The following is a 110,849-nucleotide window of genomic DNA, read 5'->3' as shown; positions in this document are numbered from 1 at the left end:
CTTCCTCGCGCGGCAGGGCTTCGCGGTGCTTCACTCCGACTACCGGGGCCACGCGAGCTCCGACCCCGCGAGCGAGCTCGACCGGGAGACCCGCCTGGGCTACACGCGCGACGCGATCAACGCCGTCCACGCCCTGGCGGCGGAGCCGAAGGTCGACGGGGAGCGGATGGCGATGCTCGGCCGGTCGATGGGCGGCGGGGTCACCCTCAACGCGCTGGTCGCCCAGCCCGACCTGGTGGACGCCGCGGTGCTCTACTCGTCGGTGAGCTCGGACTACCTGGACAACCTGCGCCGCTGGACGCTCCCCGAGCGCCCCGAGGTGGCGGAGCGGCTCTTCGACCGGTTCGGCACCCCCCGGCAGCGGCCGGGCTTCTACGAGCGGCTCTCGGCGCGGACGTACTTCGACCGGATCGCGGTGCCCGTCCTCGCCCATCACGGGACGCTGGACGACTCCTGCCCGCTGGCCTGGGCGCGGAGCACGCACCGGCTGCTGGAGGACGCCGGGGTCGACAGCGCCCTGCAGGTCCACCAGGGCGAGCAGCACGCCTTCGGGCCCCGCTGGGTGGTCTCCATGGAGCAGACCGTGCGCTTCCTGGACCGGCACCTGCGTCGCTGACTTCGCGCTCCGGCCCTTCACCCGGCTCGTGCATTCTTGACCATCGGCAGCTCGCCTCGTTGCCGCTAGTCTTCGTCAAACGAAGACGGTCTCGACCAAGCCAGGAGCTCCAGTGAGGCTCGCACGACTTGTCCCGTTGCCCGCGGTCGCGCTCACGGCCGTCGTACCCGCCCTCGCACTGGGCGGGGCCCTGGCCCCAGCCGGCGCGACCGCGGCGACAACCTGCCTGGGCAAGCCGGTGACGATCGTGGCCACCGCCCGGGTCGAGACCGGCACCGAGGGCGACGACGTGGTCGCGATGACGCCCGGGGGATGGAACAGCTTCGACGCCTTGGGCGGAGACGACACGATCTGCCTGGTTCACGGGGCCCCATCCGGAGGTCGGGACCCGCGAGGGCCGTGGGGTGTGGTGTACGCCGGACCCGGCAACGACGTGGTGGTCAACGAGTCGAGCCAGGGGTCGGGCATGACGGTCTACCTCGGTGGCGGGGACGACCGGTTCACCGGCGGCAGCTTCGCTGAGACCGTCTTCGCCGATGCGGAGAGCTCGGACGACTTCACTGCCCTGCCAGGAAGCCAGCGGGATGTGATCGAGATGGGTGGCGGCCCCGCCGATTCGACCCTCGCCGATGCGGTGTGGTCGCTCCCGTCCGCCGATGGGGGCAACGCCGATGTCATCTCCTTCGGGCCAGGTGCGGCCGAGCTCCACTACCGGGGGGCGATGGCCTCCGGGGGTCGGCTGGACTTCTCCAGCGCCGCCCCGACCGCGGTCAACCTCTCCGCGGTCCTGCCACCCTCTCCCTCGGGGGAGGATCCCGAACTGCTGATCGACGCACCTTCCGCGCGTGCCACCGTGGACGGTGTGCAGGTGCTGGCCTGGGAGGGCCTTGTCGGCTCGTGGGAGATCGGAGAGTACCTAGCCCCGAACTGGGAGTCCCCCGTCTCCTTCCTCGGCACCGATGCCGACGAGACCCTCTACGTCCGGCACGGCATGTTGAGGGAGGTGCGGATGGGCGGCGGAGACGACGCCGTCGGGGGCGGATACAGCTCGTGGTTGCAGGTGCGCCAGATCGACGGTGGACCGGGACGGGACCGCGTCGAATACAACCGGGGGTGCGCCGACCTGACGGTCCGGCTCGCGACCGACGTGACGTGCGACGGTGACACCGCTCCGCTCACCGGTGTCGAGCACGGGCGGTTCGCGAGCAGTGCGAAGGGTGGCCTGACGAGGATCGTCGGGACCGACGGACGTGACAACGTGGACGCGTTCGCAGATCGGGTGACGTTCCATGGACGGAGCGGTGACGACCACGCCGTCCTGGGCGGCAAGGTCGTGAGGGCCAACGGGGGGCCGGGTGCCGACCATCTCACCGCCTTCGGCCGCGACGTGCTGGTGCGTGGGCAGGGTGGAGGGGACCTCATCAGCCTGACCTACAACGATCTGCGCTACAAGCGCGCCCCCGCCCAGCGGCAGGTCGCCCTCGGAGGTCCGGGCCGCGACGTGCTGGCGGGCTCGTCCACGAAGGTCGGCGACCGGTTGATCGGTGGCCGCGGACGTGACCGCGCCAACGGTCGCGGCGGACCCGACCACTGCGACGCCGAGGTCACCCGGCACTGCGGGCGAGCTCACCGCTGATCTCGGTGCCTGTGGCATCGGCCGAGACCTGGTGGAAGAGGCCGGCCGGTGGCTCAGAGCACGCCGCGCGGGCGGAACTGCACCGAGATCCGCGGCCCGGCGTGCGCCTGCTTGGGCACGGCGTGGTCCCAGGTGCGCTGGCAGGAGCCGCCCATCACGACCAGGTCACCGTGACCGAGGGTGACCGAGATCGAGGCCCCGCCGCCCCGGGGGCGCAGCAGCAGCCGGCGCCGGTCGCCGAGGGAGACGATGGCCACCATGGTGTCCTGCGTCCGGCTGCGCCCGATGCGGTCGCCGTGCCAGGCCACCGAGTCGCGGCCGTCGCGGTAGAAGCAGCACCCCGCCGTCACGAACTGCTCCCCGAGCTCGGGGCGGTAGTGCTCCGAGAGTGCCTCCCGGGCGGCGACCAGGCCCGGGTGGGGGAGGGATGCCCCGACGCCGTAGTGGTGGAGGAGGCGAGGCACGGCGACGACCTGGTCGTACATCTCGCGCTGCTCGGCCCGCCAGGGGACCTCGGAGACCAGGGTCGAGAAGATCTCGTCGGCGCCGCCCAGCCAGGCCGGCTGGACGTCGACCCAGGCCCCGCGCGAGAGCACCCGGCGCTCGGGGGCCAGCTCGGTGGGGCCTGGCTCGAGGACGGCGAAGAGGCTGGACTGGAGCTCCATGAGACGAGGCTATCGAACAGACGTTCGACCCACAAGCACCCCGGTGCCACGCCCGTGCCGTCCCATCCCTCGTCCAATAACCCGATATCGGTGGCGTGCGACTTGACCGACACGGGAGGCTAGGGGCATGACCGCACTGGCCGAGGGCTCCGTCACCCGTCTGTACGACGGTGCCGTCCCCGCCGCGCGGGTGCGCGACCTGACCAAGTCCTACGGCTCCGGGCAGGCCGAGGTGCGCGCCCTCGACAGGGTCTCCCTGGACCTGCACGCCGGTCAGTTCACCGCCGTGATGGGTCCCAGCGGCTCGGGCAAGTCGACGCTGATGCACTGCTGCGCGGCCCTGGACACCGGGACGTCGGGGGAGGTGTGGATCGGCGAGCGCGAGCTCAGCAAGCTCGGCGACGCCGCGCTGACCGCGCTGCGGCGCGACGAGATCGGCTTCGTCTTCCAGTCCTTCAACCTGGTGCCGACCCTGACCGCGGAGGAGAACATCCTCCTGCCGCTGTCCATCGCGGGCCGCAAGCCCGACCGTCGCTGGTACGACGTGGTGATCGACACCGTCGGCCTGCGCAAGCGCCTCGGCCACAAGCCCAACGAGCTCTCCGGCGGCCAGCAGCAGCGGGTCGCCGTGGCCCGGGCGCTGGTCAGCCGCCCCCGGATCGTCTTCGCCGACGAGCCCACCGGCAACCTCGACTCCCACTCCGGCGCCGAGGTGCTCGAGCTGCTGCGGCGCAGCGTCGACGACTACGGCCAGACCATCGTGATGGTGACCCACGACGCCGTCGCCGCGGCCTACACCGACCGCGTGCTCTTCCTCGCCGACGGCCGGCTGGTCAGCGAGCTGCACGAGCCCGACCGCGAGCAGGTGCTCACGGTGATGACCCGGATGACGGCGCCCGGCGCCGGTCCGCTCTGACCCGGCCGGACGACTCACGTGTTCCGCGCGGCGATCAAGAGCCTGCTGGGGCGCAAGGTGCGCCTCCTGATGAGCACCTTCGCGATCGTGCTCGGCGTGGCCTTCGTGGCCGGCACCCTGATCTTCACCGACACCCTCAACCGCAGCTTCACCGCCCTCTTCGCCTCCACCGTGGGCGACGTGGTGGTCAGCCCGGCCGGCGAGCAGTCCGGCAGCGGCTCCACCCGCACCATCCCCGCCAGCCTGGTGCGCAAGCTGGAGAAGGTCGAGGGGGTCGCCCGGGTCGACGGCAACGTCACCGACGCCTCGGTGATGATCATCGGCAAGGACGGCAAGGCCCTGGGCGGCATGGGGGCGCCGGGGCTGGCGGGGAACTGGACGGGCGCCCCGGCCGGCCACGGCCTGACCGGCCTCCAGGTGGTGCGCGGGCGCGCTCCGGAGCGGCCCGGCGAGATCGTGATGGACGCCGGCTCGGCCAAGCGGGCCGGCTACTACGTGGCCGACCAGGTGCAGCTGATCACCACCCTGGACCGTCCCGTGCTCACCCCGCAGCTGGTCGGCATCGTCGACTTCGTCGACGGGGGCTCCCTCAACGGCGCCTCCTGGGTGGGGTTCGACACCAAGGTGGCCCAACGGCTCTTCCTGGACGGTCGGCGCAAGTTCCACGACGTGTGGGTGACCGCGGCGCCGGGGGTCTCCCAGGCGGCGCTGGCCGAGCGCGTCGCGGAGGTGCTGCCCGACCGGCTCGAGGCACAGACCGGTGACGACGCCGCCGAGGCGAGCGCCACCCAGCTGCTCAAGGCGGTCAGCTTCCTGACCACCTTCCTGCTGATATTCGCCGGCATCTCGCTGGTGGTCGGCGCCTTCCTCATCGTCAACACCTTCTCCATCCTGGTCGCCCAGCGCAGCCGCGAGCTCGCCCTCTTCCGCGCCCTCGGCGCCTCCAAGAGACAGGTCACCGGCTCGGTGCTCGCCGAGGCGGCCGTGCTCGGCGCCCTCGGCGCCACCGTCGGGATCGGCCTGGGGGTGCTGATGGCCCTGGCGATCCGGAGCCTGTTCTCGACGGTCGGGCTCGACCTCTCCGGGCAGGCCCTGGTCTTCCGGCCGCGCACCTTCGTGGCCGCCTACCTGGTCGGCGTCGCGGTCACCATGGCCGCCGCCTGGCTGCCGGCCCGGCGTACCGGGCGGATCGCTCCGGTCCAGGCGCTGCGCGACGACGTGGCGATGCCCGAGGGGTCGCTGCGCAAGCGGTTCGGCGCCGGCATGGCGATGATCGTCCTCGGGGGCACCTCGCTGGCCATCGGGCTCTTCGCGGTCGACGTCGAGCACGACGGCTGGTGGGTGGGTGCCGGGGTCCTCGGCATCCTCTTCGGGGTCGTCGCCGCCAGCCCGGTGATCAGCTACCCGTTCCTGGTGGCCGCCCGCTCGGTGCTGGCCTCCCTCTTCGGCACCGTGGGCAACCTGGCCGGCCAGAACTCGCTGCGCAACCCGCGCCGCACCACGGCCACCGCGTCGGCGCTGATGATCGGCCTGGCCCTGGCCGGGACGATGGCGATCCTGGGCGACTCGGCCAAGGCCAGCGTCGACCGGAGCATCGAGCAGAACTTCCGCGGCGACCTCCTGGTCAGCAACAGCTTCGGCCAGCCCTTCTCCCCGTCCATCGCGCGCAGCATGAAACGCGTCGACGGGGTGGAGCGGGTGGTGGCCCAGCGGTTCGTCTGGGCCGAGGTGGAGGGCGAGCAGCAGGGCCTGGCGGCGGCCAGCGCCGAGGCGCTGCGCGGTCCCCTCGGGATGGAGGTGGAGGACGGGTCGGTCGACGACCTGGGCCGCGCCAAGGTGATGGTCGACCGCAGCCTCGCCGACGACTCGGGCATCGCGGTGGGCGACGAGGTCCGGGTCACCTTCAACGGCTCCCGTCAGGCGCTCGAGGTGGTGGGGATCTTCACCGACAACCCGGTCCTCGGCGCCTCGCTGGTCACCAGCAAGCAGACGCTGGTCCGTGCCGGCTACCCCGACCAGGACAACTTCCTGGTCCTCGAGGTCCGCGACGGCGACCTGACGGTCCAGTCCAGGGTCGAGGACGTGGTCGCCGACCTGGTCACCGTCACCGTCAAGGACCAGGACGCGTTCGCGCAGGAGCAGCGCGCGCCGATCGACCAGCTGGTGCTGATGATCTTCGCCCTCCTCGGCCTGGCGCTGCTGATCGCGGTGCTCGGCATCGTCAACACCCTGGCGCTCTCGGTGATCGAGCGGACCCGTGAGGTGGGGCTGCTGCGCGCCATCGGCCTGGGGCGCCCCCAGCTGCGCCGGATGATCACCCTGGAGTCGGTGGTCATCGCCGGCCTGGGCGCCCTGCTGGGCCTGGCGCTCGGGGTGGGGTTCGGCACCGCCCTGATGCGCTCCCTGCGCGACCAGGGCCTGGAGGTGCTCTCCATCCCGTGGGACCAGATGGTCGCCTTCCTGGTGGTCGCCGTCGTCGTCGGCGTGCTGGCCGCGGTCCTCCCCGCCCGGCGGGCCGCCGGTCTGGACGTGCTCAGGGCGATCGCCACCGACTGAGCGACGCCTTCGTGCATTCGCCGGACGCGGCGGGTTGCGTCCACCTATCGTTCCGCTCGTGGAACAGGCGGTCGAGATGGTGCAGCGCGAGCTCAAGCACGTGGTCGTGCGCGAGCACGTCCGCGGCCTTCTCGACGGCGCCGAGCCCGGCAGCCCGGCCCCCTCCGAGCGCGAGCTGGTCTCGCAGTTCAAGGTGGCCCGGATGACGGTGCGCCAGGCCCTGGACGCGCTGGTCGCGGAGGGCCTGCTGGAGCGGATGCCCGGCCGCGGCACCTTCGTGGCCCGTCCGCGGCGACGAGCCGCCCAGCTCACCAGCTTCACCGAGGACATGCGCCGCCGCGGCCTCAGCGCGGAGTCGCGGACCCTGCTGGCCCGGGTCGAGAAGGCGGGGCCCGGGGTGGCCCGCGCCCTCGAGATCGAGCCCAACTCCCCGGTGGTGCACTGGAAGCGCCTGCGCAAGGCCGGGGGCGCCACCATGTGCCTGGAGGACGCCTACCTCAACGAGGCGCTGATCCCCGGGTTCCTGACCGCCGGGCTGCCCTCCAGCCTCTACGACGCGCTCCAGGGCCGGCAGCTGCGCCCCACCTGGGCCGAGGACGCCGTGCAGGCGGACCGGGCCAGCGCCGAGGAGGCCGACCTGCTCGGCCTCGACGCCGGCCAGCCCGTGCTCCGGCTGGCCCGGCGCGCGCTCTGCCAGGAGCAGGTCGTCCAGGTCTCCCGGTCGACCTACCGCGCCGACCGGTTCACCCTGCACGTCCAGCTGGGCGAGTCCGCGGTCTGACCCGCAGCAGCCCGGGGCTCAGGTCCCGACGTCGTGCGAGTCGACGATCCGGTAGGCGTAGCCCTGCTCGGCCAGGAACCGCTGCCGGTTCTGGGCGAAGTCGGCGTCCACGGTGTCGCGCGAGACCAGGGTGTAGAAGTGCGCCGAGCGGCCCTCGTCCTTGGGACGCAGCAGGCGACCCAGCCGCTGTGCCTCCTCCTGCCGGGAGCCGAAGGAGCCCGACACCTGGATCGCCACCTCGGCCGAGGGCAGGTCGATGGAGAAGTTCGCCACCTTGCTGACCACCAGCAGCCCCAGCTCCCCGGAGCGGAAGGCCTCGAAGAGGCGCTGCCGCTCCTTGACCGGGGTCTCGCCCTTGATCACCGGGGCCCCCAAGGTCTCGGCGAGCTCGTCGAGCTGGTCGATGTACTGGCCGATCACCAGGGTGGGCTGGCCGGCGTGCTGCTCGACGAGCCGGCGTACGACGTCGGTCTTGCGCGGCGTGCAGGCCGCCAGCCGGTAGCGCTCCTCCGGCTCGGCGGTGGCGTAGGCGAGGCGCTCGGCGTCGGTCAGCGTCACCCTGACCTCGACGCAGTCGGCCGGCGCGATCCACCCCTGGGCCTCGATGTCCTTCCACGGGGCGTCGTAGCGCTTGGGCCCGATGAGGGAGAAGACGTCGCCCTCGCGCCCGTCCTCGCGCACCAGGGTGGCGGTCAGCCCGATGCGGCGGCGTGCCTGGAGGTCGGCGGTCATCCGGAAGATGGGCGCGGGGAGCAGGTGGACCTCGTCGTAGACGATCAACCCCCAGTCGCGGGCGTCGAGCAGCTCCAGGTGGGAGTAGACGCCCTTCCGGCGCGTGGTCATCACCTGGTAGGTGGCGATCGTGACCGGGCGGACCTGCTTGACCGACCCGCTGTACTCGCCGATCTCGTCCTCGGTCAGGCTCGTGCGGCGCAGCAGCTCGTCCTTCCACTGGCGCGCCGAGACGGTGTTGGTGACCAGGATCAGGGTGGTCGCGCCGGCGTGCGCCATCGCGCTGGCCCCCACGATCGTCTTGCCCGCCCCGCACGGCAGGACCACCACCCCCGAGCCGCCGTGCCAGAAGGAGTCGGCCGCGTCGCGCTGGTAGTCGCGCAGCGCCCAGCCGTCCTCGACCAGCTCGATCGGGTGCGCCTCCCCGTCGACGTAGCCGGCGTGGTCCTCGGCCGGCCAGCCGAGCTTGAGCAGGGCCTGCTTGAGGTTGCCCCGCTCGCTGGGGTGCACCGCCACGGTGTCGCCCCCGGGGCCGCCGATGCGCTCGCCCAGCATCCCCTTGACCCGCTTGGCGCGCAGCACCTCCTCCAGCACCGGGCGGTCGGTGCTGACCAGGACCAGACCGTGGGTGGGGTGCTTCTCCAGCCGCAGCCGGCCGTAGCGGGCCATGGTCTCCGCGACGTCGACCAGCAGGGCGTGCGGGACGGCGTAGCGGCTGTAGCGCAGCAGCGTGTCGACGACCTGCTCGGCGTCGTGGCCGGCGGCGCGGGCGTTCCACAGGCCCAGGGGGGTCAGCCGGTAGGTGTGCACGTGCTCGGGGGAGCGCTCCAGCTCGGCGAAGGGCGCGATCTCGCGCCGGCACTCCTGGGCCCGCTCGTGGTCGATCTCGAGCAGCAGGGTCTTGTCGGACTGGACGATCAGCGGTCCGTCGTTCATGCCGGTCCCCCCACGGCCGCCCGCTGCCGGGCGCGGAAGGCGGCCACGTTGGCCCGCGAGGAGCACCGGTCCGAGCAGTAGCGCCGGGACCGGTTGGGCGAGGTGTCGACGTAGACCTGGCGGCAGGGGTAGGCGCTGCACACGCCCAGCCGGGTCGGGCCGAGGTCGCACACCAGGGTCGCCAGGCCCATCAGCACCTCGCCGACCAGCAGGTCGGAGACCGAGGCGGAGCGGTCGGCCACGTGCAGGTGCAGGTCGTCGGGGTCGTGGTCGCTGATCATCGGGGTGACCGGGTGCTCGGCCAGCAGGGCGTTGATCTGGGCCACGACGTCGCGGACCCGCCCCTCCTCGGAGGCCTCGAAGACCGGGCGCAGCCGGGCGCAGAAGGCGCTCAGCGCCCGTACGTCGCGCTCGGTGACCTGGTCCTGCAGCCAGGCGCGGCCGGCCAGGTGGGCCACCAGCGCCGCCTCGTCGGCCGGCTGGGCGTTGAGCAGCGCCGCACCGGACTCGGCATACCGGAGGAAGTCCACGGCGCGAGTCTACGGTCCGGGGGTTGCCGCCCCGACCGTCGTGATCCGGTGCACCGAGAAGGTGCGCACGTCGTCGCTGCGGTGGTCGTGCGCCGTCAGCTGGCCACCCTCCAGCCGCACCGGGTCGACGAGCCGCTCGGTGGTCGCGCCGTGGTTGTCCACGTAGCCGATCAGCACCGTGGTGGAGGACTCGATCGCCTCGCGGAGCGCGGCCAGCGCCGTGGTGGGCGAGGTCGCGACGCGCGGGCGGGCGGGGGCGGACGCCGCGGCCCGGTCGCCCGCGCGCACCGCGGTGACGGCCGCCTGCAGGCGCGCCGCCTCCCGGGCGGCGGCCACCGCCGCCACCGGGGCCGGGCGCGGCGAACGGGCCCGCAGCAGGTCGGGGCGGGCGACCCGCACGGTCCCGTCGGCCGCCTCCAGCACCGGAGCGGCCCCGAGCTCGCGCAGGCGGGGGAGGAGCAGGTCGACCGGCAGCGTGGAGACCAGCACCGTGGGTGCCAGCCGCCGCAGCTCGAGCGCGGCCGCCCGGGGGTCGGCGAGCAGCGCGCCCAGCGCCGCCTCGTCGTCGGAGCGCAGGAACGCCTCCACCGCGCCGACGCGCAGCGTGCCGAAGGTGCGCACCACGTCGTCGACCAGGTAGGTCAGCGGCTGCGGGACCGGCGTCCGGGAGGTGCGCGCCAGGAAGTCGTGCACCTCCGCCCCGGACCAGCCCGCGTCGAGGGCGCGGCGCAGCGAGCCGGGGGTGAACCGGTAGACGGTGGCGCCCCCGCGTGACTCCACGTCGGCCAGCAGGTGGAGGTCGCGGGCCAGGGCGGGCTCCAACGGGCCGGGGGCGACGGCGGTCAGGTCGGCCTGCACCAGCACGTGGTCGACCGGGGAGGGCAGCAGCGGCGCCAGCAGCGCCGCGGCCCGCTCCCCGGCCTCGGCGCCCCCGGCGAGCAGGGCCCGGCCGTGGCCGGCCAGGCCGCCGAGGCCGGTGACGCCCAGGACGGCGGCCTCGCTCACCGCCCAGGCGACCATCTCGGCGCGGGTGGGCGGTCGCCGCGGCCGCAGCCACTCCACCCGGGCGACCAGGGACGGCACCCCGGTCCCGGCGGCCAGCACCTCGCCGTCGGCCAGCTCGAGCAGCTGGGCCAGCGCCATCCGGCGGGCCTCGACGGCGAAGGCGCTGGAGAGGTCCGGGGCCAGGGCGTTGCGCGTCCGGCCACCGGGCTCGCGGCTGCCGACCAGGGCGCTGAGCCGGGGGGACTCGAGCCAGGCCCGGACCAGGGTCAGCCACCGGGCCGCCGGCGGCGAGGCCGCCCAGGCGTCGAAGGCGTGGGTGGGCAGCCAGGAGGCCACCGCGTCGGGCCCGGGCCCCTCCGCGAGCAGGCCGGCGGCCGCCGCCACCTCCACCAGCAGGGCGGCCACGTCCTCCTCGACGTGGAGCTCGGTGGCGGCCGCCTTCAGGTCCCGCACCGCCAGTCCGCCGCTGCGCAGCACCGCCGGGGGACGCACCCCCCAGTTGTCCAGCAGCAGCTCCACCCGGCGTACCGCCTCGAAGGCCGCGCCCGCGGCGGTGCGCTCCACCAGCTCCTGGTCGCGGGTGCTGGTGGCCAGCTCGGGCAGGTCGTCCGCGGCCTCCCGGGTGGTCTTCCCGCCCCGGACCGCGAGGCCCACCTGACCCGGGAGGTGGAGCACGCTCGTCCCGCGGCCCTCGGGGGTCTGCGGCACCAGCAGCCCGTGGGCCAGCGCCTCCTCGACGGGGGTGGTGGCCTCCTCGGGGGTGGCCGGCACGCGCACCCGCTCGCTGGTGCCCTCGCCGCCGTGGTCGGCGACGTGCTCGAGCAGGGCCCGGGCCGCGGGGGAGAGGCGGGCCACCCGTTCCGCGGCCTGCTCCGCGGAGATGCCGTGCGGGGTCACCGGGCGCAGGCCGCTCAGCCCGGAGACCACGTCGCCGCGCAGGGCGTCGGCCACCCCGGTGAGCGGGCGCAGCCCCTGCGGGGACTCCAAGACCAGGGCGAGGTCGGTCAGCACCTGCAGGGCGTCCGCGACGGCCCCGGGATCCGCGCGCACCAGCGCGGCGACCTGCTGGGGCGAGGCGTGGCCGGCCACCACCAGGGCGTCCAGGACGACCAGCTGCAACCGGGTGAGGCCGTCCAGCGCCCGGATCACCGACGAGCGGGTCGCCGCGCGCGAGGCGACCTGGGCCGAGTCGTGGGGCGCCGGGGACGCCAGGTCGGGCCGCCCCGCCAGCAGCCGGGCGAGCCGCTCGTCCGGCCAGCCGCGGAGCTGGTCGGCGAGCGTCCTGGGGGCCTCCCCCTGCGGCGGCAGCGACATCCCTCCTACGCTACTCGCCAACAGGGGACCTCCGGCGGCGGACCGGCCGCGGACCGACGGCCCCCACGACGGGGAGGACGCGCATGGCGGGGGTCGACCTGCACCACGGCACGGCCACGGACGTGGGCCACGTGCGCGAGGGCAACGAGGACGCGTTCTTCGTGGCCACCGACGTCTTCGTGGTGGCCGACGGGATGGGCGGTCATGCCGGGGGCGAGATCGCGAGCGCCTTCGCGGTCGAGGAGCTGGGCCGCCTGGCCGGGCAGCACCTGGACTCGCGCGGCGGGGTGGAGGCCGTCCTGGAGGCGCTCGTCCGCTGCCAGGCCCGGCTCCAGGAGTACGCCCGGGCCCAGGGCGGGGCGGACGGCGTCCGCCCGCACAGCGGCACCACCGCGGCGCTGGCGGTGCTGGTCCACGACGAGGGGCCGCGCTGGCTGCTGGCCAACCTGGGCGACTCGCGGATCTACCGCCTCACCGACGACGGGCTCGACCAGATCAGCGTCGACCACTCGGTGGTCCAGGAGCTGCTCGACGCGGGGAGCATCACGGCCGAGGAGGCCGCCGAGCACCCGGAGCGCCACGTGATCACCCGCGCGCTGAGCGCCGCGGACGCCCCGGAGCCAGACTTCTTCTCGCTCCCGCTCACCGCGGCCGGGCGGCTGCTGCTGTGCACCGACGGCATCAGCTCGATGATCGGCGACGAGGAGATCGAGGAGCTGCTCCTGCGCCACTCCGACCCCCGTGACGCCGCCGAGCGGCTCGTCGCGGCCGCCCTGGCTGCCGGGGGACGTGACAACGCCACCGCCGTGGTCGTGGATGTGGTGGGATTGGAGAAGGAGAACGCCTACGACGCCCAGCGACAGAAGCTGAGCCTCGAGACGAAACTGGGGGCCTTGCCGTGAACGACGTGAAGAACCGCTCAAGCTCGACCGGGACGTGGCTGGCCGTGCTGGGCCCCGAGGTCACCGTGCTGCTGCCGGGCCGGGAGAAGGCGCGGGTCGCGGCGCTGTGGGCCGCCGTCGACGACGGGGCCAGCTTCGAGGTGGTCCTCGACCACCTCCTCGCGGAGGGCCTCACCTCGCTGCCCGACTTCGTCCTGGTGGCGGGCACGGGCCGCTCCGCCCGGGTGCTGGTGCGCGGCGGGGCGTCTGTCTCGGTGCGCAGCGAGCAGGGCGACACCGAGGTGTCCGCCGCCGACCAGATCTGGGCCGAGCGGACCTTCGACGACGTGACCTCGATGGTCGCGACCCTGCCCGACTCCGACTCCGACTCCGGCTACGGCGACCGGGGCGGCCGGGCGGCACTGCCGCTGGGCCTGGCCCGGGTCGGCTCGCTGCGGTGGGGGCCGTCGGTCGACGAGGCCCACGCCGTCGACGCCGTCGCTCTCGACGAGGAGCCGCTGGCCCCGGAGGCGGACGTCGAGCCGGCGCCGGAGCCCGACCCCCAGCCCGACCCCCAGCCCGAGCCCCAGCCCGAGCCCCAGGCGCACGTCGAGCTGGTGCCGGAGCTCGAGCCCGACGCCGAGCCGGCGCCCGAGGTCGAGGCGCACGTCGAGCTGGCGCCGGAGCCCGAGCCCGAGCCCGTGCCCCAGCCCGAGCCCGAGCGGGCGGCCGTGGCCGCGCCGGTGCCGGGGATGCCCACGGTGCCGCCGCTGCCGCCGGTGCCCGCCGTCTCGGTGCCCCGGGTGGGCGGCTCCCCGGCCTCCGCTCCGACCCAGGTCCCGGAGTCGAACGGGTCCGACCACGACGGGCTGACCGAGATCGGCGAGGCCGCCCCGACGCCCCCCTCGGGGATCCCCGGGCAGCCGCAGGCCCCCAAGGTGACCGCCCGCCCGGTGGCGCGCCTGGTCTTCTCCCACGGGACCACCGCCGACGTCGACCGTGCCGTGCTGGTCGGCCGCGCCCCCGAGGCCCGGCGCTTCGCCCCGGGCGACCAGCCCCAGCTGGTGAGCGTGCCGAGCCCCAACCAGGAGGTCTCCTCCACCCACCTGGAGATCCGCCCGGGCTCCGGGGTCGACCACGGCTCGGCGGTGGCCACCGACCTCGGCTCCACCAACGGCACCCTGCTGGTCCAGCCGGGCCTGCCGCCGGAGGACCTGCAGCCGGGCATCGCCGTCCAGCTGATCCCCGGCGCCATCATCGACCTCGGGGACGGTGTCACCATCCAGGTCACCCAGCCGTGACCCAGCCCGCCCGGCCGGCCACGTACGGCGCCGCCGCCCCGCCCACCTTCCCGGTGGCGGACCTCGAGCGACGCTTCATGGCCTTCGCGCTGGACCGGGCGATCAGCTGGAGCCTCTATGCCGCGACCGCGGTGGTGGGCTGGGTCGTCTGGGGCCGCGACGGCCTCTGGACGACGGTCGGGATCGTGGTGGGGCTCGCCGTCGTCGTGGTGCTGGTCGGTGGCGCGGTCACCGGGGCCACCGGGGCCACCCCCGGCAAGCGGGCGGCCGGTCTCCGGGTGGTGCACCACGGCTCCGGCCTGCCGGTCGGTGCGGGGGCCGGCATCCTGCGCTCGCTGGTGCTGGGCCTCTCGGCGCTGCCCACCTTCGGCTTCGGGCTCGCCGCCCTCGCGTGGACCGCGCTGGCCGATCCCCGCGGCCAGCGCCGCGGGTGGCACGAGCAGCTCACGAGCTCGGTGGTGGTCGACCTGCGTCCCGAGGGGCCCGTGGTGGAGGAGCAGGAGGAGGCGCCGCGGCACGTGGTCAACCTGACCGCGCTGCGGCTGGTGCCCGCCCCGGCCCAGCCGCCGGCCCCGGTCCAGCGACCCTCCCGTCCGCCCGTGGCGGCACCGGCAACGTATCCGTCTCCTGCTCCTGTTCCGGTTCCGTCCGCGGCGGCTTCGGTGCCTGCCCCCGTGTCCGCGGCCGCCGCTCCGGCTCCCGTGGCACCACAGTCCCGGCCGGCGCCGCCGCCGCACCTGCCCCCGGCCGACCCGGGGCGCACCGTGGCCAGGCGCGCGCCCGCGGCGGCCGGCCGGCCGCCCGTCGCCGGTCCGCGCTGGCGGGTCACCTTCGACACCGGGGACGGCTTCGTCGTCGAGGGGCTGGCCCTGGTCGGCCGGCGCCCCGAGCCGCGCACCGGCGAGCACGTCCGCCACGTCGTGCCGCTGCCGTCCTCGGACATGTCGCTGTCGAAGACGCACGCGCAGTTCGGCCCCGCTCCGGACGGCTCCCTGGTGGTGATGGACCGAGGCTCCACCAACGGCTCCCTGGTGCTGCGTCAGGGGGTGGCCCGCGAGCTGCACGCCGGCAAGCCCACCACCCTGCTGCCCGGCGACCGCGTGCGCTTCGGCGACCGCGAGATGATGGTCGAGCGCGAGGCGTGAGGGTGACCGGGCCCGTCCTGCCACGCAGCGCCTAGGCTGGCCGCATGCCGAGGACCCCGGTCGACCTCCTCGACCCCCTGGTGGTCGGCTTCGACCTGGACATGACCCTGATCGACACGGTGCCGGGGGTCACCGCCACCCTGCGCGTGCTGAGTGCCGAGCACGGCGTCGAGCTGGACGTCGAGGCGATCGGCTCGCGGCTCGGTCCGCCGTTGGCCCAGCTGCTCTCCGGGCACCTGGAGGCCGGCTCGATCGACGCGGCCGTCGACCGGTTCCGGCTGCTCTACCCGGACCTGGCCATCACGCCGGTGCCCACCCTGGCCGGCGCACCGGAGGCCCTGGCCGCCGTCCGCTCCCACGGGGGGCGGGTCGTGGTCGTCACCGGGAAGTTCACCCCCAACGCCCGCCTCCACCTCGATCACCTCGGGCTCGAGGTGGACCACCTCGCCGGGGACGTGTGGGGCGTCGGCAAGGGAGCGGTGCTGCGCGAGCAGGGCGTCGGGATCTACGTGGGCGACCACGTGCACGACGTGGAGGGGGCCCGTGCCGGGGGTGCCCTCAGCGTCTCGGTGCTGACCGGCGGGTGCACCCGCGAGGAGCTCCTCGGAGCCGGCACCGACGTGGTGCTCGAGAGCCTGTCCGACTTCCCGGCCTGGCTCGAGCAGCACCTGCTGCGCACCCGGCTGGCCGCGCTGGAGGCCGACCTCGCCGGGCGCGGGTCTGTCCTGGTGGCCTACAGCGGGGGAGTGGACAGCGCGATGCTGCTGGCCGCCGCCGTGCGGGCGCTGGGGCCCGACCGGGTGGTGGCGGCCACCGGCTACTCCGACGCGCTCCCGCAGGCCGAGCGGGACCCGGCCCGTGAGCACGCCGAGGCACTGGGGGTCAGGGTGCTCACCCCGGCCACCCACGAGCTGGAGCGGGAGGGCTACCGCGCCAACGGGCCGCAGCGGTGCTACTTCTGCAAGGCCGAGCTCATCGAGGTGCTCCAGGACCTGGCGGCCGAGCACGGGCTGGCGCACGTGGCCACCGGCACCAACGCCGACGACGCGGTCGCGGGCCACCGTCCCGGCATCCGGGCCGCCGCCGAGCGGGGCGCCATCACCCCGCTCCGCGACGCCGGGCTCACCAAGGCCCAGGTCCGGGCCGCCGCCAGGCTCTGGGGGCTGCCCACCTGGGACAAGCCGGCCGCCGCGTGCCTGTCGAGCCGCGTGGCCTACGGCATCGAGATCTCCCCGAGCCGCCTGGGCCGGGTCGAGCGGGCCGAGTCCGCGGTGCGCGAGGTGCTGGCGGGCGCCGGCGTGCCACTGCGCGACCTGCGCGTGCGCGACCTGGGGGAGCAGGCCCGGGTGGAGGTCGACGCCGCCCTGCTCGCCGGGCCCCTGGCCGAGGGGACGCCGCTCGCGGCCGCGCTCCTCGCTGCCGTGCGCGGCGCGGGGTTCGCCACCGCGGAGCTCGACCCGCGCGGCTTCCGCTCGGGTTCGATGAACGACGCGGTCGCCGACCGGGTGGCGGCGCCGGGCGCAAGCCGCCTATCCTTCGGATCGCCCGCGGCGAGCGCCGCGGCGCCTGCCGAGGAGACGTGAGAGCTGTGCCCACTGGCAAGGTCAAGTGGTTCGACACCGAGAAGGGCTTCGGGTTCCTGTCGCAGGAGGACGGGCCCGACGTCTACGTGCACGCCGACGCGCTCCCCCCGGGTGTCACCACCCTCAAGAACGGCGCCCGGGTCGAGTTCGGCATCGCCGCCGGCCGCAAGGGCGAGCAGGCGCTCCAGGTCAGGCTGCTCGAGGCGCCGACGTCCGTGCGCCGGAACCAGCGCCAGGCCCAGCGCAAGAAGCCCGAGGAGATGGTCCCGATCGTGGAGGACCTGATCCGGCTGCTCGACGACCTGGGGGAGGGCTACCGGCACGGCCGCGCCCCAGAGCCGCGGACGGCCCGGCCCACCGCCAAGCTGCTGCGGGCCCTGGCCGACGAGCTCGAGCTCTAGGCGGACCGACCCCCCCGGAGCCACTCCTGCTGCCGGGAGAGCAGGACGAAGGCCGCCCAGGCCGCCAGCACCCCGGCGGCCACCCCGAGCCCGAGGCGGGGCATCAGCGGCAGCGCGATCCCCACGAAGCCGCCGACGACCCAGGCCAGCTGCAGCGAGGTGTCGCTGCGGGCGAAGGCGCTGCTCTGCATCCGCTCCGGCACGTCCCGCTGGATGGTGGAGTCCAGGGAGAGCTTGGCCAGGGACTGGGCGAGCCCGGCGGTCAGGCCGAGCAGCGCGAGGGTGATCACCCCGTAGAACGCCGCCGTGAGCGCGGCCAGCACGCAGTCGGCGAGCAGAGCCAGCACCACCGTCGTACGTGGGTCCATCCGCCGGGTCAACGAGGCCACCGCGATGCCGAGCGTGTTGCCGAGCCCGGCCGCGCCGATCACCAGCCCGAGCAGCACCTCCGGGCGCCAGCCGTCGATCGGGTTCTCCCGCAGCAGGAAAGCCATGAACATGGTGAGGAAGCCCGAGAGCCAGCGCGGGCCGCAGTTGGCGCGGAGCGCGAAGGCCACCGCCGGCGGGATCCGCAGCCTGGGCCGGCGGCCCTCGGGGGTGAGCGTGGCGTGCGGGGCCGGGTCGCTCTCGGCCAGCAGCACCAGGGTGCCCTCCCCGAGGCTGGAGTCGACCCGGCCGGGCAGCCGGATCGCCCAGATGGTGGCCACCACGAAGACCAGGAAGCCGTAGCGCAGGGACCACTCCGGGCCGGCCCAGGAGGCCAGGCCCGCCAGCGGGGCCGAGACACCCGCTCCCACCACGCCGGCCAACGAGATCCGGGCGTTGGCCTTGACCAGGGTCAGGTCGCGGGGCAGCAGCCGGGGCACCGAGGCGGCCCGCGTGACGCCGTAGGCCTTGGAGGCCACGAGCACCCCGAGGGCGGCGGGGAACATCCACCGCGACTCGGTCACCACGGCGGTGGCGAGCACCCAGCACAGGAACCCCCGCACGGCCATGGTGGTGCCGATCGCCCACCGGCGGCCGTGGCTGAACCGGTCGAGGAACGGCCCGATCAGCGGGGCCACGATGGCGAAGGGCAGCATCGTCAGGCCCAGGAAGAGTGCGACCTGGCCCCGTGCCTCGCCCGTGGGCACCTGGAAGAAGAGCGTGCCGGCCAGCGAGATGGCCACCGCCGCGTCGCCTGCGGCGTTGAAGGCGTGCAGCTCGATCAGCCGGGAGAGGCCGGAGTCGCCCGCGCCCTCCGCGCGGGCGGCGCGGCGCGCCTGCCCGGCGGTGAAGCGCCCGGCCCGGCCGGTGGCGCGCGCCAGCGCCCCGGCGGCCCGCCCGGCGGCCCGGGCCGCGGCGGCACCCGTGGCGAGAAGCCGGCGTCCGGGGCCCGGCCCGCCGTCCTGTGCCGCCGAGGACGTGGACGCGGAATCGGACGTGGGACCGGACGTGGACGTGGCGTCGGGCCCTGGCAGCTCCGGCGGTGAGGAGGTCACGGCTCCATCCTGCCGTCTGCGCCCCACCCGTCCGGGGGTGGTCTCGCCTTGGGCGTCCCAGCGGCTGCGTGTCATGATCGGCGCGTGAACGCCGTCGTCGCAGCCTCGCCCGACCCCGTCCTGGCCGATGCCGTGGGAGTGGCGCGGGCCGCCCTCCTGGAGGAGGCCCCCGCTCGCCAGGTCGGCGAGCACCTGCGCTTCCAGGTCGAGGACGAGCACACCGGCAGCCACCTCTTCGCCTGCGCCCACCCCGGCTACGTCGGGTGGTTCTGGTCGGTGACCGTCTCGCGGGCCCCGGAGCAGGAGCGGGTGACCATCGACGAGGTGGTGCTGCTCCCCGGCGAGCAGGCGATCGTGGCGCCGGGCTGGGTGCCCTACAAGGAGCGCCTGCAGCCCGGCGACCTCTCACCCGGCGACCTGCTCCCGGTCGAGGACGAGGACCCCAGGCTGGTCCCCACCTACCTGGTCGGCGACGACCCGCTCGAGGCCGACGAGCGCGCCCAGGTCCGCCGGGTGGTCGAGGAGCTCTACGACGGCCGGGTGCGCACCCTCTCGCTGGAGGGGCGTGACATGGCGGCCCAGCGCTGGCACGACGGCGAGGCCGGCCCCGACTCGCCGCTGGCCAAGTCGGCGCCCCAGCCCTGCGCGACCTGCGGCTTCCTGGTGCGCCTGGCCGGCCCGCTCTCGGAGATGTTCGGCGTCTGCGCCAACGGCAACGCCAACGACGACGGCCGGGTGGTGACCTTCGACCACGGCTGCGGCGCGCACTCGGAGGTCAAGCTCGCCCGCAAGCAGCAGCCGGTGCCGGTGCCCGAGCACGCGCACGACACCTTCGACCAGGACCTCGAGACGTTCTGACGGCCTGACCGCTCAGAGGCGTCGGCGCCCACCGGGGGACGGGGCCGCGGCCTCGCGGGTCCGCGCGTCGCGGCGGCGACGGCAGTACTCGAGCCCGAGGAGCCCGAGCCCGAGCCCGGCCGTGCAGGTCCACAGCCACCAGAGGCGCCCGGCCTCGGCGAGCGGGGAGTAGAACGGCAGCAGGGCCAGGAAGCCGACCAGCCAGAGCGCCGTGCCCACCCCGACGGTGCGTACCCCGTCGACGTCGAGCGGCTCCACGTCGGCGACCACGAAGGTGCGCCGTCCGAGGGTGTGGGTCTGGGGCTGGTCGTTGCGGGGCTCCACGGACCTCAACCTACTACCGTCGCGTCCGCCCCCGGGGGCTCGGCCGCCGGTGCTCCCGACGTCTGTCAAGATGCGCGGGTGAGCAATCAGCGTACGGACCACGTGGTGGACGAGCAGCCCTCCGGCAAGCGGAGCGGCCTGGACGATTTCTTCCGGATCGGCGAGCGCGGGTCGACGATCGGTCAAGAGATCCGCGGCGGCGTGGTGACCTTCCTGACGATGGCCTACATCATCGTGCTGAACCCCCTGATCCTGGGCTTCGTGCCGGACTCCGAGGGCATGTACCTCGGCGGCACCGACGTCCCCGGCAGCGGCATCCCCGCGATCGCGGCCGCCACCGCCCTGGTGGCCGGGCTGCTGACCATCGCGATGGGTGCGGCCGCCAACTTCCCGATGGCGCTCGCCGCGGGCCTCGGGCTCAACGCGTTCGTCGCCAACTCGATCGCCCGCCAGTCCACCTGGTCCGACGCCATGGGCCTGGTGGTCCTCGAGGGCATCGTGATCCTGGTCCTGGTCCTCACCGGCTTCCGCAAGGCTGTCTTCCACGCGGTCCCGCAGCAGCTCAAGGTCGCCATCTCGGTCGGGATCGGCCTCTTCATCGCCCTGATCGGCTTCGTCGACGCCCGCGTCGTGACCCGGATCCCCGACGACTTCCAGACCACCGTCCCGGTCCAGCTGGGGGTCGGCGGCCAGCTGACCGGGTGGCCGGTGCTCGTCTTCTGCCTCGGCCTCCTGCTGATGATCGCCCTGTGGGTGCGCCAGGTCCGCGGTGCCATCCTCATCTCCATCGCGATCACCACCGTGGTCGCCGTGGTCGTCGAGGCGGTGGGCGACCTCGGTGCCGCCGGGCCCGACAACGCCGGGGGCTGGGCGCTGAGCATCCCCAAGGCGAGCGGCGACCTGGTCGGCCTGCCCGACTTCGCCACGATGTTCCAGATCGACCTGTTCGGTGCCTTCAGCACCATCGAGGGCGGCGCCCTCGCCGCCGTGCTGCTGGTCTTCTCGCTGATGCTGGCCGACTTCTTCGACACCATGGGCACGATGACCGCGATCGGGGCCGAGGCCGGGCTCAACGACGAGGAGGGCGTGCCGCCGCACAGCCAGCGCATCCTGGTCGTCGACTCGCTGGCGGCCATCGCCGGTGGTGCGGGCGGGGTCTCCTCCAACACCTCCTACATCGAGTCGGCCTCCGGTGTGGGCGAGGGCGCACGCACCGGGTTCGCGTCGATCGTGACCGGCGTGCTCTTCCTGCTCGCCACCTTCTTCACGCCCCTGGTGGCGGCGATCCCCTCGGAGGCGGCGGTCCCCGCGCTGGTCCTGGTGGGCTTCTTGATGATGCAGCAGGTGACCGAGATCGACTGGCGGGACCCGGAGATCGCCATCCCGGCCTTCCTGACGATCGTGCTGATGCCGTTCGCCTACTCGATCTCGGTGGGCATCGGCGCCGGCTTCCTGGCCTTCGTGCTCATCAAGGTGGTCCTGGGCAGGTTCCGCCAGGTGCACCCGCTCATGTGGGTGGTGGCGGCGCTCTTCGTCGTCTACTTCGCGATCAACCCGATCACCGACTGGCTCACCTAGGCCGCCCTCGCGCGTCCACCCGACCGCCCACCCCGCACGGGGTGGGCGGTCGTGTGCTTCCACCAGGTCCGCGCCCGGTCGGGTGGGGTGGGGGAGATCACGCCGTGCGTGGCCACGTGGGGATTTAATTACCGAGGGTAATGACCTAGACTAAAGATCGTGCCCAGCGCCGCCAGGACCTCCCGACGCGACGCGGGGCTCGCCTCGGAGCTCCGGCTCGGGGTGATGAGACTGCGTCGGCGCCTGGCCGTGGAGCAGCACCCGGACAACCCGTTGGGTCTCGGCTCGATGTCGGTGCTGGGGTGCCTGTTCCGTGGTGGCGACCACACCATCGGGGAGCTCGCCTCCTCCGAGAACGTCCGGCCGCCGTCCATGACCCGGACCGTCACCGCCCTCGAGGAGGCCGGCTACGTCGTCCGTCGCTCCCACGAGACCGATGGGCGGGTCGTGGTCGTCCAGCTGACCGAGCAGGGCCGCGAGGCGGTCCGTGCCGACCGGGACCGCCGGGACGCCTGGCTCGCTCGCCGCCTCGCCGGTCTCGACCCCGAGGACCGTGCGGTCCTGAGCCGCGCCGCCACCCTCATGCAAGAACTCGCACAGGAAGAATGAACGCCACACCTTGAGCCCCACGTTCCGCTCCCTGCACAACGCCAACTACCGCCTGTACGCCGCAGGTGGGGTGGTCTCCAACACCGGCACCTGGATGCAGCGGGTGGCGCAGGACTGGCTGGTCCTGCTCCTGAGCGCCAACAGCGGCGTGGCCCTCGGGATCACCACCGGGCTCCAGTTCCTCCCGATGCTCTTGCTCTCGCCCTTCGCCGGGATGGTCGCCGACCGGATGCCCAAGCAGCGCCTCCTCCAGCTGACCAACCTGGGGATGGCCCTGCCCGCCGTGGTCCTCGGCCTGCTCGCGGTCACCGGCACCGCCGAGATCTGGCACGTCTACCTGCTGGCGACCGTGCTGGGCGTCAGCTCGGCGTTCGACGGGCCGGCGCGCCAGTCCTTCGTCTCGGAGATGGTCGAGCCGGCCGACCTGAGCAACGCGGTGGGCCTCAACTCCGCCTCGTTCAACGCCGCCCGCCTGGTCGGGCCCGGCCTGGCCGGCGTGCTGATCGCCGCGCTCGGCGGGGGAGTGGCGGCGACAGGCTGGGTGATCCTGGCCAACGCGATCTCCTACGCCGCGCCGATCGTCGCGCTGCGACGTCTCGACCCCACCCGGCTGGACACCCCGGCCCCGGCTCCGCGGGGAGCCGGCGGCCTCGCCGGCGGCCTGCGCTACGTGCGCCACCGGCCCGACCTGCTGCTCATCTTGGCGATCGTCTTCGTGGCCGGCACGTTCGGGCTCAACTTCCAGCTCACCTCGGCCCTGATGGCCACCGAGGTCTTCGACAAGGGCGCCACCGAGTACGGCGCCCTGGGCACCTTCCTGGCCGTCGGCTCGCTGGCCGGGGCGCTGCGCGCCGCCCGCCGCGAGCGGGTCGGGCACCGGCTGGTGGTCGGCGCGGCGCTCCTCTTCGGAGCGGTCGAGGTGGTCGCCGGACTGGCGCCCTCCTACCTGACCTTCGCCCTGCTGGCTCCCGTGCTCGGGATCACCTCGCTGACCATGATCACCGCAGCCAACACCTACATGCAGATGAACACCACCGCGGGAATGCGCGGACGGGTGATGGCGCTCTACCTGATGGTCTTCATGGGTGGCACGCCGGTCGGGGCCCCGCTGGTGGGCTGGATCGGCGAGGCGCTGGGAGCCAGGTGGACCCTCGTGCTCGGTGGCGCGATCACCATGCTCGGCGTCGCCGCGGCCGCGCTGCTCTTCGCCGCCGCAGCCCGCCGCCGGGTGCCCGACGTCCCCATTTTGACCCTCGCCCACGCGGGGAAGTAGCCTGATCACTCGTGTCTGGAACACCCAGACCCACGCGCGTGCCCGAAAGCCGTCAGGCCGACCACCCGCGCTGATCGACAGGCACAGCTCCAAGCAACACCCCGAGCCCGGCAAGGTGCCGGGCCGTGACCAGTGAACAAGAAGGGGAACCACCCGGTGCCCACCATTCAGCAGTTGGTCCGCAAGGGCCGCCAGGACAAGGTGTCCAAGAACAAGACGCCTGCGCTCAAGGGCTCGCCCCAGCGCCGCGGTGTCTGCACCCGCGTCTACACCACCACCCCGAAGAAGCCGAACTCCGCCCTCCGCAAGGTCGCCCGCGTGCGCCTGTCGAGCGGTGTCGAGGTCACGGCCTACATCCCGGGCGTGGGCCACAACCTCCAGGAGCACTCCATCGTGCTCGTCCGCGGCGGTCGTGTGAAGGACCTGCCCGGTGTCCGGTACAAGATCATCCGCGGCACGCTCGACACCCAGGGCGTGAAGAACCGTAAGCAGGCCCGCAGCCGCTACGGCGCGAAGAAGGAGAAGAGCTGACATGCCGCGCAAGGGTCCCGCAACCAAGCGTCCGCTCGACGTCGACCCCGTCTACGGGTCGCAGATCGTCACCCAGCTCGTCAGCAAGGTCCTCCAGGACGGCAAGAAGCAGGTCGCCCAGAGGATCGTCTACACGGCCCTCGAGGGCTGCCGCGAGAAGACCGGCACCGACCCGGTGCTGACCCTCAAGCGGGCGCTCGACAACGTCAAGCCCGCGATCGAGGTCAAGTCCCGCCGCGTCGGTGGCGCGACCTACCAGGTCCCGATCGAGGTCAAGCCCAACCGCAGCACCACGCTGGCGCTGCGCTGGCTCGTGGGCTACGCCCAGGCCCGTCGTGAGAAGACGATGGCCGAGCGCCTGATGAACGAGATCCTCGACGCGAGCAACGGCCTCGGTGCCGCTGTGAAGAAGCGCGAGGACACGCACAAGATGGCCGAGTCCAACAAGGCCTTCGCCCACTACCGCTGGTGATCGTGGCGGGCGTGCGCCCCAGCGGCGCACGCCCGGCACCCCACCGCACCCGTCAAACCCTAAGGAACTGTGACTTTCAGTGGCCGTTGACATCACCACGGACCTCAACAAGGTTCGCAACATCGGCATCATGGCCCACATCGACGCCGGCAAGACCACCACCACCGAGCGCATCCTCTTCTACACCGGGATCACCTACAAGATCGGTGAGGTCCACGACGGCGGCGCCACGATGGACTGGATGGAGCAGGAGCAGGAGCGGGGCATCACCATCACCTCCGCTGCCACCACCTGCTGGTGGAATGACCACCAGATCAACATCATCGACACTCCCGGTCACGTCGACTTCACCGCCGAGGTCGAGCGCTCCCTGCGCGTCCTCGACGGCGCCGTCGCCGTCTTCGACGGTGTCGCCGGTGTCGAGCCCCAGACCATGACGGTGTGGCGCCAGGCCAACAAGTACTCCGTGCCCCGGATGTGCTTCGTCAACAAGCTCGACCGCACCGGAGCGGACTTCTTCCGCTGCGTCGACATGATGATCGAGCGCCTCAACTCCACCCCGCTGGTCCTGCAGATCCCGATCGGCGCCGAGGGCGACTTCCTCGGTGTCATCGACCTGGTCGCGATGCGTGCCCTCACCTGGCGCGGCGAGACCAAGATGGGCGAGGACTACGAGATCGAGGAGATCCCCGCCGAGCTGGCCGAGAAGGCCGCCGAGTGGCGCGAGAAGTTCATCGAGACCCTCGCCGAGGGCGACGACGAGATCATGGAGAAGTACCTCGAGGAGGGTGACGAGAACTTCACCGTCGAGGAGCTCCGCGCCGCCATCCGTCGGGCCACCCTGGCCGACAAGCTCAACCCGGTGCTCTGCGGCACCGCGTTCAAGAACAAGGGCGTCCAGCCCCTGCTCGACGCGGTCGTCAACTACCTGCCGTCGCCGCTCGACATCGACGCGATCGAGGGTCACGACCCCCGTGACGAGGAGAAGGTGGTCCTGCGCAAGCCGTCGGACGACGAGCCGTTCTCCGGCCTGGCCTACAAGATCGCCTCCGACCCGCACCTGGGCAAGCTGATCTACGTCCGCGTCTACTCGGGCAAGCTCGAGGCCGGCTCGACCGTGGTCAACTCGGTCAACGGCAAGAAGGAGCGGATCGGCAAGGTCTACCAGATGCACGCCAACAAGCGTGAGGAGATCGCGTCGGTCGGCGCCGGCCAGATCGTGGCCGTGATGGGCCTCAAGGACACCAAGACCGGTCACACCCTGTGCGACCCGTCCAACCAGGTCGTCCTGGAGTCGATGACGTTCCCGGCCCCCGTGATCGAGGTCGCCATCGAGCCCAAGACCAAGAGCGACCAGGAGAAGCTGGGCACCGCGATCCAGCGGCTCTCCGACGAGGACCCGACCTTCACGGTCAAGACCGACGAGGAGACCGGCCAGACGATCATCGCCGGCATGGGCGAGCTCCACCTCGAGATCCTGGTCGACCGGATGAAGCGCGAGTTCCGCGTCGAGGCCACCGTCGGCAAGCCGCAGGTCGCCTACCGCGAGACCATCCGCAAGAAGGTCGAGAACCACAGCTACACCCACAAGAAGCAGACGGGTGGTTCCGGCCAGTTCGCGAAGGTCGTCATCTCGCTGGAGCCGAACATCGACCCCGAGACCGGTACCGGTGCGGGCTACGAGTTCGTCAACAACGTCAGCGGTGGCCGGGTGCCGAGGGAGTACATCCCCTCGGTCGACGCCGGCGGCCAGGACGCCATGGAGTTCGGCGTGCTCGCCGGCTACCCCATGGTCGACGTGAAGTTCACGCTCGAGGACGGCGCCTACCACGACGTCGACTCCTCCGAGTTGGCCTTCAAGATCGCCGGCAACCAGGCCTTCAAGGAGGCCGCGCGCATGGCCAAGGCAGTTCTGCTCGAGCCGATGTTCGCCGTGGAGGTGACCACCCCGGAGTCCTTCCTGGGCACGGTCATCGGCGACATCAACTCGCGCCGCGGCCAGATCCGAGCGCAGGAGGAGCGGCACGGCGACCTCGTCGTCAACGCCCTCGTGCCGCTGTCCGAGATGTTCGGGTACGTTGGCGACCTGAGGTCCAAGACCTCCGGGCAGGCGTCGTACTCGATGGAGTTCGACTCGTACGCCGAGGTTCCTTCGAACATCGCCGACGAGATCATCAAGAAGGTCCGCGGCGAGTGACCTCGCCCGGATCCTCGGCTGCACCAACCAACCCACGAGTCAAGAAACAACCAACAGGAGGAGCCCACAGTGGCTAAGGCGAAGTTCGAGCGGACCAAGCCGCACGTCAACATCGGTACGATCGGTCACATCGACCACGGGAAGACCACTCTTACCGCGGCGATCACGAAGGTCCTGCACGACAAGCACCCGGACCTGAACGAGGCTTCGGCCTTCGACCAGATCGACAAGGCTCCCGAGGAGCGCCAGCGCGGTATCACCATCTCGATCGCGCACGTGGAGTACCAGACTGAGGTCCGCCACTACGCGCACGTCGACTGCCCCGGTCACGCGGACTACATCAAGAACATGATCACCGGTGCCGCGCAGATGGACGGCGCGATCCTGGTGGTTGCCGCGACCGACGGCCCGATGCCGCAGACCCGCGAGCACGTGCTGCTCGCCCGCCAGGTCGGCGTGCCGGCCCTGGTCGTGGCGCTGAACAAGTGCGACATGGTCGACGACGAGGAGCTCATCGAGCTCGTCGAGATGGAGGTGCGCGAGCTCCTCTCCGAGTACGAGTACCCGGGCGACGACATCCCCGTGGTCCGCGTGGCGGCCTTCCCGGCGCTGCAGGGCGACGCCAAGTGGGGCGAGTCGATCATGGAGCTCATGAACGCGGTCGACGAGGCCATCCCGACTCCCGAGCGTGAGGTCGACAAGCCGTTCCTCATGCCCGTCGAGGACGTCTTCACGATCACCGGTCGCGGCACGGTCATCACCGGCCGCATCGAGCGGGGCATCGTGAAGGTCAACGAGGAGGTCGAGATCGTCGGCATCCGCGAGGGCGCGATCAAGTCGACCGTCACCGGTGTCGAGATGTTCCGCAAGCTGCTCGACGAGGGCCAGGCCGGTGAGAACGTCGGTCTGCTGCTTCGTGGCACCAAGCGCGAGGACGTCGAGCGCGGCATGGTCGTCATCAAGCCGGGCACCACGACCCCGCACACCAACTTCGAGGCCTCGGTCTACATCCTCTCGAAGGAGGAGGGCGGGCGTCACACCCCGTTCTTCAACAACTACCGTCCCCAGTTCTACTTCCGCACCACGGACGTGACTGGCGTGGTGACCCTCCCCGAGGGCACCGAGATGGTGATGCCGGGTGACAACACCGAGATGTCGGTCGAGCTCATCCAGCCCATCGCCATGGACGAGGGCCTGAAGTTCGCGATCCGCGAGGGTGGCCGCACCGTCGGCGCCGGCCGGGTCACCAAGATCACCAAGTGATCCCCGCTGGTCCCAGGACCAGCTGATCCACCAGAACGGCCCCGGACCACTCGGTCCGGGGCCGTTCTGCATGCCCGGGACGCGCCACGGACGACGCCCCGCGTAGGCTGCCGCCGTGACGCGAGGAGAGCTGGACGCCGCGGGCGTCGAGGCAGCGGCGGAGCTGCTCGGCCCGGTGGTCCGGCGTACCGAGCTCGAGGCGAGCCCGCGGCTGACGCAGGTGGTCGGGGCCCAGGTCCACCTCAAGCGGGAGAACCGGCAGCTCACCCGCTCCTACAAGGTGCGCGGCGCGTTCCACCTGATCAGCGGCCTCAGCGAGGCCGAGCGGCGCAGGGGAGTGGTCTGCGCGAGCGCCGGCAACCACGGGCAGGGCGTGGCCTGGAGCTGTGCGCGCCTGGGGATCGACGGCCGGGTCTACGTGCCCGGCAACACCCCCCGCCAGAAGCGGCAGCGCATCGTGGCCCTGGGGGAGGGCCGGATCGAGCTCGTCGTGGCCGGCAGCACCTACGACGCGGCCGGAGCCGCGGCTCGGGAGGACGCGGACCGCAGCGGTGCCGTCTTCGTCCACCCGTTCGACGACGCCCGGACCATCCTGGGCCAGGGCACCGTCGCGCCCGAGATCATCGCGGCGCTGGACCGGCCGCTGCACACCCTGCTCGCCCCCGTGGGTGGCGGCGGGCTCGTCGCGGGGATGGCCCTGTGGCTGCGCGAGCGTCACCCCGAGGTGCGGATCGTCGGGGTCGAGCCCAGCGGCGCCGCGAGCATGACCGCCGCCCTGGCCGCCGGCGGCCCGGTGGCGCTGGAGCGGGTGGACACCTTCGTCGACGGTGCCGCGGTCGGACGCGTGGGCGAGCTGACGTACCCGCTGGTGCGCGACCTGGTCGACGAGGTCGTCACCGTCGACGCGGGCGCGGTGAGCACCGAGATGCTCGACCTCTACCAGGTGGACGGCATCATCGCCGAGCCCGCCGGTGCGCTGGCGAGCACGGCGGCCCGCCGGCTGGCCGGCCAGGTCCCGGCCGACCAGGCCGTGGTCTGCGTGGTCTCGGGCGGCAACAACGACGTCAGCCGCTACGGCGAGATCCTGGAGCGCTCCCTCATCCACCTGGGGCTGCGCCACTACTTCCTGGTCTCGTTCCCCCAGGAGCCCGGGGCGCTGCGCCACTTCCTCGAGGACGTCCTGGGGCCCGACGACGACATCGTGGTCTTCGAGTACGTGAAGAAGAACAACCGCGAGACCGGGCCGGCGCTGGTCGGCATCGAGCTGGAGCGCCCCGAGGACCTCGCGGGCCTCCTCACCCGGATGGAGGGGAGCCCGCTCACCATCGAGCAGGTCTCCCCGGGCTCGCCGCTCTTCACGTTCCTGATGTGACCGCCGGCCTGATGTGACCGCCGGCGGTCCGGGGCCTGCTCAGGACATGTCGAGGCCGGCGAAGTCCTCGGGGGAGTACTCGCGGGGCTCGACCAGGACCATCCAGTTGCCGGAGTTGTCGCGCATCAGGGCCTCCACGCCGTAGGGGCGCGCCTGGGGCTCCTGCAGGAACTCCACACCCTTGGCGCTCAGCTCCTCGAAGGCCTTCTGGCAGTCCTCGACGTTGAGGCCGATCCCGGGCAGGCCGCCCTCGGCCTGGGCGCGCTGCATGGCCTCGATCAGGTAGTCGGGCAGCGGGCCGCTCGGGGTGGTCAGGTGCACGTGCAGCTCGGGCTGGGTGGGGTGGACGACGGTGCACCAGCGGAAGTCGGGACCCAGGGTGAGGTCGTCGCCGACCTCGAAGCCCAGGACGTCGGTGTAGAAGGCCAGCGACTCGTCGATGTCGCGGACCCAGACGGAGACGAGGGAGATGTTGGTGATCATGGGACGAGGCTAGGGGCCCGCGCCGGGCCCTGGCTTCTCCTCGATTGCGCTCCTGCGCTCGACCAGCCCCGCCATGAAGACGTAGCACCCGGGGATCCGTGGCGCCCCCGCCACGGCGTACCGGCGGGCGAAGGCGCTGGGGGTCTCGCCGGTGATGTCGCGGAACCGGCTGGAGAACGACCCGAGGCTGCTGTAGCCGACCGCGAAGCAGACCTCGGTCACCGTCAGGTTGGCCAGGCGCAGCAGGTCCTGGGCCCGCTCGATGCGCCGCTCGGAGAGGTACGCCGCGGGGGTGCTGCCGTAGGTGAGCGCGAAGGAGCGCAGGAAGTGGAACTTGCTCATCCCCGCGATCGCGGCGACGTCGTCGAGGACGAAGGGCTCGGCGTAGTGCCGGTCCAGGTGGTCCCTGGCCCGGCGCAGGTGCACCAGCACGTCGCCGGGCACGCGGCGTCCGTGGGTCTGCACACCGTGAGTCTAGGCGCCAGGTCCGCCCCACCCGCTGGGCCGCGGGGCCGGCGTCGCGGGACAATGGAGGCGTGAACGAGTCTGTGCGTCCCGCCCGTCCCCACCACAAGCTGACCGCCGACGGTCGGCGGATGCGCGAGGTGCTCTCCTACTCCCGGCGCGGCAGTCGCTTCACCCCCCGCCAGGCCGACGGCTGGGCCGCGCACCAGGCCGACTGGGTGATCCCCGACGAGGCGGTCGACCGCCCGGACTTCGACCTCGAGCGCTGGTTCGGCCGGAGCGCACCGCTGGTGGTGGAGATCGGCTCGGGGGTGGGGGAGGCCACCGCGGTCCTGGCGGCGGCCCGGCCGGAGTGCAACGTCCTCGCCCTGGAGGTGTGGCGCCCCGGCGTCGCCGACGGCCTGTGGCGGGCGGCCGAGGCGGGGGCCGAGAACATCCGCTTCTGCTCGGTCGACGCCGCGTGGTTCCTGGCCCACGTGCTGCCGCCCGGCTCGGTGTCCGAGCTGTGGACCTTCTTCCCCGACCCCTGGCACAAGAAGAAGCACCGCAAGCGACGACTGATCGACGCGGAGTTCACGGCCATGGCCGCCTCCCGCCTGGCCGACGGCGCGCTGTGGCGGCTGGCCACCGACTGGGCCGACTACGCCGAGCAGATGATCGAGGTCCTCGACGCGGAGCCCACCCTCGAGGGCGGCGTCGTGCCGCGCTGGGAGGAGCGCCCGGTCACCCGGTTCGAGCGCAAGGGCCTGGAGAAGGGCCGGGAGATCACCGACCTGGCCTACCGGAAGAAGGCACCCGAGGCCGGTGCGCCGACGCGATGCGCGGCCGATTTGGTCGATGGTCCCCGGGTCTGACAAGATAGTCCGGTTGCTCCGGCGGGTCGCCGGGGTGTGCCTCACCTTGACTACTGAATCGCGTCTCCCGGTGGCTCCGGCCACCGTGTGCCATGAGCTCAGTAGTCCCCGCGTGGGACGCACCATCTGAGAAGTCATCAGGCCGAGACCCGATCGGCCCGGCGAACCGCCGGGCACCACGAGGTAGGAACACTGCAAGGAACCCGGTCTGTGTCGTCGGAATCTGGACGACACGCCCGACCGCGGGGGTGGGCGGTGGCAGGTGAGGAACAGGCGGTGCGGCTCCACCCGGAGCCGTGTCGAGAGAACAGACCGTGACGCGGCACCTCCCGGGGTGCGAGAGAAGGACGAGAGAGACCTATGGCGGGACAGAAGATCCGCATCAGGCTCAAGGCCTATGACCACGAGGTGATCGACACCTCGGCGCGCAAGATCGTGGACACCGTCACCCGTACGGGTGCCAAGGTCGCCGGCCCCGTGCCGCTGCCGACCGAGAAGAACGTGTACTGCGTCATCCGCTCGCCCCACAAGTACAAGGACTCCCGCGAGCACTTCGAGATGCGCACGCACAAGCGCCTCATCGACATCATCGACCCGACTCCGAAGACGGTCGACTCGCTGATGCGCCTCGATCTGCCTGCCGGTGTCGACATCGAGATCAAGCTCTGAGGTCTGACGAGATGACTTTCGAACGAAACGTGAAGGGCCTGCTGGGCACCAAGCTCGGCATGACCCAGCTGTGGGACGAGAACAACCGCGTCGTCCCCGTGACCGTGATCGCGGCCGCGACCAACGTCGTCACCCAGGTCCGCCAGCCCGAGACCGATGGCTACAACGCCATCCAGGTCGGGTACGGCGAGATCGAGGCGCGCAAGGTCACCAAGCCCGAGGCCGGTCACTTCTCCAAGGCGGGGGTCACCCCCCGTCGCCACCTGGTCGAGATCCGGACCGCGGACGCCGCCAGCTACACCGTCGGCCAGGAGCTCAGCCCCGAGCTCTTCGCCGCCGGCGAGCAGGTCGACGTCACCGGCACCAGCAAGGGCAAGGGCTTCGCCGGCACGATGAAGCGTCACGGCTTCTCCGGCGTGAGCGCCTCGCACGGTGCCCACCGCAACCACCGCAAGCCCGGCTCGATCGGCGCCTGCGCCACCCCGGGCCGCGTCTTCAAGGGCACCCGGATGTCGGGACGCATGGGTAACGACACCGTCACCACCCAGAACGTCACCGTGCACGCCGTGGACGTCGAGAAGGGGATCATCCTGCTCAAGGGTGCCGTTCCCGGTCCTCGGGGTGGCCTCGTGGTCGTCCGCTCCGCCGCCAAGAACACCGTCACTTCTGGCAAGGAGGCCTGAGCGCCATGGCTACCAAGACCGTGAAGGTCGATCTCCCCAAGGAGATCTTCGACGTCGAGGTCAACGTCCCGCTGATCCACCAGGTCGTCGTGGCCCAGCAGGCCGCTGCTCGCCAGGGCACGCACGCCACCAAGACCCGCGGTGAAGTCCGCGGTGGTGGCCGCAAGCCCTACAAGCAGAAGGGCACCGGCCGGGCCCGTCAGGGCTCGACCCGCGCGCCGCAGTTCGCCGGCGGTGGCGTGGTGCACGGCCCCCAGCCGCGCTCCTACGACCAGCGGACCCCCAAGAAGATGAAGGCCGCCGCGCTGCGCGGTGCCCTCTCCGACCGGGCCCGCAACGGACGCATCCACGTGGTCGACGGCCTGGTGTCGGGCGACAAGCCCTCCACCAAGCTCGCCCTGGCCGCGCTCTCCGCGCTGACCGACCGGGCCCGCTACCTGCTGGTCCTCGAGCGCAGCGACTCCCTGACCTGGCTCTCGCTGCGCAACGCGCCGCAGGTGCACATCGTGGCGGTCGACCAGCTCAACACCTACGACGTGCTGGCCGCCGACGACGTGGTCTTCACCAAGGGTGCCTACGACGCGTTCGTCGCCGTTGCGCCCAAGGCTTCGTCGAAGAAGGCCGAGGAGGACCAGAAGTGAGCACGCTGCACAAGGACCACCGCGACGTCCTGATCGCCCCGGTCGTGTCCGAGAAGAGCTACAGCCTCCTCGACGCGAACAAGTACACCTTCCTCGTCCACCCGGACGCGAACAAGACCGAGATCAAGATCGCGGTCGAGAAGGTGTTCAACGTCAAGGTGACGTCGGTCAACACGCTCAACCGCTCGGGCAAGACGCGTCGTACGCGCAACGGTCTGGGCAAGCGCAAGGACACCAAGCGCGCCATCGTCAGCCTCGCTGAGGGTCACCGCATCGACATCTTCGGGGGTCCGGTCAGCTGACCGGGCACTGAAGGCGAAGAATTAGGACTGAGAATGGCTATCCGCAAGTACAAGCCGACCACCCCGGGCCGTCGTGGCTCCTCGGTGGCCGACTTCGTCGAGATCACCCGGACCACGCCGGAGAAGTCGCTGACCCGTCCGCTGCCCAAGAAGGGCGGTCGCAACAACCAGGGACGCATCACCACGCGTCACCAGGGTGGCGGCCACAAGCGGGCCTACCGGATCATCGACTTCCGCCGCTACGACAAGGACGGCGTGCCGGCCAAGGTCGCTCACATCGAGTACGACCCCAACCGCACCGCGCGCATCGCCCTGCTGCACTACGCCGACGGCGAGAAGCGCTACATCATCGCGCCCAAGGACCTCACCCAGGGGACCCCGGTGGAGAGCGGTGTCGGCGCCGACATCAAGCCCGGCAACAACCTGCCGCTGCGCAACATCCCCGTCGGTACCACCATCCACTGCGTGGAGCTGCGTCCGGGCGGAGGCGCCAAGATCGCCCGCTCGGCCGGCATCTCGGCCCAGCTCGTCGCCAAGGAGGGCTCGCGCGCCACGCTGCGTCTGCCCTCCGGTGAGATGCGGTTCGTGGACGTCCGCTGCCGCGCCACCGTCGGCGAGGTCGGCAACGCCGAGCAGTCGAACATCAACTGGGGCAAGGCCGGCCGGATGCGCTGGAAGGGCCGTCGCCCCACCGTCCGCGGTGTCGTCATGAACCCGGTCGACCACCCGCACGGTGGTGGAGAGGGCAAGACCTCGGGTGGACGTCACCCGGTGTCCCCCTGGGGCAAGCCCGAGGGTCGCACGCGCAAGCGCAAGGCCTCCGACTCCCAGATCATCCGCCGCCGCAAGTCCGGCAAGAACAAGCGCTGAGGATAGGACGAGAGACAGATGCCTCGCAGCCTGAAGAAGGGCCCCTTCGTCGACGACCACCTGATGAAGAAGGTGGATGCCGAGAACGACAAGGGCAGCCACAACGTCATCAAGACCTGGTCCCGGCGTTCGATGATCGTCCCCGCGATGATCGGCCACACGATCGCCGTGCACGACGGTCGCAAGCATGTTCCCGTCTTCGTGACCGACTCGATGGTCGGCCACAAGCTCGGTGAGTTTGCCCCCACCCGCACCTACCGCGGGCACGTGAAGGAAGACCGGAAGGGTCGCCGCCGCTGACGCGGGGCGAGCCATAGGAGATATACAGCCATGAGCGTTACTGAGCGCAGGCGCACGAGCGCCCGTCGCGAGTCGCTGCTCGGCGACCAGCCGGGAGCCTTCGCGAGCGCGCGTTACGTACGAATCACCCCGATGAAGGCTCGCCGTGTCGTCGACATGGTCCGCGGCCTTCCCGTCGACGAGGCCCTGGCCCTGCTGCAGTTCGCGCCGCAGGCCGCCTCGGAGACCGTCTACAAGGTGCTGGAGAGCGCCATCGCCAACGCGGGCACCGTCGAGGGCCTCGCCACCGGCGACCTGGTCGTCTCGGTGGCCATGGTCGACGAGGGCCCCACCATGAAGCGCTGGCGCCCGCGTGCGCAGGGTCGTGCGACCCGGATCAACAAGCGCACCAGCCACATCACGCTGGCGGTCCAGCCGGCCGATGTCGTCGACGCCTCCAAGGCACGGAAGGGCGGTTCCAAGTAATGGGCCAGAAGATCAACCCGAACGGCTTCCGCCTCGGCATCTCCACGGACCACAAGTCCCGCTGGTACGCCGACAAGCTCTACAAGTCCTACGTCGGCGAGGACGTCGCGATCCGCAAGCTGCTCTCCAAGGGCATGGAGCGGGCCGGCATCTCCAAGGTCGAGATCGAGCGCACCCGTGACCGGGTCCGGGTGGACATCCACACGGCCCGCCCGGGCATCGTGATCGGCCGCCGCGGCGCCGAGGCCGACCGCATCCGCGGAGAGCTCGAGAAGCTGACCGGCAAGCAGGTCCAGCTCAACATCCTCGAGGTCAAGAGCCCGGAGGTCGACGCACAGCTGGTCGCCCAGGGTGTCGCCGAGCAGCTCTCGGGCCGGGTGCAGTTCCGCCGGGCCATGCGCAAGGCGATGCAGACCTCGATGCGCTCCGGTGCCAAGGGCATCCGGATCCAGTGCTCGGGCCGGCTCAACGGCGCCGAGATGTCGCGCACCGAGTTCTACCGCGAGGGCCGGGTGCCGCTGCACACGCTCCGCGCCGACATCGACTACGGCTTCTACGAGGCCCGCACGACCTTCGGCCGCATCGGCGTCAAGGTCTGGATCTACAAGGGTGAGGTCTCCGGCAGCCGTGCCGAGCGCCAGGCCCAGCAGGCCGCCCGCGCCGGTGCCCCCGGTCGCGGTGGCCGTCCCGCCCGTGGCGCCGACCGCCCGAGCCGTGGCTCGCGCGGCGACCGCGCTCCCCGCTCCGACGCCGCCCCCTCGGAGGCCACCGCCAACGCTGTCGCGTCGGCCGAGGCCACCGGTCAGGCTGCGGCCGAGGCGCCCAGCACCGGACAGGAGGGCTGACCCCCATGTTGATGCCCCGTCGTGTCAAGCACCGCAAGCAGCACCACCCCAAGAGGACCGGTGCGGCTAAGGGTGGCACGAAGCTCGCCTTCGGCGACTTCGGCATCCAGGCGATCGAGGGTCACTACGTCACGAACCGACAGATCGAGTCGGCTCGTATCGCCATGACCCGGCACATCAAGCGTGGCGGGAAGGTGTGGATCAACATCTACCCCGACCGCCCGCTGACCAAGAAGCCCGCTGAGACCCGCATGGGGTCCGGCAAGGGTTCTCCCGAGTGGTGGGTGGCGAACGTCAAGCCCGGCCGCGTCATGTTCGAACTTTCCGGTGTCACCGAGGACGTCGCTCGCGAGGCCATGCGCCGCGCGATGCACAAGCTCCCGATGAAGTGCCGGTTCATCTCCCGCGAGGCTGGTGAATTCTGATGAGCGACAAGCTGAGCGCCTCGGCGCTGGACGAGCTGAGCGCGACCGACCTCGAGGGCCGGCTGCGCGAGGCCAAGGAGGAGCTTTTCAACCTCCGTTTCCAGGCTGCCACGGGGCAGCTGGAGAGCCACGGCCGTCTGCGCACGGTCAAGAAGGACATCGCCCGGATCTACACCGTGGTGCGTGAGCGCGAGCTCGGCATCCGGACCGCGCCGGGCGCCGAGAGCAAGGAAGAGGCCACCGCATGAGCCAGAACGACACCGCGGTCGAGGCTGCACGCAACGCCCGCAAGGTCCGTGAGGGCCTGGTCCTGAGCGACAAGATGGACAAGACCGTCGTGGTCTCCGTCGAGGACCGGGTCAAGCACGCCCTCTACGGCAAGGTCATGCGCCGCACCTCCAAGCTCAAGGCGCACGACGAGGCCAACGAGTGCGGCATCGGTGACCGGGTCCTGATCATGGAGACCCGCCCCCTGTCGGCGACCAAGCGCTGGCGCGTCATCCAGGTCCTCGAGAAGGCCAAGTGACCCCGGGGTCGTCGCGGACGGCCCCTGATCTTCCCAACATCAGTTCGGCAAGGCTCGCCGGGACCCGAGAGGGTCGGGCGAGAACCGGCTCGACAACCAGGAGAAACCAATGATCCAGCAGGAGTCGCGGCTCAAGGTCGCCGACAACACCGGTGCGAAGGAGATCCTCTGCATCCGTGTTCTCGGTGGCTCGGGTCGTCGCTACGCCGGCATCGGCGACACCATCGTCGCCACCGTCAAGGACGCGATCCCCGGTGGCAACGTCAAGAAGGGTGACGTCGTGAAGGCCGTCGTCGTGCGCACCGTCAAGGAGCGCCGTCGCGCGGACGGCTCGTACATCCGCTTCGACGAGAACGCCGCCGTCATCCTCAAGAACGACGGTGAGCCGCGCGGTACCCGCATCTTCGGTCCGGTGGGCCGCGAGCTGCGCGAGAAGAAGTTCATGAAGATCATCTCTCTCGCACCGGAGGTGCTGTGATGGCCAAGAAGTCGCCGAGCCTGAACATCAAGAAGGGTGACACCGTCAAGGTGATCGCCGGCAAGGACAAGGGCGCCCAGGGCAAGGTCATCCGCGTGCTCCGCGAGGAGCAGCGGGTGATCGTCGAGGGTGTCAACCGCATGAAGCGCCACACCAAGGTCGTCAACTCCGGCTCCGGGAGCACCGGCGGCATCATCACCGCCGAGGCCCCCATCCACGTCTCCAACGTGATGCTGGTCGAGGACGACGGCGTGACCCGCGTCGGCTTCCGCCGCGACGAGGTCACCAAGCGTCGTGGCGACGGCTCGACCTACACGGCCGAGCGCAGCGTCCGCGTGTCGCGCCGGACCGGGAAGGAAATCTGAGATGACGCAGACTGCCCCTGAGAGCGCGTCGCCGCGCTTCAAGACCCGCTACCGCGAGGAGATCCTCCCCGCGCTGCAGTCCGAGTTCGACATCAAGAACGTCATGCAGGTGCCCGGCCTGACCAAGATCGTGGTCAACATGGGTGTCGGCGAGGCGGCCCGCGACTCCAAGCTGATCGAGGGCGCGATCAAGGACCTGACCGCCATCACCGGCCAGAAGCCGATGGTGACCAAGGCCCGCAAGTCGATCGCCCAGTTCAAGCTGCGCGAGGGCATGCCGATCGGTGCCCACGTCACCCTGCGCGGCGACCGGATGTGGGAGTTCCTCGACCGGCTGCTGTCCCTGGCCCTGCCCCGCATCCGGGACTTCCGCGGCCTCTCGCCCAAGCAGTTCGACGGGCGCGGGAACTACACCTTCGGGCTCACCGAGCAGGTGATGTTCCACGAGATCGACCAGGACAAGATCGACAGGTCGCGCGGGATGGACATCACCGTGGTGACCACGGCGACCAACGACGACGAGGGCCGCGCGCTGCTCAAGCAGCTCGGCTTCCCGTTCAAGGAGAACTGACATGGCGAAGACTGCTCTGAAGGTGAAGGCGGCCCGCAAGCCGAAGTTCGCCGTCCGTGGCTACACCCGCTGCCAGCGCTGCGGCCGGCCCAAGGCCGTCTACCGGAAGTTCGGCCTCTGCCGCATCTGCCTGCGGGAGATGGCGCACCGGGGCGAGCTGCCCGGTGTGACCAAGTCCTCCTGGTGACGTCCTCCACTGCCAACAACCAACCGCTGAAGGTCGGTCCCTCCCTCCGGGAGCAGGGACCGAAACCACAGGAAGAAAGGGCCTGACCGGCCATGACGATGACTGACCCGATCGCAGACATGCTCACGCGTCTGCGCAACGCCAACCAGGCGTACCACGACGCGGTGTCGATGCCTTACAGCAAGCTGAAGGCCGGCGTCGCGGAGATCCTCCAGCAGGAGGGCTACATCACCTCCTACGACGTGAAGGAGCCGGCTGAGGGCGAGGTGGGCAAGACGCTCAACATCACCCTCAAGTACGGCCGCAACCGCGAGCGCTCCATCGCCGGAGTGCGCCGCGTCAGCAAGCCCGGCCTCCGGGTCTACGCCAAGAGCACCGGCCTGCCCAAGGTCCTCGGCGGACTCGGCGTCGCGATCATCTCCACCAGCCAGGGCCTGCTGACCGACCGCCAGGCCAACCAGAAGGGCGTGGGTGGGGAAGTCCTCGCCTACGTCTGGTAACGACGAGACCGAAGGAGGACTCAGACAATGTCACGCATTGGCAAGCTCCCAATCACGGTCCCGTCCGGCGTGGACGTGCAGATCGACGACACGCTCGTGACCGTGAAGGGCCCCAAGGGCACCCTCTCGCACAACATCGCCCGGCCGATCACGGTCGACAAGGGCGAGGACGGCGTGCTCGAGGTCAAGCGGCCCGACGACCACCGCGAGAGCCGCTCGCTGCACGGCCTGACCCGCACCCTGATCAACAACATGGTCGTCGGTGTCACCGAGGGCTACGAGAAGAAGCTCGAGATCGTCGGCGTCGGCTACCGGGTCCTGCCCAAGAGCCCGACGCAGCTGGAGTTCCAGCTCGGCTTCTCCCACCCCGTCATCGTGGACGCCCCCGAGGGGATCACGTTCAACGTCGAGGGACCCACCAAGTTCGGTGTGGCCGGGATCGACAAGCAGCTGGTCGGAGAGACCGCTGCCAACATCCGCAAGCTCCGCAAGCCTGAGCCCTACAAGGGCAAGGGCGTTCGCTACGCCGGCGAGCAGATCCGCCGCAAGGTCGGAAAGGCTGGTAAGTGAGTCATGGCTATCTCGCTGTCGAACAACAAGCACACGTCCGGTCGTGTCCGGGCGCGTCTGCGCCGCCAGATGCGTGGTCGCAAGCGCATCTCGGGCACCGCTGAGCGCCCGCGTCTGGTGGTGACCCGGTCGGCCAAGCACATCAGCGTGCAGGTGGTCGACGACCTGGTCGGCAAGACGCTGGCCTACGCCTCGACCATGGAGGCCGACGTGCGCTCCGTGGACGGGGACAAGACCGCGAAGGCGAAGAAGGTCGGTGAGCTGGTCGCCCAGCGCGCCAAGGCCGCCGGGGTCGACGGCGTGGTCTTCGACCGCGCCGGCAACAAGTACCACGGTCGCGTCGCGGCCCTGGCAGACGCCGCCCGCGAGGGCGGGCTGGCCTTCTGATCGCACGGACAAGCAAGAGAGAGAAGAGGAAAGTCTCATGAGCGGAGCCCAGCGCGGTCAGCGCAGTGGCGAGCGCCAGTCCGGAGGCCGCAATCGTGACGGCCGCCGCGACCAGAGCGCGGACAAGACCGCCTACATCGAGCGCGTCGTTGCGATCAACCGTGTCGCCAAGGTCGTCAAGGGTGGTCGTCGCTTCAGCTTCACCGCCCTGGTGATCGTCGGTGACGGTGAGGGTCTGGTCGGCGTCGGCTACGGCAAGGCGAAGGAAGTTCCCGCGGCGATCGCCAAGGGTGTCGAGGAGGCCAAGAAGCACTTCTTCAAGGTCCCCCGCATCCAGGGCACGATCCCGCACCCGGTCCAGGGCGAGAAGGCGGCCGGTGTCGTGCTGCTGCGTCCGGCGGCCCCCGGTACCGGTGTCATCGCCGGTGGCCCGGTGCGTGCGGTGCTCGAGTGCGCGGGGATCCACGACGTGCTCAGCAAGTCGCTGGGGTCGTCCAACCAGATCAACATCGTGCACGCCACCGTCGAGGCCCTCCGGATGCTCGAGGAGCCCGAGGCCGTGGCTGCCCGTCGTGGTCTGACCGTCGAGCAGGTCACCCCGGCGGCGATCCTGAGGGCTCGTGCGGAGGTGGCCTCCTGATGGCACAGCTGAAGGTCCAGCAGAAGCGCGGACTGGTCGGCATCAAGGCCAACCAGCGCGAGACGCTGCGCACGCTCGGTCTGAAGCGGATCGGCGACGTCGTGGTCAAGGAGGACCGCCCCGAGATCCGGGGCATGGTCAACACTGTCCGTCACCTGGTGACGGTTGAGGAGGTGGAGTGAGATGACGCTCAAGCTGCACCACCTGCGGCCGGCTCCCGGCGCCAAGACCGCCAAGACCCGTGTGGGTCGCGGTGAGGCCTCGAAGGGCAAGACCTCGGGTCGCGGTACCAAGGGAACCAAGGCCCGCTACCAGGTCCCGGTCGCCTTCGAGGGTGGCCAGATGCCGATCCACATGCGGCTCCCCAAGCTGAAGGGGTTCAAGAACCCGTTCAAGGTGGAGTTCCAGGTCGTCAACCTCGACAAGCTCGGCGAGCTCTTCCCCGAGGGTGGCACCGTCACCGTCGAGGACCTGGTCGCCAAGGGTGCCGTCCGCAAGGGCCACCCGGTCAAGGTCCTGGGCCAGGGCGAGATCTCGGTCAAGGTCCAGGTGACCGCGAACGCGTTCTCCGGCTCGGCCAAGCAGAAGATCGAGGCTGCCGGCGGCAGCACCACGCTGGCCTGAGCAGCACGCTGCGCACGGGGCTCGTCCCGGCCGTCCACGGACGGCGGTGACGGGCCCCGTGCTCGTGCATCACGGTGATGATGCTGCTGTTAGGCTCTCCCGGGTCCTCGTGACGCGTGCCTCGAGCCTCGCTCGTACGCCTGTGTCCAGGCCCACGTCCCGGGCGTCGGGCTCGTCCCGACCCCAGACCCAGCTGAGAAAGAGGAACCAGTGCTAGGCGCGTTCGCCAATGCTTTCCGGACGCCGGACCTACGGCGCAAGCTGCTGTTCGTCCTGCTGATCCTGACGCTCTTCCGACTCGGCTCCCAGGTCCCCGCCCCGGGCGTCCACGTCGCCAACGTCCAGTCGTGCCTCGCGGCCGTCGAGGACCAGGGCATCTACAACCTGATCAACATGTTCTCCGGGGGCGCGCTCCTGCAGCTGACGATCTTCGCGCTCGGGATCATGCCGTACATCACCGCCAGCATCATCCTGCAGCTGCTCGTCGTGGTGATCCCACGGCTTGAGGCGCTGAAGAAGGAGGGCCAGGCGGGCCAGACGAAGATCACGCAGTACACCCGCTACCTCACCCTCGGGCTGGCGCTGCTGCAGGCGACCGGCATCGTCGCCCTCGCGCGCTCGGGGAACCTGATCCAGGGCTGCGCGGAGCCGCTGCTGCACAGCGACAGCACCGGTACCTTCCTGATCATGGTCATCACCATGACCGCCGGCACCGCCGTCATCATGTGGCTCGGCGAGCTGATCACCGACCGCGGCATCGGCAACGGCATGTCGCTGCTGATCTTCGCCCAGGTCGTCGCCACCTTCCCGGGCTCGATGTGGCAGGTCCAGGTGACGAAGGGCTGGGTCACCTTCGGCATCGTGATGGTCATCGGCCTGGCGATCGTGGCCGGCGTCATCTTCATCGAGCAGGCGCAGCGACGCATCCCGGTGCAGTACGCGCGCCGCATGGTGGGGCGCAAGATGTTCGGCGGCTCCTCGACCTACATCCCCCTGAAGGTCAACCAGGCCGGGATCATCCCGGTCATCTTCGCCTCGTCGCTGCTGTACCTCCCCGCGATGGCGGTGCAGTTCAACGACAACGCCAGCAACCCGGTGCTCCGGTTCATCAACCGGTACTACGTCAACGGTGACCACCCGCTCTACATGGCCACCTACTTCCTGATGATCATCTTCTTCACGTACTTCTACGTGTCGATCACGTTCAACCCCCAGGAAGTGGCCGACAACATGAAGAAGTACGGCGGCTTCATCCCCGGGATCCGGGCCGGGAAGCCGACCGAGTCCTACCTGTCCTACGTGCTGTCCAGGATCACCTTCCCGGGCGCCCTCTACCTCGGCCTCATCTCGCTGATCCCGTTGATCGCGCTGGCACTGATCGGTGCCAACCAGAACTTCCCGTTCGGCGGCACCTCCATCCTGATCATGGTGGGCGTCGCGCTGGACACGGTGAAGCAGATCGAGAGCCAGCTCCAGCAGCGCAACTACGAAGGGTTCCTCAGCTGATGCGCCTGATCATCATGGGACCGCCCGGGGCCGGGAAGGGCACCCAGGCGAAGTTCATCGCGGAGCGGTTCTCCGTGCCGGCGATCTCCACGGGAGACATCTTCCGGGCCAATGTCTCGGCCGGCACCCCGCTGGGCCTCGAGGCCCAGCGCTACATGGACGCCGGGGAGTACGTGCCCGACGAGGTCACCAACGAGATGGTGCGCAACAGGATCGCCGAGGACGACGCGGTCGACGGGTTCCTCCTCGACGGCTACCCGCGGACGCTGGCCCAGGTCGAGGAGCTCGAGGGGATGCTCTCGGCGCAGCAGCACTCGCTCGACGCCGTGGTCGTCCTGACGGTCGACGCCGAGGAGATCGTCCAGCGACTGCTGCAGCGGGCCCAGATCGAGGGCCGCCCCGACGACACCGAAGAGGTCATCCGGCGTCGGCAGGAGGTCTACGTCGAGCAGACCGCGCCCCTCATCGACGTCTACCGCAGCCGCGGCCTCCTGGTGGAGGTCGACGGCATGGGCGAGGTCTCCGAGGTCACCGCGCGGGTGCTGGACGCCCTCGACCCGCCCCAGGACTGAGTCGCGCGCTCATGGGCTTCCGTGACCGGGGCATCGAGCTCAAGACACCGGAGCAGATCGAGGCGATGAGGGTCGCCGGGCTGCTGGTCGGCCGGACCCTGGAGCTGCTCCGCTCCTCGGTGCGCGCCGGGATCAGCACGCTCGAGCTCGACGCGATCGCCGAGGACCACATCCGGTCAGCGGGCGGGGTGCCCTCCTTCAAGGGCTACAGCCAGCCGCCGTTCCCGGGCACCATCTGCGCCTCGGTCAACGACGAGGTCGTGCACGGCATCCCGGGTGGGCGCACCCTCGTCGAGGGGGACGTCGTCTCCATCGACTGCGGCGCGATCGTCGACGGCTGGCACGGCGACGCCGCCATCACCGTGGCGGTGGGGGAGGTGCCCGCCGACGTGGCCCGGCTGCTCGAGGTCACCCAGGAGAGCCTGTGGCGGGGCATCGCCGCCGCGCGCCTGGGCGGCCGGGTCAGCGACATCTCGCACGCGATCGAGTCCTTCGTCCGCTCGCGCGGCGACTACGGCATCCTCGAGGACTACACCGGTCACGGCATCGGCACCCAGATGCACCAGCCGCCCGACGTGCCCAACTACGGTCGACCCGGCCGGGGGCCGAAGCTGGTGCGCGGCCTGGCCCTGGCCGTCGAGCCGATGCTCACCCTCGGCACCAAGGAGACCGAGCTCGAGGAGGACGAGTGGACGGTCGTCACCGCCGACGGCTCCCTGGCCGCGCACTTCGAGCACACCTTCACCCTCACCCCCGAGGGCGCCTGGGTGCTGACCGCCCTGGACGGCGGGGAGCAGCAGCTGGCCGAGCTGGGCGTCCCCTTCGGCGGGCGCCCGGACTGACCTGATCCGCCTGGCCTGACCCGGCCCGGCGCGGTCTGTGGCTTCGGTCCGGCCCGGGGCTCAGCCGCAGTCGCGGCCCGCGGGCGAGGACGCGCCGTCGCGCTCCAGCGAGACCTGGAGGCAGGCCCGCTGGGGAGTGCGCAGCACGAGGCTGTCCTTGCGGGTGCTGCGGTACTCGTCGCGCTCGACGAGGTAGAGCCGCCACTTGTCGCCCTTCTCGAGCTCCCCGGCGACGCTCCAGCTGAACCGGACCCCCTCGGGGACGCGCTCCGCCCGCACGGTGGGCGGCTGGTCCAGCACTCCCGGCAGCAGCACCGGGGTGGTGGCCGGCGGGGCCGTGGGGACGGCACCCGCCTCGGGCTCGCGGTCGCCGCGCAGCGTCAGCCCGGCCACCACGGCGACCAGGGCGACGACCGCGGCGACGGTCCACACGGCGTTCGTGACGGCGCTGCGCCCGGTGGGGCGCTCACCGGTGAGCGAGGTGGCACGCTCCTGGGAGGGGCGGGACTGCCGTGCCTCGGACGCTGGCGTGCCGGCGGTGACCACGGTGACCGGCTTCATCACCGTGTGGTCCTCGGTGGCGGGGGACACGGCTCCGGGCGCGACAGCGGTCGGAGTCCTGGGCAGCGCCGTGGCCTCGTCGGAGCGGTCGCCCTCCACGGCGACCGCGGTGCGCGGGAAGCCGGCGTCGCTCTCGATCCGCTGCAGGGCCCGGGCCAGGTCCAGGGCGGTCCGCGGCCGGTGGTCGGGGTTCTTGGCCAGGCACTGCTGGAGCAGGCGGTCCAGGGCCGGGGGGACGTCGGGACGCTGGGTGGCGGGAGCCGCCGCGTGCAGGATGCGGGCGCTCAGCGCGCGGGTGGAGTTGTCCCCGTTCGGGACCGAGAACGGGGAGCGGCCCACCAGGAGGTGCCAGATGGTGGCGCCGAGGGAGTAGACGTCGGAGGCCACCGAGCCGTTGGAGCGCCCGTCGAGCATCTCCGGGGGAGACCACGGGTAGGAGATCCGGACGTCGTTGTCGCCGTCGACGTCCTGGACGTGGCCGGCGATGCCGAAGTCGGTCAGGGCGGGCTCGTGGTAGGTGGTCACCAGCACGTTGCTGGGCTTGATGTCGCGGTGCAGGATGCCGGATCGGTGGGCCGTCTCGATCGCGCTGGCCAGCTTGATCCCGGTCGCCACGGCCTCCATCGGCGGCATCGGGTTGGCGCGCACCCGCACCCCGAGGTCGGGGGGCGGGCAGTAGCGCATCACCAGGAACGGGCGGCCACCGTCCTCGGTGATGCCGGCGGTGAGCACCGAGACGATGTAGGGGTGGTCGGCCAGCCGGGCCATCGCGTTGGCCTCCGCGGCGAACAGCGACTTCTCGCGGTCGGTGAGCGGGACGTCGGGCCGCACCACCTTGACCGCGACCCGCTGGCGCGGCCACTCCTGCTCGTAGAGGAACACGTCGGCGAAGCCGCCGCTGCCCAGGTGCTCCACGAAGGTGAAGCCGGGCAGGTACGGGGCGCTCACCGGGTGCCTGCGCTCTCGCCGGACCCGGCCTCGGGGCCGACCTCGAAGCGGACCTCGTAGGTGTCGGCCAGATCGAGCACGTGACCGGGCTCCAGGACGTAGGGCTGGTCCGGGACCATCCGGACCGGGGCCTGGCCCGGGGCCCGGAGGGTGGTCCCGCCTCGGGAGCCGAGGTCGCGGGCGACCACCTGCCAGCCCTCCACCGCCAGGTGCAGGTGCATCCGGGAGACGAAGCCACGGTCGGTGGGCACGGTCACCAGGTGCGGCCACTCGCCGGGAGCCGGCAGCGGCTGGGGGCGACGCCCCAGCACCACGCCCCGGTCGAGCGGCACCACCTCGCCGGTCGCCAGGCGCAGTCCGCCCAGGACCGGCCGGGGGACCCGCTGCGGGTGCTGGGGAGCCACCTGGCTGCGGCAGACGCGGCACAGCGCCTGGGTCGGGGGAGTGAGGTGGCCGGCGGGGCACCACACGGCGTCGACGGTCTCGACCAGGCCGGTGGCCACGAGGTGGTCGGGGCGGAAGACGGTGGAGCCGTCGTGGTCCATCTGGCCGGCCGGTGCGGGGTCGCGCGGGCCGGTCTCGGGATCGCGCGGGCCGGTCTCGGGGTCGCGCGGGCCGGTCTCGGGTCCGGGCTCCGGGGCGGCGCCGGGCTGCTCCGGGCCTGGCTCGGTCTCGGGCTGGGGGAGCGGTGCGGCCTCGGTGGCAGCGGCGGTGGCGGCGTGCAGCGCCATCACGGCAGGGTCGGGTTCGGTGGTCTCCCGGGCCGTGGAGTCGGCCGGGTGCCGGCGACGGACCGACGGCTGCCGCGGCGGGGGACCGTCGGGCCCCTTGGCCAGCAGGATCTCCGTCGGGATGCCGTCGATGAGCCCGGCAGCCGGCACCGCCTGCGCCGCGCGGGGCGCAGCCGCGCGGCAGACCTCGGCGGAGTCGGCTGCCGCGACGCCGCCGACGAGGCGCCGGGTCGGCCGGTCGGGCGTACCTCCGAGCGTCAGCTCGAAGCCGGAGTCGGTGGCCCGGGCGACGCCGGTGCCGCGGGTGACCTGGGCCTGGGACGAGGAGCCGGGGTCGTGGCGCAGGTCGACCAGGGCGAGTGCGGGCACCCGGCCGGCGAAGGCGCGGTCCACCACCTCGAGCACCCGCGCCGCGGGGTCGGCGGTGCCCAGGGCCTCCCACAGCTCCTCCACGACGCCCTCGTCGCGGGGGTCGGTGAGCAGCAGCCAGTGGTCGCGGGAGCCCATCAACAGGCCGCTGCCGACGGCATACCTGGTCTCCTGGACCACGTGCCCCCTCCTTCCGTGTCCCGACATCATGATGGCGGACCGCCTGGTGGCGGACCGCACTGCGTCCATGATGGCACCGGTGTCGTCCCGATCACGTAGTCTCACCCCTCGAAGTGCGTGGTTGCACAAGATTCAGGGGGAGACCATCACGATGCGCGGGTTCCTGCGTCGGCACCGGGCGGCGATCGCCTCCAACACGGCTCTGGCCGTGGCGGCCGGTGCCGTGCTCGTCTACGCGGTCTCCGCCGACGGCTACCAGTCCCACCGCACCGAGCTCAACGACGGCGGCATCTGGGTCACCAACAGCGACAAGGGCTACTTCGGCCGGGTGAACAAGCCGATCGGCAAGCTCGACGGCGCCGTTCCGCTGGAGCAGGACGCCGACCTCGACATCATCCAGGACGGCGCGGCCGTGGTCGGCGTCAACGGCCGGGCCGGGCGGCTGGTGCCGCTGGACCCCGCGACCCTGGACGCCAACGACGGGGCCAGCTCCTCCCTGGCCCCCGGCGGGACGGTGGCGATGGCCGGCGGCACCCTCGCCGCGATCGATCCCGAGACCGGCAGCACCTGGGCCGTTCGCTACGACGCCAAGGTCGGTGCCCCGCTGGCCTCCGCGCTCGACCAGCAGTCCGAGCCGCTCGCCAAGGTCGGCGCGTCGGCGTCCATGACCGTCACCCGCCGGGGCGCGGTGGTCGTCATCTCCGCCGACAAGGACCGGGTGGCGGTCTGGCAGCCGGAGTCGACGGGAGCCGACCTCAAGGACCCGGTCACCGAGAAGCTGCCCGACGCGGCCGGCGACCCCACCCACGCCACTGCGGTGGGCGAGTTGGTGGTCACGCTCGACCGGGCGAGCGGGACGCTGTGGACCCAGGCGGGCGGCACCGCCTCGCTCCCGGCCGACGGGGTGCTCCAGCAGGCCGGTCCGGCGGCCGACTCCGTCCTGGTCGCGCACGAGGACGGTCTCTCGGAGGTCGACCTCGCCTCCGGCCGCGTCACCACGCTGGTCGAGGGGGTCTCGGGGAACCCGGCCGCGCCGGTGCGGCTGGGGGAGTGCGTCTTCGGGACCTGGTCGGGCGGCGAGGGCCAGCTCGCCGTCGGCTGTGGCGGGTCGCGTCCCACGGCCACCTCCCTGGGCGCCAAGGGGAACGCCAGCGACCTCGTCCTCCGGGTCAACCGGGACGACATCGTGCTCAACGACGTGGCCAGCGGCTCGGTGTGGGAGATCGACTCCGAGAACCCCCAGCGCATCGACAACTGGGAGGCGTTCACCGACAGCAAGAAGGTCGAGGCACAGAAGAAGGACGACGAGCAGCAGACCACGGGCGACCGCCGTCCGCCGCAGGCCAAGCCCGACGACTTCGGCGCCAGGGCCGGCCGCACGAGCGTCCTCTACCCGCTGGACAACGACGCGGCCCCCGAGGGTCGCCTGCTGGCCATCCAGGGCGTCGACCAGCCCAACCTGCCCGGTGCCCGGGTGGCGATCAGCCCCGACCGGCAGACCCTCCAGCTCTCGCTGCCGGAGAACGCCCGGGGCCAGGCCAGCTTCGACTACTACATCGACGACGGCCGCAACCTCAAGGACCAGGCCACCGTCACCGTCGACGTGCGCGGCGGCCAGGAGAACGCGGCCCCCGCCCTGCGCGAGGGTCACGAGCCGCGGCAGTGGCGGATGCCGGCCAGTGGCTCCCTGGAGCTGCCGGTGCTGCCGGACTGGCGCGACCCCGTCGACAGCGACCCCCTGATGCTCGAGTCGGCGCGGGTGGTGGGCGGCCTGGAGGGCGTGGTCGCGCGGGCCACCACCAACGGGCGCCTGCGCATCTCCGCCCCTGGGCGCGGGGGTGAGGTCCAGGTCGAGTACGCCGTCTCCGACGGCCTCTCCGAGCCGGTGCGCGAGGTCCTCAACGTCACGGTCCAGGACAAGTTCGAGCAGACGACCTTCCCGGCCGTCGCGGAGCCCGACGTGGTGAGCGGCGAGGTGGGCAAGCCCATCGTGGTGCGGCCACTGGCCAACGACCTGCCGGGTTCCGACCCGGGGACCCCGGACGCCCAGCTCGAGCTGGGCGGGAGGATCCCCGACCAGGTCGGTGCCAAGGTGCGCACCGACCTCAACACCGGGGTGGTCCGCGTCGACGCCAACAAGGCCGGGACCTACCTGCTGGACTACCAGACCGCCTACGGCAACGCGAAGCTGGCGCGGGGCAAGATCCGGGTCGACGTGCGGCCCCCGCCCAAGAACCCCCAGGATCCCGTCGCCACCCCGGACACCCTGACCCTCTACGGCCAGACGGCCGCGACGGTCGACGTGCTGGCCAACGACGTGGACCCCGCAGGGGGCATCCTCGTGGTCCAGGCCGCTCGCCCCGACCGGCCGGACCAGGTCGACGTGGCGATCGTGGAGGGGCGCTGGCTGCGCATCTCGGCCCGGCAGGGCGCGCTGAGCCCTGCCGCCCAGGTGGTGCGCTACACCATCAGCAACGGCACGGTCTCGGGGGTCGCGGGCGAGGTGCTGGTGACCCAGCGGCCCCGGCCCAAGGACAACACGCCCGTCACCGGGCCCGACCGGGTCGTGGTGCGAGGGGGCCAGGTCGTGGCCCACCCGGTCCTGGACAACGACTACAGCCCGTCGGGCGACCGGCTCGACCTGGCTCAGGACGCGACCGTCGAGAGCTCCGGCGAGCTGGCGGTCGAGGCGCCCCAGGACTACGCCGGAGACGTCGGGTCCGCCTACGCGTCCGGCCGGCTGGTGCGTTACGTGGCTCCCACGGGGTTGGCCGAGCGCGAGTCCTTCTCGGTGCCCTACGTCGCGGAGAACTCCACCGGCGAGACCGCCGCGGGCAAGCTGACCGTCGTGGTGGTCCCCGAGGACGGACCCAACGCGGTGCCGGAGCCGCCCGCCCTGGAGGGCCGGGTCGTCGCCGGCGACTCGCTGCGGATCAAGCTGCCGGGCAGTGACATCGACCCGGACGGCGACCCGGTGGTGGTGACCGGGATCGACGCGCCACCCCGGCTCGGGCGGCTCATCGAGTTCGGCGCCAACTACCTGCAGTACCAGGCCTACCCCAACGCGGCAGGCACCGACGAGTTCGCCTACACCCTCACCGACTCCCGCGGTGCGGAGGCGACCGGCGTCGTCCGCGTCGCGGTGGTGCCCGCCGGGCTGCCGCAGCCGCCGGTGGCCGTCGCGGACGACCTGACGGTCGCCCCCGGGGCGGTGGCCCGGGTCGACGTGCTCGCCAACGACGAGATCGGCTCGACCGACCGGATCACCGTGGAGCTGGTCGACCCGCCCGAGGGCGCCCGCCTGGAGTCCGCGATCGGTCCGCTGCTGGTCGAGACGCCCCGGGAGGCCGACGGCGACACCCTCGAGGTCGTCTACTCCCTGAGCAACGGCCTGGCCACCTCGCTGGCGATGGTCCGGATCGAGACGGTCGAGGGCTTCAACAACCCGCCCGTCGTGCAGGACGCCTTCGGGCGGGCCGACGCCAGCGACGCCGTCAAGGTCGACCTGCTGGCCGCCGCCGACGAACGCCCCGCCGCCTACGACCCCGACGGCAGCGTCGAGGACCTGCGGGTGACCCGCGTCTACGCCGAGGAGGGGACCTACGAGCTTGTCGGCGACACGGTCACCGTGACCCGCGGGAAGGCGCCCAAGGTGGTGCCCTTCCGGGTCGAGGACGCCCGGGGCGGGGTCGCGAGCGCCTCCCTCTACGTGCCGCCCGCGGCCGGTGGCCGGCCGTACCTCAAGGACGGCTCCCTGATCGAGATCGACTCCGGGGCGAAGAAGAAGATCGAGATCGGCAAGTTCATCGTCAACCCCGGCGGCGGCACGCTCGCCCTGTCGGGTCCCCAGCAGGTCTGGGGGTCGCCGCGCAGCGCGGTGAGCGTGCGCGGTCTCTCCGGCACCGAGGTGGAGGTCTCGACCCGCGCCGACTTCCGCGGCCCCGGGGCGGTGATGGTGGAGGTCGTCTCCGCCGCCGACGAGGACGACGCCGAGGAGGCGCCCCGGTCGACGGTGATCTCGATCCCCGTCCAGGTGGGCGACAACCGGCCCGAGCTCGACTGCCCCGACACGCCGATCGAGGTGGCGGCCTCGGACTCGGCCCAGATCGACGTGCCCTCGGTGTGCACGGTCACCACGGTGCCGGACGCGCCGGGCCGCTTCGCCCTCGACTACAGCGCCGTGTGGAGCACGGAGGTCTCCGGCGTGACCCTCTCCTCCGTGCGGGGGACGCTGCTCGACGTGGCCGTCGACGGCGGCGTGCGAGCGGGCTCCACGGCCGTGCTCTCGGTGCGCGCCGGTGACAGCGACCCCGACACCCTCCGGGTCCGGGTGACCCGGGCCCCCTCGCCGTCGTTGATGTCGTTCTCGGTGCCGGACATGAAGCCGGGGTCGAGCAAGGAGATCAACCTCTCCCGCTACCTGCGCGCCGGGGTGAGCGACCCGCAGCCCACGATCCTCGGCGTCCGGCGGGTGTCGGGGAACTCCGTGAACGCCTCCTCCTCGGGTGCGACGCTGCGCCTCAACGCCCCCAAGGGGGCCGGCGGGCGCACCGAGCTGCAGGTGGAGATGAGCGACGTCTCGACCGGCAACCCTGGTCCCGAGCGGCGGGTCAGCGCCCGGGTGAGCATCGAGGTCCTCGACGTGCCCACGGCCCCCGGTGCCCCGTTCGCCAACGAGATCAAGGACCGCTCGGTCGAGCTGAGCTGGCAGCCGTCGGACCCCCGCGGAGCGCGCATCGACTTCTACGAGGTGTCGCTGGTCGACGGGAGCCGCAAGCAGCGCTTCCGGACCAACAAGGGCGTCTTCCGGGTGCCGGACAACGGCAAGAAGTACGCCTTCCAGGTCAGGGCCCACAACAAGGTCGGCTTCTCCGAGTGGAGCGGTCGCTCGCCCTCGGCCGAGATCGACAAGCAGCCCGGCCGGGTGCCGTGGATCCGGGCGGAGGAGATCGGCGACGGGACGCTGACCCTGCGGTGGGGCAAGGCCCCCACGGCCGTCTCGGACGTGCAGACCTACTACCTCTCCTGGCGCGACGGCAGCGCGGAGGTGACGGGGAGCAAGCGGACGCACGTGGTCACCGGCCTGGACAACAACCAGCAGTACGAGTTCTCCATCCGGGCGCGCAACGCCACCGGGACCTCCGACCCCCGGGTCTCCGACCTCTTCCAGTCGATCGGCACCCCGGCGAGCCCGCGGGGACTGAGCGTCTCCGACCAGCAGACCGGCCCCGACCTGACCACCCTGAGGCTCGACTGGGCCGGCACCCTCCCCGAGGGCCCCGCGCCGACGCTCTACTCGGTGCGGGCCACGGTCAACGGCAGGACCGAGGTCCTGCCGGAGTGCCGGCGGATCGAGCTGACGACCTGCCGTCACACCGGGGTCCCCTACGACGGGCGGGTCTGGAACTACACGGTCCAGGCACACAACGAGCGGAACACCTCGGCGGCGAGCCCGCCGGCCACGTTCGCGGCCGTGGGCGTCCCCCAGTCGTGGGACGCCTGGAGCTGGGAGGCCACCGGCCGGGACACCCAGATCACGCTCAACTACCGGGTCCCCGCCTCGCGCGGTACCCAGAGCAACGTCACGGTGCTGGTCAACGGCGTGCCGGCGGGGCAGCCGGCCAACCAGCTGGGGCCGCAGACCCGGACCATCGGCCTGCCCAACAACCTCAACCCGCACTCGGTGCGCCTGCGGGTCTGCAACGAGGCGGACCGGTGCAGCGACAGCAACGTCCAGGACGCCCAGAGCTACGGGCCGTTGACCGACCAGATGGTCCGGGCGAGCCCCGTCGTCAACGGCAGCTCGGTGCAGTGGGTCGTGGAGGGCAACAACAACGGGAACCCGGGCAAGCTGACCGTCCGCGTCTACGACGTGACCGACCCCTCGGACCAACGCCTCCAGGCCGACCTCAACGTGGACCTCTCCGGCTACGGCCCCGGGAACTTCACCTATCCGCTCGCGGCCATCCAGACGGGATGGCGGTCGACCTCGCGCATCGAGGTGACGATCTCCGACGACGCCCCGGCCGGTCGCGGCTCGGGGCAGGCGGTCGCGGCGATCGCCACCGGGGACCCGCCCACGCCGGTGGTGACGGTGACCAGGGTCCCCTGCAAGGACGGCACGGACAACCCGTGCGGACCGCCCGACTCGGGCGACCTGTGCGTCAGCGACACCTGTGGCTTCATCGCCGTGCGGGTGACCGGTTTCCTCTCCGCCTACAACTGCAGCGTGGAGCGCACCCGGTGGCCGCTGAGCCCGGAGGTCCTCCACACCATCCCGAACCAGACGGGCGAGTACAACGCCACGACGCCCGTCTATCTCTCGAACGGGAACGTCGTCGTCTCCTGCACCACGGTCAACCAGGAGGACAAGGAAAGACAGACCGGAAGCGGCTCGAAACAGTGGTGACACCGGGGTACGGACCCCCTCGAACGGAAGAAGACGCATGACGATCTCCCACGAGCAGGCCGAGTGGTTCAAGAAGACCTTCGACCAGCTGACCGACAACATCGAGAAGGCGGTGCTGGGCAAGCGCAAGGTGGTGCGCCTGGCTCTGACCTGCCTGCTCTCGGAGGGGCACATCCTGCTGGAGGACGTCCCGGGGACCGGCAAGACCATGCTGGCGCGGGCGCTCGCCAACACCGTGCAGGGCAGTCACGCCCGCATCCAGTTCACCCCCGACCTGCTGCCCTCCGACGTCACCGGGGTGACGGTCTACGACCAGCACAAGGGCACGTTCGAGTTCCACTCCGGGCCGATCTTCCACACGATCGTGCTGGCCGACGAGATCAACCGCGCCTCGCCCAAGACCCAGTCGGCCCTGCTCGAGGTGATGGAGGAGGGCCAGGTGACCGTCGACGGGGTCGCGCACTCCGTGGGCCGTCCGTTCCTGGTGATCGCCACCCAGAACCCCATCGAGCAGGCCGGCACCTACCGGCTGCCCGAGGCGCAGCTGGACCGCTTCCTGATGAAGACCTCGGTGGGCTACCCCGACCGCCAGGCCACCGTCGAGCTGCTGGTCAACGCCCGGGTGCGCGACCGTGCCGCCCTGGTGTCGCCGGTCATCACCGCCCAGACGATCGCGCAGATGAGCGAGCTCGCCGACGAGGTCTACGTCGACCCCGCCGTGATCGGCTACGTCGCCGAGTTGGCGGAGGAGTCGCGGCGCCTGCCCCACGTCAGGCTCGGGCTCTCGGCCCGCGGCTGCCTCGCCCTGGTGCGGGTGGCCAAGACCTGGGCGGCCGCCGACGGCCGCGACCACGTCGTCCCCGACGACATCCGCGACCTCGCCGAGCCCGTCCTGAGCCACCGCCTGCTCCTGGACGCGGAGGCGCAGTTCAGTGGCGTCTCGGTGGAGACCGTGATCGGACGCCTGCTCGACTCCGTGGCACCCCCGACGGACCGAGTGGCCTGAGTCGTCGATGGAGGTCCTCGAGCGAGCGGTGCGCGCAGTCCTGGCGGTCGTCCGGCCGACCGGCTGGGTGGTGCTGGGGCTGGGCGTGGGCGCCCTCGTCGTGGCCGGCCTGACGGGCTGGCTCGAGGTGGGGGTCCTGGCGGCGGCGTGCCTGCTGCTGCTGCTCCTGGCGACCCCCTTCCTGCTGGGGCGGACCTCTGTCCGCGTCGACCTGCGGCTCGAGCCGGAGCGGGTGGTGGCGGGGGAGTCGGTGGCCGCCGGCGTGGTGGTCACCAACGTCTCCGGGCGCCGGATGATGCCCACCACGCTCGAGGTCCCGGTCGGGACCACCGTGCACCGGTACGCCGTCGGCGCGCTGGGGGCCGAGGAGAGCGACGAGGAGTCGTTCACCATCCGCACCGAGCGCCGGGGGGTGATCCCGGTGGGCCCCGCGACGACGCTGCGCGGCGACCCGCTCGGGCTCTTCTCCCGCGACATGGTCTGGACGCCGCTGCGCGAGGTGCTGGTCCGCCCCGCGGTGCTGCCGCTGGACTCGCTCGGGGCCGGCCTCCTGCGTGACCTGGAGGGCGTCTCGACCGACGCCGTCAGCCAGAGCGACCTGGCCTTCCACGCGCTGCGCGAGTATGCGCCCGGCGACGACCTGCGCCACGTCCACTGGCGCTCCTCGGCCAAGGTGATGGCCTCCACCGGGGAGAACGCGCTGCTGGTCCGCCAGTACCTCGACACCCGGCGCAGCCACGCCACCCTGGTGGTCGACGACCGGCTCCGCTCCTGGCACGACCCGGAGGGTTTCGAGACCGCGATGACGGTGGCCGCCTCGATCGCGGTGCGCGCCGCCACCGACGAGTTCGACGTCTCGTTCGTCTGCGGGAACCAGGCGTCCTCCGGCGGCCAGGGGCACCTGGCGCTCGATGCGGTCTGCCGCGCCGACTTCGGCGACGCCGGGCTGGTCGCCACGGCCCGCCGCGCCGTCGGTGCCGCCCCCGACACCAGCATCGCCTTCTTCATCACCGGCTCGGAGGCCGCCTTCGCCGATGTGCAGCGCGCCTCCGCCGCCTTCGGCTCGGAGGTGAGGCGCTTCGCCATCCTGGTGGAGCCGACCGGCATCAGCCGGGTCTCCGACGCGGCCGGCCTCCGGGTGCTGCACCTGACCGCCAAGCAGGACCTGGGCCGCCTTCTCCACTGGAGCGTCGGATGAGCGCCACGACCACCACCGGCACCCGGACCAGGACCAGGTCCGAGCGCCGCTGGCCCCGCCCGGAGCAGTGGGTCGACCTCGCCGTCCTGGTGGTGCTGGTCGGCGTCGCGCTCTCCGGCCTGGCAGCCTCGTTCACCGGCTGGCAGTTCCTGGTCGTCGGCGTGCTCGGCACGGTCCTGGCGGCCGGCGCCTCGGTGTTGTGCCGGGCCGTGGGGCTGCCCGCCGTCGCGGCGGTGCTGCTCACCGTGCTGGTCTTCATGCTCCTCGGCGGGCCGCTGACCCTGCGCTCCGAGGGCGACACCGCCTTCCTGCCCGGCCCCGGCACGCTCGGGACCCTGGTGGACCAGCTGCTCTACGGCTGGAAGGACCTGCTCACCACCCTGCCGCCCGTGGAGGGCGACGGGCCGCTGCTCGTGCTGCCGTGGGTGATGGGCCTGCTGGCCGGCCTGGTCGGCTCCGGCGCTGTGCTGCTCGAGCTGCGCCGGCCCTGGCTCACCGCCGTGCTGCCGGTGCTGGCGGCCACCGGGGTGCTGGTCGCCGCGATCCTGCTCGGCGTCTCCCACCCCCAGTCGCTGCTGGTCCAGGGTGCGGTCTTCGCCGGGCTGGCGCTGGGCTGGCTGGCGCTGCGCGGGCGGAGCGCCACCGCGCAGGTGCGGGTGGGCCGCCCGGGCCCCGTCCGGGTCGCGGCGGCGGTCGGTCTGCTGGCGGTCGCCGCCGGGCTCGCCCTGCCCGTGGCCGGAGCCTTCATGGACGAGGACCCCGACCGGCTGGTCCTGCGCGAGCACGTGGAGCCGCCGTTCGACATCGGCGCCTACCCGTCGCCGCTGGCCGCCTTCCGCAACTACGTCGACCTGGGCAACCGGAGCGAGAAGACCAACGTCTTCCACGAGGAGATGTTCGTCGTGGAGGGCGTCGAGCCGGGGACCCGCCTGCGGATGGCCACGCTCGACCACTGGGACGGCATGGTCTACGGCGCGACCAACGACCCGCTGGCCGCGGAGTCCGGCGACGCCTTCCAGCGGGTCTCCTCGGTCATCGACAACCCCGTCCGCGGTCGCGAGGTGAGCGTCCGGGTCCGGGTCGCCGCCGGCTACTCGGGCGTCTGGCTGCCGACCGTCGGCGCCCTGCAGTCGATGGAGTTCGAGGCCGGCGACCCCAGGACCAAGGCGGAGAGCTTCCGCTACAACCTGGCGACCTCGACCGCCGTGGTGCCGAGCGGGCTGCACCCCGGCGACGTCTACGCCTTCGACGCGGTCCTGCCCGAGGACGCCGTCACCGCCGAGATCGGCGCCTCGCCCCTGCCGGGCGCCCTCAACGCCGACACCGGCTTCCTCGACCAGGCCCGGGACAAGTGGACCGAGTCGGCCAGCACGCCGATGGAGCGGGTCTTCGCCGCGGCCGACCACCTGCGCGAGAACGGCCGCTACTCCGACGGCGTCCGCCGGGCCGAGCGCGGCTACCACCCCGGCCACGGCCACAAGCGCCTCTCCGACGAGTTCGTCAACGCCGACCCGATGGTCGGCAACGACGAGCAGTACGCCGCGGTGATGGCGCTGATGGCCAACAAGCTGGGCGTCCCGGCCCGGGTGGTGCTGGGGGCGGTGGTCCCCCAGGGAGGCGTGGTCAAGGGCGAGCACGTCGAGGCCTGGGTCGAGCTCCGGGTCGCGGACGGCACCTGGCGCACGCTGCCCACCGAGCGGTTCATGTCGACCAAGCCTCCCGCGGAGCGGCAGCCGGAGACCCAGGAGCCGATGACCGGCACCGTCGTCCCGCCGCCGGCCCCGATCCCGCCCCCCTCCGACCTGGGGGAGTCCTCCGACTCCGAGCTGCGCACCCGGATGCAGCAGGAGGAGGCCGAGGAGGAGGCCGACGACGAGGACGCCGGCGGCCTGCCCGCCTGGGTGGGCACGGTCGCCAGGGTCGTCGGGCTGCCGCTGCTGCTGGTCGCCGCCGTGGTCGGCGCCATCGTGGGGGCCAAGACGCTGCGCCGGCACCGCCGCCGGCGGGCGCCGGTCGTCTCGGCACGCTTCGTGGGCGCCTGGCGCGAGCTGGTCGACCAGGCCCGCGACCTGGGCCAGCCGGTGCCGGCCGGGCCCTGGGCGACGCGCCGCCAGCAGTCGCTCGCGATGACCTCCGGCGGGTCCGTGGCGCTGGCGCGCCGCGCGGACGGCTTCGTCTTCGGGCCCACCCCGCCACAGCCGGAGGAGGCCGACACCTACTGGGAGAGGATCGAGGAGGAGCGCCGGGCGATGGTCGCGGGCCTCGGACGCCGGCAGCGGATCCGCGCGGCCCTCAGCCTCGCCAGCTTCCGGACCGGTCGGCCGAGCCCGGCGGCCGGGCCCGGCTCCTCGGAGGGGCCGCGGTGGCCCGCCCGGTTGATTAGGGTTTCGCGGCGTCGCCCACTAGACTGATGCGTCGGCCCAACGTGGGCATGCTCGTCGGCGTCTCGCGGCTGCCGTGACATCGACCAGGTCTCTCCTCGGGGAACTTGGATGATGCGCGGAAATGAGACACCAGCGGCTGTCGCACGAGGTCCACCCGCCCAGGCGGGAGGTTCCCGGGCCACCCCCGGACGACATCCGTCAGCCGGGGTGCACACGGTAGACAACGTTCCAACAGATTGTGGAGGACATGCCGAAGAAAGAAGGCGTGATCGAGCTCGAGGGCACCATCACGGAGGCCCTGCCCAACGCCATGTTCCGGGTCGAGCTGAGCAACGGACACAAGGTGCTCGCCCACATCAGCGGCAAGATGCGCCAGCACTACATCAGGATCCTCCCGGAGGACCGTGTGGTGGTGGAGCTCTCGCCGTACGACCTCACCCGAGGTCGCATCGTCTACCGCTACAAGTAACCAGCCGATCTGAGAAAGGCCCTCCGAAGTGAAGGTCAACCCGAGCGTCAAGCCGATCTGCGACAAGTGCAAGGTCATTCGTCGCCACGGCCGCGTCATGGTCATCTGCGAGAACCCGCGCCACAAGCAGCGGCAGGGCTGATAAGCCGGCGGTCCGCCGCCGGTCTCGCGACAACAGAAGAATCCATTCAACGTGCTCGCTAGCCGGGACACCCGCGAGGGTGACCGGCGAACCCACCTCCGGAGCAGCGGCCGGAGCCCGGTTGCACAGGTCCAGGACCTGTGCGAGGCGCCGGGGTGCGACACGGACGAAACCGCAGCGAACTACCCGAAGGGAATGCCAGACACATGGCTCGCCTCGTTGGTGTTGACCTCCCGCGCGACAAGCGCATCGAGATCGCACTCACCTACATCTACGGCATCGGCCGTACCCGTGCCCAGCAGCTGCTCGCCGCGACCGGGGTCGACCCGAACGCCCGCGTGCACACCCTGGGCGACGAGGAGCTGGTCAAGCTCCGCGATGAGATCGAAGCCAACTTCAAGATCGAGGGTGACCTCCGTCGCGAGGTCCAGGCCGACATCCGTCGCAAGATCGAGATCGGCAGCTACCAGGGTCGCCGCCACCGCATGGGCCTCCCGGTCCGCGGTCAGCGCACCAAGACCAACGCGCGCACCCGCAAGGGTCCCAAGCGCACCGTCGCCGGCAAGAAGAAGGCGAAGTGATCCTCGGCCTCCGCCGGATCACTTGCTGACTTCCTCGAACTCAACGCTTCCCAGCTACCTCAGGAGATACTGAATGCCTCCCAAGAGCCGCACCACCAAGGTGCGCCGCAAGGAGAAGAAGAACGTCGCTCAGGGCGAAGCCCACATCAAGAGCACGTTCAACAACACCATCGTCACGATCACCGACCCGACCGGTGCGGTGATCTCGTGGGCCTCGGCCGGCACCGTCGGCTTCAAGGGCTCCCGCAAGTCGACTCCGTTCGCCGCCCAGATGGCCGCCGAGGCCGCGGGTCGTCGGGCGCAGGAGCACGGCATGAAGAAGATCGACGTCTTCGTCAAGGGCCCGGGCTCGGGCCGCGAGACGGCGATCCGCTCGCTGGGTGCCATCGGCCTGGAGGTCGGCACCATCCAGGACGTCACGCCTGCCCCGCACAACGGCTGCCGCCCGCCCAAGCGCCGTCGCGTCTGATCACCCGAGACCTAAGGAGACTTTGAAAGATGGCCCGTTACACCGGTCCCATGACCAAGAAGTCGCGCCGTCTCGGTGTCGACCTCGTCGGTGGTGACGCTGCGTTCGAGCGTCGCCCCTACCCGCCCGGCCAGCACGGCAAGGGCAGGATCAAGGAGAGCGAGTACCTCCTCCAGATCCGCGAGAAGCAGAAGGCGCGCTTCACCTACGGCGTCCTGGAGCGGCAGTTCCACAAGTACTACGTGGAGGCTTCGCGCCGTAAGGGCAAGACCGGCGACAACCTGCTGCAGCTCCTCGAGTGCCGCCTGGACAACGTCGTCTACCGTGCCGGCTTCGCCCGGACCCGTCGTCACGCCCGCCAGCTGGTCAACCACGGCCACTTCCGGGTCAACGGCCTCAAGGTGGACATCCCGTCCTACCAGGTCTCGGCGCACGACGTGATCGACGTGCGGGAGAAGTCCCTGGAGATGACCCCCTTCATCGTGGCTCGCGAGACCCACGGCGAGCGCGTCGTCCCGGCGTGGCTCGAGGCGATCCCCTCGCGGATGCGGATCCTCGTGCACCAGCTCCCGACCCGGGCGCAGATCGACCTGCCGGTCCAGGAGCAGCTGATCGTGGAGTTCTACTCCAAGAAGTAGTCCGGTCGGGAGCTCCTCCCGACCACCGCCTTCCGGGGCCCGGCCCAGCCGGGCCCCGGAGGGGCACCCCTCAACTTCATCCTCGTCGCCGAAGTTCGGGCCCGTCATATATCGGGTGGGTCCGGAAAGGAAAGAATTCAGTGCTTATCGCTCAGCGCCCGACCCTGTCGGAAGAGACCGTTGACGAGTTCCGCTCCCGGTTCGTGATCGAACCCCTCGAGCCCGGCTTCGGTTACACGCTCGGCAACTCGCTGCGTCGCACCCTGCTCTCCTCCATCCCGGGAGCGGCCGTGACCAGCATCAAGATCGACTCGGTCCTGCACGAGTTCTCGACGATCGACGGCGTCACCGAGGACGTCACCGAGATCATCCTGAACCTCAAGGGCCTCGTGGTCTCCTCGGAGCACGACGAGCCGGTCACCATGTACCTGCGCAAGTCGGGTGCCGGCGTCGTCACCGCTGCCGACATCACCCCGCCCGCGGGCGTCGAGGTGCACAACCCGGACCTGCGGATCGCGACCCTCTCCGACAACGGCAAGCTCGAGATGGAGCTCGTCGTGGAGCGTGGCCGCGGCTACGTCTCCGCCGTCCAGAACAAGGGTGCCGACAACGAGATCGGCCGGATGCCGGTCGACTCGATCTACAGCCCCGTGCTGAAGGTGACCTACAAGGTCGAGGCCACCCGTGTCGAGCAGCGCACCGACTTCGACAAGCTGGTCATCGACGTCGAGACCAAGCCGTCGATCCGTCCCCGCGACGCGATCGCCTCGGCCGGCAAGACCCTCGTCGAGCTGTTCGGGCTGGCCCGTGAGCTCAACGTCGAGGCCGAGGGCATCGACATCGGCCCGTCGCCGGTCGACGAGCAGCTCGCCGCCGACCTGGCCCTGCCGGTCGAGGACCTGCAGCTGACGGTCCGCTCCTACAACTGCCTCAAGCGCGAGGGCATCCACACCGTGGGCGAGCTCATCTCGCGCTCGGAGCAGGACCTGCTCGACATCCGCAACTTCGGTGCGAAGTCGATCGACGAGGTGAAGGCCAAGCTCGTCGAGATGGGTCTCTCCCTCAAGGACAGCGCCCCCGGCTTCGACCCGCACGCCGCGCTCGCCGCCTACAGCGACGACGACGACGACGCGTTCGTCGAGGACGAGCAGTACTGACACAGCGTCGAGGACGACCAGTCCTGACACACCCCAGATCCCGGCGAACGACGCCGGGACCGACTACCCCGGTACCTGGTACGGCCGGGGAGGAATGAGTAGAAGCGATGCCCACCCCCAAGAAGGGCCGCCGTCTCGGCGGCAGCCCGGCCCACCAGCGCCTGATCCTCTCGAACCTGGCCACCGCCCTGTTCGAGCACGGTCGCATCACCACGACCGAGGCCAAGGCCCGGCTGCTCCGCCCCTACGCGGAGAAGCTGATCACCAAGGCCAAGAAGGGTGACCTGCACAACCGTCGCGAGGTGCTCAAGGTCGTCCGCGACAAGTCGGTCGTGCACACCCTCTTCACCGAGATCGGCCCGACCTTCGCCGAGCGTCCGGGTGGCTACACCCGGATCACCAAGATCGGCCCCCGCAAGGGCGACAACGCCCCCATGGCCGTGATCGAGCTCGTCACCGAGGCGTACTCGCCCAAGGCCGCGTCGTCGAAGAAGACCAAGGCGGCTGCCGCCCCGGTCGAGGAGGCGCCCGCCGAGGAGACCACCGCCGAGGAGACCTCCGCCGACGAGACCTCCGAGGGTGCGCCCGCCGAGGTTATCGCCGAGGGTGTCGACGGTGAGGCCGAGGTGCTGGCCGTCCAGCCGGACGCCGAGAACGCCGAGGAGCAGTCCACGGACGCCGCTGAGGTCAAGGAGTAGGTCTCCCGCCCCAGCAGTCCCCGCGAAGCCCGTCCCCTCTCCAGGGGGCGGGCTTCGTGCGTCTCACCGTGACCATCCGTCCTCGGCCAGGCGGATCGCCTCGGCACGGGTCAGTCCGAGCCGGCGACAGGTCGCCACGTAGGCCTCGGCCGCCCGGCGCGCCTCGTCGCCCTCCGCGCGGGAGCCGCTGCGGACCACGGTCCCACCGCGTCCACGGGTCTCGACCACACCGTCGGCCTCGAGCTCCTTGTAGACCCTGGCCACGGTGTTCGCCGCCAGACCCAGCTGGTCGGCCAGCGCTCGCACCGACGGCAGCCGGGTGCCCGGCGCGAGCTCCCCGCGAGCCGCCGCGGAGGCCAGCTGGGCACGCACCTGCTCGAACGGCGGAACGGGGTCGTCGCGGTCGACCCTGACCAGAGGGGGCTCGCTCATGCTCGACAGGGTATGACGCTGGACTCGTGAGCCCCGACCGGCGAGCATCGCGGGATGGACGAGGTGCTGGTGGTGGGGGAGTCCCTGGTCGACGTCGTGCACGGCGACGGACGGCCCGCGCGTGAGCTGCCGGGCGGAAGCGCGGCGAACACGGCCGTCGCACTGGCACGCCTCGGTGTGCCGGTCGGGCTGCTCACCGCCCTCGGCGCCGACCCGCGCGGGGACCGGCTGGCGCGGCACCTGGCCGCCGAGGGCGTCGGCCTGCCGGTGGACCCGAGGGTGCTCTCCCGGACCGCGACGGCCGAGGCGCGAATCGCGCCCGACGGCTCGGCCCGGTACTCCTTCGACGTGGACTGGAGGCTGCACCCCGCCGTCGACGCGCTCGGCGAGGGTCCCCGGGTGCTCCTGGTCAGCTCGCTGGCCCCGGTGCTGGAGCCGGGCGCGTCGACGGTGCGGACGTTGGTCGGCCGGTGGGGGCGGGAGGCCGCCGTCGTCTACGACGTCAACGCGCGACCTGCGATCACGGGAGACGGACCGCACCTGCTCGCTTCGGTGGCGGTGACCGCGGCTCTCTCGGACCTGGTCAAGGCCTCGGACGAAGACCTCGAGGTGCTGATGCCCGGTCTGACGCCGCAGGATGCGGCTCGCCGGCTGCTCGACGAGGGCGCCGGGGCGGTGGTCGTCACCAGGGGCGCCCACGGGGCGCTCTGGATCGACCACGAGCGGGTGCTCTCCGTGGAGGGCCGGCCCGTCACGGTGGTGGACACGATCGGGGCGGGGGACACCTTCGGCGCCGCGCTGGTGCGCTGGCTCCTCGCGGCCGGGGCCCTCGACCGGCGGCCGGGAGCGCCCGGGGCGGGGTGGGCCCTCACCGGGGGGCAGGTGCGCGAGGCGCTGGAGTGGGCGAGCGCGGCCGCTGCCGTGACGGTGTCGCGACCGGGGGCGAATCCGCCGAGCGTGGGCGACCTGCCTGACCTGCCTGACCTGCCTACCTGAGCGGCGCCCTTCCGGCGGCCCGGCTCACCGGCCCCGCGGCAAGGGGGCCCGTTCGCCCCGGAGCCGGGTGGTGCCCAGATCGGCCTGCTCTCCGGCCAGGTACCCGTCGCGCATCCCCGAGCCCGACAACGACCGGGGCCGTGCCTGACGGGCGCCGGGGTAGGCGTTGCGCAGGGCGTGCTCGACCTCGACGGCGCGGTCGGCCAGCACCAGGCCGGCGGCGCGTCCGCCGCGGCTGGTCCGCTCCGTGGCCGCCCCCTCGGCCCGGGCCTCCGCCTCCGCCAGCCGCCGGGAGATCGACATCCGGAAGCCGGCCTGCCAGGAGCGCCGGAAGGCCGCCTTGTGCTCCCAGGGCGGCACGGGAGTGCGGGCCAGCTGCCGGCCGGCCTGCATCAGCAGGCTGGTGAAGAGCAGCTCGACGCGGGCGAGGTCGGAGGCGTGGCCGAAGAGGTGGACGGAGTGCTCGGTCGGCGCCGACTGCGAGGCTCGGGTGCGCAGCACGGCCCGGCAGCGCAGCCGGTTGGCGACCTCGCAGAGGAGATGGGCCTTGTCCCGCGCGTAGGGGGCGTCCAGGCCGATCACCCGGTCCGCCACCCGGTCGCTGCCGGGGTCGTCGGCGGAGAGGAGTGCCGCGTCGATGCCGTAGTCGGCGATCAGCTGGGTGGCCTTGGCGGTGTAGGTCTCCGCCTCCTCGGGGCTCGCCGCAGGGTCCTCGGCCTTGGCGAGCAGCTTGCGCACCTTCGCGAGCATCAGGGCGGTCTGGTCGGACGACGGTCCGGTGGCGGGCACGGCGACTCCGGTCGAGGGTGGGGCTGGCAGGTGCGCCCCACCTTGCCAGTGCCCGCCGACGCGCCGTGCGGCCACTCCACAGGCGGCGTCCTGCCTCAGTCCGCCCCGGGCCGCCACGCCGGGTCGCGGCCGATGAAGGCGATCAGGCGCTCCTGGGGGCCGGAGCCGTCGAGGACCGGACGCCGGACCCCGAACTGCCCGGAGGCGCGGACGGCGTCCTCCATCGCCTCCATCTCGCGCAGCATCTCCGCGCAGGTCTCCGGGTCGAGGGTGGCGTCCTGGCCGGTGGCACGCGCCAGGTCCCAGGAGTGCATGAAGACGTCGGCGGTGTAGAAGGTGGTGAGGGCCGCCGCCAGGTCCTGGGGCGGCGCGTGCGGGTGGGTGAACGGCGAGGCCGCCGCCTCGCGGTCGTCGAGCAGGCCCTGCACGCCCTCGAGCTGGGCGAGCCAGGCCGCCACCGGGTCCAGCGCGGCCGGCGGACCGGGCTCCCAGCGGTACGCCGTGGCGTCGGCGAGGAACCCCGGCAGCCAGGTGACCAGGTGCTCCACCACGTCGCGCGCCGTCCACCCCGCCACCGGTGCGGGGCTCGACCAGTCGGTCGTGCCCCGCACCAGAGCGGTGAACCGGCCCGCCACCTCGCGGTGGCGGGCGGCGGGCTCGGTGGGCAGGCCCACCTCAGACCCGTCCGTCGGCGAACATGCGGTCGAGCTTGGCGTAACCCTCCTGGACGCCGACCTCCATGCCGGAGGAGAGCATCCCGTCGCGCCCCTCGAAGGAGTCGCAGAGGGAGAACCCGTGCAGGCGGGTCCGGCCGTCCCCGAGGTCGGTGAAGGTCATCGTCTCCAGCGCGATCGCCTCGGGCATCCCCTCCCAGGTGAACGTCTGGACGATCTTGTCCTCGCCCACGTACGGGAAGGTGCCGCGGAAGGCGTACTCCTGCCCCTCGTGCACGTTGAGGTAGCGGTAGGAGCCCAGGGTGTGGCAGTCCCACCGGTCGATCCGGGTGGTGACCGAGTCGGGCCCGATCCACTGGGCGAACAGGTCCGGGTCGGTGTGCGCGCGCAGCACCTGCGCCACGGTCGCCTCGAAGTCGCGCCAGATGTGGATGGCGGGGACCTCCTCGTCCGCCTGGATGGCGGCCTCTGCGTAACGGTCGGTCGGGTCGGTCATGGTCATGATGCTGTCCCTTCTTGCTCCGGTGTGCCAGGGGGGTCCTGCTCCTGCTGCATCCGCGCCAGGACGGCGTCCAGGCGCTGGTAGCGCTCCTCCGCCTGCCGGCGGTAGCGCTCGATCCACTTCGTCATGAGGTCGAACACCTCGGCCTCCAGGTGGACCGGCCGGCGCTGCGCCTCACGACTGCGGCTGACCAGTCCGGCCTCCTCCAGGACCTTGAGGTGCTTGGAGACCGCCTGCATGCTCACGTCGTAGGGCTCGGCGAGCTCCCCGACCGTCGCGTCGCCGACGGCGAGCCGGGCGACCATGTCGCGCCGGGTCGGGTCGGCGAGGGCGGCGAAGACGCGGGAGAGCGGGTCGGCCACGGGGGCCTCCTTGTTCAACTGATCGGTTGAATAAACCTACGGCCGTGGCCCCGGCCACGTCAACCATCTGGTTGAACAACTCTGTGCCCCTTCTGGGAGGATGGGCCGGTGCGCCTCCGGATCGACCTCGCCTACGACGGCACCGACTTCTCCGGGTGGGCGACCCAGCCGGGCCGACGGACCGTGCAGGAGACGCTCGAGGCCGCGCTGGCCACCGCGCTGCGGGTCTCGCCGGTCCGCGCCGTGGTGGCCGGCCGCACCGACGCCGGGGTGCACGCCCGGGGGCAGGTGGTCCACGTCGACCTCGCGCCGGAGCTGCTGGCGCGCTCCGCCGGCCGCTCGACCGACCCCCCGGCCGACGCGCTCGCCCGCAGGCTCAACGGCATCCTTCCCCCCGACGTCCGGGTACGCCGGGTGGGCGAGGCCCCGGCCGGGTTCGACGCCCGGTTCTCCGCCGTGTGGCGTCGCTACGCCTACCGCATCGCCGACCACCCCGACCTGGTCGACCCGCTGCACCGGCACCACGTCCTGGCCTGGCCGCGGGCGCTCGACCTGGACGCGATGAACCAGGCCGCGGCCACCCTGCTCGGCCTGCGCGACTTCGCCGCCTTCTGCCGGCGCCGCGAGGGGGCCACCACGGTGCGCACCCTGCTGGAGCTGGAGTGGCAGCGCGACCCCGCCGGCGTGGCCGTGGCCCGGGTGAGGGCCGACGCCTTCTGCCACAACATGGTCCGCTCGCTGGTGGGGTGCATGGTCGCGGTGGGGGACGGGCGGCGCGCGCCGGGCTGGGCCGTGGAGCTGATGACCGCCCGGGAACGCAACCCGGCACTGACCGTGATGCACGCCCACGGGCTCACCCTGGAGGAGGTCGGCTACCCCGCCGACGACCAGCTGGTGGTCCAGGCGCGACGTGCCCGAGCCAAGAGGGAGCTGGCATGAACGACACCGGTGGCGGCCAGGACCACTACTTCTCCGCCGACCCCGACGTGCCCTTCATCCGGGAGAGCTTCACCTGCGAGGTGTGGGGTCACGAGCTCGAGCTGGTCAGCGGGTCGGGGGTCTTCAGCCGTGGCCACCTCGACCACGCCACCGCCGTCCTCTTCCGCGAGACGGAGCCGCCGGCCCAGGGCCAGTTCCTCGACCTCGGCTGCGGCTACGGGGTGATCGGCCTGGCCATCGCCAAGGCGGTGCCCCTGGCCCGGGTGATCGGGGTGGAGGTCAACGAGCGCGCCATCGCGCTGGCCAACGAGAACGCCCGGAGCCTGGGCGTCTCCGGGACCTTCGTGGCGTGCCGACCCGACCAGGTGCCGGCCGGCTACCTCTTCGACGAGATCTGGTCCAACCCACCGATCCGGATCGGCAAGGAGGCGCTCCACGAGCTGCTGCTGACCTGGCTGCCGCGGCTGGCGCCGGGCGGGCGGATGGTCTCGGTGGTCGGCAAGAACCTGGGGGCCGACTCGCTCCAGCGCTGGCTGACCGAGCAGGGCTGGCCCACCGAGCGTCTCGCCAGCGTCAAGGGGTTCCGGGTGCTGGAGACCCGCAGGGCCTGAGCACCCGGCCACCCGACGTGCGAGGCTGGCCCGCATGAGCGAGCGCATCGTCATCCTCGGCGCCGACGCGGCAGGCATGTCCGCGGCGCACCAGATGCTGCGCACCGCCCGGCGCACCGGGCGTGAGCTCGAGGTGACGGTGCTGGACCAGGGCAGGCACACCTCGTACTCCGCCTGCGGCATCCCCTACTGGATGGCCGGCGACGTGGACTCCGCCGACGCGCTCGTCGCCCGGACCGCAGACGAGCACCGCCGGGCCGGGATCGACGTCCGCCTCGGCGTCCGCGCCGCCGGGGTCGACCTGGACGAGCGCGAGGTGCGGGTCGAGGACGGCGAGCCGGTCGGCTACGACCAGCTCGTGGTGGCTACCGGGGCCACCCCGATCGTGCCCGGCTGGGCGCGCGACGAGACGGGCGCGCTGCCCCGGGGGGTGGGGCAGGTCAAGACCCTCGACGACGGGCAGGAGTGGCTGGACCGGTTCGCCGGGGCCGGCGAGGCGGCCCACGTGGTCGTCGTCGGCGGCGGCTACATCGGCCTCGAGGTCGCCGAGGCGGCCTTGCGCCGCGGCCTCGGCGTCACCCTGGTCACCCGTTCCCGGGTGATGAGCTCCCTGGAGCCGGAGATGTCGGACCGGGTGGCGCTCGCCCTGAACGACGCCGGGGTCGAGGTCGTGCTCGACGCCGACGTGACCGGGCTCGACGTCGTCGACGGCGCGGTGCGTGCCGTCCGCTGGGAGGGCGGGTCCCGCGACTGCGACCTGGTGGTGCTCGCCCTCGGGGTGGTGCCGGCGACCGGGTTCCTGGCCGGCTCGGGGCTGGCGCTGGGGGAGAAGGGGGCGCTGCGCCCCGACCCGCACGGCCGGGTCGCGGACCGGGTCTGGGCGGCGGGCGACTGCTGCGAGACGTGGCGCCGTCTCGCCGCGGACCGGGTCTTCCGCCCGCTGGGCTCGCACGCCAACAAGATGGGCCGGGCCCTGGGCGACAGCCTGGCCGGGGGGACGCTCGCCTTCGACGGCATCCTGGAGACCGCGATCACCCGGTTCGCCGCCGGCGGCCGGTACCTCGAGGTCTCCCGCACCGGCCTCTCGCACGCCGACGCCAAGGCGGCCGGGTTCGACCCGGTGGCCGTGGTGACCGAGGGCTCGACCGCCAGCGGCTACATGGACGAGGCGGACCCGGTCGCCATCCGGGTGATGGCGGACCGGGCCTCGCGTCGGCTGCTGGGTGTCCAGCTGGTGGGCGGCCGCGGTGCCGCCAAACGGGTCGACACCGCGGCCGCGGTCCTGTGGGCGGAGGGGACGGTGGACGACCTGGCCTGGATGGACCTGGCCTACTCGCCCCCGTTCAGCACGGCCTGGGAGGTGCTGGGCGTCGCCGCGCGCCGGACCGCGGAGCGGCTGTGACCCGGTGCCCGGACGACGCCCAGCGGTGGCTCACTCCGCGATCCCGCTCTCCGGCGGCGCGTCGTCGGCCTGGCCCGAGGAGTCCTCGGTGATCTCCGCGTCCCCGATGTCGGTGACCAGCACCGGCGTGAGCGGCTCGGAGGAGTCGCCCTTGATCTCGGCCAGCCGCATGCCCGAGATGCCCATGTGGCTGTCGGCGCTGTAGCGGAACGGAGCCAGCTGCGGACCCTCCAGCGACTCGCCGTTCTCCTCGAGCCACTCCACCAGGCCCTCGCGGGTCAGGTCCTCGCCGACCCCCTGCAGGGCCTGGACGAACGCGTAGGCGTGGGACATGCCGTAGATCCGGTAGTTGGTGAGCTCGCCCTTGGCGCCGTGCTCGTCCCAGACCTTCTGCCACAGCTGGACCCACGGGTCGTCGGTCTGGTCGTTGCCGGGGATGTACTCCGAGGTCATCACGCCCTCGAGCGCGCTGGTGCCGTCCTTGATCGCGCCCTCGGAGAACTCCGAGAGCAGCGAGCCCACCAGGTCGGGGTCGGAGCCGATGCTGGCGACGTACCACTTCGGCTTGTAGCCCAGCTTCATCGAGACCAGCTGCGCCAGCGCGGTGTAGGAGGGGGTGTTGAAGGAGAGGACGAGGTCGGCCCCGGCGCCCTGGAGGCCGGCGATCTGCGGGCCCACGTCGGTGTTGCCCGAGGTGTAGCGCTCGACCGCGACGATCTCCTTGTCGAGGAACTGCCGCACGCCCTTCTCGGCGTCCTCGCCCAGGTCGTCGTCCTGGAGGAAGAGGCCGACCTTGGCGTCGGGCATGTTCTCGGCGACGTACTGACCGATGATCTTGCCCTCGCTCTCGTAGTCGGGCTGCCAGCCGAAGGTCATCGGCCGGGCCTCGACGTCGTCGCCCCACATCAGGGAGCCGGAGGAGACGAAGAGGTCCGGGACGCCCTCGGTGTTGAGCTGGTCGACCACCGCGCTGTGGGTCGGGGTGCCGAGCCCGCCGACCATCGCGAAGATCTCGTCCTGGAGCAGCAGCTCGTTGGTGACCTTGCTGGTGTTGGTCGGGTTGTAGCCGTCGTCCTTGACGATGTACTCGATCTGCCGGCCGTGGACGCCGCCCTGGGCGTTGACGTAGTCGAAGTACGCCTTGGCGCCGGTCGGGATATCGCTGTAGCCCGGGGCCGCGACCCCGGTCAGCGGGAAGTGCCCGCCGATCGTGACCGTGTCGGCGGTGACCCCGGTGTCGGAGGCGCCGCCGCCGGTCTCGCCGTCGCCGTCCCCGTCGTCGTCCCGGCCGCCCGCACCGCAGGCGGTGAGGACAAGGGTGGTCACGACCAGGCCGGTCAGGCCGACCAGTCGCGTCGACCTCGTGTTCCTGCGTCTCATGGTGTTGCTCCCTCTCTGGTGGTGTTGGTGCCGGCCCCGGGGGCCGGGTCCGAGTCGGTGGGGGTGCGGCGGGCTCGCCTGGTCAGCACGGCGCGGTGGACGGTCCCGAAGAGCCCGCTGGGGGCGAGCAGGATGACGAGCACCATGACGACGCCGTAGACGAGGGGCGCGAGCTCGGCGGCCGCGATGTCGTCGAGGCCGGCGTCGATGCCGAGCCCGGTGACGAACTGGGGGAGGAAGGTCAGCAGCGCTGCGCCGAGCAGGGCCCCCGTCAGGCTGCCCAGCCCGCCCAGCACGACCGCGGCCAGCAGGGTGAGGCTCAGCGTGAGCGTGAAGGAGCTCGGGGCGGCCAGGCGGACGGCGATGCCCAGCATCGCCCCCGCCGCTCCCGCGGCCGCGGCGCTGACCATGAAGGCCGAGACCCGGGCGCGGCCCAGGTCGATGCCGGCGAGCTGGGCGGCGACCTCGTCGTCGCGCACCGCCCGCCAGCGGCGCCCGACCCGGCTGCGCGACAGGTTCGCCAGCAGGAGGAAGGTGACGATCAGGGTGAGCCAGGCGACGAACGCCACCCAGCCCCGGCCGGTCAGGTCCTGGCCGGTCAGGAAGTACGTCGCGTCGTCGGCCCAGGTGGGCGGGTCCGGCAGCACGACGGGCAGTCCCTGCTCGCCGCCGAGGGTCTCCTTGAAGTAGAGCGCGATCCCGGGGACGGCGACCGCCAGCGCCAGCGTCGCTCCGGCCAGGTAGGGGCCGTGCAGCCGGGCGGCCGCCACCCCCACGAGGGCGCCGACCGCGACCGTGACGGCGACCGCGGCCAGGACCACCAGCAGCAGCGGGGTGCCGGCCTCGCGGTCGGGCAGCAGGAGCGCGGTGGTGTAGGTGCCGAAGGCCATCAGCGCCCCGTGGCCGAGCGAGAGCTGGCCGTTGAGGCCGGTGAGCACGGTGAGCCCGCCGGCGGCGATGCCGAGGTAGGCCATCTCGGCCAGCTGGAACCGGCGGAAGTCGTCGACGGCGGTGAGCACCAGGACGACCACGACCAGCCCGAGCGCGGCACCGACCAGGTGGCGGAGCAGGGTCACCTCTCGCAGCGACCGGCCCAGCGTCGTACGCATCCCGGACATCAGACCCGCCTCGCCGTCGTGGTGGAGAAGAGGCCGCCGGGCTTCAGGGTCAGCACCAGCATCAGGATCAGCAGGGCGGCGAGCGCGACGAGCTGCGAGCCGACGTACCCGCTGACGAAGCTCAGGGTCAGGCCCAGGACCAGGCCGCCGACGACCGCGCCGACGGGGCTCTCGAGCCCGCCGAGCACGGCGGCGACGAACCCGTAGACCACGATGGAGTCCATGTAGCCGGGGTGGACCAGGCTGCCGCCGGCGATGAGCAGCCCCGCCAGGGAGCCGACCAGCGAGGCGAGTGCCCAGCCGAGGGTCTTCATCCGGCCGACCCGGACGCCGAGCAGACGGGCCACCTCGGCGTTGAAGGCGGCGGCGCGCATCTTGAGGCCGAGGTCGGTGAAGCGGAAGAGGAGCACGAGCAGGCCCATCACCACCAGCACCGCGACGATCGTGAAGACCCCGAACCCGGTCAGGGCGATGGTGCGGTCGCCGACCTCGAAGCCCCGGATGCCGAAGGGGGCGGGGAAGGAGCGGTACTCGTTGCCGAAGACCACCGCGGCCACCGAGTGGAGCACGATGAAGAGGCCGAGGGTCAGGATCACCGCGTTGATCTCGGCCTTGCCGTCGACGTGGCGCACGATCGTCCGCTCCAGGCCGGCGCCCAGCAGCAGGCCCGCGGCCAGCGCCGCGGCGAAGCCGAGCCAGTAGGAGTAGCCCGCGTCGATCACCACCAGGGCGACGAAGGTGGTGACCATGGCCATCGGGGCCTGCGCGAAGTTGACCACGCGGGTCGACCGCCAGATCAGCACCAGGGCCAGGGCGAAGGCCGCGTAGACCATCCCCAGGGTCAGGCCGCCGAGAGCGGTGTTGAGAAGCTGTTGCACGGGTGGGTCGTCTCCTTCCGGGTCCGGGTCAGAACCCGAGGTAGGCGTGGCGGAGCTGGTCGTCCGCGGCCAGCACGGAAGCCTCCGAGTCGGCCACCACCCGGCCGAGGTCGAGGACGACGCCGTGGTCGGCGACCGAGAGGGCGCTGCGGGCGTTCTGCTCGACCAGCAGCACCGAGAGGCCCTGGTCGGCGACCAGGCCGCGGAGCAGGGCGAAGATCTGGGCCACGATCCGGGGAGCCAGGCCCAGCGAGGGCTCGTCGAGCAGCAGCAGCTCGGGGCGGGCCATCAGCGCCCGGCCGATCACCAGCATCTGCCGCTCCCCGCCCGAGAGGGTCCCGGCCTGCTGGGTGCGGCGGTCGGCGAGGACCGGGAAGAGGTCGAGGGCGAGCGAGAGGTCGCGGTCGGTGACCCGGCCCGCACCCCGGCCGAGCCCGCCGAGGCGGAGGTTCTCCTCGACGCTGAGCTCGGTGATCACGCCGCGCCCTTCGGGCACGTGCGCCATCCCGCGGCCCGGCATCTGCTCCGCGGCGACCGCGCCGATCTGCTCGCCCGACAGGGTGATGGAGCCGTGGCTGGCGCGGTGCAGCCCCGAGATGGTGCGCAGCAGGGTGGTCTTCCCGGCCCCGTTGGCCCCGAGCACGGCGGTGATCTCGCCCTTCGCGGCGGTGAAGGAGACGTCGTGGAGCGCGGTGACGGGACCGTAGGAGACGGTGAGGCGGTCGACGGTGAGCATCAGACCTCCTCGCCCAGGTAGGCGGCCAGCACGGCCTCGTCGTGGCGGACCTCGTCCGGGGTCCCGTGGGCGATCACCTTGCCGAAGTCGAGGACGGTGATCTCGTCGCAGACCCGCATCACCAGGTCCATGTGGTGCTCCACGAGCAGCACCGACATCCGGTCGCTGAGGCCGCTGATCAGCTCGCCGAGCTCGTCCATCTCGTCGGCGGAGAGCCCGCTGGCGGGCTCGTCGAGCAGGAGCAGCTCCGGCTCGGCCACCAGGGCGCGGGCCAGCGCCACCCGCTTGCGGACGGGGTAGGGGAGGCTGCCGGGGTAGAGCGCAGCGACGTGCGCGATGCCCAGGGCGTCCAGCGCCGCCATCGCCCGCTCGCGCAGCGCCCGCTCCTCGCGCCACGACCCCGGCAGCGCCAGCATCGCGCCGAGGAAGCCGGTGCGTGCGTGCCGGTCGGCGCCGGTGACGACGTTCTCGAGCACGGTGACCCGGTCGAAGAGGCCCAGCCCCTGCAGGGTGCGGGCGATGCCGTGGCCGGCGAGCTGGTGCGGCCGGAGCCGGCCGAGCTCCTCCCCGTGCCGTCGCAGACCCCCCTCGTCGGGCACCACGAAGCCGCAGGCCACGTTGAACAGGGTCGTCTTGCCGGCCCCGTTGGGGCCGATCACGCCGTGCACGGTGCGGGGGCGCACCCGCAGCGAGGCGTCCGCGAGGGCCGTCAGGCCACCGAACCTGACGGTGACGTGGTTGAGCTCGAGGTCGGCCTGCTGCTGGTGGGCAGTGGCGGCCGGCCGGTCGAGATCGGTGCTCACGAGGCCTCCTGTGAGTGGCGCTGCCGGGGGTTGGGCGATGTGACCTGCACCACCTTGGTGTGCTGGCACATTCGGGTCATTGGGCGGAACGCCCAAACATGCTTGGAGCAGTGGCCTCAATTAGCGGTTGGGGCTGGTCAGGATTGTGCAGACAGTGCGACGGTGCATGCATGCGTGCCACCGCCCTCAACTCGGCCCAGGAGGCGCTCCACGACGCCTGGGCCCTCCTGCTCGACCAGTCGGACGTGATCGCGGACAGCATCACGCTGACCCTCTTCGAGCGCGACCAGGAGCTGTGGGAGCGGATCGGACCCGAGTTCCGCGCCGACGTCAGGTCGAGCACCCGCCAGCACATCCGCCGCGGCCTGCGGATCCTCTCGGCACACCGTGATCCCGACGACCAGCCGGGCGGGTCGGAGAACGCCGTCGAGCTGTGGCGCGACACCGGCCGGCGTCGGGCCCGTCAGGGCGTGCCGCTCGAGCTGGTGCTCAACGCCTACACCCTGGGGGCGAGGATCCTCTGGGAGGCGCTGGTCACCCGGGTCTCGGCCGACTCCTCGATCGAGGTCGACGACCAGGTGCTGCTGATGGCGGCGCGCACGGTCTGGACCAACCTGGACGTGCAGAACGCGGTGGTGATCGACGCCTACCGGCGGGAGAGCTCGCGGATCCAGCGCCAGGACCTGCAACGCGAGCAGAGCGTGCTCGACGGTCTCATCGAAGGCCGCGGGGCCGACCCGCTCTTCGCCGACGAGGCCCGCGCCGCGCTCGAGATCGGACCCGACGACGAGATCGCGTGCGTGGTCGCCATGCACGACGGGGCGGAGGCCAGCGACGCCCTGGTGCCGGTCGAGGACCGGCTCGACCGGCTCGGGGTCGCCGCCCGGTGGCACGTGCGCTCCGGCGTCTACTACGGGCTCCTCTCCGGGCGGCTGCCCGACGAGCCGGGACTGGTGGAGCTCTTCGCGCCCCACGCCCCGGGTCGCATGGGCGTGGCGGTGAGCACCGACGGGGTGGCCGGCTTCGCGACCGCGTTCCAGCTGGCGCACCGGGCCGCGGAGACCGTGCCGCGCGGCGTACGGCGGGTGGTGGCGGTCTCCGAGCGGCTGCCCGAGGTGCTGCTCGCCGGCAGTCCCCAGGTGGCGCCCCGCCTGCTCGCCGAGACGCTCGGCCCGATCCTGGCGCTGCCGCGGGCGCAGTCCCAGACGCTGCTGGAGACCCTCACCGCGCTGCTGCACCACGACGGCTCCCCGACCCATGCGGCGGCCGACCTCTACTGCCACCGCAACACGGTGATCTACCGGATGAAGCAGATCGAGCAGCTCACCGGCCGCTCGTTGACCGACCCCCGCGACAAGATGCTGCTGGGCCTGGCCCTGATGGCCGGCGGTCGCAGCTGAGCCGTCGGCGTGACCTACCCTTGCGCGCATGGAGACGCGCGGCACGCTGGTCGCCAAGGGCCTGTCCGGCGGCCACGGCCACCGGGTGCTCTTCGAGGGCCTGGACCTGACCGTCGCGCCGGGCGACGTGGTGGGCGTGGTGGGTGCGAACGGCGCCGGGAAGTCCACGCTGCTGCGGCTGCTCGCCGGACAGGCGACCCCGGTGGCCGGCACGGTGAGCACCGCGCCCGCCGACGCGTTCGTGGGGTGGCTGCCGCAGGAGCACGAGCGGGTCGAGGGCGAGACCGTGGCGGCCTATCTCGCCCGGCGCACGGGTGCCGCGGCCGCCACCGCCGCGATGGAGGAGACGGCCGCCCAGCTGGGCAGCGGGATGCCCGGCGCCGACGACGCCTATGCCGTGGCGCTGGACCACTGGCTGGCCTGCGGTGCCGCGGATCTGGAGGACCGGATGCCGTCGGTCCTGGCCGAGCTGGGGCTGGAGACCGGCCCGGACGCGCTGATGACCTCGCTGTCCGGGGGACAGGCCGCGCGGGTGGCACTCGCGGCGCTGCTGCTGAGCAGGTTCGACGTGGTGCTCCTCGACGAGCCGACCAACGACCTCGACCTCGACGGCCTGGCCAGGCTGGAGTCCTTCGTCCGTGGCCTGCGGGCCGGGGTGGTGCTGGTCTCCCACGACCGTGAGTTCCTGGCCCGGTGCGTCACCCGGGTGGTCGAGCTGGACCTGGCCCAGCACCGGGTGGCGGTCTACGACGGCGGCTACGACGCCTTCCTGGAGGAGCGGGCCGTGGCCCGGCGGCACGCGCGGGAGGCCTACGAGGAGTTCGCCGACAAGAAGGCCGACCTGCAGTCGCGGGCGCGGACCCAGCGCGAGTGGAGCTCGCAGGGCGTGCGCAACGCGATGCGCAAGTCCCCGGACAACGACAAGATCCGCCGGCGTGCGCAGAGCGAGTCGAGCGAGAAGCAGGCCCAGAAGGTGCGCCAGATGGAGTCGAGGATCGCTCGGCTGGACGAGGTCGAGGAGCCCCGCAAGGAGTGGGTGCTCCAGTTCGACATCGCCGCCGCACCCCGCTCCTCGAGCGTGGTGGCGACCCTGGACGGCGCGGTCGCGCGCCTGGGGGAGTTCGTCCTCGGGCCGGTCTCGCTCCAGGTCGGCGCCGGCGACCGGGTCGGCATCACCGGCCCCAACGGAGCCGGCAAGACCACGCTGCTGCGCCTGCTGCTGGGTCATCTGTCGCCCGACGAGGGCCGCGCCTCACGGGGTGCGAGCGTCGCGGTGGGCGAGATCGACCAGGCCCGCTCCGGGCTGGCCGAGGAGCTGCCCCTGGGCGACGCCTTCGAGGCGGCGGTGCCCGAGCTGGCCTCGGGGGAGGTGCGGACCCTGCTCGCGAAGTTCGGGCTCAAGGCCGACCAGGTCAGCAGCGAGGTCGGTCGGCTCTCCCCGGGCGAGCGGACCCGGGCGGCGATGGCGCTGCTGCAGGCCCGCGGGGTCAACCTGCTGGTGCTCGACGAGCCCACCAACCACCTGGACCTGCCGGCGATCGAGCAGCTGGAGCAGGCGCTGGACTCCTACGACGGGACCCTGCTGCTGGTCTCCCACGACCGGCGGCTGCTGGAGAACGTCAGGCTCGACCAGCGCTGGCAGGTGGAGGCCGGCCGGGTCACGGCGGGCTGAGCCCTCAGCCGCGCCCGACCCGCAGGGCGGCGCCGAGCACCTGCCCGGGCTCGATCCCCTCGGCCCGCCGCACCACGTCCTTGAGCGGCAGCAGGTAGCGGCCGTCCTTGGGGAAGAGACCGGTGGTGAACTCGGTCTCGCCCACCCGGACGACGACCGGCACCTGGCCCCAGTACTCCAGCCCCTTGGCCGCCATCTTGATGTCGTCGCTCTCGTCCTCGGGGACGGCGAGGAAGTAGAAGGGCGCCGGTCCGCGCCACTCCACGACCGGCCCCTCGAACTCGAACTCCATCGCGGCCACCTCGGGAGTATGGCGCTCCCGGGGCGTGGGGGGCCAGACGCTCAGAGCACGGGACGGCTGAAGGCGCGCAGCAGGTGGTGGGGTGCGCTGTCGCCGGGCACCGGCCGGCCCGCCCGGACGTCCTGGACGAAGGTGGAGAAGCCCTCGGTGTCCTCGGGGGTGGCCCCGTCGAGGTCGCGGAAGCTCATCGCCCAGTCGGGGAAGGCCCGCTCGGTGATCTCGTTCTCGAAGCCCACGTAGATGCCGCGGTGCCGCCGGTCGCGGCAGATCCGGTCGAAGGTCGATCGGACCTGCTCGGCCGGCCCTTCGAGCGCCTGGGCGAAGCTGGCGTCGTGGTAGAGCAGCATCCCGGTGATGTCGGTCGCGGCGTTGCTGGCCCGGGCGGCGGCGAGCAGCTCCTTGAGGTCCCCGGGGGAGAAGCGGGCGGTCGCGGAGCTGAAGTAGGTCAGGCTGAGAAGCATGCGGTCCTCGAGTCGGGGAGGGCGGGGGCGCCGGGCCGATCCTCTCCCGGGGGCGAGGCCCCGTGCAGGGCATTGGCCCGATTGCGCGGGTGCAGCGCTGGTCACCGTCCGGTCAGGGCCGACCTCAGGCGAGGGCGAGCTCCCGGGCGATGCTCCACGCCACCGTCGCGGCGTCGCCCAGCGCGCCGGCCACCGTCACGGAGGAGCCGGCCCGGCCATCGCCCGCGGCCCAGGTGCGGGCGAGGCCGGGGACCTTGTTCTGACGGCTGGGCTTGCCGCCGACAGTGGCGTACGCCTGTCGGTCCGCCCGCCCGGGGACTCCCTCAACGGGAGTGCTGGACGGCGTCGGCGAAGGCCTCCACCACTGCGGGACCGTCCGCCGCGGTGACCACGTCGACGACGGACCCGGCCTGCGGGTGCGGCGCAGGAAGCAGGCGTCGTCCCACGACGGCCATGCGGGTCCTGGTGACCTCGAAGAGCTCGGGGTGGGTCAGGAACACCAGTGCGCCGGCGTCACCGAGCAGGTGGCGGCGCCGGACACCGAGCAGCTCACCGGCGAGGCGGGCCGCGGGCGCCGGCGCGTGCTGCAGCCGCGCGAGGAGTCCCGGGGGGACAGTGACCGTCTCGAACAGGTCGACGGGGTACACCGTGGTGGGGGTCCCGGCCTCGAGCACGGCCAGGGTGGCAGCCGGGTCCTGGCCCACGTTGAACTCCGGCTCGTCGTCGGCGACCAGCTCGCCGCCGACCAGCACGACCCGGGCGACGCCGCCGCGGGCTGCGTAGCGCGCGACGTTCGTCAGCGGAGCGCAGGCGGCCACCGTGAGCGGACGAGCCGACGTCAGCGCGTCGAAGAGCGCCAGCGCGTCCGGGTGCGGCTCGCGCACCCGGTTGGCCGGCCTCACGGTGACACCCCCCAGTCCGTCGGGCCCGTGGTTGGTAGGCCCGACGCGGGGGCCGCCTCCCTGCGTCGAGGCGGACGCGCCGACCCCGACCGGGACCGAGGCTTCGCCGACGGCCGCCAGGACCGCCGCGGCGTTGCGAGCAGCCACCTGGACCGGCACGTTCCCGACCACGGCCGACACCCCGGCGACGTCGAGGCGGGCGGACGCCGTCGCGTACAGGATCGCCAGGGCGTCGTCGATCCCGGTGTCGACGTCGAGAAGAACCCTGGTCGGCGAGGCCATCCGGCCAGCCTACGGATTGACGCGTCGCGGACGAGGGGTGTCTAGTGGTGGGATCGGCACGGCGGCCCGATGCCAGGGAGCAGACGATGACGGCAACGATGTACCTCGACGGCAACTTCGCGCCGGTGGCCACGGAGGTGACCGCCACGGATCTCGAGGTCACGGGTGCGGTGCCGCCGGGTCTGGCGGGCAGGTACATCCGCACCGGGCCGAACCCGTTCGCAGCGCAGGCCGACACCTACCACTGGTTCGCGGGCGACGGGATGGTGCACGGCGTCGACCTGCACGACGGACGGCCGCGCTGGTACCGCAACCGCTGGGTGCGCAGTCCGGAGGTCAGCGCGCACCTCGCCGAGTCACCGGTGCCCCACGAGGACGGCGGGTGGTACTCCGGCTCGGGCAACACCAACGTGTTCGCCCACGCGGGCCGGATCCTGGCCGTGACCGAGGGGTCGCTGCCCTACGAGCTGACGGGCGACCTGGAGACGGTCGCCACGCGCAACTTCGGGGGCCCTCTCCCTGCCGGCATCAACGCTCACCCCAAGTTCGACCCGAGCACCGGTGAGATGCACGTGATGAGCTACGGGTTCGACGACCCCGCGTTGCGCTATCACGTCATCGACCCCGGCGGGGCGCTCGTCAGCACCGTCGAGGTCGGTCTTCCGGCTCCGGTCATGCTCCACGACATGGGCCTGACCGCCTCCCGGGTCGTGCTCTTCGACCTGCCCGTGCTCTTCGACCTGGAGCTCGCCCTCCAGAGCGTGGCCCTGCCCTTCCGCTGGCGCCCCGACAACGGGGCCCGGGTCGGGCTCCTGCCCCGCACCGGCACCGGGTCCGACGTCGTGTGGATCGACGTGGAGCCGTGCTTCGTCTACCACCCCCTCAACGCCTTCGACCAGGGTGACCGGGTGATCGTCGACCTGGTGGTGCACGACCACGCCTTCGCCGAGGACGGCGAGGCCGTGACCGATCGCTCCCGTCTGGAGCGCTGGACGATCGACCCGGCCTCACGCAAGGTCCTCACCGAGACGATCGACGAGCGCGGCACCGAGTTCCCACGCGGGGACGAACGGCTCACCGGCCGCCGTCACCGCTACGGCTACACGATCGGCGCATCCGCGGTACGCGACCTGGGCGCCCTGGGCGAGGACCCTCGGACCACGGTGCGCAAGCACGACCTCGTCGGGGGCACCACCGTCGAGATGGACCTGGGCCCCGGCCGCATCGCCAGCGAGATGGTGTTCGTCCCGGCCGACAGCGCCGGTGGCGAGGACGACGGTTGGCTCCTGGGCTACGTGTACGACGCCGCGCGCGACGCCAGCGACCTGGTGATCATCGATGCTCACGACTTCGGACGTCCGGTGGCCACGGTCCACCTGCCGGCCCGGGTGCCGCAGGGATTCCACGGGAGCTGGATCCCCGACTCCGCCCTTGCCTGAGCCCCCGATGGGCCTCAGGCCCCGGGGTGGATGACCTGCCGGAACATGGCACAGGTCTTCTCCACGGCGGCCTGCGCGGCGGAGGAGTGGCGACCCATGTCGACGAAGCCGTGGATCAGCCCGTCGAACTCCTCGACCAGCACCGGGACGCCGGCGGCGGCCAGGGCCTCGGCGTAGGCCGTGCCCTCGTCGCGCAGCGGGTCGAACTGGGCGACCACGACCACGGCCGGCGCCACACCGGCCGTCTCGCCGCGCAGCGGGGAGAGCCGGGGGTCGCTCAGGTCGGCGAAGTCGCCCACGTAGTGCTGGGCGAACCAGAGCATCGTCGGCTCGTCGAGGAAGTAGCCCTCGGCGTTGGCGGTGCGCGAGGGGAGCTCGGAGAGCAGGTCGGTGCCGGGATAGATGAGCAGCTGGCCGGCCAGCCCGATCCCCTCGTCGCGGAAGGTCTGCGCGACCACGGCCGACAGGTTGCCGCCGGCCGAGTCGCCGGCCACCGCCAGCACGTCGCTGCCACCCAGGTCGGCGAGGTGCTCGCCGGCCCAGCGGGCCGAGGCAAGGGCGTCGTCCACCGCGGCGGGGAAGGGGTGCTCCGGGGCCAGCCGGTAGTCGACCGAGACCACCACCGCGTCGCACAGGGTGGCGATGGTCCGGCAGGTCAGGTCGTGGGTGTCCAGGTCGCCGACCACCCACCCGCCGCCGTGGAAGAAGACGACGGTGGGCAGCTCGCCGGCGTGGGGGCGGTAGACCCGGGCGTCGCGCTCGCCGTCGCCGCCCGGCACCCGGATCTCGCGCACCGACTCCACCTGCGGCACCGCCGCGGGATCGCGGAGGTCGACGGTGAGCGTGCGGAACATCCGGCGCGCCTCGTCGGGGGTGACCTCGTGCATCTTCGTGCCGGCGCTGTCCATCAGGGCCAGCAGCCCGGCGAGCTGGGGGTCCAGCCCGGGGTCGCGGTCCGGTGCGGCGGGGATGTCGGTCATGGCGGCTCCTCGGTGGTTCAGGTGAATGCGTTGATACCGGTCTCGGCCCGGCCGATCAAGAGCTTCTGGATCTGGCTGGTGCCCTCGTAGAGGGTCATCACCCGGGCGTCGCGCAGGTACTTCTGCGCCGGGTACTCGTCGACGTACCCCGCGCCACCGTGCACCTGGGTGGCGTTGTTGGCGGCCCGTACGGCCGCCTCCGAGGCGTAGAGCTTGGCCTTGGAGGCCGCCACCCCGAACGGCTCGCCCCGGTCGATCAGGTCGGCGCAGCGCCACACCAGCAGCCGTGCCGCGTCGGCGTCCAGGGAGATGTCGGCGATCAGGTCCTGGACGAGCTGGAACGCCGCCAGCGGCTTGCCGAACTGGGTGCGCTGCTGGGCGTAGGACACCGACGACTCCAGGCACCCCTGGACGATGCCGACGCAGCCGGCCGCGACCGAGACGCGGCCCTTGTCCAGGGTGGCCATCGCGATCCGGAACCCCTGACCCTCCTCGCCGAGCAGCGCGTCGGCCGGCACCCGGACGTCGTCGAGGAAGAGCTCGGCGGTGGCCTGGCCCCGCAGCCCGAGCTTGCCGGTGATCTCGCGGGCCTCGAAGCCGGGGGAGTCGGTCGGCACCAGGAAGGCGCTGATCCCCTTCGGCCCGGGGCCGCCCGTGCGGGCGAAGACCAGCGCGACGTCGGCCCAGGTGCCGTTGGTGATGAAGAGCTTGCGCGCGTCGATCACCCAGTCGTCGCCGTCGCGGCGGGCCCGGGAGGTCAGGTTGCCCGCGTCGGAGCCGGTGTCGGGCTCGGTCAGCGCGAAGCAGCCGAGCAGCTCACCGGTCGCGATGCCCGGCAGCCAGCGCTGCTTCTGCTCCTCGGTGCCGGCGGCCAGGACCGACTTGCCGACCAGGCCGTTGGAGACCGAGACGATGCCGCGCAGCGCGGAGTCGGCCCGGCCCAGCTCCTCCATCGCCAGCACGTAGGTCAGGTAGTCGCCGCCGAGGCCGCCGTACTCCTCGGGGATGGTCAGCCCGAAGAACCCGAGCTCGCCCATCTTGGCGATGATCGCGGTGTCGACCGACTCGTCGCGGTCCCACTGCACCCGGTGCGGCACCGCCTCGCGCTCGAGGAACTCCCGGGCCAGAGCCCGGAACCCCTCCTGCTCCGGGCTCAGCGACAGGTCCACGACGTCAGCCCTGGGTGCGGGCGGCCACGCGCGCCATCTCGGCCTTGGCCAGCGAGTTCTTGTGCACCTCGTCGGGACCGTCGGCGAACCGCAGGGTGCGGATCCCGGCGAAGGAGGCGGCCAGCGGGAAGTCCTGGGAGAGGCCGCCCGCGCCGTGCACCTGGATCGCCCGGTCCAGGATCTCCTGGACCACCTTGGGGGTGGCGATCTTGATCGCCTGGATCTCGGTGTGCGCGCCGCGGTTGCCGACGGTGTCCATCAGCCAGGCGGTCTTGAGCACCAGCAGCCGCAGCTGCTCCACCGCGACCCGCGACTCCGCGATCCACTCCCGCACCACGCCCTGCTGGGCCAGCGGCCGGCCGAAGGCCACCCGCGACCCGGCCCGCTCGCACATCAGCTCGATCGCCCGCTCCGCGATCCCGATGGAGCGCATGCAGTGGTGGATGCGCCCCGGCCCGAGCCGGGCCTGGGCGATCGCGAAGCCCGCCCCTTCCTCGCCGACCAGGTTGGCCACCGGCACCCGGACGTCGGTGAACCGCAGCTCGGCGTGCCCGCCGTGCTCGTGGTCGTCGTAGCCGAGCACGTGCATCGGCCGGACCACCTCCAGGCCCGGGGTGTCGCGGGGGACCAGCACCATCGACTGCTGCCGGTGCCGGGACGCCTCGGGGTCGGTCTTGCCCATCACGATGAAGATCTCGCAGTCGGGGTTCATCGCCCCGGTGATCCACCACTTGCGGCCGTTGATCACGTAGTCGTCGCCGTCGCGCACGATGGAGCACTCGATGTTGGTGGCGTCGGAGGAGGCGACGTCGGGCTCGGTCATCGCGAACGCCGAGCGGATCCGGCCGTCGAGCAGCGGCTCCAGCCACCGCTCCTGCTGCTCCGGGGTGCCGAACATGTGCAGCACCTCCATGTTGCCGGTGTCCGGCGCGGCGCAGTTCATCGCGGCGGGGGCCAGGTTGCCGCTGCGGCCGCTGATCTCGGCGAGGGGGGCGTACTGGAGGTTGGTCAGGCCCGCGCCGTGGCCCTGCTCGTCGGCGGAGACCGGCAGGAAGAGGTTCCACAGGCCACGCCTGCGGGCCTCGCTGCGCAGCTCGTCGAGCACCGGCGCCTGGGTCCAGGCGAACGGGTCGTCCAGGGCGGCCAGCTCGGTCTCGAAGCGCTGCTCCGCGGGGTGGACGTGGGAGTCCATGAAGGAAAGGAGCTCGTCCTGGAGCTCGCGGGTGCGGTCGTCGAAGGTGAAGTCCATGAGGGCTCTCTCGTTAGGAGGTGAGGTCGGCTCGCCCGGTGGCGGCCGCCAGGCCGGCGGCCAGCAGTGGCTCGACGGCGTCGCCGATGGCGTCGAAGCCGCCGCCGACCGTCTGACCCGCCTGGTGGCGGTGGTGGATCCCCTCGAGGATCACCGCGAGCTTGAGGTGGGCCAGGCCCAGGTGGAAGTCCATGTCGCCGCCGGGACCGGCCGTCTCGCGACCGCCCGCCGCGACGTAGGCCGCCAGCTGCTCGTCGGGGCTGGGGTAGCCCGGCGCGGTGCTGGCGTCGGCGAGCGGCAGCTCGCCCACGAGCCGGGGGAGGCTGTCGTAGGTCAGCAGCAGCGCCAGGTCGGTGAGCGGATCCCCGAGGGTGGCCATCTCCCAGTCGACGACCGCCTTGACCGGCTGCTCGTCCTCGGCGACCGAGAGCAGGTTGTCGAGCCGGTAGTCGCCGTGCACGATGCCCGCCGCGCCCTCGGCCGGCACGTGGGCGGCCAGGTGGGCCAGCAGCCGGTCGGCGTCGGGCAGGTCGCGGGTCCTCGACCCCTCCAGCTGCTTGCCCCACCGGCGCACCTGGCGCTCCAGGAAGCCCTGGGGGCGGCCGAACTCGGCCAGCCCCACCTCGGCCGGGTCGACGGCGTGCAGGGCGGCCAGCACCTCGATCATCGCGCCGGCCAGGTGGGCGGTGCGCTCGCTGCCGAGCTCGCGGAGCTGGGCGGCGCTGCGGTACGGCGTCCCGGCGACCCGCTCCATCACGTAGAACGGGGCGCCCAGCACGCTCGCGTCGGCGCACAGGGCGAAGGTGGCCGGCACCGGGACGTCGGTGCCGGCGAGGGCGCTCATCACCGTGTGCTCGCGGCCCATGTCGTGGGCGGTGGCCTGCACGTGGCCCAGCGGCGGCCGGCGGACGATCCACCAGGCGTCCCCGTCGGTGACCTCGTAGGTCAGGTTGGACTTTCCCCCGGCGATCAGCCGGGCGCCGAGCCCGGCGAACCGGTCCGCGGCCAGCTGGTCGGGCCGCTGGGCGGCGTACCAGGCGCCGAACGCGTCGAGGTCGAGGCCGGGCAGGGCCTCGTGCTGCAGCTCGGTCATGAGGAGGCTCCCGTCATCTGGTCCAGGCCGGCCTGCAGCCGCCGCATGCCGCGCAGCCAGCGCTCGTTCTGGGTGGCCCGGGCGGCGTAGTAGTCGGCCACCTCGGGGTGGGGGAGGACCAGGAACCGGTCGTCGGCCAGCGACGACACCCAGGTGTCGGCGACCTGCTCCGGGGTCAGCGCCACGTCGCGGGTGAGCAGGTCCTTGAGCGGACCGGACTGCTCCAGCATCCGGGTCTGGACGCCCTGGGGGCAGATCGCCTGGACCGTGACGCCGCGATGGCCGTAGGTGGCCGAGAGCCACTCCGCGAAGCCGACCGCCGCGTGCTTGGTCACCGAGTAGGGCGCGCTGCCCAGCATCGTCAGCAGTCCCGCCGCCGAGGCGGTCACCACGAACCGGCCGCCGCGGCCGTCGGCCAGCCAGGCGGGCACCAGGGCGCGGGCCGCCCGGACGTGGGCCATGGTGTTGACCTGGAGCATCCGCTCCCAGACGGCCTCGTCGGCCTGGAGGCTGTCGAGTCCGCCCTCGTGCGCGGAGTCGATGCCGGCGTTGGCCATGAACACGTCGATCCGGCCGAGCGCCGAGCGCGCGGTCTCGACCAGGCTCGCGACGCCCTCGACCGAGGCGCAGTCGCCGGGCGCGGCGGTGCCGCCGATCTCCGCCGCGACCGCCCGGGCGGCGTCGGCGTCGAGGTCGTTGACCACCACGCGGGCGCCCTCGGCGGCCAGCCGGCGGGCCAGGGCGGCGCCGATGCCGTGACCGGCGCCGGTGACCACCGCGCCGGCGCCGTGCAGCGGCCCGCCCATCAGACGCCGCCGGTGAGGGTGAGACCGCCGTCGATGACCAGGTTCTGCCCCGTCATCCAGCCGGCCTCGTCGGAGAGCAGGAAGGTCACCACGCTGCCGATGTCGTCGGGCACGCCGAGCCGCTTGAGCGGGTAGGCGGCGGCGACCTCCTCCTCGCGGCCCTCGTAGAGAGCACTCGCGAAGCGGGTCTTGACCACCGCGGGCGCCACCGCGTTGACCCGGATGCGGGGGCCGAGCTCGACCGCGAGCGACTCGGTGAGGCTGATCAGGGTGGCCTTGCTGGCGCCGTACATCGAGATGCCGGGGGCCGGCTTGGTGCCGGCCACCGAGGCGATGTTGACGATCGAGCCGCCGTGCTCGGCCATCCAGGCGCGGTAGACCTCCTGGACCCAGCCGAGCGCGGAGACGACGTTGGTGTCGAGGATCTTGCGGGCGGCGTCGAGGTCGAGCTCGACCAGCGGTCCGTACGCCGGGTTGATGCCGGTGTTGTTGACCAGCAGGTCGACGCTGCCGAAGGTCTCCAGCGTGGTGGCGACCGCCTCCGCGCGGTGGGCCGGGTCGGCCGCGTTGCCGGCCACCGCGATGGCCTTCTCCGGGCCGCCGAGGGCCTCGACGGCCTCGGCCAGCGCCTCGGGCTTGCGGGCGGTGACGCAGACCCGCGCCCCCTCGGCGACGAGCCGCTCGGCGACTCCCAGCCCGATGCCCCGGCTGGCTCCGGTGACGATGGCGACCTTGCCGGTGAGTCCGTTCAACGTGTTCTCCTGCGAGATGGTGGGGGAGCGGCCCCGGTCAGGGTTGCCGCTGACTAAGCGCTTGCTTACTATCTCTGGCATGGCCGACCCCGTCAATCCCCCCGGTACGTCCGCGCGGGGCCGCGACGCCCGGGCCAGGCTGCTCGACGCGGCGGTGCAGTCGTTCGCCGCCCGGGGCTTCCACGGCACCACCACCCGCGACATCGCCTCGGCCGCGGGGATGAGCCCCGCCGCGCTCTACGTGCACTACGCCTCCAAGGAGGAGCTGCTGCACGAGATCTCCCTGGCCGGGCACCGCACCGCGCTGGGCATCTGCGAGCAGGCGGTGGCCTCCTCGCCGGGGCCGGCCGAGCAGCTCCGCGTCCTGGTCCGCGACTTCGTCCGTCACCACGCGGCCAACAGCACCGTGGGCCGGATCGTGAACTACGAGCTCGGGGCGCTGGCGCCGGCGCACCGCGCCGAGATCGACGCCCTGCGCCACGCCATGGACGTGCTGGTCCGCGACCTGGTCCGGCGGGGGGTCCAGGACGGCGACTTCGACACCCCGGAGCCCGCCGTGACCGGGGCGGCCCTGCTCTCCCTGGGCATCGACGTCTCGCGCTGGTACGCCCCCGGCGGCTGGAGCCCCGACCAGGTCGCGGCCCACTACGCCGAGCTGGCGCTGCGCATGGTCGGGGCCAGCGGGTCCAGCCCGGGGTAGCCGTCGACGCCGGCGGCCAGCTCGGTGAGGTGTGCCTGCCCGTCGCCCAGCAGGTGGTCGAGGGCGGTGAGGTGGCTGGTGATGTTGCCGACCAGGTACTCGGCGGTCATCGCGATCCCGCCGTGCAGCTGGATCGCCTCCTGGCCGACGTGGCGTCCGGCCCGGCTGGTCTGCAGCGCCGCCCGGGAGACTGCCTCGTGGGCCAGCGCCGGGTCGCCCTCGGCCACCACCATCGTCGCCCAGGCCACGATGCTGCGGGTCAGCTCCAGGGAGACGTACATGTCGGCGGCCCGGAAGTTGAGCGCCTGGAAGGTGTTGAGCGGCACCCCGAACTGCTTGCGGCTCTTCAGGTAGGCCGTGGTGGCCTGCAGGGCCACCTCCATCCCGCCCAGCGCCTCGTGGCAGGCGGCGATCCGGCCCTGGTCGAGGACGGCCTCGACCTGCGCCGACACGTCGGCGCCCGGCTCGCCCAGCGGGGTGGCGGGGGTGGCGGAGAAGACAGCCCGGGAGGCCCGGGAGCCGTCGAAGGCCGGCCACGTGGTGCGCTCGCACGCCTCGCCGTCGACCAGGAAGAGCCCGGTCCCGCCGTCGGGCAGCGCGGCGGTCACCACCAGCTGCTCGGCGTCGCCGCCCAGCACCGGCTCCTTGGTCCCGGTCAGGGTCCAGCCCCCGTCGCCCTGCCCGTCGGCGGTGACCGGGGTGGTGCCGTCGTGGTGGGCCAGCGCCAGCCGCCGGTCCCCGGCGGCCAGCGCCCCCAGCAGCTCGGCCCGCTGTTCCGGCGTGCCGACCGCGGCCACCGCGCCGCCGCCCAGGACCACCGAGGCCAGGAACGGCTCGGGGGCCAGCACCCGGCCCAGCTCGGAGGCGACCAGGCCGACCTCGACCGGCCCGGCGCCCATCCCGCCGTCCTGCTCGTCGAAGGGGAGCCCGAGGACGCCCATCTCGGCCAGCTGCTTCCAGGTCGTCTCGTCGTGGCCGAGGTCGCTGCGCACCGTGCGGCGGCGCTCCTCGAAGTCGGCGTACTTCCTGCCGAGCAGGGCACGCACCGCGTCGCGCAGCGCGAGCTGCTCCTCGTCGTGGGTGAAGTCCATCGGATGCTCCCTAAAGTCCCAGGATCGTGCGGGCGATGATCTGTCGCTGGATCTCGTTGGACCCGCCGTAGATCGAGGCCTTGCGGTAGTTGAGGTAGACCGGCGCGGCGCGCCCGGCCCAGTGGGGGGCGTCGGTCCCGTCGACCGCGGCGGAGACCAGCGCGGCCGGGCCGGCGAGGTCGACCATCAGCTCGCTCACCGCCTGCTGGAGCTCGGTCCCGCGGAGCTTGAGCACCGAGCTGGCCGGGTGCGGGGCGCCGTCGGCGGAGTGGGCCACCACCCGCAGTGCGGTCAGCTCCAGCGCGAGCAGCTGGTTCTCCAGCTCGGCGAACCGGGCGCGGGTCAGCGGGTCCTCCAGCTGCCGGCCTGCCCGCGCCTTGGCCTGGGCGAGCATCCGCTTGACCGCCGCCACCGGCGCCACGCCGACCCGCTCGTTGCCGAGCAGGAACTTGGCCATCGTCCAGCCCTGGTTGACCTCGCCGACGAGGTTCTCGCCGGGCACCCGGACGTCGGTGAACCAGACCTCGTTGACCTCGTGGCCGCCGTCGATCAGCTCGATCGGGCGGACCTCCACCCCGGGGCTGGTCATGTCGATGAGCAGCATCGAGATGCCCTGCTGCTTCTTCACCTCCGGGTCGGTGCGCACGAGCGTGAAGATCCAGTCGCCGTACTGGCCCAGCGTGGTCCACGTCTTCTGGCCGTTGACCACCCAGTCCTCGCCGTCGCGGACCGCGGTGGTGCGCAGCCCGGCCAGGTCGGAGCCGGCGTCCGGCTCGGAGAAGCCCTGGGACCACCAGATGTCGAGGTTGGCCGTCGCCGGGAGGAAGCGCTCCTTCATCTCGGTGGAGGCGAACTGCGCCAGCACCGGCCCGATCATCGAGGTGTTGAAGGGCAGCGGTAACGGGACGCCCGCCCGGACCATCTCCTCGTGCCACAGGTGGCGCTGCAGCTCGGTCCAGTCCCGGCCGCCCCACTCCTGCGGCCAGTGCGGCACGGCGAGCCCGGCGGCGTTGAGGGCCCGCTGGCTCACCCGGATCATCTCCGCGCTCACCTCGTGCCCCTCCAGGACGGCGGACCGGATCTCGCCGGGCACCTCCCGGACGAACGCGGCGGCCATCTCCTCCCGGAACGCCTGATCCTCCGCGGACAGCTCCAGCCGCATCGCGACCCCTCTCGTGTGTGGAGCCACCATCATCGCTGGGCGCCCCACCCACGGCCATGGGCACAGCGCCCAATCAGGCCAGTCGCACCGGGAGGCTCTCGACGCCGTACACGATGGAGAGCTCGGTGAATCGCAGCTCCTGCGTCGGCGCGGTGACCCGCAGGCCGGGGAAGCGCCGGGTCAGCGCCACCAGGCCGGTGCGCAGCTCCATCCGCGCCAGCTCGGCGCCCACGCAGCGGTGCAGGCCGTGGCCGAAGGCGAGCTGCCCGCCGGGCGGCGCGAGCGGGTCGAAGGAGGCCGCGGTGGGGCGGTGGGCCGGGTCCCGCCCGGCCCCGGAGAGCGAGACCACCACTAGGTCGCCCTCGGCCATCGCGACGCCGCCGACGGTGACGGCCCGACGGACGAACCGGGGGAAGGCCAGCTGGACCGGGCAGATGTAGCGCAGCAGCTCCTCCACGACCGCGTCGACCTGCTCGGCCGTGCCGGTGCGGATGAGCTCGTGGGCGACCGGGTCGCGGGAGAGCACGTAGGCGCTCAGCGAGAGCATGCTGGCGCTCGTCTCGTAGCCCCCGATGAAGACGCCGTCGGCGAGGCCCCCGATCTCGACGTCGTCGAGCTCGTGCCCGTGCTCTGCCACCAGCGAGGCGAGGAGCCCGTCGGGCAGGAAGGGGTCGCGGCGCTGCCGGGCGACGGTGTCGATGAGGAACTGCCGGGTCCCGGCCGCGGCGTCGAAGGAGCCCATCCCGCCCGCCGCGAGGTCGAACCGCGCGCTGCCGCGGCGCTGGAACTCGTCGCGGTCGACCTCGGGCAGCCCCAGCAGCTCGCAGATCACCCGGAACGGGACGGCGAAGCCGAACCTGGAGACGAGGTCGACCTCGGGGCCGTGGGCCGCCATGTCGTCGAGGCACTCCTCGACCACCCGGGTCACGGCCTCGTCGAGCCGGGCCAGGCGGCGGCGGGTGAACTCGGGGGTCAGCACCCTGCGCAACCGCGTGTGCTCGGGGGCGTCGGTCATCCCGAGCCCGCCGATCTGCTCGGCGGGGCTCCTGCCCTGACGGCCGAAGAGGTAGCGGACGTCGTTGCCGAAGGCGTCGGCGTCGCTCAGCACGGTCCGCGCCGCCTCGTGGCCGGTCACCAGCCACACGTCGGTGCCCAGCAGCCGGGTCAGTCGGGTGACCGGGCCCTTGGCCCGGGCCCCGGCCAGCGCCGGGACGGGGTCGAGCCCCTGGCGCTGGAGGGGGTAGCGCCAGGCCTGGGGGACGCGACGCAGGGAGGACATGTCGAGGCCACCGCTGCGCCGTCCGGCGAGGCGCACCGCGGTCCGTCGCACCCGGGTGCGCATCGAGGTCGGCGATACGGTCATGACAGAAGTGCACCTTATCTCGGTCGATTCTGCCTCCGGTGCCCCCCTGATGGACACCTGAGGAAGGTCGGGGGGGGAACCGAGATGACCGGAGCCGCGTGCGCGGGGGATGATCCGGGGCATGGGTCATGTCGACGTCGCAGGCATCAGGTACGAGCTGCCCGACGGGCGGGTGCTGCTCGACGACGTCTCCTTCCGGGTGGCCGACGGCGCCAAGGTCGCCCTCGTGGGTGCCAACGGTGCCGGCAAGACGACGCTGCTGCGGCTGGTCACCGGGGAGCTGGCGCCGCACGCCGGGGTGGTCACCCGGAGCGGGGGCCTGGGGGTGATGCGGCAGTTCGTCGGTCACGGCGGTGCCGACGAGACCGTGGCCGACCTGCTGCTCTCGGTCGCCCCGGAGCCGGTACGCCGGGGGGCGGCGGCCGTGGACGCCTGTGAGCTGCGCCTGATGGACGTCGAGGACGAGGCGACGCAGATGCGCTACGCCACCGCCCTGTCCGACTACGCCGACGCCGGCGGCTACGACCAGGAGGTGATCTGGGACGTCTGCACGGTCAAGGCCCTGGGGGTGCCCTTCGACCGGGCCCGTCACCGCCGGCTCAGCACCCTCTCGGGCGGGGAGCAGAAGCGGCTGGTGCTGGAGTACCTGCTGGCCGGGCCGGACCAGGTGCTCCTCCTCGACGAGCCCGACAACTACCTCGACGTGCCCGGCAAGACGTGGCTGGAGGAGCGGATCCGGAGCTCGCCCAAGACCATCCTCTACGTCAGCCACGACCGCGAGCTGCTGGCCAACACCGCGACCCGAGTCGTCACCGTCGAGCTCGGGCACGCGGGCAACCAGGTGTGGACCCACCCCGGCGGCTTCGGCAGCTACCACCAGGCCCGGGAGGAACGCTTTCTGCGCTTCGAGGAGCTGCGCCGCAGGTGGGACGAGGAGCACGCCAAGCTGCGCACGCAGATGTTGATGTACAAGCAGAAGGCCGCCTACAACTCCGACATGGCGAGCCGCTACCAGGCGGCCCAGACGCGCCTGCGGCGGTTCGAGGAGGCGGGGCCGCCCACCGAGCAGCCGCGCGAGCAGCAGGTGGTGATGCGACTCAAGGGCGGCCGCACCGGGAAGCGGGCCGTGGTCTGCGAGCAGCTCGAGCTCACCGGGCTGATGCGTCCCTTCGACCTCGAGGTCTGGTACGGCGAGCGGGTCGCCGTCCTGGGCAGCAACGGGTCCGGCAAGTCGCACTTCCTCCGCCTGCTGGCCGGGGGCGGCACCGACCCCGACGTCGAGCACCTGCCGGTCGGGGACGTGCGCCCCGACCCGGTCGCCCACGCCGGCCGGGCCAGGCTGGGGGCCCGGGTCCGTCCGGGCTGGTTCGTGCAGACCCACGACCACCCCGAGCTGGTGGGCCGCACGCTGCTGGAGGTGCTGCACCGCGGCGACGCCCGGCCGGACGGCACCGGCCGGCGGGGGATGGGCCGGGAGCAGGCCAGCCGGGTGCTCGACCGCTACGAGCTGACCGGGTCGGCCGAGCAGCGCTTCGAGTCGCTCAGCGGCGGCCAGCAGGCGCGGTTCCAGATCCTGCTGCTGGAGCTGTCGGGGGCGACCCTGCTGCTGCTCGACGAGCCCACCGACAACCTCGACGTGCAGTCGGCGGAGGCGCTGGAGGCCGGGCTGGCGTCGTTCGAGGGCACCGTGCTCGCGGTCACCCACGACCGCTGGTTCGCCCGGGGCTTCGACCGGTTCCTGGTCTACGGGGCGCAGGGCGAGGTCTACGAGTCCGACGGCCCGGTCTGGGACGAGACGCGGGTGGCCCGGACGCGCTGACGATCGCGCCCGGGCCACCCGGCGTGGTGTGCCTCAGTCGGTGCTGTCGTCCAGGGTGAGGGAGACCGTCTTCTCCTCGCCGTCGCGCACCAGGGTCACCTCGACCTCGTCGCCGGGGCGGTAGGTGCGGACCGTGGCCACCAGGTCGTCGGAGCCGTCGATCTTCTCCTCGTCCACCTGGGTGATCACGTCACCCTCCTCGATGCCGGCCTGGTCAGCGCTGGAGCGGGGGGTGACCTCGGCGACCAGGGCGCCCAGGACGCTGTCCGCGTCCTCGTCGGGGGCGTTGCTGACCTGCACGCCCATCCGGGCGTGGGAGGGGGTCTCGCCGGCCGCCATCTGCTCGATGAGCGGCTCGATCTCGTCGATCGGGATGGCGAAGCCGAGCCCGATGGAGCCGCCCTGGCCGCCGAGCCCGGAGGAGGCCGTGCGGATCGAGGAGTTGATGCCGACGACGTTGCCGTTCATGTCGACCAGGGGGCCGCCGCTGTTGCCGGGGTTGATCGCCGCGTCGGTCTGGATGGCCGGGTAGGTGGTGCTGTTGCCCTGCTCGTCGGAGGCGACGTTGACCGGGCGGTCCAGCGCGCTCACGATGCCGCTGGTGACGGTCGCGTCGAGGCCGAAGGGCGCACCGATGGCGACCACCTGCTGGCCCACCCGCAGGTCGGAGGAGTTGCCGATCGAGGCCGGGACGAGGCCGGAGACGTCTTCGGCCTGGATCAGCGCGGTGTCGGTGAGCTTGTCGGCACCGAGCACCTCGGCCTCCGCGCGGGTGCCGTCGTCGAAGGTGACGGTGATGCGTCCCCCGTCGAGGGCGCCGGAGATGACGTGCTCGTTGGTCAGGATCTGGCCGTCCTCGGTCAGCACGATGCCGCTGCCCGAGCCCTGCCCCTCGGAGCCGGCGACGTCGATGCGCACCACCGAGGGCAGCACCTTGCCGGCCACCGCCTCGACGCTGCCGCTGCCGGCCTCGGGGGTGCCCTGGTCGATCACGGCGTCGGAGTCCTGGTCGCTGCTGGGGGTCGCGGCCGGGGTGTCGTCGGAGAGCCACTCCTCGTGGATGGCGGCACCCGCCACTCCGGCGAGGCCACCGACCAGCAGCGAGCCGGCCAGCAGACCCGCGACGAGGCCGCCGTTGCCGCGGCGGGAGTCACGGGGCTGGGCCACGGGCTGCGGGGGGATGGGCCGGGTGTCGTGGGCGCCGTAGGGGGACTGGGTCGGCTGCTGCTCGGTCCGGGGCTCCCGGTCGGGGTCCGGCCCGCTGCCGTAGAAGCTGGGGGGCGGTGTCTCACTCATGAGGTCAACTGTGCCCCGCAACCCCTAAAAGCGGCTGAGACCGGGCTGAGCGGACGATGTGACCCTCTCGGGTCACCGTCGCGCCCAGCCCGGTCTCAGCGGTGCTGGCGGTGTCGCTCTCGGGTCAGGCCCAGCGCTCCGACGGCGGGGCGTAGGTCAGGCCCCGGTCGCCGGTGTAGATCTGCTTGGGCCGGGCGATCTTCTGCTCCTTGTCCTGCACCAGCTCGAGCCACTGCGCGAGCCAGCCGGGGGTGCGACCGATCGCGAAGAGCACGGTGAACATCTCCGGCGGGAACTGGAACGCCTCGTAGATCAGGCCGGAGTAGAAGTCCACGTTGGGGTAGAGCTTGCGCTTGACGAAGTACTCGTCCTCCAGCGCGATCTTCTCCAGCTCCAGCGCGATGTCGAGGAGCGGGTTGGTGCCCGTGACCTCGAAGACGTCCTCGGCGGACTTCTTGATGATCTTGGCGCGCGGGTCGTAGTTCTTGTAGACCCGGTGACCGAAGCCCATCAGCTTCTCGTCGCCGTTCTTCACCCCGGCGATGAAGTCCGCGATGTTCTCCTTCTTGCCGATCCGGCGCAGCATCCGCAGCACCGCCTCGTTGGCGCCGCCGTGCAGCGGCCCGAAGAGGGCGCCCACGCCGGCCGCGACGGCGGAGTAGGGGTCGACCTGCGTGGAGCCGACGGAGCGGACCGCGTTGGTCGAGGCGTTCTGCTCGTGGTCGGCGTGCAGGATGAACAGCGTGTCGAGCGCCTTCACCAGGCGCTCGTCGGCGTGGAAGCTCTTCTCGCTCATCTTGAACAGCATCGAGAGGAAGTTCTCGGTGTAGCTCAGCTCGTTGTCGGGGTAGACGAACGGCTTGCCCTGCGCGTGGCGGAACGACCAGGCGCCCAGCGTCGGCATCTTGGCGATCATCCGGACGATCTGCATGTGCCGGTTGTCGCCGTCGGCGATGTTGCGCGCGTCGGGGTAGAAGGTGGAGAGCGCGCCCACGGAGGCCATCAGCATCCCCATGGGGTGGGCGTCGTAGCGGAAGCCCTCCATGAACGACTTCACGTTCTCGTGCACGAACGTGTGGTAGGTGATCTCGTGGACCCAGTTCTCGTGCTGCTCCTGGGTCGGCAGCTCACCGTGGATGAGGAGGTAGGCCACCTCGAGGAAGCTGGACTTCTCGGCCAGCTGCTCGATGGGGTACCCGCGGTACTCCAGGATCCCCTTGTCGCCGTCGATGAAGGTCACCGCGCTGCGGCACGAGGCGGTGTTGACGAAGCCGGGGTCGTAGGTCGCCAGCCCGGGCTGGTCGTCGCCGAGGCGGATCTGGCCCAGGTCCGCGGCGCGGATGGTGTTGTCGGTGATCGCGAGGTCGTACTCCGCACCGGTGCGGTTGTCGCGCACGGTGAGGGACTCGTTGGATGCGCCGGCGGTGGCCGGGGCATCGGTGGCCGGTGCGTCGGTCACGTCGGCTCCTTAGCACGTATTGTTCACGTCGTAGGTCCTGTCCAACCTAGTCCTCAGGTCCGCACCCCGTTAAGCCGGGGTCCGCTGTTCGGAGGGCCGAGCGGATTTTGCCGCCGGTCCCGACCCTGCGTAGACTCGCTCGTCGCGACTCCTGCCGCGCCCGGACCGTCCCGACTGGTCCTGGTGCAGACCCGGACAGCCCACCGTGCACCACCTGGTGGCAAGCCGGGCAGTGTTCGTCAGAAGCCGCGGCTCCACCACCGCCCAGGACGCCTCCTGGTCGGACCTACGAACGAGAAGGTTCTCGCCGTGCGTACGTACAGCCCGAAGCCCGCTGACATCCAGCGCGAGTGGCTCGTCATCGATGCCACTGACGTGGTCCTGGGACGCCTCGCCGTCCAGACCGCCAACCTCCTGCGGGGCAAGCACAAGCCCACCTTCGCACCGCACATGGACATGGGTGACTTCGTCATCATCGTCAACGCGAGCAAGGTGGCCCTGTCCGGCAACAAGAAGGTCACCAAGATGGCCTACCGCCACTCCGGCTACCCGGGCGGTCTCTCCGCCACGCCGTTCGGCGAGCTGCTGGAGAAGGACGCCCGCAAGGCGATCGAGAACGCGGTCTGGGGCATGCTCCCCAAGAACCGGCTCGGCCGCCAGATCCTGAAGAAGCTGAAGGTCTACGCGGGTCCCGACCACCCGCACGTGGCCCAGCAGGCCAAGCCGTACGAGATCTCCCAGGTCTCCCAGTAATTCTCCAAGGACGAGTGAGGAACTACCGTGGCTGAGACCACCGAGAACAACCCGACCGAGGTCGAGGAGACCTTCGAGACCAACGAGCAGGGCGTCGCCTACAGCTCCGAGTCGGCCCCCTCGGCCGACGCGCCGCTGCGTCCCGCGACCATCGCCCCCGCGCAGGCCACCGGCCGGCGCAAGGAGGCCGTGGCCCGCGTCCGCATCGTGCCCGGCACGGGGGAGTGGACCGTCAACGGCCGCACCCTGGACTCCTACTTCCCCAACAAGCTGCACCAGCAGGTTGTCAACGAGCCCTTCACCAACCTGCAGCTCGAGGGCCGCTTCGACGTCATCGCCCGGATCCACGGCGGCGGCATCACCGGCCAGGCCGGCGCGCTGCGGCTGGGTGTGGCCCGCTGCCTCAACGAGATCGACGTGGAGACCAACCGCCCGTCGCTCAAGAAGGCCGGCCTGCTGACCCGCGACGCCCGCGTCATCGAGCGCAAGAAGGCCGGTCTCAAGAAGGCCCGCAAGGCACCGCAGTTCAGCAAGCGCTGATCCTGCCTGTGGAGTCTGGTTCGAAGCGACTCTTCGGCACCGACGGGGTCCGGGGCCTGGCCAACGGTCAACTGACCGCTGAGCTGGCCCTGGACCTCTCGGTGTCCGCGGCGCACGTCCTCGTCGAGCTCAAGCAGTTCGAGGGCGACGACGCGGCCCGGCCGCTGGCCGTGGTGGGCCGTGACACCCGGATCTCGGGTCAGTTCCTCGAGGCCGCCGTGGTGGCCGGACTGGCCTCGGCGGGCGTCGACGTGCTGCTCCTGGGCGTCCTGCCGACCCCGGGCGTCGCCTACCTCACCTCGGCCCTCGGGGCGGACCTCGGCGTCATGCTGTCGGCCTCCCACAACCCCATGCCCGACAACGGCATCAAGTTCCTGGCCCGTGGCGGCCACAAGCTCGACGACGCCATCGAGATGGCCATCGAGCAGCGGATGGGCGAGTCCTGGACCCGCCCCACCGGCGCCGGCGTCGGCCGGGTGCGGGTCCACGAGACCGCCGTCGAGGAGTACGCCCACCACCTGGTGGGCACCCTGGAGACCCGGCTCGACGGGCTCACCGTCGTCCTGGACTGCGCCGAGGGCGCGGCGTCCGCCGCAGGTCCCCGCGCGCTGGAGGCGGCCGGCGCGACGGTGATCGCGATCCACGCCGACCCCGACGGCACCAACATCAACGACCGGTGCGGCTCGACCCACCTGGAGTCGCTGCAGGCCGCCGTGGTCGAGCACGGGGCCGACGCCGGGTTCGCCCTCGACGGCGACTCCGACCGCTGCCTGGCCGTCGACCACGAGGGCAACGTCGTCGACGGCGACCAGCTGCTGGCGATCCTGGCCCTGTCGATGCGCGAGCGCGGCCTGCTGGCCCGTGACACGGTGGTCGCGACCGTGATGAGCAACCTCGGCTTCGTCCAGGCGATGCGCGAGAACGGGGTCGGGGTGCGCCAGACCAAGGTCGGCGACCGCTACGTGCTGGAGGCGATGAAGGTCTCCGGCTACACCCTCGGCGGCGAGCAGTCCGGCCACGTGATCCTCAGCGACTACGCGACCACCGGCGACGGCATCCTCACCGCGTTGCACGTGATGGAGCGGATGGCCAGCACCGGGCGCTCCCTGGCCAACCTCGCCGCGGTGATGGTGCGGCTGCCGCAGGTGCTGGTCAACGTGCCCGACGTCGACAAGTCCCGCGCCGACGACGACGCGGTCCTGGCGGCCGCCGTCGCGGAGGAGGAGGCGCTCCTCGGGGACCGTGGCCGCGTCCTGCTCCGCCCCTCGGGCACCGAGCCGCTGGTGCGGGTGATGGTCGAGGCGCCCTCGGCCGACGAGGCCGACGCCGTGGCCCACCGCCTGGCCGACGTCGTACGCCGCCAGCTCGCTCTCTGACCCTCGCTCACGCCGACCCTCGCTCACGCGGGGGACCCGCTCACGCCGACCCTCGCTCACGCCGGGGGACGTCATCGCGGTTGGTCGCGGGGGCAGCCACCTCTGATGACGTCCGGTGGATCGCTCCGCGCCCGAACGCTGCGAGGGAGCTGCGGAGGGAGCGGGGTGCGGGGGCTGAGGACGGCGGCGGATGTGCCCGCCGCACGGACGGCGGGAGGGTGGGGCGCATGAGCCGGCCCGAGAGACCGCCCGCACCCGGCAGCACCGCACGGACGGCGGGGTGGCCTTCGCCGTGGCGATGCCTCCGGTGGTCACGGTGCTGCTGTGGCCGGTGGGTCAGAGCTTGCGCAGCCGCACGTAGCGCACCGAGTGGTCGACGTCCTTGCGCAGCACCAGGGTGGCCCGGCTGCGGGTGGGCAGCACGTTCTGCTGGAGGTTGGGGCCGTTGATGGTGTCCCAGATGCGGCGCGCCTCGGCCCCGGCCTCCTCGTGGGTGAGTGCGGCGTACTTGCTGAAGTAGGAGCCCGGGTCGCGGAAGGCGGTCTCGCGCAGCCGCAGGAACCGCTCGACGTACCAGCGACGGATGTCGGAGGTGGCGGCGTCCACGTAGACGCTGAAGTCGAAGAAGTCGCTGACCGCCAGGCCGGTGCGGCCGTCGTCGCGGACCCGGGCCGGCTGCAGCACGTTGAGTCCCTCGACGATCACGATGTCGGGACGCTTGACCACGACCCTCTCCTCAGGCACCACGTCGTAGACGAGGTGGGAGTAGGTCGGCGCCTCGACCTCGTCGCGACCGGACTTGATGTCGACCACGAACTTCAGCAGCGCCCGGCGGTCGTAGGACTCCGGGAACCCCTTGCGCTGGAGCAGGCCGCGCCGCTCCAGCTCGGCGTTGGGCAGCAGGAACCCGTCGGTGGTCACCAGCGCCACGTTGGGGTGCTCTGGCCAGTGGGCCAGCATCTCCTGGAGCACCCGGGCGGTGGTCGACTTGCCCACCGCCACCGAGCCGGCGATCCCGATCACGAACGGCGTGCGCGGGGGGTGGCGGCGGTGCAGGAACGCCTCCTGCTTGCGGTGCAGGCGGCCCGCGCTCTCGACGTACATCGAGAGCAGGCGGGAGAGCGGCAGGTAGACCTGCTCGACCTCCCCGAGATCCAGGGAGTCGCCGAGGCCGCGCAGCCGGTCGATCTCGGCCGGCGAGAGGGGGTTGTCGGTGGGGGGTGCAAGGGAGGCCCAGGCAGCCCGGTCGAGCTCGACGTACGGCGAGGACTCGTCGCCGGCAAGTGACATGCGCGTCATTGTTGCAAAGGGTCGCGGCACTAGACTCACGGCCCATGTGCGGAATCGTGGGTTACGTCGGGACCAAGCAGGCTCAGGACGTCGTCCTCGAGGGCCTCCGACGCCTCGAGTACCGGGGCTACGACTCCGCCGGGGTCGCGGTGGCCCACGACGGCAACGTCGCCTCGGACAAGCGCGCCGGCAAGCTGGCCAACCTCGAGAAGGTTCTCCAGGAGACGCCGCTGCCGGCGTCGACCACCGGCATCGGGCACACCCGCTGGGCCACGCACGGCGCGCCCAACGACGCCAACGCCCACCCCCACCTGGGCCGGCGACGCCGGCTGGCGGTGGTGCACAACGGGATCATCGAGAACTTCGCCCAGCTTCGCCTGGAGCTGGAGGCGGCGGGGCACGAGATGCTCTCGGAGACCGACACCGAGATCGCGGCCCACCTGCTCGAGCTCGAGGTGGAGGCCGGCGCCGACCTGACCGTGGCCATGCAGCGGGTCTGCCGCCGGCTCGAGGGCGCCTTCACCCTGGTCGCCCTGGACGGCCAGGACCCCGAGCGGGTGGTGGCCGCGCGCCGCAACTCGCCGCTGGTGGTGGGCCTGGGCGAGGGGGAGAACTTCCTCGGCTCCGACGTGGCGGCCTTCATCGAGCACACCCGCGAGGCCCTGGAGCTCGGCCAGGACCAGGTGGTCACCATCACCCGCGACGGGGTGGAGGTCTCCGGCTTCGACGGCAGCCCGGCCCAGGGCGTCCAGTACCACGTCGACTGGGACCTGACCGCCGCCGAGAAGGACGGGCACGACTGGTTCATGCGCAAGGAGATCTTCGAGCAGCCCCACGCGGTCGCCGACTCGCTCCTGGGACGCCGCGACGTCGACGGCCTGCTCCAGCTCGACGAGATGCGCCTTTCCGACGGGGAGCTGCGCGAGATCGACAAGATCATCATCATCGCGGCCGGCACGTCCTTCTACGCCGGCATGGTGGCCAAGTACGCGATCGAGCACTGGACCCGGATCCCGGTCGAGGTCGAGCTGGCCAGCGAGTTCCGCTACCGCGACCCGATCCTGACCCACTCCACCCTGGTGGTGGCGATCAGCCAGTCCGGCGAGACCGCCGACACTCTCCAGGCGATCCGGCACGCCCGGGTGCAGCGCTCCAAGGTGCTGGCGATCTGCAACACCAACGGCTCGACCATCCCGCGCGAGTCCGACGGCGTCATCTACACCCACGCCGGGCCGGAGATCGGGGTGGCCTCCACCAAGGGCTACCTGACCCAGCTGGTCGCCTGCTACCTGCTCGCCCTCTACCTCGCCCAGGTCAAGGGCACCCGCTACGGCGACGAGATCGGCGAGGTCCTCGACCAGCTCGACGAGATGCCCGCCCACATCCAGACCGTGCTCGACCTGCACGAGCAGGTCTACGCGCTGGCCGCCGACCACGTGGGCACCCGCTCCGTCCTCTTCCTCGGTCGGCACGCCGGCTACCCGGTGGCGCTGGAGGGGGCGCTGAAGCTCAAGGAGCTGGCCTACATCCACGCCGAGGGGTTCGCGGCCGGCGAGCTCAAGCACGGGCCGATCGCCCTCATCGAGGAAGGCCTCCCGGTGCTGTGCGTCGTGCCGCCCCGGGGCCGTGACCAGCTGCACGACAAGATGCTCAGCGGGATCCAGGAGGTCCGGGCGCGCGGGGCCCGGACGATCTGCCTGGCCGAGGAGGGCGACGAGTCGATCACGCCGTACGCCGACGAGCTGATCAGGCTGCCCCGGGTCCCGGTGCTGCTCCAGCCGCTCGTCGCGGTGGTGCCGCTCCAGCTCTTCGCCTGCCAGCTGGCCACGCTGATGGGCCATGACGTCGACCAGCCCCGCAACCTGGCCAAGTCCGTCACGGTCGAGTAGGGAGGCTGCGGTGGGGGTGATCGGGGTCGGCATCGACGTCGCCGACGTGGCGCGGTTCGAGACCTCGCTGCAGCGCACCCCCGGTCTGCGCGAGCGTCTCTTCACCCCCGCGGAGGCGACCCGGCCGCCGGCCTCGCTGGCGGCCCGCTTCGCCGCGAAGGAGGCGCTGGCCAAGGCGCTGGGCGCGCCGGCGGGGCTTGCCTGGCACGACGCCGAGATCGTCTCGGAGGAGACGGGCCGTCCGCGCCTGGAGATGCGCGGCTCGGTCGCCGCGCGTGCCACCGAGCTGGGGGTGGACCGGGTCCACGTCTCCCTGACCCACGACGCCGGGATCGCCTCCGCCGTCGTCGTGCTGGAGGGCTGAGGTGCGCGCCGCCCACCCGGTCGCCGACGTGCGGGCGGCGGAGGCGACGCGGCTGGCCGCACTCCCCGAAGGCGCCCTGATGGCCCGGGCGGCGGCGGGGCTGGCGGCCGCGCTGACCCGGTTCCTGGGCGGCGCCTACGGTCGCCGGCTGGTGCTGCTGGTGGGGCCGGGCGACAACGGCGGCGACGCCCTGTGGGCCGGCGCCGCTCTGGCGCGGCGCGGTGCGCAGGTGTGGGCGGTCCCGCTGGCCGAGCGGATCCACCCCGCGGGACTCGCCGCCCTGCGGGCGGCCGGGGGACGGCTGCTGGAGCCGGCTGCCCTGGCCGGACCGGTCGCCCGCGGCGAACGGATCGACGTGGTCGTCGACGGGATCGTGGGGATCGGCGGTCGGCCGGGGCTGCGGCCCGACGCCGAGGCCGCTCTGCGCCTGCTGGCCGGCGTCCCGGCGGTGGCCGTCGACGTCCCCTCCGGAGTCGACGTCGACACCGGCGAGACGCCCCTGGCCCACGTGCGGGCGACCCTGACGGTCACCTTCGGGACCTTCAAGCCGGCCCACCTCGTCGACCCCGCGGCGTCGGCCTGCGGCGCGGTCGAGCTGGTCGGGCTCGGGCTCGACCTGCCGGCGCCGGCGCTGGAGGAGCTCGAGACGGCCGACGTGGCGGCGCTGCTGCCGGTGCCCGGTCCGCACGCCCACAAGTACACCCGCGGCGTGGTCGGGGTGCGGGCCGGCTCCGCCGCCTATCCCGGGGCCGCCCTGCTCTGCGTCGCCGGAGCCTCCTGCGGACTCGCCGGCATGGTGCGCCACGTCGGCCCGGGCCCGGTGGCCGACCGGGTCCGGCAGGCGTTCCCCGAGGTGGTCGGGGCCGGGCGGGTCCAGGCCTGGTGCGTCGGCTCCGGGGGAGGCGACGAGGCGGCTGCCACCCTCGCCGCGACCATGGAGGAGGCGGCCGCGGGCTCGGTGCCCGCCGTCGTCGACGCGGACGCGCTGGCTCACCTGCCCGACGCGCTGCCCGGGTCGCTGCGGGGCCGGCTGGTCCTCACCCCGCACGCCGGGGAGCTGGCGCGGATGCTCGGGGTGGGGCGCGAGGAGGTGGAGGCCGCCCCGCTGCGGCACGTCCGGGAGGCGGCCTCCCGCTGGCAGACCCCGGTGCTGCTCAAGGGCCGGCGGACCCTGGTCGCCGAGCCGGGCGGGCGGGTGCGCAGCAACGCGACCGGGACACCGTGGCTGGCCACCGCCGGGGCGGGCGACGTGCTCACCGGGATCATCGGCGCGCTGCTCGCCGCTGGTCTGGACCCCTTCGACGCCGCCTCGGTGGGCGCCTGGCTCCACGGTGCCGCCGCGGAGTCCGCCACGGGCGGGGGACCCCTGCGCGCCAGTGACCTGGCTCACGCGGTGCCGAGCGTGGTGGAGCGGCTCGTGCGCGGGTGGGAGAATAGAGGGCATGACTGAGCCGACGAGCCCGGCGCGCGCCGAGATCGTCGTCGACCTCGAGGCCATCGGCCACAACGTGACCCTGCTGCGGCGTCACGTGGCGCCCGCGGCGTTCATGGCGGTGGTCAAGGCCGACGGCTACGGGCACGGGATGATCGAGGTCGCCCGCACCGCCCGCCGGGCGGGGGCCGACTGGCTGGGGGTGGCCACCCTCGACGAGGCACGCGCGCTGCGGGCCGCGGGCGACGACGGTCCGGTGCTGTGCTGGCTCGCCGTGCCGGGCGAGGAGTACGACGACCTCGTCGCGGCCGCGGTCGACGTCACCGCCTACTCCCAGGCCCAGCTGGAGGAGATCGCCGCGGCCGCGGCGCGCGTGGGAGTCACCGCGCGGGTCCAGCTCAAGATCGACACCGGCCTGCACCGGGGTGGCGCCACCCCCGCCGAGTGGCCCGGGCTGGTGGCGGCCGCGCGCGCGCTCGAGGTCGACGGCCGGGTCCGGGTGACCGGCATCTGGTCGCACCTGGTGGCCAGCGACGAGCCCGACCACCCGGCCAACGCGGCGCAGCAGGCGGTCTTCGCCGAGGCCCTGACCGTGGCGAAGCAGGCGGGCCTGGAGCCGGAGGTGCGCCACCTGGCCAACTCGGCCGCCGCCCTGCTGGACCCCGGCACCCGCCACGACCTGGTGCGGTGCGGCCTGGCCGTCTACGGCCTGGACCCCGCGCCGGGCCACACCGCCCGGCGGCTGCCCGACCTGGGCCTGGTGCCGGCGATGACGGTCCGCGGCCACCTCGCGATGGTCAAGGAGGTGCCGGCGGGCTCCGGGGTCTCCTACGGGCACACCTGGGTCGCCGAGCGCGACACCACGCTGGGGCTGGTCCCGCTCGGCTACGCCGAGGGCGTGCCGCGGGCGGCCAGCCCGGGCGCCGAGGTATGGGTGGCCGGCCGGCGCCGCCCGTTGCGGGGGCGGATCTGCATGGACCAGTTCCTCGTCGACCTCGACGGGGAGACCCCCGCCGCGGGAGAGCCCTTCGTGCTGCTGGGCCCGGGCGCCGGCGGCGAGCCGACCGCCCAGGAGTGGGCGGAGGCGATCGGCACCATCAGCTACGAGGTGGTCACCAGGATGGGCGGGCGCCTGTCGCGCCGGCACGTCGGTGGCCCCGTGGACGAAGGGTGCGAGGAGACGTCGTGAGCATCGGCCGGCGAGCGTGGGGGGTCGCGGCGGGCGCGCTGGGAGTGGCAGCGGCCGGTGGCGCGGCCCGGGTGGTCCGTCAGCAGCGGCTGATGGCCTGCGCGGGTGCGGGTGACGACGTCGCCCTGGGGGAGCTGCGCTCCCCGAGCCTGCGCGTGGTCGCCGACGACGGGGTCGACCTGCACGTGGAGGTCGACGAGCCGGCCAGCCACCTGGAGCCGGACCTGACGGTGGTCTTCGTCCACGGCTTCACCCTCAACCTCGACGCCTGGCACTTCCAGCGCGCCGCCTACCGGGGCCTGGTGCGCACGGTCTTCTACGACCAGCGCTCCCACGGCCGGTCCGGGCGCTCGGCCGGCGAGAACTGCAACCTCGAGCAGCTGGGCCGGGACCTGCGCCGCGTCGTGGAGACCACCGCCCCGGGACCGGTCGTGCTGGTGGGCCACTCGATGGGCGGGATGAGCATCATCTCGATGGCCCAGCAGTTCCCCGAGCTGTTCCGCGGCAAGGTGGTGGGCAGCGCGCTGATCGCCACCACCGCCGGCGGCCTGGACCCGGGGCGGGTGCTCTTCCCGATGGTGCCGCTGGGCCTCGGCGGCCGCGCCGTCAGCCGTGCGGTGCGTGTCCTGGACCGCGGGCACCTGGTGGTCGACCGGCTCCGGGCAGCCGGGCACCGGGTGGCGCAGGTCGTCATCGACAGCTACTCCTTCGGCGACGACGTGCCGCGCAGCTACGTGGACTTCATCTACAAGATGATCGACAGCACGCCGTTCGAGGTGGTCGCCGACTTCTACCCGACGTTCGCCACGCTGGACCACTTCGAGCACCTCGAGACGCTCTCCCAGGCGCCGTGCTCGATCATCTGCGGGACCGAGGACCGGATGACCCGGCTGGGGCACAGCCGCAAGCTGCACTCCCGGATCCATGGCTCCGACCTGTTCGAGGCGGTCGGCGCCGGCCACATGGTGATCCTCGAGCGCCACGACGACGTCAACCGTGAGCTCGACCAGCTCTTCGGTCGGGCCGCCCTCGCGGCCCAGGAGCGGGACGCATGAGCGGCGGGGGCTCCGGGCTGTCGGTCGAGCGGGTCGGGCCGGAGGCCGCGCGCGAGGTGCACGAGGTGGTGCGGGCGGCGTTCTCCGCGCGTCCGGACCTCGACCCGCCGGCCGAGGCGCTCGCGGAGACGGCGGAGAGCATCGCCGAACGGCTCCGGCGACGGCGCGGCGTGCTGGCCCGGCTCGACGGCCGCCCGGTGGGCGCCGTGCTCCTGGACCCGCGGGACGAGACCCTCTTCCTGCGCCGTTTCGGCGTCGTTCCCGGCGAGCAGGGGCGAGGGGTGGCCAGGGCGTTGCTGACCGAGGCACGAGCCGGGGGCGTGGCCCAGCAACGGCTCTGCGTGCTGGCCCGCCCGGAGCTGCCGGAGACCGTGGCCTTCTGGGAGGCGCGAGGCTTCACCCGCTGCGGCGGCCGGGCGCCGTTCGTCGAGCTGGAGGCCGAGCTGCCCGGGACTCACCGGGTCGCCGACGGGGAGCAGATGCAGGAGCTCGGCCGCCGCGTCGGGAGCCTGCTGGAGGCCGGCGACGTGCTCGTCCTCAGCGGCGAGCTGGGGGCCGGCAAGACCACCTTCACCCAAGGGCTGGCCGACGGGCTGGGCGTGCGCGGCGGGGTCACCTCCCCGACCTTCGTGATCGCCCGGGTCCACCCGTCCCTGACCCACGGGCCGGACCTGGTCCACGTCGACGCCTACCGGCTCGGCGGGCTGGAGGAGCTCGACGACCTGGACCTCGACGCGTCGCTGGACGAGGCGGTGACCGTGGTGGAGTGGGGCGAGGGCCTGGCCGAGGTGCTGGCCGAGCGGCGGCTGGAGGTGCGGATCACCCGCGCGCTCGCCGACGACGTCGCGCGCGGCGAGGACGAGGCCGACCCCCGTCAGGTCAGCCTGAGGTGGGTGCGCGGCTGAGCGCGGGAGCGGCCGGCGGGTAGCCTCGGCTCCGTGCTGCTCGCCTTCGACACCGCCACCCCGCTGGTCACCGTCGCCCTCCACGACGGCGCCGAGGTGGTGGCCGAGCGGCTCTCCGAACGGCCGATGAAGCACGGCGAGCAGCTGGCCCCGCTGATCGAGGCGGTGCTGGCCGACGCCGGTGCCGTGCGCCAGGACCTCACCGCGGTCGCGGTCGGCGCCGGCCCGGGTCCCTTCACCGGCCTGCGCGTCGGCCTGGTCACCGCCCGCACCTTGGGATACGTGCTCGAGGTGCCGGTCTACGCCGTGTGCACCCTCGACGTCCTAGCCGTGGAGGCTGTCGAGACGGGGGCCGTGACGGGGCGCTTCCTGGTGGCCACCGACGCCCGCCGCAAGGAGGTCTACCTCGCCTCCTACGAGGACGGCGCCCGGGTCGAGGGGCCGGTGGTGACCAAGCCGGCCGAGGTGGCCACCGCCCTTCCGGTCGTGGGCGAGGGGGCCCACCTCTATCCCGAGGCGTTCGGCCACCGGGTGGGGCCCACGCGCCCCAGCGCGGGATGGCTGGCCCGGGTGGTGACCGAGGAGAGGGCCGAGCTGCTCGACCCCGAGCCGCTCTATCTCCGCCGCCCCGACGCGGTGGCCCAGCACGCCCCCAAGCCCGTCTCGTGACCCGGGGTGGCGAGACCCCCGACAGTGCCGGTGGTGTCCGGACCAGGCCCTACCGGGCCGACGACCTGCCGGCGGTGGCCGAGCTGGAGGGCGAGCTCTTCGGGGCCGACGCCTGGGGCGCGGCGGCCTGGCAGGAGCTCGTCGACACGCCGGGACGTCGGGCCTGGGTGGCGCACGGGCCGGACGGCGAGGTGGTCGGCCACGCGCTGACCGGGCTGGTCGGCGACTTCGCCGAGCTGCTGCGGATCGGCGTCCGGGCGGACCGGCAGCGCGGCGGGGTCGCGACCCGCCTGCTGGAGGTCGCCGTCGAGGCGGCCCGCCGGGACGGGGCGTCGCGGATGCTTCTGGAGGTCAGCGCGGTGAACGACCCGGCGGTGGCCTTCTACCGCCGCCACGGCTTCGCCCGGATCGACGTGCGCCGCCGCTACTACCGCGACGGCGCGGACGCCCTGGTCCTGGAACGGGCGCTGGGGGAGGCGGCCGAGGTGGCGCAGCCGCGGGGATCGGAGAGGATGGAGCCATGAACGACGGGCCACTGGTGCTGGGCATCGAGACCTCCTGCGACGAGACAGGGGTGGGCATCGTGCGGGGCCACACCCTGCTCGCCGACGAGGTGGCGAGCAGCGTGGAGGAGCACGCGCGCTTCGGCGGGGTGGTGCCCGAGGTGGCCAGCCGTGCCCACCTCGAGGCGATGGTCCCGACGCTGGAGCGAGCCTGCGAGCGGGCCGGCATCCGGCTCGACGACGTCGACGCCGTCGCGGTGACGAGCGGGCCCGGGCTGGCGGGGGCGCTCCTGGTCGGGGTCGCCGCCGCCAAGGCGCTGGCGCTGGGGCTGGGCAAGCCGCTGTACGGCGTCAACCACCTGGCCGCGCACGTGGCGGTCGACCAGCTCGAGCACGGCCCGCTGCCGGAGCCCTGCCTGGCGATGCTGGTCTCCGGTGGGCACTCCAGCCTGCTCAAGGTGGAGGACGTCACCACCGGCGTCGACCCGCTCGGCGCCACCATCGACGACGCGGCGGGGGAGGCCTTCGACAAGGTGGCCCGGCTGCTGGGCCTGCCGTTCCCCGGGGGTCCGCACATCGACCGGGCCGCTGCCAGCGGCAACAGCGTGGCCATCGACTTCCCCCGGGGCCTCACGGCGCGGCGGGACCTGGAACGCCACCGGTACGACTTCTCCTTCTCCGGGCTCAAGACCTCCGTTGCCCGCTGGGTCGAGGCCAAGCAGCGGGCGGGGGAGACGGTCGACGTGGCGGACGTCGCCGCGTCGTTCCAGGAGGCCGTCTGCGACGTGCTGACCCGCAAGGCGCTGGATGCGGCCGTGACCCACGGCATCGAGGACATCCTCATCGGCGGCGGGGTCGCGGCGAACTCGCGACTGCGCGCGATGGCCGTGGAGCGGGCGACGGCCAAGGGGATCAGGGTCCGGGTGCCGCGCCCGGGGCTGTGCACCGACAACGGGGCGATGGTGGCGGCGCTCGGCGCCGAGCTGGTGAGCCGGGGGAGGGCACCCTCGTCGCTCGACCTCCCTGCGGACTCCAGCCAGCCCATCACCACCGTCGTGGCCTGAGGACGCCGACACCCCCGGACCCGTGCGGGTCCGGGGGTGTCGGCACCACCGGTGGGGCTCAGCCGGCGTCCGCCTACTCCAGGACGCCGGGAGCGACCCCGTCGTCGTCGAGCCAGTCCTGCTCGGTCATCAGGTGCTCCTGCTCGCGGCCGTCCTTCTTCCGGCCGCCGCGCTGGCTGCCGGCGGCGCCCCCTGCTGCGCCGCGGGCTCCGGCTCCGGCGGCCCCGGCACTGCGGGCTCCGGCTCCGGGGGCCCCGGCGCTGCGGGATCCGGCTCCGGGGGCCCCGGCGCTGCGGGCTCCGGCTCCGGCGGCACCGGCGCTGCGGGATCCGGCTCCGGCGGCCCCGGCACTGCGGGATCCGGCTCCGGCGGCCCCGGCACGGGCGGCGCCTGTCCCACGGGAGGTACCTGTCCCACGGGCGGCTCCTCCGGCGGCACCTGCCCCCCGGGCGGCTCCTCCGGCGGCACCGGCGCGGGAGACCGGTGACCCACCACCGGCCGCGCCACCCCGGGCGGCACCGGGCGCACCGGCCCGCGCGGACGTCGAACCCGCCGCACCGGCGGTCGGGCCGCGCCCGAGCGTGGCACCCCCCGCGGTGCGGGTGGAGGACCCGATGGGCCGCACGTGGCCGGCTGCGGCGCCGCGGGCGCCGGCGCCCGCGGCAGAGCCCGGTGCCCCGCCGAGGGGCGCGGCGATCGGCGACATCGCACCCCCGCCACCTGCGGCGTGAGGCGATCCGGCACCGGGCGCTACGCCGGCCCCGAGGCTCCCTGGGGTCCCGACCGGCCCGCCGCCGGGGCCGGCCTCACGACCGCCGATGCCTGGCTCGAGCGAGGTGCCCCGCGGGGGCACCTCCGGGATCGGGGGCCGTGGTGGTGTCGGCTCGTGGGGCGGGCGGGGCTTCTCCTCGTTGGGGCCCTTCTCCTCCTCGTGCTCGTTCTCCTCCTCGTTCTCGTGCTCGTTCTCGTGCTCGTTCTCGGTCTCCTCGGTCTCCTCCTCCGGAGGGTTCGGCTCGCGCGGGGGCAGCTCGAAGATCTGCCCGCCCGGCCCGCCGTGATCATTGGGGAGAGGCGGGTGCGGACCGCCGCCGGGCAGACTCGGGTCGCCGGGGCCTCCCGAGCCCGACGGGAAGACCGGGTCGGGCTCACCGTGGATCTTCTTCATCACGTCGGTGGCCGCCGCGAAGTCCTCGTTGAGGCGCTGCAGGGCCTTGGCCGCAGCCGCCTCCTGGGCCTGGGAGGCCTTGTCGAACGCGTCGACGTCGTTGCCGTGCGCGATCTCCTTGTTGAGTGCGGTCTCGGCGTCCCAGGTCGGGTCCGGGACGAACGCGTCGGGAGGAGTGGGTGGGTTCTTCTTGAGCTCCTCGTGGACCGAGCGGGCGTGCTCGAGGGCGTCGCGGGCCTTGGCGAGTGCCTTGTGGCCCTCGCGGAGGATGTCGGCCCGCGCCAGCATGTCCTCGGCGGTCTTCTCGAACGCGGCCCGGACCGCCTCGCCGGTCTTCATCATGGGCAGGTCGGCCATCGCGGGCGCCATGGCCGCGAGCTTCTTGGCGACGTCCTCAAGACCCCGGGCCTTCTTCCGCCAGTCCCGGGCGGCGTCCCAGACGACCTCCTCCTTGGCGCCGTCGACGGCCTGTTTCAGGTTTGCGCGCTGCGGGCCGGTCATCAGTCGTCACCCGGGCCGCAGGAAGCGTCGAGGTCCCGGCCGGTGGCGGAGGTGAAGTTGGGCGCGTCACAGCTGTCCACCTTGTTCTTGAGCACCAAGGCGTCGGTGGTGACGTTGTCCTCGGCCTGGCCGAGGAGCTTGCCGCTGTCGATCAGGCCTTCGCGGTACTCCCGGAGGCCCGTCGAGAGCTGGTTGAGCTGCTTGAGCACGTTCTGCTGTGCCTTCTGCCCGTGGGTGCCGAGGTTGGCGCCGGCCCACGAGCCTCCGAAGTGGCTGGGGTCGAAGCGCGACATGTCCGAGCCCTTCAGCTCCGACGCTGCGGTCTCGAGCAGCTCGAGGGCGCTGTCGACCGTCTCGACCGCCTCCTGCATCCGCTGCATGAGTGCGTACGCGGCGCCCACCGGCGCCAGCATCGGGTTGAGACCGAACACCAGCTGTTGTTGAGTCACTCTTCTCGCCCTTCCCCCTCGTGACCTGCTTCGCCGTCTATTCCCTCGCCCCGCAGGCGTAAACCTGGTTTCTTGGCGGGTGCGCCAGATCACAGGTCGGCACCGGACTCTACCGGCCACCGGTGTCGCAGGACGAGCGCCGACGCCGGCCTGGGGTGTGCCCGCGCTAGGGTCTGGCCTCTTGTCGGGCGGTCGTGGAGAGGGTGTGGCGGAAGTGCGCTCAAGGCTCGGGTTGGTGGCGTGTGCCTGCGTCTCGGTGCTGGTGCTGACCGCGTGCGGCGGCGAGGACGGGCAGGCGTCCCCCGGCTCCCCGGGACCCGAGGCCCCGTCGTCGCCGGCGGTCGGGACGGAGGCTCCCGAGGAGACTCCGAGCCAGGAGGAGGAGCCGAGCGTTCCTCTTGCCTCCGGAGACCTGATGGAGTTCGACGTCCTCGAGGTGCGCGCCCCTCGCGGGTGGGTGCTGGACGACGACCAGTTCAGTGAGCAGACCGGCGCGACGCACCCCGAGCTGGACGGATTCATCGGCCTGACGGTCGCCGACGACGTCCTGGTGGAGCTCGGGAGGGAGCCCATGTCGCTGGACGAGCTGGCGGAGCTCGACCTGGGGCTGATCCCCGAGCCCCACCAGGTGCGTCGCAGGGAGAACGTCGAGCTGGACGGGGTGGAGTTCTACCGCCTCTCCGGCCAGCGGCGCGGCGAGTGGACGGACGTCTACGGCACCAACCGGGAGGGCAAGACGGTGATGCTCAGCATCGACTTCCGCCACAAGGTGCCGGAGAAGGAGCGACGTCGGGTGGTGGCCTCGGTGCTGCCCACCCTCAAGTGGCGCTGATTGGCCGCTGATTGGCCACTGATTGGCCGCCGTGCCGCCGCTGGGAGTGTGAGCGGGGTCTCGTCCCCCGTTCGGCGTATCTGGTAACGAGCGTAGTAGATAACTACTACAGTACGTAGTAGTTGACGAGCCGGAGTGGGCCGGACGTCCGAACACCTCATGAATGGAGTGGCGAGATGCGTGCAACGC

General features: G+C 72.4%; 114 protein-coding genes (1 of these 114 running past the window's edge). 77 read left to right on the top strand and 37 right to left on the bottom strand.

Going from position 1 to position 110,849, the window contains the following annotated elements:
- A protein-coding gene (locus tag AC4BGE_RS14970; protein ID WP_490569479.1) for an alpha/beta hydrolase family protein crosses the window boundary here: on the top strand, positions 1-616 show its 3' portion. Its footprint begins 434 nt before the window's first position; only the last 616 of its 1,050 coding nucleotides appear in the window; its start codon lies beyond the left edge, outside the window; the stop codon is at positions 614-616.
- 112 nt (positions 617-728) lie between these two features.
- A complete protein-coding gene (locus AC4BGE_RS14965) occupies positions 729-2,252 on the top strand; it encodes a hypothetical protein (protein ID WP_490575777.1) in 1,524 nt (507 codons plus the stop codon).
- Positions 2,253-2,305: 53 nt separating this feature from the next.
- Here AC4BGE_RS14965 and AC4BGE_RS14960 read toward each other — a convergent pair whose 3' ends face one another.
- Positions 2,306-2,917 carry an alpha-ketoglutarate-dependent dioxygenase AlkB gene (locus AC4BGE_RS14960; RefSeq protein WP_490575776.1) on the bottom strand — a complete coding sequence of 204 codons (612 nt, stop codon included), beginning with the start codon at positions 2,915-2,917 and terminating at the stop codon, positions 2,306-2,308.
- Positions 2,918-3,044: 127 nt separating this feature from the next.
- Between AC4BGE_RS14960 and AC4BGE_RS14955 the strand changes: the two genes are divergently transcribed.
- The 3 genes from AC4BGE_RS14955 to AC4BGE_RS14945 are packed head-to-tail and all read left to right on the top strand — an operon-like array spanning position 3,045 to position 7,170.
- The gene (locus AC4BGE_RS14955; protein WP_490569476.1) at positions 3,045-3,833 is read left to right on the top strand and encodes an ABC transporter ATP-binding protein; all 789 of its coding nucleotides are present in this window, start codon (positions 3,045-3,047) and stop codon (positions 3,831-3,833) included.
- Positions 3,834-3,851: 18 nt separating this feature from the next.
- On the top strand, positions 3,852-6,389 hold the full coding sequence (locus AC4BGE_RS14950) for an ABC transporter permease (protein ID WP_490575775.1): 2,538 nt from the start codon (positions 3,852-3,854) through the stop codon (positions 6,387-6,389).
- 58 nt (positions 6,390-6,447) lie between these two features.
- The gene (locus AC4BGE_RS14945) at positions 6,448-7,170 is read left to right on the top strand and encodes a GntR family transcriptional regulator (protein WP_490575774.1); all 723 of its coding nucleotides are present in this window, start codon (positions 6,448-6,450) and stop codon (positions 7,168-7,170) included.
- Between the two features lie 18 nt (positions 7,171-7,188).
- Here the strand turns inward: AC4BGE_RS14945 and AC4BGE_RS14940 are convergent, their stop codons facing one another.
- The 3 genes from AC4BGE_RS14940 to AC4BGE_RS14930 are packed head-to-tail and all read right to left on the bottom strand — an operon-like array spanning position 7,189 to position 11,687.
- Complete coding sequence (locus AC4BGE_RS14940) at positions 7,189-8,838, bottom strand: DNA repair helicase XPB (RefSeq protein ID WP_490575773.1); 1,650 nt, start codon at positions 8,836-8,838, stop codon at positions 7,189-7,191.
- Positions 8,835-9,368 carry a CGNR zinc finger domain-containing protein gene (locus AC4BGE_RS14935; protein WP_490575772.1) on the bottom strand — a complete coding sequence of 178 codons (534 nt, stop codon included), beginning with the start codon at positions 9,366-9,368 and terminating at the stop codon, positions 8,835-8,837. Before AC4BGE_RS14935 ends, AC4BGE_RS14940 begins: the two co-directional genes overlap by 4 nt.
- A 9-nt stretch (positions 9,369-9,377) precedes the next feature.
- Positions 9,378-11,687 carry a helicase-associated domain-containing protein gene (locus tag AC4BGE_RS14930; protein ID WP_490575771.1) on the bottom strand — a complete coding sequence of 770 codons (2,310 nt, stop codon included), beginning with the start codon at positions 11,685-11,687 and terminating at the stop codon, positions 9,378-9,380.
- An 83-nt stretch (positions 11,688-11,770) separates the two neighbouring features.
- Here AC4BGE_RS14930 and AC4BGE_RS14925 point away from each other — a divergent pair, with 83 nt between their 5' ends.
- Genes AC4BGE_RS14925 through AC4BGE_RS14905 form a run of 5 tightly spaced genes read left to right on the top strand, consistent with a single transcriptional unit; the run spans position 11,771 to position 16,998 of the window.
- The gene (locus tag AC4BGE_RS14925; RefSeq protein WP_490569470.1) at positions 11,771-12,589 is read left to right on the top strand and encodes a PP2C family protein-serine/threonine phosphatase; all 819 of its coding nucleotides are present in this window, start codon (positions 11,771-11,773) and stop codon (positions 12,587-12,589) included.
- Positions 12,586-13,869 (top strand): FHA domain-containing protein, encoded by a 1,284-nt coding sequence (locus tag AC4BGE_RS14920; RefSeq protein WP_490575770.1) that lies wholly within the window; start codon positions 12,586-12,588, stop codon positions 13,867-13,869. The genes AC4BGE_RS14925 and AC4BGE_RS14920 overlap by 4 nt, the downstream gene beginning before the upstream one ends.
- Positions 13,866-15,014 (top strand): RDD family protein, encoded by a 1,149-nt coding sequence (locus AC4BGE_RS14915; protein WP_490575769.1) that lies wholly within the window; start codon positions 13,866-13,868, stop codon positions 15,012-15,014. The genes AC4BGE_RS14920 and AC4BGE_RS14915 overlap by 4 nt, the downstream gene beginning before the upstream one ends.
- A 44-nt stretch (positions 15,015-15,058) precedes the next feature.
- A complete protein-coding gene (larE, locus tag AC4BGE_RS14910) occupies positions 15,059-16,597 on the top strand; it encodes an ATP-dependent sacrificial sulfur transferase LarE (RefSeq protein ID WP_490575768.1) in 1,539 nt (512 codons plus the stop codon).
- Between the two features lie 5 nt (positions 16,598-16,602).
- The gene (locus AC4BGE_RS14905) at positions 16,603-16,998 is read left to right on the top strand and encodes a cold-shock protein (protein ID WP_490569466.1); all 396 of its coding nucleotides are present in this window, start codon (positions 16,603-16,605) and stop codon (positions 16,996-16,998) included.
- Here AC4BGE_RS14905 and AC4BGE_RS14900 read toward each other — a convergent pair.
- On the bottom strand, positions 16,995-18,479 hold the full coding sequence (locus AC4BGE_RS14900; protein WP_490575767.1) for an MFS transporter: 1,485 nt from the start codon (positions 18,477-18,479) through the stop codon (positions 16,995-16,997). The genes AC4BGE_RS14905 and AC4BGE_RS14900 overlap by 4 nt on opposite strands.
- A gap of 84 nt (positions 18,480-18,563) precedes the next feature.
- Here AC4BGE_RS14900 and AC4BGE_RS14895 point away from each other — a divergent pair, with 84 nt between their 5' ends.
- A complete protein-coding gene (locus tag AC4BGE_RS14895; RefSeq protein ID WP_490569464.1) occupies positions 18,564-19,337 on the top strand; it encodes a DUF3027 domain-containing protein in 774 nt (257 codons plus the stop codon).
- 12 nt (positions 19,338-19,349) lie between these two features.
- Here the strand turns inward: AC4BGE_RS14895 and AC4BGE_RS14890 are convergent, their stop codons facing one another.
- Positions 19,350-19,661 (bottom strand): DUF2530 domain-containing protein, encoded by a 312-nt coding sequence (locus tag AC4BGE_RS14890; protein WP_490569463.1) that lies wholly within the window; start codon positions 19,659-19,661, stop codon positions 19,350-19,352.
- Positions 19,662-19,739: 78 nt separating this feature from the next.
- Between AC4BGE_RS14890 and AC4BGE_RS14885 the strand changes: the two genes are divergently transcribed.
- The 8 genes from AC4BGE_RS14885 (at position 19,740) to ilvA (ending at position 28,956) form a co-directional block, all read left to right on the top strand.
- Positions 19,740-21,239 (top strand): NCS2 family permease, encoded by a 1,500-nt coding sequence (locus AC4BGE_RS14885; RefSeq protein ID WP_490575766.1) that lies wholly within the window; start codon positions 19,740-19,742, stop codon positions 21,237-21,239.
- A gap of 159 nt (positions 21,240-21,398) precedes the next feature.
- On the top strand, positions 21,399-21,848 hold the full coding sequence (locus tag AC4BGE_RS14880; RefSeq protein WP_490569461.1) for a MarR family winged helix-turn-helix transcriptional regulator: 450 nt from the start codon (positions 21,399-21,401) through the stop codon (positions 21,846-21,848).
- Between the two features lie 10 nt (positions 21,849-21,858).
- A complete protein-coding gene (locus tag AC4BGE_RS14875; RefSeq protein ID WP_490569460.1) occupies positions 21,859-23,121 on the top strand; it encodes an MFS transporter in 1,263 nt (420 codons plus the stop codon).
- 156 nt (positions 23,122-23,277) lie between these two features.
- Positions 23,278-23,652 carry a 30S ribosomal protein S12 gene (rpsL, locus tag AC4BGE_RS14870; protein WP_011757353.1) on the top strand — a complete coding sequence of 125 codons (375 nt, stop codon included), beginning with the start codon at positions 23,278-23,280 and terminating at the stop codon, positions 23,650-23,652.
- 1 nt (position 23,653) lies between these two features.
- The gene (gene rpsG / locus AC4BGE_RS14865; RefSeq protein WP_490569459.1) at positions 23,654-24,124 is read left to right on the top strand and encodes a 30S ribosomal protein S7; all 471 of its coding nucleotides are present in this window, start codon (positions 23,654-23,656) and stop codon (positions 24,122-24,124) included.
- Positions 24,125-24,203: 79 nt separating this feature from the next.
- Entirely contained in the window at positions 24,204-26,321 is a 2,118-nt protein-coding gene (fusA, locus tag AC4BGE_RS14860; RefSeq protein ID WP_490569458.1) for an elongation factor G, read from the top strand.
- A gap of 69 nt (positions 26,322-26,390) precedes the next feature.
- Complete coding sequence (tuf, locus tag AC4BGE_RS14855) at positions 26,391-27,584, top strand: elongation factor Tu (RefSeq protein WP_490569457.1); 1,194 nt, start codon at positions 26,391-26,393, stop codon at positions 27,582-27,584.
- Between the two features lie 115 nt (positions 27,585-27,699).
- Positions 27,700-28,956: a threonine ammonia-lyase IlvA gene (gene ilvA, locus AC4BGE_RS14850; protein ID WP_490575765.1), complete on the top strand. Its 1,257-nt coding sequence runs from the start codon at positions 27,700-27,702 to the stop codon at positions 28,954-28,956.
- Positions 28,957-28,995: 39 nt separating this feature from the next.
- Here the strand turns inward: ilvA and AC4BGE_RS14845 are convergent, their stop codons facing one another.
- Positions 28,996-29,439 carry a VOC family protein gene (locus AC4BGE_RS14845; protein WP_490569455.1) on the bottom strand — a complete coding sequence of 148 codons (444 nt, stop codon included), beginning with the start codon at positions 29,437-29,439 and terminating at the stop codon, positions 28,996-28,998.
- A 9-nt stretch (positions 29,440-29,448) separates the two neighbouring features.
- Positions 29,449-29,904: a helix-turn-helix domain-containing protein gene (locus AC4BGE_RS14840; protein ID WP_490575764.1), complete on the bottom strand. Its 456-nt coding sequence runs from the start codon at positions 29,902-29,904 to the stop codon at positions 29,449-29,451.
- 71 nt (positions 29,905-29,975) lie between these two features.
- On the opposite strand from AC4BGE_RS14840, the gene trmB reads away from it, so the two are divergent.
- The 25 genes from trmB to map all read left to right on the top strand — a co-directional run bounded on the left by trmB (position 29,976) and on the right by map (position 43,726).
- Entirely contained in the window at positions 29,976-30,758 is a 783-nt protein-coding gene (gene trmB / locus AC4BGE_RS14835) for a tRNA (guanosine(46)-N7)-methyltransferase TrmB (RefSeq protein WP_490575763.1), read from the top strand.
- Between the two features lie 360 nt (positions 30,759-31,118).
- Positions 31,119-31,427 (top strand): 30S ribosomal protein S10, encoded by a 309-nt coding sequence (rpsJ, locus tag AC4BGE_RS14830; RefSeq protein WP_008360994.1) that lies wholly within the window; start codon positions 31,119-31,121, stop codon positions 31,425-31,427.
- 11 nt (positions 31,428-31,438) lie between these two features.
- Positions 31,439-32,110, top strand: a complete 672-nt coding sequence (gene rplC / locus AC4BGE_RS14825) for a 50S ribosomal protein L3 (RefSeq protein ID WP_490569452.1) — start codon at positions 31,439-31,441, stop codon at positions 32,108-32,110.
- A gap of 5 nt (positions 32,111-32,115) precedes the next feature.
- Positions 32,116-32,751, top strand: coding sequence for a 50S ribosomal protein L4 (gene rplD, locus AC4BGE_RS14820; RefSeq protein ID WP_490569451.1), 636 nt, complete (start codon positions 32,116-32,118; stop codon positions 32,749-32,751).
- On the top strand, positions 32,748-33,053 hold the full coding sequence (gene rplW / locus AC4BGE_RS14815; RefSeq protein WP_490569450.1) for a 50S ribosomal protein L23: 306 nt from the start codon (positions 32,748-32,750) through the stop codon (positions 33,051-33,053). Before rplD ends, rplW begins: the two co-directional genes overlap by 4 nt.
- A gap of 33 nt (positions 33,054-33,086) precedes the next feature.
- On the top strand, positions 33,087-33,923 hold the full coding sequence (gene rplB, locus AC4BGE_RS14810) for a 50S ribosomal protein L2 (protein ID WP_490569449.1): 837 nt from the start codon (positions 33,087-33,089) through the stop codon (positions 33,921-33,923).
- An 18-nt stretch (positions 33,924-33,941) separates the two neighbouring features.
- On the top strand, positions 33,942-34,223 hold the full coding sequence (gene rpsS, locus AC4BGE_RS14805) for a 30S ribosomal protein S19 (RefSeq protein ID WP_110182960.1): 282 nt from the start codon (positions 33,942-33,944) through the stop codon (positions 34,221-34,223).
- A gap of 30 nt (positions 34,224-34,253) precedes the next feature.
- Entirely contained in the window at positions 34,254-34,688 is a 435-nt protein-coding gene (rplV, locus tag AC4BGE_RS14800; RefSeq protein WP_489964670.1) for a 50S ribosomal protein L22, read from the top strand.
- Positions 34,688-35,533, top strand: a complete 846-nt coding sequence (gene rpsC / locus AC4BGE_RS14795; RefSeq protein WP_490569448.1) for a 30S ribosomal protein S3 — start codon at positions 34,688-34,690, stop codon at positions 35,531-35,533. The genes rplV and rpsC overlap by 1 nt, the downstream gene beginning before the upstream one ends.
- A gap of 5 nt (positions 35,534-35,538) precedes the next feature.
- Positions 35,539-35,958: a 50S ribosomal protein L16 gene (rplP, locus tag AC4BGE_RS14790; RefSeq protein WP_490569447.1), complete on the top strand. Its 420-nt coding sequence runs from the start codon at positions 35,539-35,541 to the stop codon at positions 35,956-35,958.
- The gene (gene rpmC / locus AC4BGE_RS14785) at positions 35,958-36,206 is read left to right on the top strand and encodes a 50S ribosomal protein L29 (RefSeq protein ID WP_490569446.1); all 249 of its coding nucleotides are present in this window, start codon (positions 35,958-35,960) and stop codon (positions 36,204-36,206) included. Before rplP ends, rpmC begins: the two co-directional genes overlap by 1 nt.
- Positions 36,203-36,484: a 30S ribosomal protein S17 gene (gene rpsQ, locus AC4BGE_RS14780; RefSeq protein WP_489964674.1), complete on the top strand. Its 282-nt coding sequence runs from the start codon at positions 36,203-36,205 to the stop codon at positions 36,482-36,484. The genes rpmC and rpsQ overlap by 4 nt, the downstream gene beginning before the upstream one ends.
- 109 nt (positions 36,485-36,593) lie before the next feature.
- Positions 36,594-36,962, top strand: coding sequence for a 50S ribosomal protein L14 (gene rplN, locus AC4BGE_RS14775; RefSeq protein WP_110182954.1), 369 nt, complete (start codon positions 36,594-36,596; stop codon positions 36,960-36,962).
- On the top strand, positions 36,962-37,327 hold the full coding sequence (rplX, locus tag AC4BGE_RS14770; protein WP_490569445.1) for a 50S ribosomal protein L24: 366 nt from the start codon (positions 36,962-36,964) through the stop codon (positions 37,325-37,327). The genes rplN and rplX overlap by 1 nt, the downstream gene beginning before the upstream one ends.
- Before the next feature lies 1 nt (position 37,328).
- Positions 37,329-37,898 carry a 50S ribosomal protein L5 gene (rplE, locus tag AC4BGE_RS14765; RefSeq protein WP_490569444.1) on the top strand — a complete coding sequence of 190 codons (570 nt, stop codon included), beginning with the start codon at positions 37,329-37,331 and terminating at the stop codon, positions 37,896-37,898.
- 1 nt (position 37,899) lies between these two features.
- Positions 37,900-38,085 carry a type Z 30S ribosomal protein S14 gene (locus tag AC4BGE_RS14760; RefSeq protein WP_011757321.1) on the top strand — a complete coding sequence of 62 codons (186 nt, stop codon included), beginning with the start codon at positions 37,900-37,902 and terminating at the stop codon, positions 38,083-38,085.
- Between the two features lie 92 nt (positions 38,086-38,177).
- Entirely contained in the window at positions 38,178-38,585 is a 408-nt protein-coding gene (rpsH, locus tag AC4BGE_RS14755; RefSeq protein WP_490569443.1) for a 30S ribosomal protein S8, read from the top strand.
- A gap of 27 nt (positions 38,586-38,612) precedes the next feature.
- The gene (rplF, locus tag AC4BGE_RS14750) at positions 38,613-39,155 is read left to right on the top strand and encodes a 50S ribosomal protein L6 (RefSeq protein ID WP_490569442.1); all 543 of its coding nucleotides are present in this window, start codon (positions 38,613-38,615) and stop codon (positions 39,153-39,155) included.
- A gap of 3 nt (positions 39,156-39,158) precedes the next feature.
- Positions 39,159-39,542, top strand: coding sequence for a 50S ribosomal protein L18 (gene rplR, locus AC4BGE_RS14745; protein ID WP_490569441.1), 384 nt, complete (start codon positions 39,159-39,161; stop codon positions 39,540-39,542).
- 37 nt (positions 39,543-39,579) lie between these two features.
- The gene (gene rpsE, locus AC4BGE_RS14740; RefSeq protein ID WP_490569440.1) at positions 39,580-40,182 is read left to right on the top strand and encodes a 30S ribosomal protein S5; all 603 of its coding nucleotides are present in this window, start codon (positions 39,580-39,582) and stop codon (positions 40,180-40,182) included.
- Positions 40,182-40,364: a 50S ribosomal protein L30 gene (gene rpmD / locus AC4BGE_RS14735; protein WP_490569439.1), complete on the top strand. Its 183-nt coding sequence runs from the start codon at positions 40,182-40,184 to the stop codon at positions 40,362-40,364. Before rpsE ends, rpmD begins: the two co-directional genes overlap by 1 nt.
- Position 40,365: 1 nt before the next feature.
- Entirely contained in the window at positions 40,366-40,806 is a 441-nt protein-coding gene (gene rplO, locus AC4BGE_RS14730) for a 50S ribosomal protein L15 (protein ID WP_490569438.1), read from the top strand.
- Between the two features lie 210 nt (positions 40,807-41,016).
- A complete protein-coding gene (gene secY / locus AC4BGE_RS14725; protein ID WP_490575762.1) occupies positions 41,017-42,312 on the top strand; it encodes a preprotein translocase subunit SecY in 1,296 nt (431 codons plus the stop codon).
- Positions 42,312-42,884: an adenylate kinase gene (locus AC4BGE_RS14720; protein ID WP_490569436.1), complete on the top strand. Its 573-nt coding sequence runs from the start codon at positions 42,312-42,314 to the stop codon at positions 42,882-42,884. The genes secY and AC4BGE_RS14720 overlap by 1 nt, the downstream gene beginning before the upstream one ends.
- Before the next feature lie 11 nt (positions 42,885-42,895).
- Positions 42,896-43,726 (top strand): type I methionyl aminopeptidase, encoded by an 831-nt coding sequence (map, locus tag AC4BGE_RS14715; protein ID WP_490575761.1) that lies wholly within the window; start codon positions 42,896-42,898, stop codon positions 43,724-43,726.
- Between the two features lie 60 nt (positions 43,727-43,786).
- On the opposite strand, the gene AC4BGE_RS14710 is transcribed toward map, so the two are convergent.
- Complete coding sequence (locus tag AC4BGE_RS14710; RefSeq protein WP_490575760.1) at positions 43,787-45,235, bottom strand: serine/threonine-protein kinase; 1,449 nt, start codon at positions 45,233-45,235, stop codon at positions 43,787-43,789.
- Complete coding sequence (locus tag AC4BGE_RS14705; protein WP_490575759.1) at positions 45,232-46,515, bottom strand: FHA domain-containing protein; 1,284 nt, start codon at positions 46,513-46,515, stop codon at positions 45,232-45,234. Before AC4BGE_RS14705 ends, AC4BGE_RS14710 begins: the two co-directional genes overlap by 4 nt.
- 121 nt (positions 46,516-46,636) lie before the next feature.
- Here AC4BGE_RS14705 and AC4BGE_RS14700 point away from each other — a divergent pair, with 121 nt between their 5' ends.
- The 11 genes from AC4BGE_RS14700 to rplQ all read left to right on the top strand — a co-directional run bounded on the left by AC4BGE_RS14700 (position 46,637) and on the right by rplQ (position 61,666).
- Entirely contained in the window at positions 46,637-52,924 is a 6,288-nt protein-coding gene (locus AC4BGE_RS14700; RefSeq protein ID WP_490575758.1) for an Ig-like domain-containing protein, read from the top strand.
- Positions 52,925-52,961: 37 nt separating this feature from the next.
- Positions 52,962-53,930, top strand: coding sequence for an AAA family ATPase (locus tag AC4BGE_RS14695; protein ID WP_490569431.1), 969 nt, complete (start codon positions 52,962-52,964; stop codon positions 53,928-53,930).
- Between the two features lie 7 nt (positions 53,931-53,937).
- Positions 53,938-55,128 (top strand): DUF58 domain-containing protein, encoded by a 1,191-nt coding sequence (locus tag AC4BGE_RS14690; RefSeq protein ID WP_490569430.1) that lies wholly within the window; start codon positions 53,938-53,940, stop codon positions 55,126-55,128.
- Entirely contained in the window at positions 55,125-57,539 is a 2,415-nt protein-coding gene (locus tag AC4BGE_RS14685) for a transglutaminase-like domain-containing protein (RefSeq protein ID WP_490575757.1), read from the top strand. The genes AC4BGE_RS14690 and AC4BGE_RS14685 overlap by 4 nt, the downstream gene beginning before the upstream one ends.
- Before the next feature lie 220 nt (positions 57,540-57,759).
- A complete protein-coding gene (infA, locus tag AC4BGE_RS14680) occupies positions 57,760-57,981 on the top strand; it encodes a translation initiation factor IF-1 (protein ID WP_026145687.1) in 222 nt (73 codons plus the stop codon).
- A 28-nt stretch (positions 57,982-58,009) separates the two neighbouring features.
- Positions 58,010-58,123, top strand: a complete 114-nt coding sequence (rpmJ, locus tag AC4BGE_RS14675; RefSeq protein ID WP_004008316.1) for a 50S ribosomal protein L36 — start codon at positions 58,010-58,012, stop codon at positions 58,121-58,123.
- A gap of 206 nt (positions 58,124-58,329) precedes the next feature.
- Positions 58,330-58,704 (top strand): 30S ribosomal protein S13, encoded by a 375-nt coding sequence (rpsM, locus tag AC4BGE_RS14670; protein WP_056599771.1) that lies wholly within the window; start codon positions 58,330-58,332, stop codon positions 58,702-58,704.
- Positions 58,705-58,777: 73 nt separating this feature from the next.
- Positions 58,778-59,173, top strand: a complete 396-nt coding sequence (gene rpsK / locus AC4BGE_RS14665) for a 30S ribosomal protein S11 (protein WP_489964692.1) — start codon at positions 58,778-58,780, stop codon at positions 59,171-59,173.
- Positions 59,174-59,202: 29 nt separating this feature from the next.
- Positions 59,203-59,811, top strand: a complete 609-nt coding sequence (rpsD, locus tag AC4BGE_RS14660) for a 30S ribosomal protein S4 (RefSeq protein WP_489964693.1) — start codon at positions 59,203-59,205, stop codon at positions 59,809-59,811.
- Between the two features lie 140 nt (positions 59,812-59,951).
- Positions 59,952-60,968 (top strand): DNA-directed RNA polymerase subunit alpha, encoded by a 1,017-nt coding sequence (locus AC4BGE_RS14655; protein ID WP_490569428.1) that lies wholly within the window; start codon positions 59,952-59,954, stop codon positions 60,966-60,968.
- A 107-nt stretch (positions 60,969-61,075) separates the two neighbouring features.
- The gene (gene rplQ, locus AC4BGE_RS14650) at positions 61,076-61,666 is read left to right on the top strand and encodes a 50S ribosomal protein L17 (RefSeq protein ID WP_490575756.1); all 591 of its coding nucleotides are present in this window, start codon (positions 61,076-61,078) and stop codon (positions 61,664-61,666) included.
- Positions 61,667-61,729: 63 nt separating this feature from the next.
- Here the strand turns inward: rplQ and AC4BGE_RS14645 are convergent, their stop codons facing one another.
- Positions 61,730-62,098 carry a GntR family transcriptional regulator gene (locus tag AC4BGE_RS14645; RefSeq protein ID WP_490569426.1) on the bottom strand — a complete coding sequence of 123 codons (369 nt, stop codon included), beginning with the start codon at positions 62,096-62,098 and terminating at the stop codon, positions 61,730-61,732.
- Positions 62,099-62,152: 54 nt separating this feature from the next.
- On the opposite strand from AC4BGE_RS14645, the gene AC4BGE_RS14640 reads away from it, so the two are divergent.
- Positions 62,153-63,094 (top strand): PfkB family carbohydrate kinase, encoded by a 942-nt coding sequence (locus AC4BGE_RS14640; protein WP_490575755.1) that lies wholly within the window; start codon positions 62,153-62,155, stop codon positions 63,092-63,094.
- A 24-nt stretch (positions 63,095-63,118) separates the two neighbouring features.
- On the opposite strand, the gene AC4BGE_RS14635 is transcribed toward AC4BGE_RS14640, so the two are convergent.
- The 4 genes from AC4BGE_RS14635 to AC4BGE_RS14620 all read right to left on the bottom strand — a co-directional run bounded on the left by AC4BGE_RS14635 (position 63,119) and on the right by AC4BGE_RS14620 (position 65,421).
- On the bottom strand, positions 63,119-63,883 hold the full coding sequence (locus AC4BGE_RS14635) for a DUF2786 domain-containing protein (protein WP_490575754.1): 765 nt from the start codon (positions 63,881-63,883) through the stop codon (positions 63,119-63,121).
- Between the two features lie 95 nt (positions 63,884-63,978).
- Positions 63,979-64,557 carry a TIGR03086 family metal-binding protein gene (locus tag AC4BGE_RS14630; protein WP_490575753.1) on the bottom strand — a complete coding sequence of 193 codons (579 nt, stop codon included), beginning with the start codon at positions 64,555-64,557 and terminating at the stop codon, positions 63,979-63,981.
- Position 64,558: 1 nt separating this feature from the next.
- Positions 64,559-65,053 (bottom strand): SRPBCC domain-containing protein, encoded by a 495-nt coding sequence (locus tag AC4BGE_RS14625; RefSeq protein WP_490575752.1) that lies wholly within the window; start codon positions 65,051-65,053, stop codon positions 64,559-64,561.
- A 2-nt stretch (positions 65,054-65,055) separates the two neighbouring features.
- Positions 65,056-65,421, bottom strand: coding sequence for an ArsR/SmtB family transcription factor (locus tag AC4BGE_RS14620; RefSeq protein ID WP_490575751.1), 366 nt, complete (start codon positions 65,419-65,421; stop codon positions 65,056-65,058).
- A 108-nt stretch (positions 65,422-65,529) separates the two neighbouring features.
- On the opposite strand from AC4BGE_RS14620, the gene truA reads away from it, so the two are divergent.
- The 3 genes from truA to AC4BGE_RS14605 are packed head-to-tail and all read left to right on the top strand — an operon-like array spanning position 65,530 to position 68,373.
- A complete protein-coding gene (truA, locus tag AC4BGE_RS14615) occupies positions 65,530-66,360 on the top strand; it encodes a tRNA pseudouridine(38-40) synthase TruA (RefSeq protein ID WP_490569420.1) in 831 nt (276 codons plus the stop codon).
- A complete protein-coding gene (locus AC4BGE_RS14610) occupies positions 66,357-66,971 on the top strand; it encodes a class I SAM-dependent methyltransferase (protein ID WP_490575750.1) in 615 nt (204 codons plus the stop codon). The genes truA and AC4BGE_RS14610 overlap by 4 nt, the downstream gene beginning before the upstream one ends.
- Positions 66,972-67,005: 34 nt before the next feature.
- A complete protein-coding gene (locus AC4BGE_RS14605) occupies positions 67,006-68,373 on the top strand; it encodes an FAD-dependent oxidoreductase (RefSeq protein WP_490575749.1) in 1,368 nt (455 codons plus the stop codon).
- Between the two features lie 30 nt (positions 68,374-68,403).
- Here AC4BGE_RS14605 and AC4BGE_RS14600 read toward each other — a convergent pair whose 3' ends face one another.
- The 5 genes from AC4BGE_RS14600 to AC4BGE_RS14580 are packed head-to-tail and all read right to left on the bottom strand — an operon-like array spanning position 68,404 to position 73,288.
- Positions 68,404-69,753 carry an ABC transporter substrate-binding protein gene (locus AC4BGE_RS14600; RefSeq protein ID WP_490569417.1) on the bottom strand — a complete coding sequence of 450 codons (1,350 nt, stop codon included), beginning with the start codon at positions 69,751-69,753 and terminating at the stop codon, positions 68,404-68,406.
- Complete coding sequence (locus AC4BGE_RS14595) at positions 69,750-70,871, bottom strand: branched-chain amino acid ABC transporter permease (protein ID WP_490575748.1); 1,122 nt, start codon at positions 70,869-70,871, stop codon at positions 69,750-69,752. Before AC4BGE_RS14595 ends, AC4BGE_RS14600 begins: the two co-directional genes overlap by 4 nt.
- Positions 70,871-71,749 (bottom strand): branched-chain amino acid ABC transporter permease, encoded by an 879-nt coding sequence (locus tag AC4BGE_RS14590; protein WP_490575747.1) that lies wholly within the window; start codon positions 71,747-71,749, stop codon positions 70,871-70,873. The genes AC4BGE_RS14595 and AC4BGE_RS14590 overlap by 1 nt, the downstream gene beginning before the upstream one ends.
- A gap of 28 nt (positions 71,750-71,777) precedes the next feature.
- Positions 71,778-72,485: an ABC transporter ATP-binding protein gene (locus tag AC4BGE_RS14585; protein WP_490569414.1), complete on the bottom strand. Its 708-nt coding sequence runs from the start codon at positions 72,483-72,485 to the stop codon at positions 71,778-71,780.
- Positions 72,485-73,288, bottom strand: a complete 804-nt coding sequence (locus AC4BGE_RS14580) for an ABC transporter ATP-binding protein (protein WP_490575746.1) — start codon at positions 73,286-73,288, stop codon at positions 72,485-72,487. Before AC4BGE_RS14580 ends, AC4BGE_RS14585 begins: the two co-directional genes overlap by 1 nt.
- A 170-nt stretch (positions 73,289-73,458) precedes the next feature.
- Here AC4BGE_RS14580 and AC4BGE_RS14575 point away from each other — a divergent pair, with 170 nt between their 5' ends.
- Complete coding sequence (locus AC4BGE_RS14575; RefSeq protein ID WP_490569412.1) at positions 73,459-74,688, top strand: PucR family transcriptional regulator; 1,230 nt, start codon at positions 73,459-73,461, stop codon at positions 74,686-74,688.
- Between the two features lie 28 nt (positions 74,689-74,716).
- Positions 74,717-76,360, top strand: a complete 1,644-nt coding sequence (locus AC4BGE_RS14570; RefSeq protein WP_490575745.1) for an ABC-F family ATP-binding cassette domain-containing protein — start codon at positions 74,717-74,719, stop codon at positions 76,358-76,360.
- A 4-nt stretch (positions 76,361-76,364) separates the two neighbouring features.
- On the opposite strand, the gene AC4BGE_RS14565 is transcribed toward AC4BGE_RS14570, so the two are convergent.
- The 3 genes from AC4BGE_RS14565 to AC4BGE_RS14555 all read right to left on the bottom strand — a co-directional run bounded on the left by AC4BGE_RS14565 (position 76,365) and on the right by AC4BGE_RS14555 (position 78,306).
- Complete coding sequence (locus AC4BGE_RS14565; RefSeq protein ID WP_490569622.1) at positions 76,365-76,652, bottom strand: DUF1905 domain-containing protein; 288 nt, start codon at positions 76,650-76,652, stop codon at positions 76,365-76,367.
- 50 nt (positions 76,653-76,702) lie between these two features.
- Positions 76,703-77,122, bottom strand: a complete 420-nt coding sequence (locus tag AC4BGE_RS14560) for a BLUF domain-containing protein (protein ID WP_490569410.1) — start codon at positions 77,120-77,122, stop codon at positions 76,703-76,705.
- Between the two features lie 323 nt (positions 77,123-77,445).
- On the bottom strand, positions 77,446-78,306 hold the full coding sequence (locus tag AC4BGE_RS14555; protein ID WP_490575744.1) for a nucleoside hydrolase: 861 nt from the start codon (positions 78,304-78,306) through the stop codon (positions 77,446-77,448).
- An 86-nt stretch (positions 78,307-78,392) separates the two neighbouring features.
- Between AC4BGE_RS14555 and AC4BGE_RS14550 the strand changes: the two genes are divergently transcribed.
- The gene (locus tag AC4BGE_RS14550; RefSeq protein WP_490575743.1) at positions 78,393-79,745 is read left to right on the top strand and encodes a carotenoid oxygenase family protein; all 1,353 of its coding nucleotides are present in this window, start codon (positions 78,393-78,395) and stop codon (positions 79,743-79,745) included.
- Positions 79,746-79,759: 14 nt separating this feature from the next.
- Here the strand turns inward: AC4BGE_RS14550 and AC4BGE_RS14545 are convergent, their stop codons facing one another.
- The 6 genes from AC4BGE_RS14545 to AC4BGE_RS14520 are packed head-to-tail and all read right to left on the bottom strand — an operon-like array spanning position 79,760 to position 85,794.
- The gene (locus tag AC4BGE_RS14545; RefSeq protein WP_490575742.1) at positions 79,760-80,725 is read right to left on the bottom strand and encodes an alpha/beta hydrolase; all 966 of its coding nucleotides are present in this window, start codon (positions 80,723-80,725) and stop codon (positions 79,760-79,762) included.
- 17 nt (positions 80,726-80,742) lie between these two features.
- Complete coding sequence (locus tag AC4BGE_RS14540; protein ID WP_490575741.1) at positions 80,743-81,894, bottom strand: acyl-CoA dehydrogenase family protein; 1,152 nt, start codon at positions 81,892-81,894, stop codon at positions 80,743-80,745.
- A gap of 4 nt (positions 81,895-81,898) precedes the next feature.
- Positions 81,899-83,143, bottom strand: a complete 1,245-nt coding sequence (locus AC4BGE_RS14535) for an acyl-CoA dehydrogenase family protein (RefSeq protein ID WP_490569405.1) — start codon at positions 83,141-83,143, stop codon at positions 81,899-81,901.
- Positions 83,144-83,156: 13 nt separating this feature from the next.
- Positions 83,157-84,236 carry a phosphotransferase family protein gene (locus AC4BGE_RS14530; protein ID WP_490575740.1) on the bottom strand — a complete coding sequence of 360 codons (1,080 nt, stop codon included), beginning with the start codon at positions 84,234-84,236 and terminating at the stop codon, positions 83,157-83,159.
- On the bottom strand, positions 84,233-85,042 hold the full coding sequence (locus tag AC4BGE_RS14525) for an SDR family oxidoreductase (RefSeq protein WP_490575739.1): 810 nt from the start codon (positions 85,040-85,042) through the stop codon (positions 84,233-84,235). Before AC4BGE_RS14525 ends, AC4BGE_RS14530 begins: the two co-directional genes overlap by 4 nt.
- Positions 85,042-85,794 (bottom strand): SDR family oxidoreductase, encoded by a 753-nt coding sequence (locus AC4BGE_RS14520; protein WP_490569402.1) that lies wholly within the window; start codon positions 85,792-85,794, stop codon positions 85,042-85,044. The genes AC4BGE_RS14525 and AC4BGE_RS14520 overlap by 1 nt, the downstream gene beginning before the upstream one ends.
- A gap of 79 nt (positions 85,795-85,873) precedes the next feature.
- On the opposite strand from AC4BGE_RS14520, the gene AC4BGE_RS14515 reads away from it, so the two are divergent.
- Positions 85,874-86,494: a TetR/AcrR family transcriptional regulator gene (locus AC4BGE_RS14515; RefSeq protein ID WP_490575738.1), complete on the top strand. Its 621-nt coding sequence runs from the start codon at positions 85,874-85,876 to the stop codon at positions 86,492-86,494.
- On the opposite strand, the gene AC4BGE_RS14510 is transcribed toward AC4BGE_RS14515, so the two are convergent.
- The 3 genes from AC4BGE_RS14510 to AC4BGE_RS14500 all read right to left on the bottom strand — a co-directional run bounded on the left by AC4BGE_RS14510 (position 86,440) and on the right by AC4BGE_RS14500 (position 90,110).
- Positions 86,440-87,585: an acyl-CoA dehydrogenase family protein gene (locus tag AC4BGE_RS14510; protein WP_490575737.1), complete on the bottom strand. Its 1,146-nt coding sequence runs from the start codon at positions 87,583-87,585 to the stop codon at positions 86,440-86,442. The genes AC4BGE_RS14515 and AC4BGE_RS14510 overlap by 55 nt on opposite strands.
- A gap of 10 nt (positions 87,586-87,595) precedes the next feature.
- Positions 87,596-88,747: an acyl-CoA dehydrogenase family protein gene (locus tag AC4BGE_RS14505; protein WP_490569399.1), complete on the bottom strand. Its 1,152-nt coding sequence runs from the start codon at positions 88,745-88,747 to the stop codon at positions 87,596-87,598.
- 73 nt (positions 88,748-88,820) lie between these two features.
- Positions 88,821-90,110 (bottom strand): cytochrome P450, encoded by a 1,290-nt coding sequence (locus AC4BGE_RS14500; protein WP_490575736.1) that lies wholly within the window; start codon positions 90,108-90,110, stop codon positions 88,821-88,823.
- Positions 90,111-90,231: 121 nt separating this feature from the next.
- On the opposite strand from AC4BGE_RS14500, the gene AC4BGE_RS14495 reads away from it, so the two are divergent.
- Positions 90,232-91,929 (top strand): ABC-F family ATP-binding cassette domain-containing protein, encoded by a 1,698-nt coding sequence (locus tag AC4BGE_RS14495; protein WP_490575735.1) that lies wholly within the window; start codon positions 90,232-90,234, stop codon positions 91,927-91,929.
- Between the two features lie 33 nt (positions 91,930-91,962).
- Here the strand turns inward: AC4BGE_RS14495 and AC4BGE_RS14490 are convergent, their stop codons facing one another.
- Entirely contained in the window at positions 91,963-93,225 is a 1,263-nt protein-coding gene (locus AC4BGE_RS14490) for a S1C family serine protease (protein WP_490575734.1), read from the bottom strand.
- Between the two features lie 124 nt (positions 93,226-93,349).
- Complete coding sequence (locus tag AC4BGE_RS14485; RefSeq protein ID WP_490569395.1) at positions 93,350-94,684, bottom strand: citrate synthase; 1,335 nt, start codon at positions 94,682-94,684, stop codon at positions 93,350-93,352.
- A gap of 309 nt (positions 94,685-94,993) precedes the next feature.
- Here AC4BGE_RS14485 and rplM point away from each other — a divergent pair, with 309 nt between their 5' ends.
- Genes rplM through glmM form a run of 3 tightly spaced genes read left to right on the top strand, consistent with a single transcriptional unit; the run spans position 94,994 to position 97,353 of the window.
- Positions 94,994-95,437, top strand: a complete 444-nt coding sequence (gene rplM, locus AC4BGE_RS14480) for a 50S ribosomal protein L13 (protein WP_490569394.1) — start codon at positions 94,994-94,996, stop codon at positions 95,435-95,437.
- Between the two features lie 27 nt (positions 95,438-95,464).
- Entirely contained in the window at positions 95,465-95,977 is a 513-nt protein-coding gene (rpsI, locus tag AC4BGE_RS14475; RefSeq protein WP_490569393.1) for a 30S ribosomal protein S9, read from the top strand.
- Positions 95,978-95,985: 8 nt separating this feature from the next.
- Positions 95,986-97,353, top strand: coding sequence for a phosphoglucosamine mutase (glmM, locus tag AC4BGE_RS14470; protein WP_490575733.1), 1,368 nt, complete (start codon positions 95,986-95,988; stop codon positions 97,351-97,353).
- Positions 97,354-97,689: 336 nt separating this feature from the next.
- On the opposite strand, the gene coaA is transcribed toward glmM, so the two are convergent.
- Positions 97,690-98,643, bottom strand: a complete 954-nt coding sequence (gene coaA / locus AC4BGE_RS14465; protein ID WP_490569390.1) for a type I pantothenate kinase — start codon at positions 98,641-98,643, stop codon at positions 97,690-97,692.
- A 44-nt stretch (positions 98,644-98,687) separates the two neighbouring features.
- Here coaA and glmS point away from each other — a divergent pair, with 44 nt between their 5' ends.
- From glmS to tsaD, 9 genes are read left to right on the top strand one after another with little or no spacing between them, the layout of a single operon-like run.
- Positions 98,688-100,532: a glutamine--fructose-6-phosphate transaminase (isomerizing) gene (gene glmS / locus AC4BGE_RS14460; RefSeq protein WP_490575732.1), complete on the top strand. Its 1,845-nt coding sequence runs from the start codon at positions 98,688-98,690 to the stop codon at positions 100,530-100,532.
- Between the two features lie 10 nt (positions 100,533-100,542).
- Positions 100,543-100,896: a holo-ACP synthase gene (locus AC4BGE_RS14455; RefSeq protein WP_490569388.1), complete on the top strand. Its 354-nt coding sequence runs from the start codon at positions 100,543-100,545 to the stop codon at positions 100,894-100,896.
- 1 nt (position 100,897) lies between these two features.
- Positions 100,898-102,346, top strand: coding sequence for an NAD(P)H-hydrate dehydratase (locus AC4BGE_RS14450; RefSeq protein WP_490575731.1), 1,449 nt, complete (start codon positions 100,898-100,900; stop codon positions 102,344-102,346).
- Positions 102,339-103,517, top strand: a complete 1,179-nt coding sequence (gene alr / locus AC4BGE_RS14445) for an alanine racemase (protein ID WP_490575730.1) — start codon at positions 102,339-102,341, stop codon at positions 103,515-103,517. The genes AC4BGE_RS14450 and alr overlap by 8 nt, the downstream gene beginning before the upstream one ends.
- On the top strand, positions 103,514-104,572 hold the full coding sequence (locus tag AC4BGE_RS14440) for an alpha/beta fold hydrolase (protein ID WP_490575729.1): 1,059 nt from the start codon (positions 103,514-103,516) through the stop codon (positions 104,570-104,572). The genes alr and AC4BGE_RS14440 overlap by 4 nt, the downstream gene beginning before the upstream one ends.
- The gene (tsaE, locus tag AC4BGE_RS14435) at positions 104,569-105,477 is read left to right on the top strand and encodes a tRNA (adenosine(37)-N6)-threonylcarbamoyltransferase complex ATPase subunit type 1 TsaE (RefSeq protein ID WP_490575728.1); all 909 of its coding nucleotides are present in this window, start codon (positions 104,569-104,571) and stop codon (positions 105,475-105,477) included. Before AC4BGE_RS14440 ends, tsaE begins: the two co-directional genes overlap by 4 nt.
- Positions 105,478-105,510: 33 nt before the next feature.
- Positions 105,511-106,146, top strand: a complete 636-nt coding sequence (gene tsaB / locus AC4BGE_RS14430; RefSeq protein WP_490575727.1) for a tRNA (adenosine(37)-N6)-threonylcarbamoyltransferase complex dimerization subunit type 1 TsaB — start codon at positions 105,511-105,513, stop codon at positions 106,144-106,146.
- Entirely contained in the window at positions 106,143-106,670 is a 528-nt protein-coding gene (locus tag AC4BGE_RS14425) for a GNAT family N-acetyltransferase (RefSeq protein ID WP_490569382.1), read from the top strand. The genes tsaB and AC4BGE_RS14425 overlap by 4 nt, the downstream gene beginning before the upstream one ends.
- Positions 106,667-107,713 (top strand): tRNA (adenosine(37)-N6)-threonylcarbamoyltransferase complex transferase subunit TsaD, encoded by a 1,047-nt coding sequence (gene tsaD / locus AC4BGE_RS14420; RefSeq protein WP_490569381.1) that lies wholly within the window; start codon positions 106,667-106,669, stop codon positions 107,711-107,713. The genes AC4BGE_RS14425 and tsaD overlap by 4 nt, the downstream gene beginning before the upstream one ends.
- 73 nt (positions 107,714-107,786) lie before the next feature.
- Here tsaD and AC4BGE_RS14415 read toward each other — a convergent pair whose 3' ends face one another.
- Both AC4BGE_RS14415 and AC4BGE_RS14410 read right to left on the bottom strand, forming a co-directional pair.
- Positions 107,787-109,379 (bottom strand): hypothetical protein, encoded by a 1,593-nt coding sequence (locus AC4BGE_RS14415; protein WP_490575726.1) that lies wholly within the window; start codon positions 109,377-109,379, stop codon positions 107,787-107,789.
- Positions 109,379-109,828 (bottom strand): hypothetical protein, encoded by a 450-nt coding sequence (locus AC4BGE_RS14410; RefSeq protein WP_490575725.1) that lies wholly within the window; start codon positions 109,826-109,828, stop codon positions 109,379-109,381. The genes AC4BGE_RS14415 and AC4BGE_RS14410 overlap by 1 nt, the downstream gene beginning before the upstream one ends.
- 235 nt (positions 109,829-110,063) lie before the next feature.
- Between AC4BGE_RS14410 and AC4BGE_RS14405 the strand changes: the two genes are divergently transcribed.
- Positions 110,064-110,660, top strand: a complete 597-nt coding sequence (locus AC4BGE_RS14405; RefSeq protein ID WP_490575724.1) for a hypothetical protein — start codon at positions 110,064-110,066, stop codon at positions 110,658-110,660.
- Positions 110,661-110,849: the final 189 nt, after the last annotated feature.

The organism is Nocardioides sp. Z50_6 (genome assembly GCF_058215755.1).
This window is presented reverse-complemented; position numbering and strand designations above follow the sequence as displayed.

What these genes read in the sequence shown, in the direction of transcription:
- AC4BGE_RS14960 (WP_490575776.1), bottom strand. Translation starts at nt 2,917, where the DNA reads ATGGAGCTCCAGTCCAGCCTCTTCGCCGTCCTCGAGCCAGGCCCCACC.
- AC4BGE_RS14955 (WP_490569476.1), top strand. Translation starts at nt 3,045, where the DNA reads ATGACCGCACTGGCCGAGGGCTCCGTCACCCGTCTGTACGACGGTGCC.
- AC4BGE_RS14940 (WP_490575773.1), bottom strand. Translation starts at nt 8,838, where the DNA reads ATGAACGACGGACCGCTGATCGTCCAGTCCGACAAGACCCTGCTGCTC.
- AC4BGE_RS14930 (WP_490575771.1), bottom strand. Translation starts at nt 11,687, where the DNA reads ATGTCGCTGCCGCCGCAGGGGGAGGCCCCCAGGACGCTCGCCGACCAG.
- AC4BGE_RS14925 (WP_490569470.1), top strand. Translation starts at nt 11,771, where the DNA reads ATGGCGGGGGTCGACCTGCACCACGGCACGGCCACGGACGTGGGCCAC.
- larE (WP_490575768.1), top strand. Translation starts at nt 15,059, where the DNA reads ATGCCGAGGACCCCGGTCGACCTCCTCGACCCCCTGGTGGTCGGCTTC.
- rpsG (WP_490569459.1), top strand. Translation starts at nt 23,654, where the DNA reads ATGCCGCGCAAGGGTCCCGCAACCAAGCGTCCGCTCGACGTCGACCCC.
- AC4BGE_RS14845 (WP_490569455.1), bottom strand. Translation starts at nt 29,439, where the DNA reads ATGATCACCAACATCTCCCTCGTCTCCGTCTGGGTCCGCGACATCGAC.
- rpsJ (WP_008360994.1), top strand. Translation starts at nt 31,119, where the DNA reads ATGGCGGGACAGAAGATCCGCATCAGGCTCAAGGCCTATGACCACGAG.
- rplC (WP_490569452.1), top strand. Translation starts at nt 31,439, where the DNA reads ATGACTTTCGAACGAAACGTGAAGGGCCTGCTGGGCACCAAGCTCGGC.
- rplD (WP_490569451.1), top strand. Translation starts at nt 32,116, where the DNA reads ATGGCTACCAAGACCGTGAAGGTCGATCTCCCCAAGGAGATCTTCGAC.
- rplB (WP_490569449.1), top strand. Translation starts at nt 33,087, where the DNA reads ATGGCTATCCGCAAGTACAAGCCGACCACCCCGGGCCGTCGTGGCTCC.
- rpsS (WP_110182960.1), top strand. Translation starts at nt 33,942, where the DNA reads ATGCCTCGCAGCCTGAAGAAGGGCCCCTTCGTCGACGACCACCTGATG.
- rplV (WP_489964670.1), top strand. Translation starts at nt 34,254, where the DNA reads ATGAGCGTTACTGAGCGCAGGCGCACGAGCGCCCGTCGCGAGTCGCTG.
- rpsC (WP_490569448.1), top strand. Translation starts at nt 34,688, where the DNA reads ATGGGCCAGAAGATCAACCCGAACGGCTTCCGCCTCGGCATCTCCACG.
- rplP (WP_490569447.1), top strand. Translation starts at nt 35,539, where the DNA reads ATGTTGATGCCCCGTCGTGTCAAGCACCGCAAGCAGCACCACCCCAAG.
- rpmC (WP_490569446.1), top strand. Translation starts at nt 35,958, where the DNA reads ATGAGCGACAAGCTGAGCGCCTCGGCGCTGGACGAGCTGAGCGCGACC.
- rpsQ (WP_489964674.1), top strand. Translation starts at nt 36,203, where the DNA reads ATGAGCCAGAACGACACCGCGGTCGAGGCTGCACGCAACGCCCGCAAG.
- rplN (WP_110182954.1), top strand. Translation starts at nt 36,594, where the DNA reads ATGATCCAGCAGGAGTCGCGGCTCAAGGTCGCCGACAACACCGGTGCG.
- rplX (WP_490569445.1), top strand. Translation starts at nt 36,962, where the DNA reads ATGGCCAAGAAGTCGCCGAGCCTGAACATCAAGAAGGGTGACACCGTC.
- rplE (WP_490569444.1), top strand. Translation starts at nt 37,329, where the DNA reads ATGACGCAGACTGCCCCTGAGAGCGCGTCGCCGCGCTTCAAGACCCGC.
- AC4BGE_RS14760 (WP_011757321.1), top strand. Translation starts at nt 37,900, where the DNA reads ATGGCGAAGACTGCTCTGAAGGTGAAGGCGGCCCGCAAGCCGAAGTTC.
- rpsH (WP_490569443.1), top strand. Translation starts at nt 38,178, where the DNA reads ATGACGATGACTGACCCGATCGCAGACATGCTCACGCGTCTGCGCAAC.
- rplF (WP_490569442.1), top strand. Translation starts at nt 38,613, where the DNA reads ATGTCACGCATTGGCAAGCTCCCAATCACGGTCCCGTCCGGCGTGGAC.
- rplR (WP_490569441.1), top strand. Translation starts at nt 39,159, where the DNA reads ATGGCTATCTCGCTGTCGAACAACAAGCACACGTCCGGTCGTGTCCGG.
- rpsE (WP_490569440.1), top strand. Translation starts at nt 39,580, where the DNA reads ATGAGCGGAGCCCAGCGCGGTCAGCGCAGTGGCGAGCGCCAGTCCGGA.
- rpmD (WP_490569439.1), top strand. Translation starts at nt 40,182, where the DNA reads ATGGCACAGCTGAAGGTCCAGCAGAAGCGCGGACTGGTCGGCATCAAG.
- rplO (WP_490569438.1), top strand. Translation starts at nt 40,366, where the DNA reads ATGACGCTCAAGCTGCACCACCTGCGGCCGGCTCCCGGCGCCAAGACC.
- AC4BGE_RS14720 (WP_490569436.1), top strand. Translation starts at nt 42,312, where the DNA reads ATGCGCCTGATCATCATGGGACCGCCCGGGGCCGGGAAGGGCACCCAG.
- map (WP_490575761.1), top strand. Translation starts at nt 42,896, where the DNA reads ATGGGCTTCCGTGACCGGGGCATCGAGCTCAAGACACCGGAGCAGATC.
- AC4BGE_RS14695 (WP_490569431.1), top strand. Translation starts at nt 52,962, where the DNA reads ATGACGATCTCCCACGAGCAGGCCGAGTGGTTCAAGAAGACCTTCGAC.
- AC4BGE_RS14690 (WP_490569430.1), top strand. Translation starts at nt 53,938, where the DNA reads ATGGAGGTCCTCGAGCGAGCGGTGCGCGCAGTCCTGGCGGTCGTCCGG.
- AC4BGE_RS14685 (WP_490575757.1), top strand. Translation starts at nt 55,125, where the DNA reads ATGAGCGCCACGACCACCACCGGCACCCGGACCAGGACCAGGTCCGAG.
- infA (WP_026145687.1), top strand. Translation starts at nt 57,760, where the DNA reads ATGCCGAAGAAAGAAGGCGTGATCGAGCTCGAGGGCACCATCACGGAG.
- rpsM (WP_056599771.1), top strand. Translation starts at nt 58,330, where the DNA reads ATGGCTCGCCTCGTTGGTGTTGACCTCCCGCGCGACAAGCGCATCGAG.
- rpsK (WP_489964692.1), top strand. Translation starts at nt 58,778, where the DNA reads ATGCCTCCCAAGAGCCGCACCACCAAGGTGCGCCGCAAGGAGAAGAAG.
- rpsD (WP_489964693.1), top strand. Translation starts at nt 59,203, where the DNA reads ATGGCCCGTTACACCGGTCCCATGACCAAGAAGTCGCGCCGTCTCGGT.
- rplQ (WP_490575756.1), top strand. Translation starts at nt 61,076, where the DNA reads ATGCCCACCCCCAAGAAGGGCCGCCGTCTCGGCGGCAGCCCGGCCCAC.
- AC4BGE_RS14645 (WP_490569426.1), bottom strand. Translation starts at nt 62,098, where the DNA reads ATGAGCGAGCCCCCTCTGGTCAGGGTCGACCGCGACGACCCCGTTCCG.
- AC4BGE_RS14640 (WP_490575755.1), top strand. Translation starts at nt 62,153, where the DNA reads ATGGACGAGGTGCTGGTGGTGGGGGAGTCCCTGGTCGACGTCGTGCAC.
- AC4BGE_RS14625 (WP_490575752.1), bottom strand. Translation starts at nt 65,053, where the DNA reads ATGACCGACCCGACCGACCGTTACGCAGAGGCCGCCATCCAGGCGGAC.
- AC4BGE_RS14610 (WP_490575750.1), top strand. Translation starts at nt 66,357, where the DNA reads ATGAACGACACCGGTGGCGGCCAGGACCACTACTTCTCCGCCGACCCC.
- AC4BGE_RS14605 (WP_490575749.1), top strand. Translation starts at nt 67,006, where the DNA reads ATGAGCGAGCGCATCGTCATCCTCGGCGCCGACGCGGCAGGCATGTCC.
- AC4BGE_RS14600 (WP_490569417.1), bottom strand. Translation starts at nt 69,753, where the DNA reads ATGAGACGCAGGAACACGAGGTCGACGCGACTGGTCGGCCTGACCGGC.
- AC4BGE_RS14595 (WP_490575748.1), bottom strand. Translation starts at nt 70,871, where the DNA reads ATGTCCGGGATGCGTACGACGCTGGGCCGGTCGCTGCGAGAGGTGACC.
- AC4BGE_RS14585 (WP_490569414.1), bottom strand. Translation starts at nt 72,485, where the DNA reads ATGCTCACCGTCGACCGCCTCACCGTCTCCTACGGTCCCGTCACCGCG.
- AC4BGE_RS14575 (WP_490569412.1), top strand. Translation starts at nt 73,459, where the DNA reads ATGCGTGCCACCGCCCTCAACTCGGCCCAGGAGGCGCTCCACGACGCC.
- AC4BGE_RS14570 (WP_490575745.1), top strand. Translation starts at nt 74,717, where the DNA reads ATGGAGACGCGCGGCACGCTGGTCGCCAAGGGCCTGTCCGGCGGCCAC.
- AC4BGE_RS14565 (WP_490569622.1), bottom strand. Translation starts at nt 76,652, where the DNA reads ATGGAGTTCGAGTTCGAGGGGCCGGTCGTGGAGTGGCGCGGACCGGCG.
- AC4BGE_RS14560 (WP_490569410.1), bottom strand. Translation starts at nt 77,122, where the DNA reads ATGCTTCTCAGCCTGACCTACTTCAGCTCCGCGACCGCCCGCTTCTCC.
- AC4BGE_RS14555 (WP_490575744.1), bottom strand. Translation starts at nt 78,306, where the DNA reads ATGGCCTCGCCGACCAGGGTTCTTCTCGACGTCGACACCGGGATCGAC.
- AC4BGE_RS14550 (WP_490575743.1), top strand. Translation starts at nt 78,393, where the DNA reads ATGACGGCAACGATGTACCTCGACGGCAACTTCGCGCCGGTGGCCACG.
- AC4BGE_RS14545 (WP_490575742.1), bottom strand. Translation starts at nt 80,725, where the DNA reads ATGACCGACATCCCCGCCGCACCGGACCGCGACCCCGGGCTGGACCCC.
- AC4BGE_RS14535 (WP_490569405.1), bottom strand. Translation starts at nt 83,143, where the DNA reads ATGGACTTCACCTTCGACGACCGCACCCGCGAGCTCCAGGACGAGCTC.
- AC4BGE_RS14530 (WP_490575740.1), bottom strand. Translation starts at nt 84,236, where the DNA reads ATGACCGAGCTGCAGCACGAGGCCCTGCCCGGCCTCGACCTCGACGCG.
- AC4BGE_RS14525 (WP_490575739.1), bottom strand. Translation starts at nt 85,042, where the DNA reads ATGGGCGGGCCGCTGCACGGCGCCGGCGCGGTGGTCACCGGCGCCGGT.
- AC4BGE_RS14515 (WP_490575738.1), top strand. Translation starts at nt 85,874, where the DNA reads ATGGCCGACCCCGTCAATCCCCCCGGTACGTCCGCGCGGGGCCGCGAC.
- AC4BGE_RS14510 (WP_490575737.1), bottom strand. Translation starts at nt 87,585, where the DNA reads ATGGACTTCACCCACGACGAGGAGCAGCTCGCGCTGCGCGACGCGGTG.
- AC4BGE_RS14505 (WP_490569399.1), bottom strand. Translation starts at nt 88,747, where the DNA reads ATGCGGCTGGAGCTGTCCGCGGAGGATCAGGCGTTCCGGGAGGAGATG.
- AC4BGE_RS14500 (WP_490575736.1), bottom strand. Translation starts at nt 90,110, where the DNA reads ATGACCGTATCGCCGACCTCGATGCGCACCCGGGTGCGACGGACCGCG.
- AC4BGE_RS14495 (WP_490575735.1), top strand. Translation starts at nt 90,232, where the DNA reads ATGGGTCATGTCGACGTCGCAGGCATCAGGTACGAGCTGCCCGACGGG.
- AC4BGE_RS14490 (WP_490575734.1), bottom strand. Translation starts at nt 93,225, where the DNA reads ATGAGTGAGACACCGCCCCCCAGCTTCTACGGCAGCGGGCCGGACCCC.
- coaA (WP_490569390.1), bottom strand. Translation starts at nt 98,643, where the DNA reads ATGTCACTTGCCGGCGACGAGTCCTCGCCGTACGTCGAGCTCGACCGG.
- glmS (WP_490575732.1), top strand. Translation starts at nt 98,688, where the DNA reads ATGTGCGGAATCGTGGGTTACGTCGGGACCAAGCAGGCTCAGGACGTC.
- alr (WP_490575730.1), top strand. Translation starts at nt 102,339, where the DNA reads ATGACTGAGCCGACGAGCCCGGCGCGCGCCGAGATCGTCGTCGACCTC.
- tsaE (WP_490575728.1), top strand. Translation starts at nt 104,569, where the DNA reads ATGAGCGGCGGGGGCTCCGGGCTGTCGGTCGAGCGGGTCGGGCCGGAG.
- tsaD (WP_490569381.1), top strand. Translation starts at nt 106,667, where the DNA reads ATGAACGACGGGCCACTGGTGCTGGGCATCGAGACCTCCTGCGACGAG.
- AC4BGE_RS14415 (WP_490575726.1), bottom strand. Translation starts at nt 109,379, where the DNA reads ATGACCGGCCCGCAGCGCGCAAACCTGAAACAGGCCGTCGACGGCGCC.